The following is a 115343-nucleotide window of genomic DNA, read 5'->3' as shown; positions in this document are numbered from 1 at the left end:
GTGTAACCCGTTGATAAAGATCTGGGCAGATCAACCAATAAAAAGGAAAACGCCGCATGACAGATAGTAATATTTTTAAACTGAACAAACCAGAGAAAAATGATCTGTTGCAGGAACTACTTCGAGAAGGCGCGCGTAAAATGCTGGCTTTCTACGATTATCCCGCAGAAAACTGGTAACATATCAGAATCATCAGTCCGATTGAATCAGTTTTTGCAACCGTTAGGCTGAGAACAGCTAAAACAAAAAACGGTGGAAGTCGAACAACGACGCTGGCTATGACATTCAAGCTTATGGAAACGGCGCAGAAAAAATGGTTTCGATTGAGAGGCTGCAAATTGTTAGCCGGTGTCGTTTTTAGCGTTAAATTCGTTAACGGCATTAAACAAAATGGAGATCAAAAACAAGTAGCCGCTTGATCTTCCATACATCAGGTTTGACTATAACTCTCAGTACACCACCTGAATATTCCTGGATACAGGACCGTTGGCCGAGGCTGGTTGGACCAGATCAAGGCAAGGAATCCTGATATGAATGACGTAGCTTTGTTGGAATTTACAAAAACTAATACAGAATTATTAAAAAACATTATATAGCGTGTAATTACAATGATTCGATTTATTATCACAACCACATTTTTTTTGGTTATTGGTCTTTTAGGCTACAACTATATTTTTGGTACTGCAGAGGAAAAGGAGCAAGCACAAGAAATTTTCAGTAAAGGTGCTGAAGTTGTGGGCGCTGGTGCCGGTCTTTTAAAATCGGAATATCAAAAATATGGAGATGGTAAGTATGATGGGGCGCTAGATAACATTAGTAATGTCTTAAGCAGACTCAAAGAAGATGATGGTGAGTTACTTAGGGAGATTGATAGTTGGGAAGAAAGAAAAGATGATTGGGATCAAAAGAAAATTGACCTTCAAGAACGTTTAGATGGCGACTTGGACTCCATTAATAAAGAAAAGCTTAAAAAAGCCTTTGCTGCACTAGAAAACGAAAGGAAAATATTGGAGAACGAGGGAAAACAACTAAAAGAGAAAGCGGAGTAATAAGGGTACTGCGTATATGCACAACGCCCTTATTAATTGCCGCTCGAACCAGGACTCGTGAACACGAAAAAATTGTCAGGTCTTGCAATACAATATCCGTGCAGCTCCCTCTCTATACTTCTAACTGAAGACCTCTGCATAACTATGTTTTTGAGCTTTTCTGATTACTTGCAGCATTGATAAATCAAACACTTAAAAACCTTGCCAGCCCGAGATAACCAGTTATGCAGCGGTCTTAACTGTTTCTTAAATTAATGCAAGACGCGACCCTTATGTGCAAACTTATGGAAACGGCATAGAAAAAATGGTTTCGATTAAGAGGCTACAAATTGTTAGCAGATATCATTTCCGGCATTAAATTCGTTAACGGCATTAAACAAAATGGAGATTAAAAACAGGTAGCCGCTTGATCCTCGATACACCAGATTTCACTATAGCTCGGCTATATTTTCGGTTTAATAGAATTAATAAATTCTCTTATTTTGGAACTTTAATATTTCAATAAAAAATCAATGATGCCGCGCAAATTCAATTATTTTAGGAATTTTGGTTATCCATAACTGGTTGAAGGTTCTTGGTACTCAAGAAAGATTATGACAGTATTAGCTGTGTAATATTTTAACCAGATTCCAGAGGTTTATTGAAAGTAGCGACTGGCCGGTCTTGGCCGAGTCAGGTCATTCTTGAGAAAAATTCCCGAGTATTTTAGTCAGTTGAACGAAACCGATCCATAGCTGACTGTGAGATAGTGCAAAATTCAATTTTAACGCCGCAATAACTGGCGCGAGTTACGAACGTCCGGCACCAAAGGCGCGTAGTTAACTGCCTTGGTATATGTCAGATTTAACCTGATTATTTTCCATTGAATCCCAAAACTCACTATCAAGTTTTTTTATTTCGATAGTTTGTTCAATTTGAAGTCCCACTCCATAATCATAAATATATTCAGCTAGTTGTTGGCCATCAATAAGTATTAAGGTGGTTGCGCCATTCAAGCTTTCTGCGTAGGTCACAGCACCTTGAGAAAATGATGACGTAGTAATAAATACACCTTTATTTGATTTTGCAACCGCTAGAGCGCCCACGAATTTCTGAATTTCCTCTCTACCGACACTATTTAGCTGTGAATATCGCTTGGCCTGAATATGAATTCGACCCAAGCCAAGTACATCTTCTTTGATGGTTCCGTCAATTCCACGATCATTTGTGTAAGATGCAACAACACCGGAATGCTTTATTTCACCGCCATACCCCATTTTTTGTAACAAAGAAACCACCAATTTTTCGAACTCGCGTGGTGTTTTGCTCAGAATAGTGTCGATTATCTCCTGATACCGTGATTCCCGAATTTTCTTTGCGGAAGCGTACAGTTCTTCTTGGGGGGTTAAGCTTTCGTCGTTTATTATTAGCTGCGTAATAATTTTTGCTGGTTTATTCTTCTGTTTTTTAGCAACTTCAGCAGCAATGAAATTATTAAGATTTTCGGGGCTAGCTAACTTTTCAATACCGAGAGGGCTGATCTTATAAATACCACGTTTGGGTTTATTCAGAAGACCCGCCATATTCATATAGCTTAGTGCCCAACTTATCCTGTCGTAGAAAATTTTTCCGTTACCAGACTCATACTCCTCGTGGACTTCATCCTGAGACAAACCGAAGCACTCCGCTAGAGGGGCTTCGAATTCACTCAGTTTTAGTTGACCGCGTTCAGAGAGTAATGACAATGCCGGGATTCGAATTTCATCATGCTTGGGAATTGTCACAAAGTATCCTCTGACTTATAACGTTTTGCAAAGGGATGTGGAGCCGCATCGTGGCGAAGCGCCCCAATGAAAAAGAGCAAAAAGTATCAGGTCTTGCGATACAACATTCATGCCGTTCCTTCTCTATATTTTCAGTTATTGCTTACATTAATAAGACCGCTGCATAACTGGTTATCTCGGGCTGGATAAGATTTCTAAGTGTTTGATTTATCAATGCTGCAAGTAATCAAAAAAGCTCAAAAACACAGTTATGCAGCGGTCTTTTAATACAAGACGCGAGCTCTATGTGCTCAAAATCTTTTATCTACTGTTACATCAAACCAAAGGTTTCATGAATTTGCTTGTCCGTATCGAGATCTTTGCAAAAGTCCTCGTAAGCAGTTTTTTACTATTGATTATAAAGGATTAATTTTTCAACTATTGGGGTTTTGCAAAGGGCTCACCCTGTGTCCGTAAAACACTAACAATTAACGGAAGAACAGGGCTATTTAATCCATTTTGATTTGTTCAACACGATTGGTTATGGCCGAGTGTGATTCATATTCTTCAAGCAATGACTGATCCAGCGACTCGTTAGTTTTTCCTGCACACTGTTCTGACGCAAACGGGACGATAGACCAGAGAAATCAACCTGATCCAGCGGTTGATCCTGATTAAAACAGGAGAACACATAGGTCACCTCTCCCGTTTTCGGATCTTGATGTGGTTGCAGGCATTGTGCGCAGATTTCTTTCATCATGCATTGCATGGGAGAGTTAATCGAGCCAATGGCAAAGTGGTCTGCTTTCAGGTACGATTTCAGCTGGCTGTGACGGGCGGCACCAACGGCCGCCATCATGCGATCAGAGCCAATCGCGATAATACGATCCGCTTCTGATAACAAAATAGACTGGGTACCCAATGCGCCACTGCCATAAGCAATCATGGCTTCCACAATATTACCTACGAAACGCTTATCGCCAGGCCGGGTCGGCTCAAAGCCCGGAGATTCATCACAGCACCACACCACCGTATCGGCTGCAGCTTCAATTTCAGCCATTTTATAACGGTCAATCCGTTTTTTATAGCCGGCAAAATACAATACTTTTGATCCCGCCGCACGGGCAGCTGCGCCAATAGAAAACAACACCGCATTACCTAAGCCACCGCCAACCAGTATCACCGTTTCACCCGCCAAAATCTCGGTAGGCGTACCCGTTGGTCCCATCAGCACGACCGGATCACCGGGTGACAGCATGGTACATAAATCAGCAGACCCACCCATTTCCAAAGCGATCAACGATATTAATCCACGAGAAATATCAACTGACGCGCCCGTGAGCGCAATGCCTTCCATCGCCAGCCTGGTTCCACTGGCCATCGTCGCAAGAGTGGCGTAATTCTGAAAACGATAAAACTGGCCCGGACGGAAACGCGCTGCTGCCATCGGCGCATGCACGATTACTTCAATAATATTGGGTGCCAGCCTTTCCACCTTTTGTACAGTGGGGCGCAATTGCTGATTCATGTCTGTAAAAAACTGCGCAGTGGACAGATCGGAGGCCGGTGCCACGCAACCCAGTACCCGGCTGACCACTGGATAGCCTTGCTTGGCGCTGGACATGGCTTTAACCACATTACCCGAATAAGAGGGATGCAGGTCACCAAAGAAGCTGATAAAACGTCCATCCTGGCCATTTTTGTAACGACTCAGCAACACCATTGCTGTCTCTGGCTTCGGATTTCCGTGTGGCGGGTCAACCAGGTTGCCTTCTTCATCACAAGCCGCAAAATAACGGCCATTCAGTTGAAATGTGACGGCATCTTCTCTTGCAAGCACGGTGTTTGGCTGCGTACCGGCGGCAACGAGTAATGCCCGCGCACGCAATTCAGTTTCACCTGTTTTCTGCCATTGCCCTGTTTCATCTAATTTTTGTACCGCAAACTGCACCGATCTGACGTGTTCCCACTGATCGATATGCACCTGCGTTGGCGTTAGACCCTCTGCAAACCAGATGCCTTCTTCCAGGGCTTTTTCTACTTCTTCGTGATTGAGCGTATAAGAAGGGCTGTCGACCAATCGCTTCCGATAAGCAATGGTGGCCCCTCCCCAGGATTGCAGCAATGCCAGTATGCGGGGTACGCGCGCTTCCTGTTCGGCCGCTCTGCGCTCAGCACGAATGGCGCGTGCATGACTGAGAAACTCGTCCGCGATTTCCTGTTCCTCTGCATTCCATACATTCCGAATCGTGGCCTCACCCTGGACTGCCGCCAACATTTCATAACGCTGAAGAAATTTATCTACCTGCCCCGGATAGTAAGCCAATGCTTCGGTTGCTGTATCAATCGCTGTCAAACCACCGCCGATGACAACCACCGGTAAGCGTAACTGCATATTGGCAATAGAATCACGCTGCGCTGCTCCCGTTAATTGCAGTGCCATCAGAAAATCGGATGCCGCGCGTACGCCGCGAGCCAACCCATTGGGCAAATGCAAAACAGTGGGACGGCCTGCCCCCGCCGCCAGAGCGATGTGATCAAATCCCATAGCAAAAGCATCATCCACGGCCAGTGTGCCGCCAAACCGGACGCCTCCAAAAAGCGCGAATTCCGGGCGTCGTTCCAGCAATAATCGGATCAGCTTAAGAAAATTTTTATTCCATCGCACCGTGATGCCGTATTCAGCCACGCCACCAAAACCATTTGGAATCCGCTCATCCAGCTTCTCTTCCAGCCCACTTGCATCTCGAATGGCCTTAAATGGCACACGTTCGCCCAGCTGATTTACACCCGTCATATCCGCTGCCAATGGTTCAATTTTTAACCCATCGACTCCAACCACCGTATGGCCTTCATTCATTAAATGATGTGCCAGCGTGTATCCTGCTGGCCCCATCCCGACAACGAGTACCTTGCGGCCCGTTGCCGGTTTCGGTACAGGTCGGTGTAAATTCAGCGGGTTCCAGCGGGTCAGTAAGCTGTAAATTTCAAAACCCCAGGGTAATGCCAATACATCCTTGAGCGTGCGTGTTTCCGCCTGGGGAATATCCACAGGCTCTTGCTTTTGATAGATACACGACTTCATGCAGTCATTGCAGATACGATGACCGGTCCCGGCACACATGGGGTTATCCAGTACAATCATCGCCAGACTGCCAACAGCCACGCCTTCCGATTTCAGCTTGTGGAATTCGGATATGCGTTCCTCTAGCGGGCAACCGGCAAGCAGCGCACCCAATTCGCTTTTCTTGAACACAGGCGGGATATCCGGTGACTTTGATTTCTCCAATAGCCCTTTTGAACAGGAGTCCTTTCCTTGCTCATGACACCAGATACAATAATTTGCCTCATCCAGCGCACCTGCCAAATCCGTTCCCGGATCGGTCAGTGTAAAACCCTCACGCTGCCGCAGATGTCCAAGCCGATGAACAGGATATCCTGCCGAATGATCCGTATCCAATGATAATAAATGCTGAAAATCCAGCTTGGCCGGAATCTTGAATAAAATTCCGTCCTGGCTATGTTGCTGGCCCGCCTCAGTTCTTAATGCCCAGGCCGCATAATGCAGTGCCATCTGCAAACGCGCCTCATTCTCGGCCTCATTTTCCAGCCACTCAGTAACTTTGGTGGCAAAAACCAACTCGGAAAAAGGTACACCAAATTCATCTACCAGTGCCTGCTCTAATGCAATACCATCTATTTCCAGTAAAGCGGCCTCGCTGACCTTGCTCTTTGCTCGACGCTGTACAAATTGTCGTTTACAGAAATAAAGCGGCGCCAACTCATGGTGTCTTGCGGCCAGCGCCCGAACTTCAGCTTCAATATCAAATAGCCTGGCAACAAAATCTTCCAGCCAGGGCGCCACTTCAATCAATAGCGCAGACTCATCTTTACCCTGCAAGCTATCTGGATGGGCGCGTGCATGACACAATTGGGTATATAAAGCCGCATTACCCTCTTCAAGAAAATCGAGAAATGCCTGATCAAGCTTCACCAAACCATCACGGCAATACAGATCAGCAATAGTCAAACCAAACTTAAGAATCAGTGAAGCTGTTTCAGTTTCTGGCGTCGAGCAAGACGTTAAGTCCAAATTTGTCATAATCAATAAATAATATTTTATAAATCCAACAGGCAGATTATTAGAAATGAGGCCGTTTTATTCTGAATCGACTCTCAGCAGTCCTGATTGATACGCGACGGCACGATCGCATTCATTGGACGAGTGTAATATTCGGCACCAGATTCACAGGCAAACAAGGCGGCATACCCGCATCTCAGATTCGCCATTCAGCTAAGGGCGCACCAGGCGCATGATTAATCATTCAGCCTTACGCTTCCGCTAGCGAAATCATGCCCGCAGCAACCGTATTATTGCTGGCTTCATCAATCATGATAAAGCTACCGGTAGCGTGATTATGTGCATAGTCATCACACATGAGCGGCTGCTGCACCTTAAATCCTACCCGGGCAATGTCGTTCATTTTGAGTGTATCGACTACCTCCTGATCCAGCGTATTGACATCAACCCGATAATCAATTCGATTAATGACGGCTTTAGCCATCCGCGTCGTATGTTTAATTAGATACTTACGCTTGAGATCCAGCGGCTGATCTGAGAGCCAGCACAGCATCGCATCAAATTCTTTGGTAACCCGCGGCAGCTTATCTGTCTTTGCCACGAGATCTCCTCGAGAAATATCCAGATGATCTTCTGTCGTCAAGGTGACTGATCGTGGCGCAACCGCATGATCAATAAAACCCTCATACGTTACAATTTCCTTAATGCGTGATGTCAGGCCAGATGGCAGTATGGTTACAGCATCGCCGGTTCGTATCGAGCCGGATTCAATACGCCCCATGTAACCTCGAAAGTCATGTAACTCTTTGGTCTGTGGTCGACATACCCACTGTACCGGGAAGCGAAAATCATCCAGGTTAATATCGTGATTAATGGAAATATTTTCCAGTAAGTCCAGCAATGTTCTGTTGCTATACCATGAAAGTTTGTCACCCCGTTCGACTACCATATCCCCGTGCAATGCTGACATGGGGATGTATTCGATATTGTGCAGATTGAGTCTCTCCGCAAAAGCAGCAAAATCCTTACAGATGCGATCGAATACCTCTTGAGAATAGTCGACCAGATCCATCTTATTGACTGCTACAACCAAATGTGGAATACCCACCAGGCTGGCCAGGTAAGCATGACGACGCGACTGGGTTAAGACACCTCTACGCGCATCAATTAAGATAATCGCCAGATTCGCCGTTGAAGCGCCCGTGACCATATTGCGTGTATATTGTTCATGACCGGGCGTATCCGCAATAATAAATTTACGCTTAGGTGTAGCAAAATAACGATAAGCCACATCAATCGTAATTCCTTGCTCGCGCTCTGCTTGTAACCCATCTGTGAGCAGGGATAAGTCCACACCTTCCATGCCACGCTTACGTGTCGTATTCGTGATAGAGCTTAATTGATCCTCGAAAATAGATTTTGAGTCATGCAGCAAACGCCCAATTAAAGTGCTCTTACCATCATCTACGCTACCCGCGGTAATAAAACGCAACAGCTCAGTTTGATCTAACGAAATATTTTCAATTGCCGACATTTAAAAACCTTTTGGAAATTCGTATCACCGCAAAAATATAAAAACAAGCTTACCGGATAAACAAAGAAAGTAGCTGAACTGACTGAATACGGTGTTTTTTTCAATCAGTGTTGTCTTGACAAGCATGATGATGCTAGAAATAACCTTCCTTCTTGCGTAATTCCATGGAAGCATCCGATGTTTGATCATCCATACGCGTTGCGCCACGTTCAGTAATACGGGTCATGGCGGTTTCAGCAATAATTTCTTCGATATTGGTCGCTGTCGACTCTACTGGACAAGTACAACTCATATCGCCCACTGTACGAAAACGCACCATGGTTTCTTCTACACGTTCGCCTTCCTCGGGTTCCACCAAATGACACACCGGCAACAGACTCGCGCCACGTCGAATTACTGCTCGCAGATGCGCGAAGTAGATATGAGGCACCTCGAGCTTTTCGCGGGCAATATATTCCCAGACATCCAGCTCGGTCCAGTTACTAATGGGAAAGACACGAATATTTTCTCCCGGATGGGTGCGCGTATTATAAATATCCCAGAGTTCCGGGCGCTGATTCTTTGGATCCCATTGACCAAATTCATCACGAAAAGAAAAAATACGTTCTTTTGCACGCGCTTTCTCTTCATCACGGCGTGCGCCACCGATACAAGCGTCAAAACCGAATTCAGCAATCGCATCTAGCAGCGTTACGGATTGAAATGCATTGCGACTTTGATTTTCTGAGCGCAATACCACTCTACCTTGTTTAATTGATTCTTCCATACTACGCACAATCAGGCGTTCACCCAGCTGTTTAGCGCGACGATCACGAAACTCAATCACCTCAGGGAAATTATGCTCCGTATCAATGTGCATCAGTGGAAATGGAAAGCGGCCTGGTCGAAAAGCTTTTTCAGCTAGCCGCAGCAGCACAACTGAATCCTTACCACCAGAAAACAACAGAACTGGATTGGCACATTCCGCTGCCACCTCTCGCATAATATGAATGGCTTCACTTTCCAGCATATCTAGATGGGTGAAGGGATGGTTGCTCATTCTTTTCTCTCAACTTTTAAAAATACAAATAACCGACAGAGGAGTCACTAAACGGATTCAATGCTCAGAATCGAATTAATAACTGCTCCAACCTATTTTGGTGGGGTAATCTTACCTACATGCAAGCCGCATTCCTTGTTCTCAGGCGTTTCCCACCACCAACGACCAGAACGAATATCTTCACCTGGAGTAACCGCACGGGTACAAGGTGCACAACCTATACTTGGATAAAAACGGTCATGCAGCTTGTTATAGGGCACGTCATACTGTTTAAGATACGCCCATACCGCTGCATGAGACCATTCAAGCAATGGATTCAGCTTTTTCATTTGACTGCTCAGATCATATTCTGAGAGACTCAGGTCACGCCGCGTTGTCGCTTGTTCACGACGTATACCCGTAATCCAGGCACGTTTACCCGCTAGAGCACGGCGCAACGGCTCTACTTTGCGTATATAACAACAACCCTTACGCAAATCTACGCTCTCATAAAAACCATTCACGCCGTGTTGTGCGACATATTCTTCAATTTTCTTATCATTCGGGAAATAAATATGTAACGGTACACTATACCGCTCACGCACTATTTGCATCAAATCATAAGTCTCTTGTGGTAGACGGCCTGTATCGAGACTAAACATCTCTATTTCGAGTTTATATCGATCAATAATATCCGTCAGCACCATGTCCTCTGCTCCCATGCTATTAGCAAAAGCTACAGGGCTGTCAGTGTTCACGACATCTGTCAGAAGGGTAACCACTTCGTCGATTTTTGGTTGTAATTCACTCATTAGCTAAATTATCGTTCAAATTCCCTTACTATTTTACATGATGAAATAAAGGCTATCTTTATCCACTATAATCGGGACAATCTCAGAAAGCCGGTCAGTCTCTTTAACACCCCTTCTCCTGCTTGATCAGGATGCGTGGCAACCGCATCAAAATACATCGACTCACCTAAATAAACAGCCCAACGATCATGCCTGGTAATGCCTGCAATTTAATAAGCAATCAAAGCTGGACTCATTATTTTTCAACGGACGAACCTGCCTCAGAATAATTAGTTTTATCCGCTTGCAAACCCGTAATAAAACACGCCTGCTTGACCATACCGGGTTATTGTTTTCTAGAAATTCACAAGATCTGATTACCTGATATATTATTGGTTCCAATCGTATAAAACAAACACAATATCCAGTATCAGTTATTATCAGGGCAACAAGCAATACAGTCTGCCCTCAGCACAGCATGTGCATACCGAAATTGATATAACCATGACAGCCATTGTCCCATGGTCATTTATTTGGGTCTACCTTTCACGTTTGCATGTGAAACGCAGCGGGATCGTATCAACAAGAAATTCGGATAGTAAACACAGGCTGCCATTTTTTATCCGGTCGGCTTATTATATAAACAACCGGCATGACACTGCCATGCATCTTACACAAACTATCGCATTTCACTGGGTCCGTCATCTCATGATCAGGTAATGAGCTTAATACCGATAAGGATAAGAATAGTGGCTAAAATTGGTCTCAGCACCTGGTCCGGAATTCGCCCACCGATATGACTGCCTAAATATATTCCCGGCAGAGATCCCAACAACAAACTACCCAGCAAGCCAAAATCTACCGTACCCATAAAAACATGGCCCAAGCCTGCCAGCAGGGTCAGTGGCACAGCGTGAGCGATATCACTGCCAACCAGGGTTACAGCAGGCAGGCGTGGATATAGCATAAACAACACAACCATACCCAATGCGCCGGCACCCACTGATGAAATCGTCACCAGGATACCCAGTATCGCACCGGTCATCAGCGTTGCGAACATCAAATGGCGATCACGCCATTCTATCAAAAATCCCAGGTGTGATCGTCCGATACGCGTCAATTGCTGACGGAACAATAACGCTAATGCAGTGAAAATCAACGCCACACCCAAAGTACTGGTGATCAGGCCGGAAAACACCTGAGCATCAACACTCAATGCATTTAAGCTGAGTATGGTAATCAATGCGGCCGGTAAACTCCCCATTGCCAATCGTCCAACCAGCTTCCAATGTACGGTGCCGCGGCGGCCATGCACCCATGCACCACCGGCTTTAGTTAAAGCGGCGTAGAGTAAATCTGTCCCTACTGCTGTCGCTGGCGGGATACCAAATAACATGATCAATAATGGTGTCATCAGAGATCCCCCGCCTACCCCGGTAACACCTACTATAAATCCAACCAGCAGGCCTGACAGGGTGTACCCCCATTCCATATGTTTTCCTGTTTGCCTTATTCTTGGAAGTGAGCATATTAGCAATTCTGATATATAATACAAAATAATATTATGTTAGATTATTATAATTAAAAGTTATTAGGTGGATATCATGAAACTACAGCAACTCCGTTTTTTATGTGAAATTGCTTATCAGGGTCTCAACTTATCCAAGGCGGCCAAGAAACTCCACACATCACAACCCGGGGTCAGCAAACAGATCCATCAACTTGAAGATGAGCTGGGAGTCGATATTTTTATACGCAACGGTAAGCGTATCGTTCAGATCACACAGCCCGGACAGATGATTATTAAAATTGCTGAGAGAATACTCCGTGACGCGGAAAACCTTAAAAAGGTGGGGCAGGAGTTTATTCATGAGGCGAATGGCACGCTGACTATTGCCACCACGCATACACAGGCGCGATACGCGTTACCGCCCGTTATCCAGCGTTTTACAGCACGCTATCCAAAGGTAAAGCTAATCCTGCGTCAAGGCAGCCCAACCCAGATATCCGCACTGGTCACTTCAGGCGAAGCAGATATTGCCATTGCAACTGAAGGCATTGAGCTCTTTCATGAGCTGGTCATGCTGCCATGCTATCAATGGAATCGTTGTGTAATCGCGCCTGCCAGACATCCATTACTCAAATTAAAAGAGTTGACGCTTGAGGCCATCAGTTTATATCCCATCATTACTTACGATCATGCCTTCACGGGTCGCTCAAAAGTAAATCAGGCATTTGAAGCTAAGGGGCTCACACCTAACGTGGTGCTTACTGCGATAGATGCAGACGTTATAAAAACCTATGTGGAATTAGGACTCGGGGTGGGTATCCTGGCCAAAATGGCCTTTGATTCCGCGCGTGATAAACAATTGAGATCTATCGATGCAAGCCACTTATTCGAACCCAGCACCACACGTATCGGCATCAGCCGGAACAGTTATCTTCGCGGATATACCTTTGATTTTATAGAGATGTTTGCACCTCATCTTAACCAAGACGCAGTTAAAGATGCAATAAAAAACGACCCAACAATCTAGCAAGATCAATCTATTACCTCATTATCATGCTCACTCGGTGCACAAGAACCTTAAAACGAAATCACGGATGAGTCAGTTTATATCATGTTTAAAAAATGCTTTAGGTACCATTTCCATTTCAATTCAACCGGATCAGAACACTAAGAGCATGATATCTTTGTCTAACCTTCGCCAATTTGATGGCATATTCTAATTGATCACGCTATCAAGAATTTCTATTCCTTAAACTAAAATTGATTCCGAGGCGCAAAACAATATGATATTGTGACTATGAATTTGCTACAACATTATTTTGAATTATTCACATGATAATGGGGTATAAAATGAAATTAATAATCGTGACATTATTAGTATTTTTGGTCATTGGCATCACTGTGCTGAATTCGGGTGCCTATAATATGGCTGCAACTGATAAACACTGGGCTATCACAGAAGACATAATCGAATGGGTACGTGATAGTTCAATTAAGGCACACGCAGAAAAGGTGGTAGTCCCATCATTGGACGATCCTGCCCTGATTCCCAGAGGAGCCGAACACTATCTTGATATGTGTGCTGGCTGTCATTCACAACCAGGCCAGGAACCCACCGAACTCGCATTGGGCCTTTATCCGCAGGCACCAGTGTTCCATTTACGAGAACAAATAACCAATCAGGAAGCAATACCAGAACGCGCCAAGGCTTACTTCTGGGTTATTAAGAATGGCTTGAAAATGACGGGAATGCCTGCCTGGGGGTTGAGTCATCAGGATGATGATATCTGGGCCATGACTGCTTTTGTTTTAGCAATGCACGGCATGACAGCTGAGCAATATCAGTTACTTGTTAATTCCAATACCGATCAGCACAATGAAAATAATGGTCATCATCACGGCAATGGCGATCATCACGGCAATGGCGATCATCATCATTAGAAGCGATATATTTTGCTCACTGTCGCCAGGTTGAATTTAAATAGCCGGTTATTAAGGGCTGCGCATAGTCATTCAGTCCCACAACCTGTCTGATTCTTAGCATTGCGTTGATTGCTTTGAGACTTTTGCAAAAGCCCTCGCCAGAAGTTTTTGACTATTGATTATAAAAGATTAATTTTTCAATTATTGAAGTTTTGTAAAGGCCTCGCTTTATGTACCAAAGGCCTGTAGCTAGTATATGGCCTGGCAAATTTTGGGCTTGCTATTGAAATAATAGCAAACCCAATCTTTCTAGAGAGATGACTGCATATTGTCTGATATATCACCCGATCTCATTGCAAATTACTATACTACGCATTATCAGGTTGGCACTGACTCTGATAGGATTATTCTACGCATTGATCAGCACTCTGAACCATTATCGCAATTATTCATCGCAACCAATACCGCCTGCGCAGCCTTTATCAGCGCATACAACCCATTTAGCCAACTCCGATCCACGGAAGACAATTTAATAGCACATACACAACTCCATCAACTATTATTTCAGCACCCCAAGCAAATTATTGAAGGTATGGGTATCGATCCATCCGGCACCTGGCCAGCGGAAAAGAGCTGGCTTGTCCTTGGATTGGACTTAGATACCGCCCAGACGATTGCACAACAATTTAACCAGAATGCAATCGTGTGGAGCAACATCAACGCCATTCCCAAGTTAATCCTGCTTCGCTGACAACGCCATTAGCCACTCAATATCAGATCCGATTGAATTCCTCCAGCAGAAAACAGCGCACTATCCAATCTCCGCCCGGAATAAAGTAGAAATGCTATACTTCCTGTCTTAACAATACCTTGTGAGGCAAGCATGAAGAAAATATTCACCCTTCTGACTCTGGTCATGTTTAGCTCTGGGATGACTGCTTTTGATGTAGAGGCAAAGCGCATGGGTGGCGGCAAAAATATTGGAAAACAACGTGAATCCGTTAATCAACAGGCGACTGCCAATCCAAAACAAGCGCCGGCCGCTACACCTGCGGCTACGCCACCGGCGAGTGGACTGAGCAAATGGGCAGGACCACTTGCAGGTTTAGCTGCGGGAGGATTACTGGCCGCACTCTTTATGGGTGGCGCTTTTGAAGGCATGAATATGATGGATATCGTAATACTCGTTGTTCTGATAGCGGCTATTTTCTTTATCATACGCATGATGCGTAAACCACATAAGGAATCACCCACACGCCCCATGCAGTTTTCTGGTTTAAATACAAATACTGACCCCAGTAACAGCGGCATCATGCCACCACCCCCCTCTTCCGCATCGGTGACAACACCCACTAAAGAGTCATTAACGCACACACATCATTCCGGAAATATCCCGGCTGATTTTCAGGTAGAACCTTTCTTGCGCCAAGCAAAAATATCATTCATTCGTTTGCAGGCAGCGCATGATACTGGCGATACCAATGATATTCGCGAATATACAACCCCTGAAATGTTTGCTGAAATCAGCATGCAGATCAATGAACGCACGCACAAAGTACAAAAAACAGAAATTATTTCGATTGATGCGGATTTACTGGATATTGAAACTACAGATGAATTAGCTGTTGCGAGCGTACGTTTTACTGGTCAGATACGAGAAACACCTGATGCTTTACCTGAAACATTTGATGAAATCTGGCATGTTCAAAAGGATTTAAAGGATAATACGGCCACTTGGTTACTCACTGGCATCCAACAAACCACCTAACCTGCTGAACCAACCCTGTAGTCAGGTCTGATACTCAAACAACCCAGCTTAATCATCGGAAAAACGATTCTAGCTGGGCCTTCATACTGATTGAGACTTTTGCAAAAGCCCCACCTTACTTTACCTCGTACAATTCTAAATAATGTAATTACGAAATTAAAAATATGAGATTCTTATAAAAACGCAAGGATTGCATATTTTTAATTTTTTCTATCGAGAGTTCGTTTTGAAAAATAAAACGGAGCAACAGCGCGCGTTTCATTGTTTATCTTTGCCTACCAGCACTATTGGTACAACAACATTTACCCGGCACAAGAAGCATATCTAAACAATCCTCTCATCACTAGTATTATTTAAAGCGGTTTGACATCCTCCCCTTCCTAAACGAAGGGGATTCCTAGCGACTTATTAAGCCGTTAAGAGTAGGTTTGTATTGCTACTGCCTACTGGTTCCTGCTTCTTAGACGAAACTAACGTTTCAACTCCACAGGCTAACAAGCGATGTCCTCGCTCAAGTACATTCAAGGCACCTACCAAGTCGGCATTGGCTTTAAATCCACATTCTGTACATTCAAAAGCACTTTGGCTTTTGCGATTGTCACGACTAACATGTTGACATCTAGGGCAGGTTTGAGAGGTGTATTGAGGGTTTACCTTCAATACATCCCCGCCTGAACAAGCCTGTTTATACTCCAAGAACGAAACGAACATTCCCCATCCTTGGTCAAAAATGGATTTGTTTAGACCCGATTTCGCTTTGACGTTTTTACCATGCTTTTCAACACTGCCCTTGGCACTCTTAGACATGTTTCCTATCTTTAAATTCTCAACTACGACCATTGCGTGATTTTTGCTGATTTCGGTTGAGGTTTTGTGTAAGAAGTCTAAACGAGCATTGGCAATACGCTCATGCAGTCGGGTAATGATTTGTTTCTGCTTTTTCCAGTTAGCAGAGAAACCGACTTTTTTAGACAGCTTACGCTGTTCAAAAGCCAGTTTCTTTGATAACTTTCTGAAACTGTTTAAAGGTTCTACGTATGAGCCGTCTGACAAGGTTGCAAAGCGGGTAACGCCCATATCAACACCAATCATACTGGTTGAGCTATGACGCTTTAGCTCGGTCTCGTACTCAGTCTGAATCGACACGTACCAATAACCGCCTTTACGGGAAATCGTCATATTTTTAACGTCACCAATGACTTGGCGTGAATTACGATATTTCACCCAACCGATTTTAGGCAAGAACACTTTGCTAGACTCTTGCTCCAGCTTAAATCCTTGTGGATAACGAAAGCTGTCACTCAAACCTTTTTTCTTGAATTTTGGAATCCGTTTTAAAGGCTGTTTCTTATCAAAACCGTCTTTGAACGCTTTTTCTAAGTTTTTTAAGGCTTGTTTCAACGGTTGAGAATGAACGGTTTTTAGAAATCCATAATCTTCTGAGGATTTCCATAGCTTTAGCCAAAATGACAACTCGTTGTACCAAAGCAATGGCTGTTTCTGCTCTAATCTGAACAGATTCATTGCTAAGGCTTTATTCCAAACAAACCGATTAGCACCCGCAAACTCAACCATCTTCTGTACTTGGTCAGAATTTGGATTGAATCGAGATTTAAAGGCTTTGCGTATAATCTGCTTCATGGTTATAATTATACAAAAAGGAATTGGTCTATGCAAGTTAATAACGATGTAAGAACAGTAAAACATTGCGTTTTTAATCTTCATGTTCATTTGGTCTTTGTAACAAAATACCGCAGAGATGTTTTCTCCGGAAGGGTATTAATTGATTTGGAAGAAATATTTAAAAATGTGTGTTTGGATTTTGAAGCAGAATTGGTGGAATTTAACGGTGAGCATGATCATATTCACCTTTTAGTTAACTATCCACCAAAAATTGCTATTTCTAACTTGGTAAATAGTTTGAAAGGCGTTTCAAGCCGACTTATTCGCAAAAAGAATTATCCCGAAATTAAAAATAAGCTTTGGGGTAATATGCTTTGGAGTCCAAGCTATTTTGCGGGTAGTTGTGGTGGAGCACCACTCTCGATTATTAAGCAATATATTGAACAACAGCAAAGACCGCATTAAACAGGCTTCGCCTGTGCGCTTATATCTCCGCCCTGAAGGACGAAGTTTTACGCGCTATTTGATAAATAGTTTTGAGAAAACCAACACAGCGACGATTTCATTGATTAAGCCATGCCACAACACAAAATAAGCACACAGCATCGATTCAAACAGATTACTATGTACTATGCACATACAATGAAACAAGGAGAATAATCATGGCTAAAGGACAACAGAGAAAAAATAAAGAAGCAAAAAAACCAAAGAAGGAAAAGGCACCTACCAAAAGTGCGCTATTTATTTAAATAGGAAATCTGGCTCAAGCATTCAACAAGAGGCAGGAACAAATATGAACAACCTGCTTCTTGGTTGTTAAAAACACAGATCACTATCCGTCTGAATTCAATAGAACCACATTCAATATACCAACATTTGTCGAAACCTTTGCAAAACCCCAATAGTTGAAAAATTAACCCTTTACAATCAATAGTAAAAAAATCTCTAGGGAGGGCTTTTGCAAAAGTCTCGTCAAGATCAATTAGGTCAATTCGGTTCCACTTATATCGCATCACATCACCTTAAGTAATCAATATATCGGGTAAATGGGAGATCTTAAAACATAAGGGATTCGGGGATTCGGGGATTCGGGGATTCGGGGATTCGGGGATTCGGGGATTCGGGGATTCGGGGATTCGGGGATTCGGGGATTCGGGGATTCGGGGATTCGGGGATTCGGGGATTCGGGGATTCGGGGATTCGGGGATTCGGGGATTCGGGGATTCGGGGATTTTTAAAATTAAACTAACAGGATGAAATTCCTCAGCTACTCCCGCCCCCCAAGGGAGCGGTCCATTGTTATCCTGATGCCTTTAAGTCAGTTAATATTCCTTATTCGTACTATCTTCCTTGTTCGCGTTATCACGATCGCTCAGAATATCCTGACTGGGAGGATACTGGCCTGGTTTGGGCTCACCACATCCCGCTAAAAATAATACCAAAATGACTGTAAAGAAGAGAGAATATTTCATAGTTCTTAATCTCCTATATTTGCATTTAAAAGGAATTACCAAGCATGTAAAAGAGTCTAGAAAAAAACCAGGACTCTTTTTCATCGAAAATAAAGGTACTGCAAGTGAGGTTACTTGTCAATAGATTGACTATCAATCAAAAAATTACTTCATAATTTATAGAAATCCGGCCGCAGCGATCCAGCTACTGAAACTGGCTTATTTTTCTGGATCGACACACCGTAGCGTAGCGGCTCACGTAAAAATACGACAATCTGTCACACACCAATAATCACTAAAGAACAAGCATGATAGAGCCATCTCTTTGATAGAATCGATCATCCGAGACCTTTGCAAAACCCCAATAGTTGAAAAATTAATACTTTATAATCGGCAGCATAAAATTTCTGGTGAGGACTTTTGCAAAAGTCTCCATCCATTAAAAATATCGTATTGTCTTCCAATAAAGCAAATTTTGTCCGCAAAACCGTATCCATATTATCCGGTATTCACCCATCCTCTTTGAGCACACACCAATCCAAAGCCTTTGACGGGACTGTCTCGTAATATACAATTAATCCGTTTTTAATCATATAATTAATTGATTATTATAGTATATTATACAATCATCTTAATTTTTGGCTATTTTGAGACAGGCCTTTAATGAGCTCACCCGCTGTTTTTATCATAGAAAAAAAACTATCAGAAGACCTATAAATCTTTCGTAGAACAATCAGCAGCTGAAATTACACTTAATTTCGTTTGACTCAACAACACGTTCTGAAAAACAACATTCTCTCTTCTTATTTTTTAACAAAATCCAAAATAAGGAATTCACTTATTCTATTTCCAGTGAATCATCACTAACATGAAAGCGTTTACGCTATTTATTTCATCGTTCCTAATCATTGAAGGTATACCATGAATATTTCCACAAATCGATACATCGGCACATGTGTGTACATATTGTTAGCCACCGGCCTTCTAGGAGGGCACACTGCTCATGCATCACTTACTGTCTGCAAGAGCGGATGTGACTACACAGATATTCAAGATGCCGTCACAGACGCATCAGATGGAGAAATTATCCAGATACAGCAGGGCATATTCACGGGCCCTGTCACCATTGAAAATAAAAACCTAACCCTCAGGGGCGCCGGGTCAGGTATGACGATCATTGATCGTGGACCATCCGTCAACTCGGATCCACCTCCCCCGACAATCGTAGTCAGTTGTACCCACAGTAATCATGAAATTAACATATCTAATGTCACGATTAGCGGCGAGGCACCCTTTCAGGGCTCCGGCGGCGGCGGCCTGGTTAACGAAAGCTGTAATGTCAAACTGGTGAATACCCTGATTACTAACAATGCCCGTAGAATAAACGGTAATAGCACCCATAACGGCATATGATGAAGAATATCTTTTTGCACGGGTAGATTCATTAGTGATGCAAAAGAAAACGACTACAGACCAGGCACAATCAACTCAAGAAAAATACACACCGCTCAATACCACCTGCCAGAAAATAAGATTTCAGCGCCAGAAGCTCGACTTGATAATCTTCGCCAGGCCATTCGATATCGACCAACAACTGGCTGAAATCTCATCCCCCTGATGATCATCCAAGACATCAACACATCGTCCAAGCTGAGAGACGAATCCTTGATCACGAAACGGGTGCTCACTGTCCAGAATAAGCCCATCAATACGCTACTTCAATGGCTAAGAGTTAAGCCTGCCCCAGAGTTGATTCATGATCGCGCCCAGGGTTAAGTAATGATTGGAGGCCTTTGCAAAACCCCAATAATTTAAAAATTAATTTTTTATAATCAATGGTGTAAAACTTATGACGAAGGTTTTTGCAAAAATCTCGATTGGTCTGATCAAACTAATCACTATGGATCGGTATTGTTTAGTAAAACAATACCGATTTCAGAACATTTACCTGCTGACATGATCTGGAATCGACACAGGTTAGCCACGTTTCTTTTTCCTGCTGCCGCACAGCCTATTAGTCGTGCGATGACCGGCCAGCCTCATTATTTTTTATAGCTTTCCCAAGGTATCCTACGCCTGTCTAACGCACAATCAAGGCAGAACGCAGCAGGTTCGCCGTTACTTGCCCACTGGTGTTACGTACATAATCCGTCATAATCGGAATAAACTGGCCCACCATCTCTGGCGCAAGATTGAGCTGCTGAAATGAGGTCGCTAGAGAAGCTGCGCTATTTAGGGTAGTACCAGCACCACCAATCATTGAGGAAACATGCTCACCCAAGCCTGGAATTGGACTCTGCATAACGGGCGCAGCGCCCAGCATCGCACTCATTCCTGGTAAGGATTGAGATAGTGTCGAGAAAGCCTGTGGAGTCATACTTGCTTGAGCCACCTGAAAAATCGCACCCGCTCCGCCCAGAGCCTGCTGTTGCGAAATACCCAGCTGCCGTGTAAGAATATCGGTCAAGCCAACCTGTCCTGTAGTTATACCGGTTGTTCCCGATGTAACGATCTGTCGGCCTGCCTGCGCTGTCTGCTCAACCGAAGCCAGACCTCTGTCCACCGATCCCAGAATATCATTACCCCCTCCATTTGACGCACAGCCCATCGTAATCAGGATCAGAGCGACCATACCAAATTCGAAATAATTCCGTTTTTTCATAACCATTCCTTTTTCGACCATCATTCATCATATCGGCCTGATCTTAACAACAATAAAATCAGGCCCCAATCAAACCCAATTCGAATTTGGGCACATATCCTGCGACAACCTTACTTGTGTATGATTCAAGCAGTTGGCGGAAATCAGTATTTTCAGGCGCTGACCTGCTACTGTCAGGTGGACAATTCATAATAAAACGGATTCAACGAGGTAAGGCAACAAGATTTATTCATGAGCACATCCCTATATGTTGATACCAGCATACACCTAGCAGCCCAGCCTGAAAGGAGTGCAACATAAAAGTTGCACTCCTTCTCTCCTAATGACTATCACCCTTACTTCGGTCCACATCAATCGGCGTAACCAGACTACCACGATTACCCCATGCATTCCTGATATAAGAGACTATTTGTGCAATTTCTCCATCACGAAAAATTTGTTGAAAGGGAGGCATTCCATAGGGTCGTGGATTCCCTGTCGTGGCAGGGGGATAGCCGCCATTCAAAACGATCCGAATCGTATTAAGCGGGGAACTCATCGTCACATTTCGGTTACCTGCCAGTGCTGGATAAATATTAGCTACACCTTCTCCGGAAGCGCCATGACAATCCTGACAATGTCGCTCATACAGTTTGCCACCTTTCTGTAGATACATTCGCAAATCTTCCGGTGCGATCTGCGTATTAATAGTGGACATACCACTCGTTTCATTTTTTGCAAGAGATTTAAGATAAACAGCCATTGCGCGAATATCTTGTTGAGACAAGTACTGAAGGCTTTGACGCGTGACTGTTCCCATTGGCCCTGAAAGTACTGCACTCTTTGATATGCCCGTTGCAAGCAATTCAGCGATTTCTTCAATTGACCAGTCATGGCTGCCTGCTTCCAGACGTGAAGTCAACGATGGGGCATACCAATTCGCCCCCATGATTTGCCCGCCCGTCAGAGTCTCATCCCGACTGGCTCCTAATAAATTACGGGAAGTGTGACATGCGTTACAGTGACCCAATCCCTGTACCAGGTAAGCGCCACGATTCCATTCTTCATCTTTAGATCTGTCAGGTTCATAGACCCCTTCTTTGAAATATAATGCCCGCCAGATATACAGAAGTGGTCTGAAGTCATACGGAAAATGAATATCACTCGGCGGATTCAGTTGAGAGATCGGTTGCAACGACCGTAAATAAGCAAAAATCGCATCGGCATCCTGCCGCGTTACTTTGGTATATTCCGTATATGGAAAGGCGGGATAGAGAAGCCGGCCATCACGTGACTTACCCTCATGGAGAGCTTGCCAAAAATCATCTTCATCCCAATCGCCGATACCCGTTCTTTTATCAGGCGTAATATTGGGAGTAACGAAAATTCCAAATGAGGTAGACAATCGACGCCCGCCCGCAAATGGCGGGCTGCCTTTAGCCGTATGGCATCCCATGCAGTTTCCGGCACGCGCAAGATAGGCCCCACGTTCTCGCTGTAGTTCAGGATCAACAGGGCCGGGTTCTTCAGTCAATGTATCGGCTATTACAGGCTTTGTGGCCAGCAACAGTATTAAAAGGATTCCTATAAAAAATAAGATAACAAACGGCCAGTCTCTCGTCACAGACGTAATAATCAAGCGCTTCATTTTATTGCACCTCCATTCTCCATAACAAGACTGCTGCAACGATGCATCAAATCAAGCGAAAGCCCGTTAGCTAAATCTGATTTCCCCAAGACCGGCTGAGTAGCTAACCATTTTGCCAGGGCATTGGTTTCCTCATCAGTCAATCGTTTAGCAATTTCTGACATACAATCAGCTACCTGTCCTCGCATCAATCCACCATTACGCCATCCTCCAAGTTGAGCCGTAATATAAGTGCGAGATAAACCCAACAAACCTGGGATAAAAGGCTCGCGACCCATTAATGTATGGCCATGACAGGCACGACAGGCAGGAATATCCCGCTTTGAATCCCCAGAATGAATAAGATCTTCTGCCAATTTAACTTCCGCAGGTTTCATACTGATTTGCTCCGGGGGCGGATAGGGCAGCTGCAGGGAGGCAAAATAACGGGCTATTTCCAACATATATTCATCTGACATGTTTTCTAGCAACATGGCCATGGGTTCATAGTAACGTCGGCCGTCTCTAAAATTACGTAATTGATTAAAAAGATATCCCTCTGGTTTACCCGCTATTCGAGGATAATAGATATCTTGACTTACTCTGTCTTCATCGCCATGACAGATCGTACACGCCTTAACACGCTCAGTCATCGTATCAGGCACTTCAGCCGATGTAACCCCAGCAGCATTTGCCACGAATGCCATAAGAAAAAACAGGATCGCAATAAAATGCATCATTTAATTATTTCTCCAGATTAATCTATTTCCTATATCTTTTTAATTCTCTGACTGCGTTTATAAGGCAAAATTATTCATTTGCAGCTTCGGATTTTTTCGATGGAAAAATTATATTGGCCGCTTTCGTCCTTTAAGACACCTAGCAAAGAACGGGCACAAATAATTCATAAACATCAAAAACTATAAAACAACTTGAAATACCGGTCAAATTGATACCCGAATCTACTCACCGCTCACATCAGGCTCAGATCAGAACCAATCGCCCCGATTCATTTCTCTACTCAATTACAGCAGCCTGGGAAATGGTTACCGACCGGATATCAGGCAGCCACTCGCACGCATTGATGGATCTCCACAGACAAATACTGGCTATTATCTGTATAACCTAAGCAACTCAAACAATCTGTCATACGTATCATGCCGTCATTTTCTGTGCAATCCTCGTCACATCCTCACCTTAAAAAGGTGCGATTATCAGTTCATTCCCGGATGGCTGGCGATGGCCATCCGCACCGGCCAGTGTACTTGCACCATAAGGCGTGCCACTCGTGATTTCTTTCATACTCAGCAATACCGTACGGAAATAGAACACACCAACACGTAACCATGCCTTGATGAAACAAGGTACTGTAAAAGGGGGTTATCGTGGTTTCCTGCCCGCCATTTCCAAGAATCAATCGTGGATTCATATGAATTCGAGATTTATTTTCGACAATGCATTCGGCACATCCTATTTTCAGGATGACTTGACATACCGTAACTGTTTCTGTAGTTTGCACATCTGTTTCAGGTGTCCTTTTAGCTTATGCTTCAAGGATGAAACGGGAAGCTGGTGCACTCTGACATTAACCAGGGTCATTCCAGCACTGCCCCCGCAACGGTAAATGAGCTAAGGATTTGTATTATGCCACTGTGTTCTTAACACGGGAAGGCACGAATCCGGGAATAATCCCACTCATGAGTCCGGAGACCGGCCTGAAGCCATACTACAGTACAGTATTGCGGCGGGCAATGCACGGGCATGCAAATTGGTTGATCTCCAACCCAGGAAACTCTTTCTGTTGGTTCCTAAGCGCCTCCGCAAAACATCACTCACAACCTGATTATCGCGCGGGTGTGCGCGGAGGAAAAACACAATGCAAAAATGCTGCCTGCCGGCAATAGCTATGCTATGGCTGAGCACAGCCACTGCCTTATTCGCTGAAAACATCGATCGTCAGGAAAAACCGATTACGGTTACGGCGACACGAACAACCCAGACCGCAAATGAAGCACTTGCTGCAATGACCGTTATTTCACGCAAGGATATTGAACGCCAGCAAGCACGCTCCATTCAGGATTTATTACGAGGGGTACCTGGCGTCAATATCATCAATAATGGGGGCATGGGCAAAGCAACGTCTATCAATATGCGCGGCACCGAATCCGATCATGTGCTGGTCCTGATTGATGGGATTAAGGTTGGATCAGCCACATCAGGTACAACTTCATTCCAGAATATACCCATTGATCAAATTGAACGTATCGAAATTGTGCGCGGACCACGTTCAAGTCTGTATGGCTCTGAAGCCATTGGAGGTGTGATCCAGATATTTACCCGTAAGGGTGGCCGCGGGCTCAAACCAAATTTGAGTTTTGGTGGCGGCAGTTATCAAACTTTTAATGGCTCAGTGGGGCTTTCCGGCGGCAATGGTCCTGGCTGGTTTAACCTTAACGCAAGTGGCATGACTACCCGGGGATTTAATTCCTGTACCGGCAAACCCTCGCCGGGTGGCGCGGGCTGTTTCACGAACGAACAATCTGACCGAGATGGTTATCGTAATATAGCCGGCAGCCTGCGCGCAGGTTATCGATTTGAAAATGGACTGGATATTGAAACCAATTTTCTACATTCGGATGGAAAAACTGAATTTGATGGCACCTTTGTCAATAATTCGGAAATCATCCAGCAAGTATTGGGAGGCACTGCGCGCTACTCTCCGATCGATATCTGGCGAATCAGTTTAACTGCCGGTCGTAGTCGCGAGGATTCGGATAATTTCTTTCGTGATGCCCTCGAGAATACCTTTAAAAGCCGATTCAATACGCAACGTGATACCGTTTCCCTGCTAAATGACATCGTCTTTACCCAGACTCAACTGTTAACACTGGGTTTTGACTATCAGAACGATCAGATTAACAGTACTGAAGATTTTGCAATCACCTCACGTAACAATTTTGGCGTTTTTGCACAACATCAGGCATCGCTGGCAGCACATGACTTGCAGTTATCCTTGCGCCACGATGATAATGAACAATTCGGCAGCCGTGTAACCGGCGGGGCCGCCTGGGGGTATGCACTGAATGAAAGACTGCGCTTAACCGCCAGTTTTGGCAGCGCTTACAAAGCGCCCACCTTTAATGAACTTTACTTTCCAAATTTTGGGAATGCCCGTCTTCAACCTGAAGAATCGCGTAGTTACGAGTTAGGCGCCAATGGTCAGACTGACTGGGGAAATTGGTCACTTCATGTTTATGAAACCCACATCGATGACTTAATTGCTTTTGATGCCAGCACCCGTGCACCTGCCAATATCGATCAGGCACGCATTCGTGGCCTGGAAGGCGTACTGAATACGCAGATCAAGGGCTGGCATCTCAATGCCAATCTCACTTTACTGAATCCTGAGAACAATGCATCCGGTGCGAACAACGGCAATACATTACCACGACGTGCCCAGGAATCCATTCGTTTTGATGCTCATCGCGCGATTGGCAAGTTTACGCTGGGCGGGATGCTGCTTGTAGAAGGCGAGCGCTATGACGATCTGGCAAACACACGCAAGCTTGAGAGCTATGTCAAGCTGGATCTACGCGTTGAGTATGCTTTTAATCAGAGCTGGCGCATACAAGGGCGCCTGGAAAATCTATTCGATAAGCATTATGAAACAGCTGCATTTTTCAATCAACCCGGACGAAATTTTTTCGCAACACTACGATATCAACCCTAACCCTCTATAAAGGAACATAATATGTTAGCATTGTCTACGCGGAATCAGATAATGTGTGGTTTTGCACTCATCTTGCTGATCATAATCACGCGGGGTCATCATTTCAATTGGCTGCATAACCTGCCAAGTGCTTCTTGGGCCACATTCTTTCTGGCCGGTCTCTATCTTCGTTCACCCTGGCCATTACCGGGATTCTTTGTACTAACCTGGATTCTGGATTTTACAGCTTATTATGGAGGTAGCGCGAGCGGTTCCTGCCTAACACCCGCCTATCTTTTTCTGCTGCCCGCTTATAGCTCACTGTGGCTGGCCGGACGCTGGTATGCAAATCAATATCAATTTGCATGGCGAACGTTGCTACCATTGTCGCTTAGCCTGGTGATCGGTACGATAATTTGTAAAATATTTTCCAGTGGCGGGTTCTATTTCTTTTCCGGTCGCTTTGAAGAAAAAACCTTCGTTGAATTTGCAGAGAGATTAATGAGATACTTTCCACTTTTCTTTGAATCATTCTTATTCTATATTGGTATTGCAATTATAGTACACGGCATATTTGTATTAGGAAATAAATTATTGAATCCGTATAGCGCTACAATGGAACAATAATATGTACAAATTCGGCTATAAGCAATCACCAACGTATCCCTGCTTTTTGAGAGTGGCCAATATTTTTGGCTTCCCTATGTTATTAATTCCCGCAATCTATAAAGGAGTTACCTATGCTCACATTATCTACCCGAAATCAGGTTACTATTGGCCTCATGCTGGCACTGCTCATGATTATCACGCGCGGTCATCATTTCGCTTCACTGCATAGCCTGCCAGGCGCTTCATGGGTCATATTCTTTCTCGCTGGCGTGTATCTTCGCCCAGTCGGATCATTATTCATATTCTTTGCATTAAGCTGGTGGTTGGACTTTGCTGCTTACACCTGGGGCGGCACTAGTGGCTTTTGTCTCACGCCGGCCTATATCTTTCTGTTACCCGCTTACAGCTCACTGTGGCTGGCTGGACGCTGGTATGCAAATCAACATCAAATGGAATGGCGCACACTCATCCCTTTTTCACTCAGTATTGTGGCAGGTTTAACCTTCTGCGAGCTATTTTCCAGTGGTGGATTCTATTTCTTTTCCGGGCGCTTTGAAGAGACCACTCTGATTGAATTCGGGCAACGTCTGATCGCATACTTCCCGCTTTATATCGAGTCATTCCTATTTTATATTGGCATTGTTGTCGCTATACATACCGCATGCACATTGATACATCATCAATTCAACCCACACAAAACCACGGCCGGATAACGACATGGACAAGCCTGATCGTGAGCAACGCCACCGCCATCGTATGCAGCGTAAAAAAGAAGTGGTGGATAAAGCCATTGCACGTGCAGATAAAGAGCAGGGATTACTGCTGATACTGACAGGTAATGGCAAAGGTAAATCCAGCTCTGCCTTTGGCATGGTTGCCCGTGCCTTGGGTCATGGCATGCAGGCTGGCGTCGCACAATTTATTAAAGGTCGTTCGGATACCGGCGAAGAAGCCTTTTTCCGACGTCAGGATGGCGTAACCTGGCATGTCCTGGGTGAAGGATTCACCTGGGAAACACAAAACCTGGCACGTGATATCGAAACAGCGCAACGCGGCTGGGCGATCGTGCGGGCAATGTTACAGGACCCGTCTCTTCATCTCGTTGTGCTCGATGAATTGACTTATCCGCTTAAGTTTGGCTGGCTGGATTTAACGACCATACTAAATGACCTGAAAAATCGGCCACCTATGCAACATGTCGTTATTACTGGACGCGCCGCTCCTGAAGCACTGTGTGAAGCAGCCGATACCGTAACGGAAATGCAGGACAGCAAGCACGCTTTTAGAGCAGGGATCACAGCGCAAAAAGGAATTGATTTGTGAAGTATTGCCCTGCCCTGTTGGTAGCTGCCCCCGCTTCCGGGCAGGGCAAAACAACGATTACCGCTGCGCTGGCAAGATTACATCGTAATCAGGGTCGACGGGTGCATGTTTTCAAAACGGGGCCGGATTTTCTGGATCCAATGATACTGGAACGCGCATCCGGCAATCCAGTCTATCAACTGGATTTATGGATGGGCGGCCAGTCACATTGTCGACAGCTTTTATATCAGGCGGCCACTCAAGCGGACCTGATTTTGATTGAAGGCGTTATGGGTCTCTATGACGGACAGCCCTCTAGTGCCGATCTCGCCATCCTGTTTAACATTCCGGTAGTAGCCGTCATTGATGCCACCGCCATGGCTCAGACATGGGGTGCTGTCGCACACGGATTAGCAAGCTATCAGGCCGGACTCACTGTTTTCGGTGTATTCGCTAATCAGGTCGCAAGCCCCGCACATATTGCGATGGTGAAAGAAAGTCTGCCATCAAACCTGTCATGGCTGGGCGCATTATCACGCAATGAAAAATTTCCATTACCCAGCCGTCATCTAGGACTGGTTCAAGCAAATGAAATTGACGATATCGATCAGCGTTTAAATGCGCTTGCAGAACACCTTGCTCAAACACCACTGAGTATCTTACCCCCAGCTGTGGGTTTTACTCCGCCTGATATTGCTTTCACTCAACGCACGCTGATTCCACAAACACTTAAGGGCATACGCATTGCGATAGCGCGGGATAAAGCCTTTTCTTTTATTTACCACGCCAATCTGGATTTATTACAGGCAATGGGAGCAGAACTGATATTCTTCTCTCCACTTGCAGACACCATGCTGCCGGAAGTGGATAGTCTCTATTTACCGAGTGGCTATCCCGAGTTGCATCTGCAGGCACTGCAGGATAACACCGCCATGCACCATGCAATTCGTGATCATCACGCGGCCAGCAAACCGATTGTCGCTGAATGTGGTGGCATGCTCTATTTACTGACCACACTCACAAATAGCAAAGGACAAATAGCAAATATGGTTGGTATTCTTCAGGGTCAGGCGGTCATGCAAACTCGCTTGGTTAACCTGGGTCTTCATTCTGCCCCATTCCCAAACGGGGAACTACGGGGTCATACCTTCCATTATTCTCGATTAGAAATATCGGCTGAATGTTCCGCGCTGACTCGGCCAACACGAAAAGAACTCCGATCAGAACCGCTATTTTGCAAGGATAAACTGACTGCCTCATATATCCACTGGTATCTGCCATCAAACCCGACCGTAGCCGCAGGATTATTTTTACCATGAAGAATAATCATCGCTTTAGCAAATCTGCACGCGCAGCCGTTTACCGCGTTATTAAGGAACGACGTGATATGCGCCACTTCCGGCCAGACCCAGTTGATCCGGCCACACTCAATCGTATTCTGGAAGCAGCCCATCATGCCCCCAGTGTCGGTCTAATGCAGCCCTGGCGATTTATACGTATTACTGAGCCCGATCTACGCACAGCCATTACCACACTGGTAGAAGAAGAGCGAATCCAGACCGCCGCCGCATTAGCTGAACGAAGTGATGAATTTATGCGTCTCAAGATAGAGGGTATCCGGGAATGCGGGGAGCTACTGGTTGCGGCATTGAGCGACAAACGTGAACAGCATATTTTTGGCAGACGCACTTTACCTGAGATGGATCTGGCTTCCGTCGCCTGCGCCATTCAGAACCTCTGGCTGGCAGCGCGTGCCGAAGGACTGGGAATGGGTTGGGTTTCTTTGTTTGATCCCGTACAACTTGCCCAGTTGCTGATGATGCCCGCCGGCAGTAAACCGATTGCTATTTTATGCCTCGGACATGTGGAAGCCTTTTATCCTGCACCCATGTTGATACGTGAAAATTGGGCACAAGCACACCCCTTACAAGATTTATTATTTCATAATACCTGGGGTTGCACGCAATCATCAACATAAACAATCGATTCGTTTCATGATGACAATAACCTTGGCTATTTGCATAGCACTGGCACTGGATGCATGGTTAGGCGAACCACGCCGCTTCCATCCGCTGGTTGGATTCGGTCATCTTACGCGCATCATAGAGCAGCATCTTTATCTTGATTCAACTGTACGCGGCCTACTCGCTTTATTGCTATTGCTGATTCCTTTTACTCTGCTCGTCACATGGATACACCGGCTTCCCGGGCATTTTATAATTGATGTGCTCATTCTTTATCTCGCCATCGGCTGGCATAGTCTCAGTATCCACGCCAAAAGAGTACAAAATGCATTATTGGCAGACGATCTGAACGCAGCACGCCATCAGGTGAGCTTAATCCTCAGCCGTGATACAACTACGCTCGATCATACCGCGATAACTCAGGGAACCATTGAATCTGTATTAGAAAATGGCAATGATGCTATTTTTGGCGTCTTATTCTGGTTTGCGGTCGCGGGCGCACCGGGGGCGCTTATTTATCGTCTGGTCAACACATTGGATGCCATGTGGGGCTACCGCAATACCCGTTACCGCCATTTCGGCTGGGCTGCTGCACGCTTTGATGATTTATTGAACTTGATACCAGCACGACTGACTGCTCTCAGTTATGCGTTGACTGGAGAGATACGCAGCGCTTTCATCTGCTGGCAGGCTCAAGGTGCCACGTGGAAAAGCCCTAATGCCGGACCTGTGATGGCTGCAGGCGCGGGCAGCCTTGAAATATCATTAGGTGGCCCCGCTTACTATCACGGTGCGCTCGAATTCCGCCCAATGTTAGGGACAGGACGCATACCCGAACCCGGTGATATCGATCGCGCACTGGGATTAATAAAACGCTCACTTTTGCTCTGGTTATTTGTTTTGTGTATAGGAGAATGGCTTGTCAAGTTTATTATCACAGCCTGATCAACAAGGGATATTACATCACGGTGGCCGCTTGCGAACGGCCGCTATACGGTACGCAATTCCACTTGGAGACTGGCTGGATCTATCCACCGGCATCAACCCTAATGGATGGCCGGTTAAGGCCATGCCAGCATCCATCTGGGCACGACTGCCGGAAGATGAGGATGAGTTAAGCGCCATTGCAGGTTATTACTATGGTACTGATTCGCTCTTACCCGTTGCCGGATCACAGGCAGCCATTCAGGCACTACCGCAATTGCGCAAACCATCACGCGTCAGTGTACTTAATCCAGGCTATGCCGAGCATGCACATGCCTGGCAACGCGCGAATCATAGTGTATCAGCGGTAACACCACAGCAAATTGAAAGCACCCTGGCCGCGACTGATGTGCTGGTTATTATTCATCCCAATAATCCTACAGGTGATACTTTTCCGATGGAAACAATACTTGCCTGGCACGCACATCTTGCCCGTCGCGGCGGCTGGCTGGTGGTAGATGAAGCATTCATTGACGCCACGCCTGAGCACAGTATCGTATCGCGAACCACCTCTCCGGGCCTCATTGTATTACGTTCATTAGGTAAGTTCTTTGGACTGGCGGGTGCACGGGTTGGTTTTGTATGTGCACAGGCTGAGTTGCTATCACAACTCAACGCCTTGCTCGGTCCCTGGACAATCAGCACACCTGCACGCTGGGTTGCCATCCAGGCACTACAGGACGAAACCTGGCAGAAAACGACCCGCCAGTATCTGATTCAACAAAGCCGGCGATTACAAACATTGCTTGCCCAGCATCATCTCTCCCCGGATGGTGGCTGCGCCTTCTTTCAATGGGTGCAGTCACCGGATGCACAATCTATTCACGACAAACTGGCACAGCAGGGCATTCTAACTCGCTGTTTCGAACACCCTTCTAGCCTGCGCTTTGGCTTGCCAAGAACAGAAACTGACTGGCGGCGATTAGATAAGGCACTCGTGAATTTGACTGCTCCCCTCCGTAAACGAAGGGGATTCCCAATTCAACGAATCCAACCCGGACGCACCTAAATGCAAACAGGACTTATAGATTCTCCAAGGGCTGACACCGCCAGTCCAGCGGCCAAAACATTACGCGCTGCGTTGATGTCTCGATCATGGATTGATCCGCATTCCGGACAAGTCCATTCACGCACATTCAAAGGCATCTTGTTTACGGTATGCCCACATCCCGAGCAGCGTTTGCTGCTTGGATACCATCGGTCAATACCTACAAGCTCTCGCCCGTACCACAGCGACTTGTATTCTAATTGCCGCACAAATTCACCCCATCCTGCATCGGAAATTGATTTTGCGAGGCAACGATTTTTCTTCATATTGCTAACAGCTAAAGACTCTACAGCTATCACTTGGTTTTCGTTCACTAGCCGTGTTGAGAGTTTATGTAGAAAGTCTTTACGAGCATCAGCAATTCCTGCATGTAGTCGCGCTACTTTCAGTCTGGCTTTTTGTCTATTGGCCGACCCTTTGCGCTTTTTAGATAGCTTGCGTTGCAGCTTAGCAAGCCTGGTTTCATTCTTTCGTAGCGTGTTAGGAGACGCAATCTTCTCGCCCGTAGAAAGAATAGCGAAGTGCGTTAATCCTAAGTCAATGCCGACTTTGCCGCTAACCCATGGCTTTCGCGCAACAGAGTCGTCGCAAAGCATAGAAACATGGTATCGACCCGCTGAGTCTTTAGAGACTGTTGCAATCGTTAGTTTTGTTGCCTTAGGAAGGGTGCGCGACCATCTGATATTCAGTGGATCTTTCATCTTCGCCAGTTTCAGAGACTTACCGTCCCACTTGAAGGCGCTGGACGTGTATTCAGCCGATTGCTTCTCATGCTTGCTTTTGAATGACGGGTATTTGGCTCGTTTGGCAAAGAAATTACCAAATGCCGTTTGCAGGTGGCGGAGAGATTGCTGCACAGGAACACTGGAAACTTTGTTCAGCCATTCAAATTCAGGCTCTTTTTTTAACTCGGTCAACAAAGAGGAGGTAGCATGATACCCGATTCTTCTTTTCTCGGTATACCAAGCATCAGAACGAACGCGCAACATGCGATTATAGACAAACCGAGCACACCCGAATGTTTGAGCCAGAATAGTTTCTTGCTCAAAAGTTGGGTAAAACCTGAATTTGTATGCGCGCTTAATTTCCATTAACACACTGTAACAGAAATAGGTGAAAAAACAGGCTTTAGTATCAGCGAAGCTGACTCCCTATCCATCCCCGGCCTTAAGACCGGGGTTTTCCGGAAGTTGAGATGATAAATATAACCGGCATGAATACATGAATACCCAGACACTCATGGTCCAGGGCACTACTTCAGATGCTGGCAAAAGTTTACTGGTAACTGCCTTATGTCGCTGGCTAGCCCGACAGAATGTACGTGTTGCACCCTTCAAACCACAGAATATGGCATTAAACAGCGCGGTCAGCGCAGATGGCGGGGAGATTGGTCGTGCTCAAGCGATACAGGCATTCGCTTGCGGCCTGGCGCCACATACCGACATGAATCCTGTGCTACTGAAACCCAATACTGACTCAAGTGCACAGGTTATTATTCACGGTCATGCAATCGGCAATATGAATGCACGCAGTTACCATGATTACAAAACTATCGCACTAAAAGCCGTACTTGAGTCTCATACACGCCTCGCGGCAAACTACGACAAGATTATTGTAGAAGGTGCAGGCTCTCCGGCTGAAATTAATCTGCGCGCTAATGATATTGCCAATATGGGTTTTGCGGAGGCAATCGATTGCCCGGTTATTCTCGTCGCCGATATCGATCGAGGGGGCGTATTTGCGCATCTGATTGGCACACTGGCCCTGTTAAGTGACAGCGAACAAGCTCGAATAAAAGGCTTTGTCATTAATCGGTTCCGAGGCGACATCGCATTACTCAAACCAGGCCTGGACTGGCTGGAACAACATACCGGCAAACCGGTTCTGGGCGTCCTGCCTTATTTACAAGGGCTACATCTGGAAGCAGAAGATGCACTGCCAGCTACTTATAATCCTGACCTCAATCCAACAGAAGCGCTGATGCATATTATTGTGCCTGCCTTGCCACGCATCAGTAATCATACCGACTTTGATCCGTTGCGCCTGCATCCGCAAGTCAATCTGAAATTTATCGGCCCTGGCGAAACAATCCCGCCAGCCGATTTGATTATCTTGCCAGGTTCAAAAAGTGTCTGTGCCGATCTGGACTGGCTATGCCAGCAAGGCTGGGAAACGGCTATTCGGCGACACCTGCGCTACGGTGGAAAGCTAATGGGTATCTGTGGCGGTTTCCAGATGCTCGGAAAACAGATACATGATCCCAATGGTCTCGAAGGGAAAACAGGTGGCCGTACCGGATTTTCATTTTTTGACATGGTTACCAGGCTAGCGCCTGACAAATTACTACGCAATGTACAGGGTACGCTCGCACTTAACGATGCAGCAATGACAGGCTATGAAATTCACGCCGGGATCACTACCTATGATTCATCCTATGAACCCGCTGCTTATTTCGACAACAAATCTGATGGGGCAATCAGTCAGGATGGACTCATTCTGGGTACGTATCTGCACGGATTATTTGAATCGACAGCAGCCTGCAATGCGCTACTCAGTTGGGCCGGATTGGATGGCAATATACAATCGCTCGATTATCATGCAATACGTGAAACGACTATGAATCGATTAGCAGACAGCATCAATCAGCACCTTGATGTTAACCAATTATATCAACTGCTTAATCTAAACAAGGTATCTGCAGAATGAATAAAAAAACCCTCATTCTTGGTGGCGTTCGTTCTGGCAAAAGCCGCCTGGCCGAACGATTGGCAACCGAAAGTCAACTGCCTGTCACTTATATTGCTACTGCCACTGCACTTGACGAAGAAATGCACAAGCGTATTGCATTACATCGTGTACGGCGCCCCGATAATTGGATTGTAATTGAAGAACCGTTACAGCTCGCTTCGGTACTGTATCAGCAAGCTACCAGAGAGCGATGCATTCTCGTCGATTGTCTAACACTCTGGCTAACTAATCTATTAACAGCCCAGGATACATCACAATTTTTATACGAACGCGAGGCCTTGCTCTCAACGATACCCACATTAACAGGCCGAATTATTCTAGTCAGCAACGAAACGAATATGGGCATCACCCCAATGGGAGAACTAAGCCGCCGCTACTGTGATGAAGCCGGGCGATTACATCAGGATCTGGCACAGTGCTGCGAACAAGTTATTCTAACCGTTGCCGGTCTGCCACACATATTAAAAGAGCATCCCCATGAATGAAACAGCTGCAATCGATTGGCTAAATGAGCCTTTCGTCATCCCCAATGCCAAGACCCGGCAAGCTGCTCAAGCACGCCAGGCACAGCTCACCAAACCGTCAGGCTCACTGGGCCGGCTTGAGGATATCGCCATTCATCTTGCCTCGCTTCAAGGCACTCTCCGACCCGACGTAGAGCGCGTTCAGATTACCATATTTGCGGGAGATCATGGCGTTGCGGCCGAGGGAGTATCTGCATTTCCACAAGCAGTCACCTGCGAAATGATCAGGAATTTTGCCAATGGTGGGGCCGCGATTAGCGTCTTGGCTCAAATCCTGGGTGTGCAACTTGAGGTAATCAATATGGGAACAGCACAGGATACCGAAGCGTTTCATAACGTAAGCGATTACCGACTGGGTCCTGGTACGGCTAATTTTATTCATGAGCCTGCAATGACCATAGATCAACTGACTCAAGCACTACAGGCTGGCCGCCATGCTATTGAACGCACCCATTCCATGAACACGCAGCTATTCATTGGCGGTGAAATGGGCATTGCCAACACCACAGCTGCTACCGCCCTAGCCTGCATTCTGCTTGATACTGAAGCTGTCTTACTTGTGGGTCCAGGCACTGGCCTTGACACACACGGTATTGCGCATAAAACAACAATCATTCAGCGTGCACTGGATCTGCACAGCAACCATATTACATCCCCCCTTGAAGCGCTGCGCCGCGTTGGTGGGTTTGAAATCGCAGCTTTAACTGGTGCATACCTCCGTTGCGCCCAATTGGGGATACCCGTGTTGATCGATGGCTTTATTAGCTCTGTTGCAGCATTAACTGCTGAACAATTGCGCCCTGGAATGAAGAATTGGTTATTATTTTCACATACTTCGGCTGAGCCCGGCCATAACCTAATCCTTGACAGGCTTAATGCCAAACCACTTTGCAACCTGGGCCTTCGTCTTGGCGAAGGTAGTGGTGCTGCGATCACACTGCCTTTGCTACGTATGGCCTGTACGTTACATAATGAAATGGCAACTTTTTCTGAAGCACAGGTTTCCGGAAAAACTGAAATAAAGTGAAAACAACAACGATTATCGATTTGATGCGCCATGGAGAAACACAAGGAGGTCGCGTCTTTCTAGGCAGCACTGATACGCCGTTGAACGAGCATGGCTGGTTGCAGATGTGGAATACGGTTGAAAGAAATTCGCTCGGCTGGGATCACATTATTACCTCACCCTTGATCCGTTGCGCCCAATTTGCTCAAGCACTGGCACAGCGTTATGCCATACCTTTGATAGAGGATGCGCGTGTTCAGGAATTACACTTTGGCCAGTGGGAAGGCTATTCTGCAGCCGAATTAATGCAAACAGATGCCGCTGCATTAACCCGTTTCTGGCAGAATCCCATGCAATTCACGCCCCCCAATGCGGAGCGTCTGAGCGATTTCAACACACGTGTTTTATGTGCCTGGCATCATATAATAGATCAATACGCCGGCAAAAAAATTTTATTGATCACACATGGTGGAGTGATACGCACTTTGCTTTGTCATATTTTGCAGCACCCCATCGAGCGACTGCTTGAACTTGAGATAGAACATGCCGCCATGCGACGTATTCGCGTCGAATACGGACAAAACCATCATCATTCCATGCTAATTACCGACATATCGGTATGATTCAACCTTTTCTTATTGCATTACAATTTCTCACACGCTTACCGGTACGGCTAAAATCACAACCCAGTGAACATGATATTGGACGTTCCCTACTCTATTACCCATTAGTTGGCTTACTCATTGGAGCATTATTGGTCGCATCCAGCTGGTTACTCAGCGATACACCTCCATTTGTCGCAGCCGCACTACTCGTCACTTTATGGGTAATACTAACTGGAGGTTTGCATCTCGATGGTTTGGCGGATAGCGCGGATGCCTGGATCGGCGGCATGGGTGATCGAGATAAGACCCTAACTATTATGAAAGATCCCAACTGCGGACCATTCGGTGTTGTTGCAATTCTATTAGTCCTACAACTCAAGCTCGCAACACTGCATGCGCTGTTTGTGAATGATGCACCCATTGTGCTATTCATTGCTGTCATACTTGGCAGAACGCTATTACCATTATTGCTATTAACCACCCCCTACGTCCGTTCACATGGATTAGGCTCTGCACTGGCACGTCATCAGCCACGTAACCTAAGCATCATAGTGGTCATCACAACCATCATATTTATTTTATTTATTTATACTGTTAATAGCTTGGCTCTGATTATGGCAGCGGCTATTGTTTTTCTGTCTGTACGTGCCAGTATGCTACATCGCATAGGTGGAACAACAGGCGATACTGCAGGTGCGCTAGTTGAAATAACAGAAGTAGCCGTTCTGCTTGCCGCAGTTTTAATTTGACTGCTTCCGCCCAAAAGGAAGGAAATTTCCTACTCACTCAGTACGCAATCCGAGCACACTTAAATACAAACCGGATCCACATCATTTCCAAGAGCTAACTCCGCCAGCCAACGTCACTAACCGATCCCGATAGACAATAGGAAAGCTTTGCAAAAGTCCTCGTCAAAAGTTTTAGATTATTGATTATAAATAGTTAATTTCTAAACTATTGGGGTTTTGCAAAGGTCTCAATATGTGTGACGAATATTGATGCGTTCCGAGAAGAAATAATGAAATATAGTTCGCAATTGATAGTATCCGGAATTCTATTAGAAATGACGACTATTTGGATTCATGACCCATAGAATGATGTGCATCATGGTCATGGTCATGGTCATGGTCATGGTCATGGTCATGGTCATGGTCATGGTCATGGTCATGGTCATGGTCATGGTCATGGTCATGGTCATGGTCATCATGATGATGCCTACTGATATCTGTTTTGTCTTTTGCACGATTTGAATTAAGCGGTGTAAATCGTGCAGTATAAGCTTCTTGCTCCGAGAGTTTAATAAAAGCAATAACTGTTGTATCGGACTTTATCAAGAACTCACCCTCTCCCCGCAAAATATTATTCAATACGGGCTCCAATTCAATCATTATTTTATGCTTATTTTTTCCAGATTGAATGTTTACTTTTCCTGTTCCGTTCTCAGTACTGACCTCATTACCGGCATGATCTGTTACGTAAAGTGCAATTTCCTTATGCTTGACAACAAGTTCCAAATAGTAGGGTCCAGCTTTACGAAGCTGTCCACCATGTAATGCGTCCGCCTTCTGTGCTCCTTCAGCAAACGTACTCATTGGCTGGAAAATCAACAACACAATACCTAACATTAATATCAATAATTTATTCATTTTTAGTATATAAATAGATGAAAACAGCGGGTTCGAGTAATACTAATTGACATATTCATCTGGCGGCGGCAGTATCGACTCTTCCTGATTAAACAAACTAACCTGTTTTATCAATAAATCAGTATCATCCCAACCCAATGTGTTTTCTGTTGGTGGAATCCAGCGCGCGCGTAAATAGCCATAACGGTCTATCAGAAACTCCATATGATCAGGAATCACTCCCGCTCCCAGTATATCCGGACGGCTAAATGTTCGTCGAGATAAGGCATAGCTATGTGCAATTTCCGATGCGCCTTCCGTCACAATTGGAAAGGGGATATCAGTCGCAATATTTTTAATTGTTTCCGCATCAAGCCCCTCCTTGGGAACAGCCAGCACTAACGTGTTTTGATCATTTAATACATCGTAGACTTGCGCGAGTTGTTTCAGCCTATCAAGCGATTCTGGCCATGAAAATATAACAAGCAATACTGATTTCTGTTTTCTAAAATCTGCCAAAATACCACTACTGCCATCCTCTGCAGTATAAAAAAAACCGGGGGGGACCATATAAGGTCTGTTTGGAACCACCTCCGGCGTCAGGATTCTTGCCTGATAACCACGTGATAAAGCATGAATAAAATTTACTAGATCCCAACGATCATCTTCCGACAATTCATCCACATATCCCGGCATCTCAGTATCATTAATTCCGAAACTGATCCAATGAAAAAAATCGCCCGCGGTATGTTCTTCAGTATGCGGTTCAGTGAGCATATCAGTAGGAACCGTAGACAATGTTCTGGACTGAATACCATTACCTTTTCCCTGTGGCCCATGACAATTAACACAGTACTGCGCATAAAGTGCGGCACCATTCGCAATTGAAACCGCATCAAAAGGAATCGGTGTTCTACGATAAGTCTCCGGATAGGCCTCAATAGCTAAAGGGGGTAACGCTACAGCAAAACCCGTAATCACTAAGAAAAGCGGAACAATGATTAAGCGCCCCAATTTCCATTTCTGTGATTTTCCCAGCCATACAGCACCACCAGCCAAAGCCAGGATTGCAATTCCAGTCCAAACTTGAATGATTACACGAGCATCATTCCAAGTGGTCTCTATTGAAAATCGAAATGGATAGGGCCATTCCTCAATAGGTGCATATTTAGCTGGTGTTGTATTAGCAATAATTGTCGCTAATAATAACAATACCAAGGCGATGACAAATTCAATACGCACCCATTTTCTCATGACTCTAGCACTAGCACTGATAACTGCCGGGTTATCAGCCTGAGTAAATATTGGCAAGCAATTTGAACGAACATACGCAGCAATCACAAGAATAATTGCCAATAAAGCTAATTTTATATTCAGTAGCCAGCCATATGGTGTCGCAAATAAGGCCGCATAGTTTCCATCAAAAATCCTATCTGCTACAAAAATACCCGAGGCAATGATAAGTAGCATCGCAGGCAAAGCTATCAATGAAAATCGCTGTAAAACCTGAATATCGATATTCTTTGTTTGCTTATCCTTTTCTGTCTTTACATAAGCAAATAACAACAGTAAGAATGCCGGTAATGCACCCAGCCAAACGCCTGCCAGAATAATATGTAATGCATAAGGCAAAATGGACAACAAGGATAACTCTTCCGCCGCAGAGTGGCTAGTGAGTGATCCCGCTATTAGCGGTAAAGTAGCAACTATGGCACAAAACACATAATGCCAGCGTGACCTAGCAGTATATCGAAGATATAAGATGACACCTAATAGTATCATCGCTAATACTGCTCGCCAGACCCAGACATCTCCCACGCGAGTGTTTTCTAAAAAATCAACCCAGATCCCTGGTCGCCATATATTGGCGGCATTTCCGGTCGCCTGCCCTGCTGTGATCGCCAAAATTACGATCAACCCAGCTATCACACCTAACCCTAACCAAGGAAATAATGCTTCTAATCTATTAATCCACGATCTCTTGGCAACAGGCTGGCTACTTTCGGTCATTGCAAGAAAAACGCAGCTACCCAACAGCGTTAAATTAGCTGCCAACTGAAACCAATGGGTAGCCACCTCAATCACATCTATCATTTCCTTATACTTAATTTTTCACACTAAAATCATAAGCCGATTCAACCACATGGCCGTCCATAGATAAAACACGAAATTCTACGGTATACCGTCCTGCCTTCATTTCCGGCAAGGGTAATACAACTGATCTCAAATCATCCGGTACGGGCTCTGCATTTGCGCTAATAATTGGTTTTTTATCTGCACTTAATACTGAAATTGATGCATAATTTCCCTCAATTTCTTCGTTAAACCATAATTGTACTTGAGTCGGCGGTACAGAAAGTGCAGCACGTTTTGGTGGTTCCGATTTAACTAATGCCGTATGCGCCCATACTGGATCGGCATGCAACAGCCATGCCGGCATCAATATGATGCCCGAAATAATAATTATCCGCTTCATTACGGGAATTATGAGTGATTTAAGATTCATTATTACTCCTCCTCGATAGCACATGCTTTATGAGAAATTCTATATCTAGAATTAGACAATTTTAATCAGAATGGGTTCAATCCAGCAACCTCATCTCAACATCAAAAAAGCGCTTTAAGCAGTATCTGTTGTTTCAACCTTACGACGTCGTGAAAAGAAAAAAGCACCAGCTCCCACAATAATCACAACTGGTAGAATAATTGTCACCCAACTTGTTGGTCTTCCCTCACCAACCGAAAATGGAAAACGGGATACATAATCTTCCGCACCACCCGTAACCGTAACCAAGCCCACGAATTTACCTTTCTCTGGAAAAACATGCTCCACCGCAATGGATGCGCTAGGATAAACCTTTGGCGGCAGATGATATACGGTAATATCATCCAGATTCTCCTCTGAACCTGTGTCGCGAATAATACGTACTTCCGTGGTCAATGGGCGTAATTCATCATTGATGTAATCCAGTGCCACGACGGTTTTACCAACCTCAGGAATATCTTCACAGAATTCTTCTTCTTGAGTTAATGGCTGATAACCAGTGAAATGCATGGTATAAGGCCCAACTGTGAGGATACAGAGATCCTCAGCCAGGGCCAATCCACCGTGTGCCTGCACTTGCACAGAAAATATCATACTTGCTGCGAGTAATACTGATACTAGAGTTTGTTTTATTAAATTTAATTGCAAAAACATGCGAGAGTATTCCTGTATAAATTATGATGGGTCATAATAATCTTGTTTCATTAATCGCCAGACTGCTCATTTATTTTTGAATGGCGGGAAGCCAACCAGCTTTTCAGTCGCTTTGACTTCACGAGCTTATAGCCAAGCACAATCATCAGCAGTAATCCAATCACCGGCCCAATCGCAGCACGAAACACCGCTGCATAATTGATCATTTCTACCCGTAACTGATATTGGTAGTTCAGCGGAGGCACGCCTTCTGCCGTCACAATAACCACATGCTCTCCCTGTTCTAGCGTGCTCTCTGTATTAATTACCCCATCTTTAAAATAACCTGGCTGTATATTGATTATTGTTTCACCATCAGTTGCATTATTCCCTTTGATTACTTTCATTCCTATCGGCATATCCCGCAGTGCCGGATCGATCAAATCCACCACAAGCACCGTGTCCCCCGCATGCGGAATATCGGTACAATAATGACCACCTATATCATTTTGCGGCTGGTAAGCGCTAAAATGTATCATATTCTCGCCGATCCGACGCATACAGCTATCCTCTTCTATGGCAACTTTTCCATGTGCCAAAGCTGCACCTGCATATAGCGTCGTAGCCAGAATAAGGGCTGCAATACTTACCTGTATTATTTGCCTAACCACGACAAACCCTCCTGTCTGGTGAGCGCCTTCAAACAGATAAGGCTTGCTTATGCCCCTCCGTCTTTATTATTCCATTTCTGGATTTTGTGCGGCACTCTGAATTCGTGATATTACGTTACTTATAAAAAAACCGGCACACCTCTGTCTGTCTTACGACAGCGGCGTACCGGTTTTTTATGCCGAGCTTAGATTAAAGCTTAGTAAATACCGGTATAACCGCGCCAGCAATACTATTGATGTAACGATTACCTTCTTCGTCCCAGGTCATCAACAAACCACCAAAACGACTTTCCGGATCACCCAACAGAGCCATTAGACGCTGAACTTCCCATAATGCATCTTTGGCTTCCATTTTAACTTCACGAGTTTCGCCTGGTTCAATCGCTGTATCATCATCCATCGATAAGCCAGTCGCTACCAGTTCTCTCGGATAAGCTGGATCCAGATGTTCTTGGCCCAGCGCATTAACAAAACGAACACCTGCTGTGGTGAATTCGCCGATGTTAATACCGGTATCTCCGTTATTGGTGATGCTCATGGTCACACGCAATGCACGACCAGGCACGTCATAGTTAGCATGGGTTACTTTAATCGCTACCGGATTAGGTGCGATTGGTAACGGTGCTACTTTAGACTCACCCGCTTGAATCGGTACGGTATAAGGATGTACGGTTTCTGTATAACGATAGCCGCCCCAGACGATTGCACAGGTCAGTATTGCTACCGCCAAGCCGACTTTCCTGTCCATCGGGTCCAGCAACAACTCATCCCCATAAGCCAGCAATACACGGCTACGTGGCAGGAACATCGGACGTGCTACAAAGTAACCAATCCAGAAAACACCCAGACCCATCCACAATGCATGCCAGAATACACCATTGCCATGATTGAATGTTTCTGTGTCAATGGTCTTGCCTGTCAGCGTTTTAATTGGGTTGGTAAAGTCATCCCAGCTTCCGGTGATGTTCATCCAAGATGCAGGACCCGCAATCGGACCGGCATCTTTCACGTTCACCATAGCGTGCATATGGTGACGTCCCGGAATTCTCGCTTTCAGCTTGACTTCAAATTCATAGTCACGGCCAATGACAAGTGGTCCAGCGATGAAGGTAGGCTCACCATTCAGCTTAGTGCTCAAACGTACAAACACAGGACTAGGGCTACCTACGTTGAAGAACGCACGTTCAGGCTTGCCAACTGCACGTGGCCAATCTTCTGCCAGGTGAAACTTACCTGTCATCGTAGCGATATCATTCACTTTGGTCGTCTGAGGACCCCACTTCAGGTCATACCATTGTATGGTACGCATCCGCAGGAAAGGTTCTTGTGAACGTTCACCGTGTGCCGCTACGGGTGAAACATCTAATACTACCGTTAATGCCAGTGTTGCTACACCATACGCCACCCCATAGAGGCCAATGACGCCCAGCTTAAATATGTTTTTTATACTCATTATTTAATTCCCTCTGCGAAACCTTCCTCACCAAATGCAGTGACATCGTGTTTCATGGACACCTTGCCTCTTGCACCTTTAACATAGTAGAACGCTGTACAGTAAAGTTTGCCAAAGTACCACCATACACAGAACATCAGCATGGAAACAAAGGCTGCAAAGAATGCGGCAATCACAGTCGTATGTCCACCAAAGGTACGTAACGAACCTTGCTCAATCAATCGCACATATTCAGGTGTGCCAGTACGAACATAAAGAAAACCAGTGTAATCGGCCAATGAAAGCAATACACCTTCAACCACTACGGGCAAATGTGTTGGTCCAAAAATGGGCCAGTTACCTGGATAGAAAAATAACCCAAAGAAACCACCACCAACCAATGCAGTAACCAACCAGCTGCGTGTCAGCAGCATAACCGTGTCCAGCATCAGCGCACCAGGAATCATGGTAGACGGCAGCACAAAGTTCATCGGGTAATGTGACCACCAGTAGAAACCCCAGTAACGTGTCAACCACTCACCTACTAACAGGCAGACGATACAGAGTGTCGCACCAAACGGCAGGCGATAGTTAACCCACAGATAGTACATAATTGCCGCACAATACATAATTCCGACAATCGGGGTAACCACCGGCCAATATTGGCGATCCTTCCAGTCAAGCCAGAAATCCCAGTCTCCAGCTAATAGCATGAAGTGCATGTGGTAGGTTCCGACCAAAAGGATACATAAAATTGGAAAATATACCGCGTCGATCATTCTCGACATCTTGATCGCCTCAGGCGGCATTTTTGCTGCCTTTAAAATTTCGTCGGTTCTGCTCACTAGATCCTCCCTTCGATTGTTTCGTGTGATATTAAATTTAAAAACATGACGATTCCTTTACTACTTTTTACTACGATTTACCGCGCCGCTAGTTTGCATTCACTTCTTCCCCAAATACAAACTAACGTCATTACAATTTGCGGACATCCCCACCTCAATAAAACACGATACGGGGATATCCATCATAACCTGAGATTAAGGAACAATCCGGTTATTGAGAATTTCTTTACTCTGATTATTCCAGATCACATCTGTCAAGTTGGAATAACGCGTAATGATCTGTGCTGCAATCCCGCCTGAGAACAGTCCAGCCCAGCCCAGTATCACAAAACCCCAGTGTAACGGTGCACTGAACAGCTCTTCCATGAACCAGAAAGCATGACCCCATTCATTAAGACCCACGTTTGGCAGAATCATGAGTGGACCTGCAATTGCCATAACCAGCGGAAATGATGTGCCACGGCTATACAGTGGCAGACGGGTCATTGAGTACAGGTATGAAGCAACACCACAAACGATGTACATCGGGAATGAACCATAGAACACTACAACGTGACTTGGGGTAAAGCTAGTGTCACGGATAATAACCTGATGCCATGATGCATCTTGCTCAGTAAAGAAACTACCGCCCCAGTAAACACCAAACAGGTAGATACCCAGCCACATCAGAAAATAGAAATAACGCTTGACTTCCAGTTTCGGATCCAGATTATCCAACTGCTCTTTGGTATCGCGAGTCTTCAGAATCCAACCCCAAGTGACTAATGCGAATAATGGCATAACGGTCATATGCACGCGCCACAACCCCATCCAGACGCGTTCGAATTCCGGTTCCATTGAATCCATACCATGTGAATAAGCAAATGTACGCTGATACCAAATCCAGAAAGTCGCTAAAGCAAGCATTGTCGCTAGACCGATCTTATAGTACTTTGAGTCGTACCATTCCGTCATGTCATAGTCGACTTTTGCGCTGGCTGCGCTACTTGTTCCCATTGTTGTTGCCATATTTGTTTCTCCTGTTTCTTTCTGTTAATCAAAACTATTACCAAACAATCATTATTCTAGCTTTAATATCAATCAGTCATAAAAAATAATCGATATTTACCGCTACAAATTAATAACTACGCTTGATCAAGCAAATTTCGCCTACCCGTTAGCTATAACCCGCAGGCTAGTCGACCTTGGGGATTGAAGTCAAGTGATTTGTCATAAAACTTCCATTTTCAAGGTGTGGATATTTTCTGCATATCTTAAATTCCCCTTATTTCATAATGGATTAAATATATTTAAATAATTTATGGGGATTTCTCAAAAATTCTTCACCTCATCGCCCGGCAGGCTAAATATAGCATTTTCTTCATCAGGGTTTTCGCTCATAACAGCAATCTTTATCAGGACAACACTATCCTGTCTTAATTCCAACGATCCAAATCCTATCTGCATCCTCTCTGTTCCAATTAGCTTTTACATGTCGTATATTCGTTATCTATTTGACTGACGTGAGGAAGTTATATAAAAATCTTTAATGATTCCGCCTCGCCCAGCAAGCATATCATTCCCCCATACATCACTTGAACATCTAAAATAGGGTCAAGATCAAATAGTCAAATCCGATCTGCCAGATCTGTCATACTGCTCACTATTAAAAAATCATGTAGCTAAGAAAAGAGATGAGAAAATAATAATCTGGCAACTGATTCACAGCAACCAATCTGGCTGACACATCAAGACATGGAAAAATATCGTGCCTAAAACAAGGTGGATGTTAGAAATTAACCATCTCAAGTAAATGGGCAATGCGCAGCAAAGAAAGCAAGGTGGCAGAAAATAATTTGAATTAATTCTCAGCGTGATGCTGTGCTGTATACTTGCGTACAATATTTAATAATGCTTCCTTCGTAAATGGCTTGGTTAAGTATTCATCAGAACCCACCATCCTGCCTCTAGCACGATCAAATAAACCACTTTTACTGGATAACATAATAATGGGAATCGACTGGAATCGAGGATTTTTCTTAATAAGCATACAGGCTTGATAACCATCCAGGCGTGGCATAACAATATCAATAAAAATAACATCAGGGTGATAGTCAATTATCTTAGCCATTGCATCGAATCCATCCGTCGCCAGAATGATTTCACAACCCGACTGACCGAGGAAAATCTCAGCACTACGTCGTATTGTATGACTATCGTCGATGATCATCACTTTGATACCCTTCAAATCCATTGCATCATTCACACTCACTCCTTAACCTGTTTGGCTATCGTTGCCGTTAAATTTGAAATTTTTATGGCTCTTATTAAATTGTCTGGAAATACGCTGTCACCTCTACTTTCGGTCTCTCCTCACATCCTATCTGTTTTCGCTCATTCAGATAACGTCTAACACTCGTCGAGACTTTTGCAAAAGTCCTCGCCAGAAGTTCTGACTATTGATTATAAGGAGTTAATTTTTCAACTATTGGGATTTTTTAAAGGCTTTTCGTCGTATTTTATATTTATTTTGGAACAGCTTATTTTCTCCAAAAGGCGGGTGTAAAAACAATCAGTATTGTAAAGAACTCCAGCCTCCCCAATAGCATGGCAAAACTACATATCCACGTCTGAAAATCAGTTAATGATGCATACGTGCTCGACGGACCAATTTGATTCAGCCCTGGGCCCAAATTATTAATACAAGCGACTGCAGCAGAAATAGCGGTAATAGCATCAAGTCCGCTTAATGTAAGCATCAATGTCATCAATACGATACTTGCGATATATACGAATAAGAAGACAAGGACTGCAAAAATAATTCGGCTTGAAATAACGTTCTTACCCAACTTAGCGGGCATCACCGCATTAGGATGCATAATCGTGATCATTTCCCGGTACACCTGCTGATATAAAATCCGCGCGCGAATCATCTTGATACCTCCGCCTGTAGAACCTGATGACGTACAGAAGCCCGACAAAAACAACATCCATAATGGCGCAAAAATGGGCCATACACCGTAATCTACATTGCTATATCCAGTGGTCGTTGCAACAGAAACAACATTAAAACTAGCATAGCGCAGTGCTAACAATGGATCGCTATAAATATCCATACACCATAAATAAAATGCAAATCCCAGACAACTGGCCACAACGATCAAGATGAACAACCCCACTTCCGGATCGTGACGATAAAACGAGAGTTTTTTCCCCCGCCAAGCCAGAAAGTGAGTTGCAAAATTTATTCCGGCAATCAACATAAAAACAATGGCAACAAGCTCGATTAGCGGTGAATTCCAATAACCGTAACTCGCGTCATGTGATGAAAAACCACCTAGCCCTAACGTAGTAAAAGCGTGCATTACGGCGTCAAACCAACTCATTCCTGCCCATCTGTATGCCAAAATACATACCAGCGTAAGACCGGCATATACCAACCATAATCCTTTAGCTGTTTCGGCAATACGGGGAGTCAATTTAGATTCTTTCATAGGCCCGGGTGTTTCTGCTTTAAATATCTGTCTCCCACCTACACCCAATAATGGCAAAATCGCAACGGCCAACACAATCAAGCCCATCCCACCCAGCCATATCATCTCCCCTCGCCATAAATTAATTGAATGCGGTAGTACATCCAGTCCTGTCAGGACGGTACCCCCCGTTGCGGTGAGTCCAGAAACAGCCTCAAAATAAGCCTCGCTAAGATTGAATCCCGGAAGAAAAAATAATAGCGGCAACATAGCAAAGGCTGGCAACACCGACCACACTAATACAACCAGCAAAAATCCATCCCGAATCTGTAACTCACGCTTAAAACGACGTGTAGTCAGCCACATTATCAGGCCGCTGCCAATGGTGATAAGAATAGATATTTCAAATGCAAATCGTGATCCATCATCCATCCAGAATGCAAGACCAAATGGAAGCAGCATTGTAAACCCGAATACCAGGATCATCTTGCCCAGTACATTGACAACAACAAAGAGTCGATTCATTCGATAATTCAATTACAGGAAACCAACATTAACCTGAAATAATTTCTCTACTTCTCGAATCATTTTTCTATTAATTACGAATAAAATCACATGATCTTCTGGTTCAATGACTGTATCATGGTGCGCAATAATGACTTGTGGATTAGCAGCCGATAGCACCTCTTGCTCCATTTCCCCTGACATGCCTTTGGAAACAGGCAAACCACGCACAATTGCAGCAATTGTTGCACCTTTTGGCAGGACAACATCCTCCACCTTTCTTCCAACTACATTCGATGATTTTGCATCACCGTGTACCACCAGTTCCAATGCTTCCGCTGCGCCGCGGCGCAAACTGTGTACCGCGACAACATCCCCTTGCCGAACATAAGCAAGTAACGAACCAATCGTCACTTGTGCGGGAGAAATCGCAATATCGATGCCACCACTTTGTACCAAATCAGCATAGGCACTACGATTAATCAATGCCACGACTTTGTGCGCCCCCATACGTTTGGCCAGCAATGATGACATGATATTATTTTCATCATCGTTAGTCAGCGCACAAAACATATCCATCTCAGCAATATTTTCATTTTCTAGTAATGTCTCATCGGTTGCATCACCATGTAACACTAGCGCATGATGCAGCTTCGCTGCTAACCGCTCGCATACTCGATAATCATGCTCAATAATTCTTACTTGATAATCTCTCTCCAACGTTTCAGCAAGACGCTTACCAATTTTTCCACCACCTGCAATCATGACACGCTTAACAGGCTTATCCATACTGCGCAGCTCACGCATGACAACTCGAATATCTTCTGACGCAGCAATAAAAAATACCTCGTCCTCAGCCTCAATTATGGTATCGCCTTCTGGAATAATAGATCTATTCTTGCGAAATATTGCAGCCACACGGGTATCTACATTGGGAACATGCTTACGTAATTCCTGCAATTGTTGACCCACAAGCGGGCCGCCATAAAATGCGCGCACAGCAACCAAACTCACCTTACCTGATGCAAAATTAAGTACCTGCAATGCTTCTGGAAACTCAATCAAATTTTCTACGTATTCGGTCAGAATTTGTTCTGGGCAAATTGCAAAATCTACACAAAAATTTTCTGAAGAAAAGATTTCCAGATGCGTAAGATATTCAGTAGACCGAATACGGGCAATTTTAGTTGGCGTATTAAACAAGGTGGCAGCAAGCTTACAAGCCACTAAATTAGTTTCATCACTTGCAGTTACGGCGAAGACTAAATCGGCATCTTCGGCACCGGCATTAACCAATACCGATGGATGAGAGGCACTACCGATAATCGTGCGCAAATCCAGACGATCCTGTAATAGCGACAGCCTATCTGCAGCAATATCAACCACGGTGATGTCATTAGCTTCGCTGACCAGACTTTCTGCTACCGATGAACCAACTTGGCCTGCACCCAGAATGATAATCTTCAATTGGATGATCCATTCCGTAATATCATGAGGTACTATCCATAAATAAGTTGACGCAGATACCTCTACGCATGCGCACGCACCCAATCTCGCCATTGTGTAAACAAAACAGGATCACGTGCGGCAATAACCGAACGTCGCCAGGGTGATCCCGCCCAATAATCATCCTGTCCGAGACCACACATATATCCACCAGCCTCCTCCAGAATTAAACTACCTGCTGCATAATCCCATGGCTTTTGCCCCCCATGTAAATATAAGTCAAAATAACCCGCAGCGGTATAACACCATTCCAGCGTACAGGCACCATAATTTCGTTGAGATGAGAAAGGTGGATTGCCCGCAATTCTTTCGGCAAGCTTCCGATCCAATCGTTTCAAATCGACATTAGCCATCGCACTGGATAACAAAGGAACATGCTTATTGATGGGTAATAATATGCCATTCAAATAGGCACCACCGCCCTTCTCAGCATAAAACATCTCGTTTGAGATAGGATTATAAACGACGCCTAAAATACTTTTCCCCTGTTGCATCAGCGCTACTGAAATAGCAAAATAAGGCAAACCATTGAGAAAATTGGAAGTGCCATCAATCGGATCTACGCTCCACAATCCAGAACCCCCCATAGCCCATTGTTCACGCTGCTCAAGCTCAGGCATTTCCTCCCCCATTGCAGCACCCGGATAGATTTTTTGCAATTCCTCTAACAGAACTGCCTGTACCGCAAGATCTGCCTCTGTGAAATAGCTACCATCTGCTTTAATCCGCCGATCTACCTGCAAATAACGCGGCATGATTTCCTGTTGCGCAACGGTTCTCACTACATTAATAACGGCATCTAGCACTTTTTTCACGTCCGCCATTTGATCGAACAACCAATACTGGGAATCTGATTCTCAGGACCCCGGCCCGTTTGAGCAACCTGCACCATACCTTCAAATAGATCACGTCGCACATTTGCTGGCGCTGCTTCTTTGCGCGAGGCATCCAGTCGCCCACGATATTGCAATTCCAGCTTGCTATTCAAACCAAAAAAATCCGGTGTGCATACTGCACCATACGCCTTGGCGATCATCTGAGTCTCATCCCACACGTAAGGAAACGGATAATCAAATTGTTTTGCGATTTGTATCATGTTATCAAAAGAATCTTCCGGATAATCCGCTGGATCATTTGACATAATAGCAATTGCATTAATTCCATGCGGAGCGAGTTCCCTCACATCTCGAATCATACGATCTTGTATCGCTTTTACGTAAGGACAGTGATTACAAATAAACATTATCAATAGCCCATTTTCCCCCTTAGCTTTTGCCAGGTTATAACGTTGACCATCAACACCTAACAAATCAAAATCAACCGCTTTCCAGCCAAATTCACAAATGGGTGTTTCCAAACTTGCCATATCTTCTCTCCCCTTACTGGTAGTATTTAAGAAAATTTATATTATCATGGGCACATTACCCGCTATCACTAATTGCCTACCTCTAATCTTATAATGTACCCACGCTTTTATCAAATAGCGCGTAAAACTTCGTCCTTCAGGGCGGAGATATAAGCGCACAGGCGAAGCCTGTTTAATGCGATCTTTGCTGTTGTTCAATATATTGCTTAATAATCGAGAGTGGTGCTCCACCACAACTACCCGCAAAATAGCTTGGACTCCAAAGCATATTACCCCAAAGCTTATTTTTAATTTCGGGATAATTCTTTTTGCGAATAAGTCGGCTTGAAACGCCTTTCAAACTATTTACCAAGTTAGAAATAGCAATTTTTGGTGGATAGTTAACTAAAAGGTGAATATGATCATGCTCATCGTTAAATTCCACCAATTCTGCTTCAAAATCCAAACACACGTTTTTAAATATTTCTTCCAAATCAATTAATACCCTTCCGGAGAAAACATTTCTACGGTATTTTGTTACAAAGACCAAATGAACATTAAGATTAAAAACGAAATGTCTTACTGTTATTACATCGTTATTAACTTGCATAGACCAATTCCTTTTTGTATAATTATAACCATGAAGCAGATTATACGCAAAGCCTTTAAATCTCGACTCAATCCAAATTCTGACCAAGTACAGAAGATGGTTGAGTTTGCAGGTGCTAATCGGTTTGTTTGGAATAAAGCCTTAGCAATGAATCTGTTCAGATTAGAGCAGAAACAGCCATTGCTTTGGTACAACGAGTTGTCATTTTGGCTAAAGCTATGGAAATCCTCAGAAGATTATGGATTTCTAAAAACCGTTCATTCTCAACCGTTGCAACAAGCCTTAAAAAACTTAGAAAAAGCGTTCAAAGACGGTTTTGATAAAAAACAGCCTTTAAAACGGATTCCAAAATTCAAGAAAAAAGGTTTGAGTGACAGCTTTCGTTATCCACAAGGATTTAAGCTGGAGCAAGAGTCTAGCAAAGTGTTCTTGCCTAAAATCGGTTGGGTGAAATATCGTAATTCACGCCAAGTCATTGGTGACGTTAAAAATATGACGATTTCCCGTAAAGGCGGTTATTGGTACGTGTCGATTCAGACTGAGTACGAGACCGAGCTAAAGCGTCATAGCTCAACCAGTATGATTGGTGTTGATATGGGCGTTACCCGCTTTGCAACCTTGTCAGACGGCTCATACGTAGAACCTTTAAACAGTTTCAGAAAGTTATCAAAGAAACTGGCTTTTGAACAGCGTAAGCTGTCTAAAAAAGTCCGTTTCTCTGCTAACTGGAAAAAGCAGAAACAAATCATTACCCGACTGCATGAGCGTATTGCCAATGCTCGTTTAGACTTCTTACACAAAACCTCAACCGAAATCAGCAAAAATCACGCAATGGTCGTAGTTGAGAATTTAAAGATAGGAAACATGTCTAAGAGTGCCAAGGGCAGTGTTGAAAAGCATGGTAAAAACGTCAAAGCGAAATCGGGTCTAAACAAATCCATTCTTGACCAAGGATGGGGAATGTTCGTTTCGTTTTTGGAGTATAAACAGGCTTGTTCAGGCGGGGATGTATTGAAGGTAAACCCTCAATACACCTCTCAAACCTGCCCTAGATGTCAACATGTTAGTCGTGACAATCGCAAAAGCCAAAGTGCTTTTGAATGTACAGAATGTGGATTTAAAGCCAATGCCGACTTGGTAGGTGCCTTGAATGTACTTGAGCGAGGACATCGCTTGTTAGCCTGTGGAGTTGAAACGTTAGTTTCGTCTAAGAAGCAGGAACCAGTAGGCAGTAGCAATACAAACCTACTCTTAACGGCTTAATAAGTCGCTAGGAATCCCCTTCGTTTAGGAAGGGGAGGATGTCAATGCACCGAAGACATCATTGTAGGTCATTCTATCGAATTACCGGCCGATATTGAGCATCATGCCACGCGCGTATTACGTCTGAGATCGGGTGACAGAATCACACTATTCAATAACAAGGGAGGTGAATTCCTGGCACAGATCACACACATCAGTAAATCAAAGACTACCGCTTTAATAAATGAGTATCATGCCATTGAACGGGAATCACCATTGATAATTGAATTAGTTCAGGCAATATGTATCAACGAGAAAATGGACTGGATTATACAAAAAACAGTAGAGCTCGGTGTCACGCATATCTTTCCTGTTACTACCCATCGTAGCATCGTGCATCTCACCAACGAACGTGCAATCAAACGCCTGCAACACTGGCAAAAAATTGCCATTTCTGCCTGTGAGCAATCTGGCAGAAATCATGTACCACAAATCTCTCCCTTGATGTCATTATCTGATTGGTCAAATCAGAAAAACATGAATAAGACGTCCCAGAATCTCGGATTTATGCTGTCCACCACAGCAGAAAAGAGTTTAACCCATTTCCAGAAGCCCCCTCTTAATACGGTATTAACGCTACTTGTCGGGCCAGAAGGGGGTCTTACACAGGAAGAAGAAATCGCTATTTTACACACGGGCTTTATTCCATTGCGCTTAGGAAAACGTATACTCCGAACAGAAAGTGCGGCATTGGCTACAATTGCGGCAATGCAAGCACTATGGGGTGATTATTGACAAGCGACTGCACTACTTATTAGCGAGCAAATAAACTAATTTAATCCTTAATATCCATTTAAAAGATGAAATCCAATACTGATTTTGTCAACTGGTTTCGTTCGGTTGCACCTTATGCTCACGCATTTCGCAATAAAATTTTTATCATCGCTTTCAGTGGTGAAATGGTAACCGATGCAAAATTCGTCGACTTTATACATGACATCAATTTACTGGCCAGCCTCGGTGTTCGGCTGGTTTTAGTACATGGCGCGCGCTCACAAATAGATTTACGGCTCGATGAGTGTAAATTGCAAACCAAATCTGTAATGGGCATGCGTGTTACTGACCCAGCCACATTACAGCGTGTAAAAGAGTCGGTAGGGCGCATTCATATTGAAATAGAGGCCTTACTATCCATGGGATTACCCAACTCACCCATGGCGAATGCCGCTATTCGCGTTACCAGCGGCAACTTTGTTACCGCTTGCCCCATTGGCGTGATTAACGGCGTTGATTTAATGCATACAGGAAAAGTACGCAAAATAAATGCAGCCATGATTCGCACACGCTTGGAACAGGGTGATGTCGCTCTCATTTCTCCCTTAGGTAATTCTCCAACAGGAGAAATATTCAATTTAACACTGGAAAATGTCGCAACCGAAGTGGCCATTGCACTCAATGCAGAAAAGCTCATTTTCCTACTGGATGTGCCGGGTATTTCAGAGGAATTTACTGATAAACCTCAGACGCTGCTACGTGAATTAACGGTTGCTGAATCTCGGTTACTCCTCACCAAACATGCAAACAATACAATAAAACTGCCGCTCGCAATTGAACAATGCCTTTCCTACGCAATCAAGGCGTGTGAAAGCAGTATCGCGCGCGTCCACCTGATCAGTCGCCATATCGATGGTGCGATATTACAAGAGCTGTTCACTCACAGCGGTATCGGCACCATGATATCGCGAGAATCCCTGCAATCCTTACGCAATGCAAAAATAGAAGATGTGGGCGGTATTCTACAATTAATTGAACCACTAGAGGCTGAGGGAGTGCTGGTAAGACGCAATCGTGAGCTACTCGAAATTGAAATCAACCGCTTTATTGTATACGAGCATGACGGTATGATTATCGGTTGTGCTGCATTGTATCCCTTTCCAGATGAGAACGCCTGTGAACTTGCGTGTCTTGCGGTGCATCCTGATTACCGTAATTCGGAACGCGGCAATACACTACTCAAATATGCTGAAGCCCAAACAATCGCTCAAGGAAGCAAAAAATTATTTGCTCTCACGACGCGCACAACACATTGGTTTATTGAGCATGGCTTCAAAGAGATCGCACTCTCAGACTTACCCAAAGCAAAACAGGGATTATACAATTACCAACGTCGCTCCAAGGTATTCATGAAGCACTTATAATTCAACCGGTCGCTACTTGAAACGAAAATCTTAAAATCTCATCATAATCAACAGATGGGGAAAGATAACAGGCATTCAATCTGACTCTAAAAAACAAACGTGTTATATAACAACCAATTGATCTCATTGTTATATATTAGTCCAATGAGTTCACGAACTTCCCTTGCATAACAGCGTGGGCAACCGATCCTGAGGCAATATAGTCGCTCTCAGGGGTAAATGGAACCTGTATTTTTGATATTATCCCGGCAGCGTAACAAAAAGAGCAGGGTGCTAAAAGAACAGCGCGCTTCCAGAGAAAATTAAGGAAAGTAATCCTATTTAATGGAATAAAGGATTCTTCATTTTTTATCTTACCGTCGTAATTTGAGCGAGATATCTCATGGTTACGTGACTCATACCGTCATTTTATACATACTCCTTTAGAATTGATCGGTAGTACGGTAGCCTATTCGATTAAATGGAATTAGCATAACCGCAGCTTAACTATAATAGTTTATTTGGAGAAATTGAAAATGGCTAGAATGATCTATTGCATTAGACTTGGGCGTGAAGCAGAAGGATTAGACTATCAAACCTATCCGGGTGAATTAGGAAAACGTATTTTTGATAACGTATCCAAAGAGGCCTGGGCTGAATGGATTCAGCATCAAACTATGCTGGTCAATGAGAACCGCTTGAATCTTGCGGATATCAAAGCTCGCAAGTATCTTGCCGAACAAATGGAAGCTCATTTCTTTGGAGCTGGTGCAGAAAATCCTGTCGGCTATGTGCCGCCGGAAAAATCTTGATCTCTATACCGGAGCAGAATTATTCAACACATAAAAAGATACCCGATCAATTAGCTTCAATAAATAAAATATGCTTTATTCTCCATGAGCTATTCTCCCACATCGAATCCATTTCTTAACCGCGAGCTCAGTCAAATCGAATTCAATCGACGGGTACTTGCCCAGGCCGAGAATAAAGATAATCCCCTTCTGGAACGACTACGCTTTTTATGTATCGTCAGCAGCAATCTTGATGAATTTTTTGAAGTGCGTGTAGCCGGTCTGAAAGAACAAATTAAATTAGATACACCTGGCTTAGGACCAGATCACATGGTGCCACATCGCGCTTTTAAACTCGTATCTGAACAATCCCATCAGATCGTGGCTCGTCAGTACCAATTATTGAATGCGGAGATTTTGCCGGGATTAGCAAACGAAAGTATTCATTTCCTGCGGCGAGATGCCTGGGATGATAAGCAACGTGACTGGATCAAAGCCTTCTTCTTCCGAGAGCTCATGCCGGTATTAACGCCTATAGGCCTTGACCCCGCTCACCCTTTCCCACGCGTACTGAATAAGAGCCTCAATTTTGCTGTCGCGTTAGAAGGTAAAGATGCCTTTGGTCGTAATTCCGGCACCGCTATTGTTCAGGCCCCTCGTATACTGCCACGTGTCATTCGTCTGCCAGAAGAAATCAGTTGTGGTCAATATAGCTTTGTATTTCTTTCATCAATTCTGCATGCGCACGTGGGAGAGCTTTTTTCTGGAATGAATACATTAGGTTGCTATCAATTCCGCGCTACCCGTAATAGCGATTTATTCGTTGATGAAGAGGCAGTTAAAAATTTACGCATTGCATTACAAGGAGAATTACCCCAGCGTCATTTTGGTAACGCTGTCAGATTAGAAGTCGCCGATAATTGCTCGCAGCACATCGCGGATTTTCTGTTAGAACAACTCTGTCTGACTCGAGATGATTTCTACCAAGTAGAAGGCCCCGTAAACCTGGCTCGTCTCATGTACGTTTCGGATCAGATTAATCGTCCTGATCTAAAATTTCCATCATTTATTCCGGGCTTACCTATATCACCGCAAAAAAAGAAAATCACTAATATTTTTCAGATGCTCCGCAAGCATGATCTTTTGTTGCATCATCCATATCAATCATTCCAACCAGTCATCCATTTTATTCAACAAGCGGCTATAGATCCCAATGTGGTCGCTGTGAAACAAACTGTTTATCGTACCGGTACAGACTCAATGGTAATGGATGCGCTCATTGCGGCTGCAAGCAGGGGAAAAGAAGTTACAGTCGTTGTAGAATTACTGGCTCGCTTTGATGAGGAGGCAAACATTAATTGGGCTAGCCGTCTCGAAGAAGTTGGCGCGCATGTCGTTTATGGCGTCGTCGGTCATAAAACGCACTCTAAAATCGCCATGATTGTCCGCCGCGAAGAAGGCAAATTGCGCCGTTATGTACATTTAGGCACGGGTAACTATCATCCTGGTACAGCTCGATCATATACTGACTTCGGCTTACTGACCTGTCACGAAGAAATCTGCACAGATGTCAATGAGGTATTCATACAACTAACGGGCCTGGGTAGAGCTGGCAAATTAACACATTTATGGCAATCACCTTTCAACCTTCATAGTCAGATATTAAATGCAATCAATAATGAAATCCAAAATATCAAAGCAGGTAAACCTACCCGAATAATCGCCAAAATGAATGCACTCCTGGAACCCAGGATTATTCAAACACTCTACGCAGCTTCTAATTCTGGTATCAGTATCGATCTCATTGTGCGCGGCGCGTGTGCTTTACGTCCCGGCATTCAGGGCATGTCCGAAAACATCAGGGTTCGGTCGATAATTGGACGCTTCCTGGAACATACACGTATTTTCTATTTCTGTAACAACAACGCACACAATGTATACCTTTCCAGCGCAGACTGGATGGATCGCAATTTCTTTCGTCGTATAGAGCTCTGTTTTCCAGTTTTAGATGATCGGCTTAAGAAACGTGTCATCAATGAAGGCTTAAAACCTTATCTCAGAGATAATTGCCAGGCATGGGAAATGGATCAGAATGGAGGCTATCGTTGCAAATCCGTCCGGCCTAGCCGAAGATATTCTGCTCAGGAAGCATTATTAGGAAAATTGGCCGTAGTAAGTTAAATAATCCAGTCATCATACGGGACAAAACTATCAAGAACGTGATACCCACCGAAATTGAGCTCAAACTACGCTTGTCACCAAAACACGTTGCAGATCTACAGTGCCTGCCATTACTCAAATCCATGAGCATGACCCGCCCCATTACACAAAAGCTCTATAGTATTTATTATGATACGCCAGACCTGCACCTCATGCATCACGGTATCGCATTGCGGTTACGCCGGGTCGGCCGACATTGGATTCAGACTATTAAAGGAGGCGGATCGGCATCAGCCGGTTTACATCAACATAATGAATGGGAAGCCCGGGTATCAAACGAACAGCCCGATTTCACGAAAATTACAGACCCCAATCTGATTCGACTATTGAGTGGCCCCCAGTTACGTAAGCAACTTCGCCCGATATTTACAACCGATTTTTCTCGTCACACTCGCCTGTTACAATTAAACGACGGTAGTCAAGCTGAATTCAGCCTTGATCAAGGTAAGATTTCTACTGATCGAAAAAAAAGCGCGCTATGTGAAATAGAGATAGAATTAAAATCAGGTAATTCGGTTCAACTACTTGAATTTGCCTTAGTATTATCACGCGCTTTCCCGTTTCCCTTAAGACTAGAGAATACAAACAAGGCGGAACGCGGCTTTGCACTTTATTCTGGGCAGAAGCGGCCGCCAAGCAAAGCGCAGCCCCTTGTTATGCATCCTGATACCGATCTAGCGGCCGCATTCAAAGAAGTATTACAGAATTGCCTAACCCATCTGAACAATAATGAGAATGGCCTATTGGAAGATTCTAATAGTGAATACCTGCATCAAATGCGTATTGCCCTAAGAAGACAGCAATCGGCACTGAACCAGTTCTCACAAGCACTCCCTAAAGATCGCCTGTTGTTAGCCATTGCACCCGAATTAAAATGGCTGACCCGTCAATTTAACCCGGCTCGAGATTGGGATGTTTTCTGCACACAAACACTTCCCATGATACACACCGGCTTTCCCGATCATACAGGCATCAACAAACTCAAAAAATCATGTCTCCGGTTACGTCATAAACACTATAAAAGCGCACAGCATGCTGTCAAATCAAAACGTTATTTAGAAATAATGTTAAAGCTAAGCCTGTGGCTTAATTCCAAACAGTTATCCCCTCAATTCAGATCAGGAAATCCCGCGGCATCACTTCATACATCCGTAATACCGTTTTCAAATACGCTGTTGACTAACCAGCACCAACAGCTAAAAAAATATGGCAATTCGTTGACGACACTCAGTACATCTTCATTACATAGTTTTCGTATCAGCATAAAGAAACAACGTTATCTAACCGAATTCTTTATTACGCTTTACCCAGGCAGGGAATCCAGTCAATACCTTCGGTCGCTACATGAGTTACAGGATATTCTTGGCGTGATCAATGATCAGGCTGTCATCAAACAATATTTAAAGAAAATAAAGATTACCCGCAAGACAACAACACAGAGCGAAGCAATCGGGATTATCCTCGGATGGGTTGCGCATCAAACCCTATTGCAGAAACCAGCACTCAATCGTGCCTGGATCTCCTTCAATAAAACAGCTCCTTTCTGGCAAAAGACAACTGCCGGAAAACGAGCCTAATGCATAATAACAGGTGAGACTCTTGCAAAAATCCTCGTTATAATTTCTAGTCTATTGATTATAAATAGTTAATTTTTTCAACTATTGGGGTTTTGCAAAGGTCTCAAAAAGATGAATACAATCTAATGCAAGCTAATTGATTGCTATCATGATGATAGCGTGAATAAGAAAAACGGCCAGCTTCATCCAATCCCAGATGAAAAAATGATTTTTCACAGGATCGAAACAAAGTGGCCGTTTCTCTTTTTATTGACAAACGATTTAATCCGACAAATTTCTGTCCTAGGCGATTTATTTAACGATCGCTTTTAATTCTCCCTTAAGATACCGCTCTGTCATCTGATCTAGCATAATAGGTTTGATTTTCCCCGCCTGACCAGCACAACCAAATGCTTCAAAACGCGCTTTACAAATATCTTTGGCCGCAGTGGTTGCTTCCTTAAGAAACTTACGAGGATCAAATTCGCTCTTATTGTGAGCTAAATGACGACGAATCGCACCAGTCATAGCAAGGCGGATATCGGTGTCGATATTAATCTTCCGTACACCATTTTTTATCCCTTCCTGTATTTCTTCTACCGGCACACCATAAGTTTCTTTCATTTCGCCGCCATATTCACGGATAACTTCCAACCATTCCTGTGGCACCGAGCTAGAACCATGCATAACCAAATGCGTATTTGGAATACGCTGATGGATTGCTTTTATTCGCTCAATTGCCAGAATATCGCCGGTTGGCTTACGCGTAAACTTGTAAGCACCATGTGAGGTACCAATCGCAATCGCCAATGCATCCACTCCTGTTTTCTTAACAAAATCAGCAGCCTGCTCAGGATCCGTTAACAACTGATCATGGCTCAACACACCTTCTGCGCCATGACCATCTTCAGCTTCTCCCATGCCTGATTCAAGTGAACCCAAACAACCCAGCTCACCTTCAACCGAAACGCCCACTGAATGCGCAATATCCACAACCTGAGCTGTAATATTAACGTTATATTCATAAGACGAAGGCGTTTTAGCGTCTGCTTCCAGAGAACCATCCATCATGACACTGGAAAAACCGCTGCGAATTGCATTAATACAAACAGCTGGGGATGCGCCATGATCCTGGTGCATAACAACTGGAATATGAGGATAAGCCTCCACCGCTGCAGCAATCAGATGACGCAGAAAAGCTTCCCCCGCATACTTACGTGCGCCGGCAGAGCCCTGCATAATGACGGGACTGTCACATTCATCAGCCGCCTGCATAATGGCATGAATCTGCTCCAGATTATTAACATTAAAAGCAGGTAAGCCGTAGCCATTCTCTGCCGCATGATCCAAAAGTTGTCGTAATGATACTAGCGCCATCTAAGTCTCCTTCAAAAAATAATCTTAATATATCTGTGTTTAGCTATCAATTATTGATGATATAAAAAACGAACTCCCAGTATATGTACGCTGCCGCCTATATCTGTCAGCAATCATCAAAAACAGGGTAATACCGATATACTATCCAGCGATGCACTCATACCATATCGGTATCTTCTTTTTGTTTACACTCACCTACCTTAACTATCTTCATCGTATTCGTTCCGCCCGCTTTTCCAACCGGTTCGCCGATAGTCATCACCATAAGATCACCATTTCTTATTACACCACGCTTGAGCAACTCATCTTCCGCAAGGCTTAAAATCACCTCCGGATCAATCAAACCATCACCAAATTCTACCGGATAAACACCACGAAACAGCGTCACTTTACCTCGCGTATCTTCTTGAGGACTGAGCGCAAATATGGGCACTTTAGAACTCCTACGCGACATTAACAATGCGGTTACGCCACTTTGAGTTAGTGCAGCGATAGCACGAATCTGTAAGCCGCTGGCAGTAAACATCGTCGCGCGGGCAATGGCTTCTTCAATTGTTGTTGGATGAACAATGGGTATTCGTCCATCCTGGTTTACTAAATATTCCTTTTCCGCTTCTAGACAGACCCGCGCCATTGCCTCCACCGATTCAACGGGATAAACACCTGCAGCAGATTCAGCCGATAACATAACCGCATCCGTCCCATCCAGCACTGCGTTAGCCACATCAGATACCTCTGCACGAGTCGGAATCGGATTCGTAATCATCGATTCCATCATCTGAGTCGCTGTAACTACTAATTTATTCCTGGCACGAGCGGCACTAATCATTCTTTTTTGTAAAGCAGGCACTACTGCATCGCCGACTTCAACAGCCAAATCCCCCCGTGCAACCATAATGGCATCCGACGCTTCTAAAATATCGTCCAATGCAAGAATCGCTTCAGAGCGCTCAATCTTCGCCATAAGCAGGCTTTTGCCGCCCGCTGCAGTCATCAAGGCACGTGCCTGTCGCATATCGTCACCAGAGCGGGGGAAAGATACTGCCAGGAAATCCGCATTAAATGCCGCCGCAGTCTTGATATCTTCCAGGTCTTTGCTGGTCAAAGCCGGAGCGCCTAGACCCCCACCCTTACGATTAATGCCTTTATTATTGGATAAAATACCACCCTGTTCGACTACGCAGTAGATTTGATGTCCTCTAACCTTTGATACGCCCAGAACAATACGGCCATCATCCAGCATCAATGTCGCACCCGTCTCGACATCATTAGGCAATTCTTTATAATCCAGGCCTACCCGCTCCTGATTACCCAGTTCGCACTCCGCATCCAGTATAAATTCATCCCCAATTTCTAATTTGATTTTTCCATTCTCGAATTTACCAACGCGAATTTTAGGGCCTTGTAAATCAGCCAATACACCGATTGTATAGCCAGCGGCACGTGCCAGTGAGCGGGTTAACTCAGCGTATCCAATATGCTCTTCCCGGGTACCGTGGGAAAAGTTAATCCGAACAACATCTACCCCAGCTTCAATCATTCGTCCCAGAACCTTTGGATTACCACATGCAGGCCCAAGTGTTGCTACAATTTTTGTTCTTCGGATCATTTGTATGAATATATCTCAGATATGTCAGTGTGCGCGCATCTCTAATATTTCTACTGCAGGCAACTTCTTGCCCTCTAAAAACTCCAAGAACGCACCACCCGCCGTCGAAATATAAGAAACCTTATCATAAATATCGTATTTTTGAATGGCCGCGATCGTATCGCCCCCACCTGCCAAAGTAAAAGCCTTCGTATTTGCAATAGCTGTCGCAATCGTTTTGGTCCCAGCACCGAATTGATCAAACTCAAATACTCCTACCGGACCATTCCAGACAACCGTGCCAGCCTGCATAATAATATCAGCCAATTCCTGCGCGCTTTCAGGTCCGATATCAAAAATCATTTCATCATCATTCACGGCATCGGCCTTCTTTAATACCGCTGGTTCATTCGCATCAAATTTCTTTCCAACAACCACATCGACGGCAATTGGAATTGAAGCGTTACGTTTCATCATCTTATCCATCAGCATTTTAGCCGTTGGCACAAGATCATTTTCACATAACGAATTACCAATATTCTTACCTGTCGCTTTAAGAAAAGTATTGGCAATACCGCCGCCAACCACCAGTTGGTCAACTTTTTCAGAAAGTGATTCAAGCACTGTAAGCTTAGTTGAAACCTTAGATCCACCTACGATCGCAACCATTGGACGGGCAGGATTCAATAATGCTTTGGTTAAAGCTTCGAGTTCTTCTGTCAATAAAATACCCGCACAAGCCACAGGCGCATATTTGGCTATGCCATGCGTTGAAGCTTGAGCACGATGAGCGGTACCAAAAGCATCCATTACAAAAATATCACACAGTTTGGCATACTTTCGAGCCGTCTCTTCAGCGTTTTTCTTTTCACCGATATTAATCCGGCAGTTTTCTAGAATGACTAACTCGCCTTCCTTAATTTCAAAACTACCTTCCACCCAGTCTTTGATTAGACGTACTGGTTTACCGAGACGGCTAGCGATATTGTCGGCAACCGGCTTTAATGAATTTTCTTCTGTCCACTCACCCTCTTCTGGACGACCCAGATGAGAAGTAACCATGACTTTAGCTCCCTGCTCCAGACAATGATTAATCGTTGCCATTGAGGCAGTGATACGTGCATCCGAAGTCACGATGCCATTCTTAACTGGCACATTCAGATCAGCACGAATAAAAACACGCTTCCCCTTGAGATTAAGGTCGATAAGCTTGATAACAGACACAGCGCACTCCAGATTGTCTAAAGTAAAAATATAAGGGATAGCGCGCCATCCCTTATGTCTAGGTTAGCTAAAATAGCTTATGGTCAGAAATAGGGAACAGGCAGGCTGCTGACTTCCAGCTGCCCATTCTCCATTACAAAATTACTTAGCAACCACGCGAACCATTTCCAACACCTTGCTGGAGTAGCCCCATTCATTATCATACCAGGAGACTACCTTGACGAAGCTGCCATCCAAAGACATACCTGCTTCGGCATCAAAAATAGAAGTACAACTTTCACCACGAAAATCAGTAGACACTACTTTTTGATCGGTATAACCCAGTACACCCTTCATTTCTCCTTCAGAAGCAGCCTTCATCGCCTTACAAATATCATCATAGGTTGCATCTTTATCCAGTTCCACCGTCAGATCTACAACAGATACATCAGATGTTGGAACACGAAAAGCCATGCCGGTTAGCTTCTTATTCAACTCTGGAATAACGACACCCACTGCTTTTGCAGCACCCGTTGAAGAAGGAATAATATTTTCCAGAATACCACGGCCACCGCGCCAGTCTTTATTGGACGGGCCATCAACAGTCTTCTGAGTTGCCGTAGCAGCATGTACAGTCGTCATCAATCCACGTTTAATACCCCAGGTATCGTTCAATACCTTGGCAACAGGCGCAAGACAGTTCGTGGTACATGAAGCATTGGAAATAATACTCTCACCATGATAAGTATTATCATTCACTCCATATACAAACATCGGCGTGTCATCTTTAGATGGCGCTGACATAATCACTTTCTTGGCACCTGCAGCCAGATGCTTCTGACAGGTTTCCTTGGTCAGAAAAAGGCCCGTTGATTCAATCACCACGTCCACGCCTACCTCATCCCACTTCAGTTCAGCAGGATCTTTAATGGCCGTCAAACGAATTCTTTTTCCATTGACAACAAGTGTATTACCATCAACAGAAATATCGCCCTTAAAACGACCATGCACTGAATCATGCTTCAGCATGTAAGCAAGATAATCCGGTTCCAATAAATCATTGATAGCAACCACTTCAATATCGGAAAAATTCTGCACCGCTGAACGAAACACCATGCGTCCAATACGGCCAAAGCCATTAATACCCACTTTAATCGTCATACTCATTACTCCTTAAATAAATATCTCGTTGCATGAAAGCAAGATCTGTTCAATCATTCTGGTATTGTAATCAATCAAATGATATTTTTTACGGTCTTGACTACATTCTCAACGGTAAAACCAAAATGCTCAAATAACACATCTGCTGGCGCGGATTCACCAAAGGTATCTATCCCTACCACAGCACCTTCCAAGCCCACATATTTTCGCCAAAAATCCGTTACACCTGCCTCTATAGCAACGCGTTTTACATTTCGCAGCAATACACTGTCTTTATAAGATACCTCTTGCCGGTCAAACAAATTGGTGCATGGCATTGAGACTACACGTGCATGAATACCGGTTTCAAGCAATGATTTCTGCGCATCTATTGCCAGACCAATCTCTGAACCTGTCGCAATCAGGATAATTTGTGGTTGACCATTATCCGCTTCCGATAAAACATAACCACCTTTATCAATCAATTTAATGGTAGCTGCATCACGCTTCTGGAATGGTAAATTCTGCCGACTGAAGATCAATGTAGAAGGTCCTTCTTTACGCTCAACAGCACGCGCCCAAGCAACCGCCGACTCAACGGTATCACAAGGCCGCCAGACATCCATATTGGGAATATAACGTAATGTTGCGGTTTGTTCCACCGGCTGATGCGTAGGTCCATCTTCACCCAACCCAATAGAATCATGCGTAAATACAAATAAATTACGAATCTTCATCAAGGCAGCCATGCGTAAAGCATTACGCGCATATTCCGAAAACATCAGGAAGGTAGCGCCATAAGGAATCAGGCCACCATGCAGAGACAATCCATTCATGATGGCGCTCATACCAAATTCACGCACACCATAATAGATATAATTACCCCCTGATTTCTGGCTCACGCCTTGCGAACCAGACCATAAAGTCAGATTTGATCCTGCCAGATCAGCAGAGCCTCCGATTAATTCCGGTAAAACAGGTGCCAGGTCTTCAATCGCATTCTGCGAAGCCTTGCGGCTGGCAATTGTTTCTCCCTTCGCATTTACCTGATTGATTACACTATCGACGTGGCTCTGCCAGTTAGCAGGCAAATCACCGGCCATACGACGCTTAAATTCAGCTGCTTCTGCAGGGTATTTTTCAGCATAGCGGGAGAAAACCTCATTCCAGTCACTTTCAAGTTTCTCACCCTTAGCACGCGCATCCCATACTTCGTATACTTCCTTAGGAATCTCAAAAGGTGGGTAATGCCAACCAATATGAGGACGTGTGGCAGCAATTTCTGCATCACCCAAGGCAGCCCCATGTACTGAATGTGTATTGGCCTTATTCGGCGACCCCATACCAATAACCGTTTTACAACAAATCATGGTGGGTTTATCACAGCATTTTTTAGCTTCCTCAATAGCCGCCTCGATTGCGTCCGGATCATGGCCATTTACATTGGGTACAACATGCCATCCATAAGCCTCAAACCGCTTTGGCGTATCATCGGTAAACCACCCTTCGACATTACCATCAATCGATATTCCGTTATCATCGTAAAAACAGATTAGTTTCCCTAATCCCAAGGTACCTGCCAATGAGCAGGCTTCATGGGAAATGCCTTCCATTAAACAACCATCACCCAGGAAAACATAGGTATGGTGATCAACAATATTAAAACCTGGGCGATTAAATTCAGCAGCCAGAATCTTTTCCGCCAACGCCATACCCACCGCATTAGTAATTCCCTGACCTAGTGGTCCCGTCGTCGTTTCTACTCCGGGCGTATACCCATACTCAGGATGACCCGGTGTTTTAGAATCGAATTGTCGAAAACGCTTAATTTCTTCCATTGGCAGATCATAGCCCGTCAGATGCAAGAGCGCGTAGATCAACATGGAGCCATGTCCATTGGAGAGAACGAATCGATCACGATCAACCCATTTGGGGTTATTCGGATTGTGGCGCAAATGATGTATCCATAGTACTTCCGCAATTTCTGCCATACCCATAGGCATACCGGGGTGGCCAGAATTGGCTTTTTGTACCGCATCCATTGCCAGCGCACGCACTGCACTCGTTAAATTTTTAAATACCGGCGCGTCAAAATCCTTGAATGTATCCATCGACACTAACTCCCTTATATTCAGCAAACAAAAACAGCCCGCCCCTACACTGAAGAACCTGCCAGATTTAAAGCGAATCTACTGAGCAAAGTGGAGAAGTGATTCAAGTTATAAATATATCTGATTTGAATCGCTTCTCCACTTTGCTCGCCCTAATCGTCGAAACCCGGCAGGTTCTTCGCGACGCTACAGACCGGAAAAATGCTATTATCTCTTAAGATACCTTATCCGACAACTATAAGTCCGCCTTTACGCATAAAATCATCTCTCTACAATAACCACAGCTTCAACACCTCTCCGGAATCAGTGGCCTCGTAACTTTATACCTAACAATTTTATTTTACGATACAGATGTGTTCGCTCTAATCCTGCACGTTCGGCAACACGCGTCATATTACCGCTTTCTTGATCAATCAATTTCTCAAAATAAGCCTTTTCAAATAAATCACGCGCCTCACGCAGCGAAAGATTCAACGGTGTGTCTGACATTGTCGGCATTGATGTTGATTTCGGAAATGCCAGTGCTTGTTGTACCGACTCGGCAGAAATCTCATCACCGACACAAGTTAGCGCCAAAGAACGAACCACACCTGTAAGCTGGGTGAGATTACCCGGCCAATCATAATTCCGTAAGCAATTAAGCGCAGCGGTACTCAACTGTAGCAAAGAAGATGTTTCACCTGACTCCACGAAACGTGAAAGTATTTGATTGGCTAATTCCGGAATATCTTCTCTATGCGCTCTCAATGCAGGAATGCTAATACTAAGATTACTCAAGATTTCATACAGTTTTACATTATAAACACCCTGTGCTGTTAGCTCAGCCAGCGGTAAAGAAGTCGCGCAAACCAATCGCACATTATATTTTTCAAGCTTACTCAGCAATAATAATAATCCTTTTTGCCCTAATCTATTAATTTCGCCAATATCTTTAAGAAATAATAGACCATCACGCGCCTGCTCCAATAGATCTAATGGTGCTTCAGTCAACAGTCCAAGCGTTTCTGGTTCTATCCATGGGGTATTCGGTCGATGCATAAATCGTGCGCACAACTCTACACCCACGCCCGGCTCGCCTGTGAGCAATAGCGGTGCTTTCAAGTTGGCAACCTGTTCCAGACGTTTCTTTAAGTCAGCGATTAGCGCACCTCTGCCTAGGCTAGCCAGCGACAAAATAGAGGGTCGTTTACTTTGGCTTCCTCTCAGGGCTTTTCCCACCGTACTTAATAATTTCTGTAACGGTATCGGTTTCTCCAGATAACCAAAGGCACCAATACGGGTCGCTTCCACTGCAGTATCGATAGTACCGTGCCCAGACATCATGATCACGGGCATAGTGAGCATGCCACTACTCGCCCAATCCTTTAACAAGGTAATACCATCTGTATCAGGCATCCAGATATCTAACAACACAAGATCAGGACGCGTTTGACTGCGCCAGATACGCGCCTGTTCGGCATTCTCTGCTAAAGCAACACGATAACCTTCATCATGCAGGATCTCCGATAACAATTCGCGTATACCAATTTCATCATCAACAATCAATATTGTATTGTTTGACATCGCTCTAGAATTTCTCCGTTGATGGAATACAATGAACCTGTTCCAGTTTCAACTCAATACGGCTCAACTTACACTCACGCCGCTCTATAATCTGTCGTCAATGCATTATTGCCGCCTGTGACTGGCAAGATAATGGAAACTCGCGCGCCATAGGGTTTCATATTTTTTATTTGAATAGCGCCGCCATGTTCTTCAACAATTTTCTTGACGATAGGCAGACCCAACCCTGTCCCCTTGGTTTTAGTCGTCACATACGGCTCAAAAGCATGTGCCTTAACTTCCTCAGAAAAGCCACCGCCATTATCACTGACACTGAGTTGCACACCCTTTTGTACCATTTCTGTAGAGACGATAATTGTCGGCTCAGGGGTATCAATCAGTGCATCCTGCGCATTCTTCAGAAGATTATGCAACACTTGGCGTAGCCGAGCTGAATCACCGCTTATAGATGGCAGATCAGCAGCAAGCAGTGATTGAACCTGCAAACAGGTGCCACCCTCTACCGCAGCATTTTCTGTCTCGTACAAAGCCAGAACCTCTCGCACGAGCGCATTGATATTCAACTGACATAGCTCCAGCTCAGGTACGCGCGCGTATTCACTAAATTCATTAACCATTTTCTTGAGCGCTTCGACCTGATTAACAATCGTTTCTGTAGAACGACGTAGAATTCTTTCATCCTGTTCATTCAATTTTTCTGCCAGTTTATGCAGCATTCGCTCGGCCGAAAGCTGAATCGGGGTCAGCGGATTTTTTATTTCATGCGCCAAGCGACGCGCTACCTCGCTCCATGCCACCGCTCGCTGCACCTGTAACAGGTGTGTAATATCATCAAACATCACTACGCCTCCCCCACCCGAAATCTGCGGCAAGCGTGTTCCACGCAGTAATAACACCTGATTCCCATCAGAACGGGTTATCTGACGTTGCCACACATCTGTTTCTCCTGAATCAAAACCCGCCCGGATCTCATTGATCAGTGTACTCAGCTGCGGCTCGTTCTCAACACAGCCCTCTATAGTTGAACCATCCAGGCTGATTAACGGAACTTGTAAAATCTGTTCCGCACTACGATTGGCCTTATATAAGTATAATTTGTCATCAAATACCAATACACCAGATGAAAGATTGGCTAAGATACTCTCCAGATGAGCACGGGCACTTTCTACCTGTTGCTGGTTATGCTGCGCTGTCGCACGCGCTTCTTCTAGTTGTTGCGTCATTAGATTAAAAGATTCCGTTAGCACACCCAGCTCATCGCTGCTCTGCACTAAGTGACGCCGACTGAAATCACCCTGAGCCACAGCACGCGTACCCTCTGCCAACATACCCAGCGGCGCACTCAGTTTTTCACTGATAAGCGATGCAGAAGCCAATGCAGAAAATAGTGCCAATAGCAGCGCCAATGTCAATGTTACACTATACAATCGAGTCAACCCCTGACGTGACAGAGACAGCTCCTGATAATCACGATACCCTGCCTGCACTCTTTTTGCATCTTTTGACAGCTGTTGCGGTACCGCCTGCAAAAGCTGTACCATACGAATGTCTTCTTTCAGATTCAATATATTAACTGGCGACACTACTCTCAGATACAAACCACTTCCGGCAATCGATTCTACTGCGCGATAAGCCTTCTGTATCCTGATATGGCGCATCACCGCTGTATTTGGCATATCCGGAAATAGGGATTGATTATTGATACTGGAAAAAGCAATGACCTTTCCATCCTGATTAAACAATGTCGCTTCCTGTACCTGTGATTGCGCCAGTAATTCATTGAGGACGGGTAAAGGCAGAACGTTCGGTTCAGATAATCTCAATGCAGCAACTTGCGCCTTTTTCTCCAACTCTCCCAGCAAATTATCGAGCATAGTGTGCCCTAAATTCAACCCTCCCTCCAACGCACGATCCACTTTTACATCGAACCAGGATTCAATACTTCTTTCCAGGAATTGCACCGATACCGCATAGACCAATGCGCCTGGAAGGATTGCCATCCATGAAAAAATTAAAAGCAAGCGTAACGCCAACCTGGAACCAAACACACCCGACTTGAGTCTGCGCCTCAGCCGCCACAACAAATATCCCACGATCACCATGAGAAACAGAACCAGGACGATATTTAATCCAATCAGCAGGCGATATCGACGCTCAAGAAATTCAGTATTTGCACCAGCCGTCGCCAACAAGAAAAGCATAACAGCGCCCAATCCTGCGCCGATAATCAGCACGTACTTCACAAACTCTCTTCACTATCAGAATCCTGCGTTGGCAACGGTAATTTCATCCGCCATTCCAACGCATCAGAACTGAGATTCCAATCCTTGGAACCAATCGTTTCCACCTGAAATGGTTTAGGCAGGCGTGTCAAATCGAGCCATACACGCAATGTGGCGATATACTCGACACCTTGCTTTAATTCAGACTGTGCAATAATCGGCCGCCCGCGAAACCGGCTCAACACCCGTAATGCTTCTTCCAGCGTATAAAAACTTTGTGACAAGGGCCCATGGCTCAAACGGTATTGGCGAGTCAGTGCATAATATCTTAGACCGATCCGCAACTTACTCCGCGCAACTTCTTTATCAAACCAATACCAACGCGGATCTACCAACAGAAATTTTGTAACAAAATACAGGGTAATACCCTTTTCAAGCGCCTGCTCCAAGGTAGAATTCAGTACGATTTCGGAATCGACATTAAGCTCATAGCCATGATCCACCGGCGCTACGCTAACATGCTTTACCTGAATACCGCCTTCAGCACGCGCCAGGGCCATCGAAAATATAATGACAGGCAATAACAACATCAGAATGATATGCAGGGACTTGATATGCAGGAACTGTACCGGTCGCATAAATAAATCAGGTTTTATGCAGCAAGGTATAGAAAAAACCATCATGATACATATTCGGTAATAACTGCCCATTCATTATCGACATTCCGGAAAGTGATAATGCTTGAGCATTTGAATGGTGACACAAGAATTTCTCCATTTGGCACTGATTCTCTTCAGCAAATACCGAACAGGTAACATAAAGTAACTGGCCGCCTCTAGCAAGGATTAGCCACAAAGCATTAAGAATTTTCTGCTGGGTTACGACAAACTGAGCCAGATCGCGCTCTCGGCGCAACCATTTTATATCGGGATGGCGGCAAACTACTCCTGAAGCAGAGCAAGGAACATCAGCCAGAATACGATCAAATGGCTTACCATCCCACCACTGAGCAGGATACGCCGCATCGCCACAAATCAAACGCGCGGCTTTTACCCTTGATCGTTCAAGATTCTGCGCAACCCGGGCAAGTCTTGTAGCATCATTATCCAGCACAGTCAAAGCCACCTGACCCAGCTCCAATAAGTGCGTACTTTTACCTCCAGGCGCAGCGCAAGCATCTAATACGCGCATACCATCCTGTATATTCAAAAATGGCGCGGCCAACTGTGCGCCTGCATCTTGCACGGATACCCATCCTTCAGAGAATCCAGGCAATTCCTTCACATTAACAGGTTGCACCAATTGAAGTGCACTGCACCATAAAAGTTGCGTCTTCATCTCCTTCTTGTCAAGTAATGCCTGATAATCCGCAACGCTGATCTTGCGCTGGTTAACCCGTAAGGTCATAGGTGGGCGCTTATTATTCGCTGCGAGTATTGCTTGAAAATCGTGAGGATATTGTGTGCGCAGCTTATCGATCCACCATTGTGGATGGGAATATCGCCCAACGTCGTTGCCATCGACTTGTTGCAGCAGGCATTCATGTTGCCGGATAAAGTTACGCAATATCGCATTGACCAGACCGGGTATTCTTTTCGAACCACCCAGAAAACGAGAAGCGGAAACAGCATGATCCACCACAGCGTGAGAGGGCGTTTTACTGTACTCCAATTGATACAAACTGACCAATAACAGAAAATACAGTTTTCTATCCTGCAAACTTTTTTTTAATAATAATCCAAGTAATGCATCGAGTTGGCCGTAAAAACGCAGCACACCATAACTTAAATCCTGAATAGCCCCTCTCTGCTGACTTGAAAGTGCCGGATATAGCTGCCATAACGCCTGCAATACGGCTGTGAGGCTCGCACCCGCCAATACCTTCTCTACAACAGACGCAGCAATACGCTGTGTCTTAATCATTTCGGGTATCAGTCCGATCGCATGAATTAAAGTAATCCCCGGGCTGTAATGTCTGGCGCCCGGTCAGAAATTCTGCTGCTTTCAATTTTCTTCCACCCTGCTTTTGCACCATTTCCAGTAAAATCATACCCGTACCACAGGCCACAACAATTCCGTCATGTCCTATCGCCATAATCTCACCCGGTCTACCCACACCTTCCGAGACAACCTTGGTTTGCCAAATCTTCAGCAGGCTTCCTTGAAGATAGGTATAGGCACCCGGATTTGGATTAAAGGCGCGCACACAATCATTTATTTGATCCGCAGTCAGCCGCCAATCAATCTCAGCTTCTGATTTTTTTATTTTAGATGCGTAGCAAGCCAACCATTCATCCTGCAAAACGGGATTCAGTTTTTTGTCCTGTAAAAACACTAGCCCTTCCACGATACACTCCGCACCCAATGCACATAACTTATCGTGCAGCGTTTGCGCTGTATCACCCGACGTAATAGGAATACGCTGTTTTAACAACATCATGCCCGTATCCAGACCGGCGTCCATTTGCATAATCGTAATACCGGTTTCTCGATCACCAGCTAATATCGCACGCTGAATCGGTGCAGCACCACGCCAGCGCGGCAACAAAGAGGCATGAATATTGAGACAGCCATAACGTGAAGTCGTTAATAACGCCTCTGGTAAAATCAATCCGTATGCTGCGACAATCATGACATCAGCCTCTAATGCGCGGATTTGCTCGCACAGTGTCGACGACTTCAACGTAGCAGGCTGCAACACTGTTAATTCATATTGCTGCGCCAATAACTTAACCGCACTGGCAGCCATTTTCATTCCCCTCCCTGCAGGGCGATCAGGCTGTGTCAACACCAGCACGATTTCATGACCAGCACGAATCAAAGCTTCCAATGCAGTAGCTGCAAATGTCGGGGTACCAGCAAAAATAATTTTCATCTTTAATAATATGAATTCACTAAAGTCAGCATCCTAATCTATCAATCAATGAAAATATCAGCCAAAAGATTGACTTCACGATACCCCTGAAACCCTGGCTAAACGCGGTATCGCGTCGATAAAAGACAGCGCGGACGGCAGGCTAACAACCTATAGCCTAACCAATTGATTCAATACTTATTCATAAGAAATATCGTCAAAAATACTGGACTTTAACGATCATAATGCACACAGCAAAAAAACCAAGCTATGCAATAGATTGATTCAGTTTTGAGGCACGCAGTCATCCGATCTCGTGAAGAACCGACAGACAAAAGCACTTACCTTATTTGCGCCACAAATCAAGCGTGCAATAGCTTCATAATCATTCAGTTACATGATACTACGCTGTCTTTTCTTCAGTCTCGCGATGACACGCGATTGCCTCAATTGCGACCAGTATTCAACAAACACCTTGCCAGTCAGGTGATCCATTTCATGTTGTATGCACACAGCAAGCAAGCCATCAGCATCCAAAACAAACGGGTTGCCTTCAATGTCCAACGCCTGAACTGTCACAGATTCAGCACGCCGTACCTTCCCATACACACCTGGCACCGATAAGCAACCTTCCTCATAATCAGATTCCCCACTACTCGCCACAATCTCAGGATTAATTAATGTGAGTAATTGATTATGTGTATCCGATATATCAATCACGATGACACGCTTGTGAACATCAACCTGAGTAGCTGCCAGACCGATTCCTGGTGCAGAGTACATGGTTTCCGCCATATCTTTTATTAAGATTCTGATATTATCAGTGACTTCTGGCACCGTAGCCGCTACGATATGCAGCCTCTCGTCGGGATATTGTAATATCTTTAGAATAGTCATAAAAAACTTGTGTAGTTTAACAAACTAAATACAGAATTCAGATCGTATCATTATTATCCGGCAATTATTGTGCCTGACAAACAAAGTCAACTCCCGCAACTGGAATCATCCATGCGTAAGCTTATTATATCTAAGATTTTATTTCTAAGTTTGTTTTTTGTTTTACCTGTCCAAGCGGATAATATTGTACTTCGCAGTGACACACCCGATCACCATGTCGTCCTTCCAGGGGATACGTTGTGGAGTATCGCCTCCCGTTTTCTAAAAGACCCCTGGCGTTGGCCACAAATCTGGGGGCTCAATCGGACACAAGTCAAAAACCCACACAAAATTTACCCTGGTGACATTGTTGTACTGGAGGAAACAGCTAATGGAAGCCGGTTACGGCTCGCAAAAAAAAAGGGAATGGTTAAATTATCCCCCAGCATACGGATAAATCGCCTCAGTAACGCAGCCATCCCCAGTATTCCCGCAAGCGCTATCGAACCCTTTCTGAGCCAACCGCTCGTCATTGAACAAAACGGCCTTGAGAAAGCACCCTTCTTACTGGGATCCAGTGATCGTCGTGTCATACTCAGTAGCGGCGACACGGTCTATGTTCACAATTTACCGACAAACCAAGGCGTAACATGGCAGATATTTCGACCGGGAAAAGCTTTAAGAGACCCTGACCGGAACGGTCAAATCTTAGGTTATGAAGCGACTTATCTGGGTGATGCCAAAGTGAGCATTTTTGCTAACATCAGCACGGCAACCATTACGCATTCTGTTCAAGAAATCTTGAAAGGGGATCGGCTGGTTGTCTCTCCTGATATTTTATTCAACAATTACATCCCGCGCGCACCAGAACTGCCCGTAAAAGGACGTATTATTTCGGTCTACGGGGGTGTCAATGAGATCGGCAAAGGCGCAATTATCACACTTAACAAGGGCACACATGATCACCTGGAGGCTGGCCATGTACTCGCCATTTATCGGGAAAGTTTCGTCAAAGCACCAGAAGGCAAAATGGTGCAGCTACCAGACATGCGTACCGGTCTCGCTTTTATATTTCGAGTTTTTGATCAGGTGTCTTATGCACTCGTTATGCAAAGCACCCAATCCATTCAAATTCATGATACGGTAGGAATACCCTGACAAGCAAACTTGTAACGTATCCGCCGTGAAAATTTTGCCAGATAGTGAATCCTGGCTCAGCCTCAACCTGATTGATGGTCTGGGTGGTGAATCAATACGCCGATTACTGGTTGCGTTTGGCAGCCCGACTGCAATCTTTGCTGCAAACACCCGCGCACTTGAGTGCATCGTAAAAAAATCCGTTGCAAACAATATTAAGCGGGGCCCTAACAGCGACAAAATATCGGCTGCACTTAAATGGCTGGAAGATCCAGCCAACTCGATCATTACACTGGCAGATTCAGATTATCCGTACCTGCTACTCAATATCGCTGATCCGCCACCACTTCTTTATCTTAAAGGACAACGCCGACTCCTGAGTATGCCCGCACTCGCCGTAGTAGGCAGCCGTAATGCAACGCCACAAGGGATTAGCAATGCCGAAACCTTTGCTGAAGCAGCCAGTAATGCAGGGCTCTGTATCGTTAGTGGAATGGCATTGGGCATTGATACCGCCGCACATCGAGGTGGTTTACGCGGCTCGGCCGCCAGCATGGCTGTAGTCGGCACCGGGCTCGATATTGTTTATCCGGCAAAAAACCATCAGCTTGCACATGAATTAGCAAAAAATGGCGCGATCATTTCCGAATTCCCATTGGGTATGCCAGCCATAGGTCATAATTTTCCGCGCCGAAATCGCATTATCAGCGGCATGACTCATGCCTGCCTGGTAGTAGAAGCAGCGCTGCGCAGCGGTTCACTGATTACGGCTCGCCAAGCGCTCGAGCAAGGACGTGATGTACTGGCCATTCCTGGCTCGATTCATTCGCCTCTCTCAAAAGGCTGCCATGCCCTGATCAAACAAGGTGCTAAACTGGTTGAGAATACGCAAGATATTCTCGACGAACTGGGCCATCACGCTATCGCTAATACAGCTAACACTCAGGAAGAAATCCACACGATACATTCAGCAGAAAGCGCATTACTACTCGAACATCTTGGGTATGATAACGTCAGTATCGATACCTTGTGTGTCCGCAGTGGCTTGACGGCTGAAGCAGTATCCGCCATGCTATTAACGCTTGAGTTAGACGGTTTCATTGCCAGTCTGCCAGGCGGCTGCTACCAACGCATACGGTAACGGTATACATGTATTTTTACACAACACATTGATCTAAAAAACATACTTGAAGTAACTCAAGGCTAACTATGTTCGATATTCTCGTTTATTTATTTGAAAATTATTTTGATTCCGGAAGCTATCCAGATTCCGCCACACTAACGCGTAAACTCACTATGGCAGGATTTGATAATGATGATATTAATCAAGCGCTTGACTGGCTTTCTGACCTGGCACGGCATGACACAGGAAACTACCCGGCTACACTGGCACAAAACAGTTCATTTCGTTGCTATACCCCATTCGAAATAGAAAGAATTGATACTGAAGGAAGGGGGTTTATCGCTTTTCTGGAACAAGCCGGCATGCTTAATCCATTACAACGCGAATTATTGATCGACCGAGTGTTAGCGATGGATGAAGGGACAGCCAGCTTAGAGAAGATCAAATTGATTGTATTAACCGAATTGTGGATACAAAATCAACTGACAGACCATTCCATTCTGGAAAAGTTACTGATCGTCAGTGATTCACATTATCGTCATTAAAACACTCATATATTCTCATTCCGCTAAAAAAGACCAACCGTTACCCGGATTTAATGTGCCCACTACTCAAATAAATCTTATGGCCATCTGCCTAATTCATTACGAGGCCCGGCAAATTATTTTTTCCAAACAACCACGGGCTAGGCGCCACTACTCACAGGGACACCATGGGTAAGCATTTGATTATCGCTGAAAAACCTTCTGTTGCAACGGATATTGCGCGGGTACTGGGTAATTTTACTAAACACACCGATTATTTTGAGAACGATCAATACATCATCTCATCCGCCATTGGTCACCTGCTCGAACTGGTCGTTCCCAAGGAATATGAAGTTAAACGGGGTAAATGGAGCTTTGCTAATCTACCGGTCATTCCACCACATTTTGATCTTAATCCTATCGAGAAAACAGCATCACGTCTGAAGCTTCTGACTAAACTGATCAAACGTAAAGATGTCGATACATTAATTAATGCCTGTGACGCGGGACGTGAAGGAGAATTGATTTTTTATTACATTGCACGTCATATTGGCACAAAGAAACCCATAAAACGCCTTTGGCTGCAATCCATGACGCCGGATGCTATCCGAGAAGGTTTTACCAATCTACTAGACAATAACGAGGTACAGTCACTGGCTGATGCAGCAATCAGTCGTTCTGAATCAGACTGGCTGGTTGGCATTAATGGCACACGCGCCATGACTGCCTTTAACTCTCAGGAAGGCGGCTTTCATAAAACAACGGTCGGACGCGTACAAACGCCGACATTAGCCATTCTTGTAGAGCGTGAAGAAAAAATTAAGAAATTCACACCACAAAACTATTGGGAAGTGCAAGGTATTTTTTCAGCTGATAGCGGCCATTATCAGGGCAGATGGTTTGATGAAAAATTCGCTAAAAATAAGATCAATAATGAATTAAAAGCCGAGCGGCTATGGGAGCAGGATAAAGCTGAAGCCATCCGTATCAAATGCCAGGGAAAATCCGCCAGTGTCAGTGATGAGAGTAAGCCAGCCAAGGAGACATGTCCGTTGCTATATGATCTCACCAGCCTGCAACGAGATGCCAACGGTCGCTTTGGATTTTCTGCCAAGGTAACGCTGGGATTGGCTCAAGCCCTATATGAGAAACACAAGGTATTGACTTATCCACGCACCGATTCACGGGCACTACCCGAAGATTACGCGGCCACAGTCCAGGAAGCCCTACAGGCACTGGAACAGACGGATTATGGCGAATTTGCCAGACATATCCTGCAATCCGGGTGGGTAAAACCCAACAAGCGTATTTTCGATAATACAAAAATTTCAGACCATTTCGCAATTATTCCCACTTCGCTGCAACCAAAAAAATTAAATGAGGCAGAGACCAAACTATACGATCTGGTGACCAAACGTTTTCTGGCAATTTTTTATCCCCCGGCTGAGTTTCTCATTACCACCCGGATAACACGGGTTGAAAATGAACCATTCAAAACTGAAGGCAAGATCATGGTCAGCCCAGGCTGGCAGGCGGTTTATGGCAAGAGCGCCCCTCATCAGGGAGCCACAGATGAAGTCTCACTGATTGCCGTCGCTCCGAATGAGCGCGTGATAGCAAAAGAAATTAAAACCGTGCCGAATCAGACGCGCCCCCCAGCAAGATTTAATGAAGCAACACTGCTATCGGCCATGGAAGGAGCGGGCAAGCTGGTTGAACATGAAGAATTACGCGAAGCCATGAGCACAAAAGGACTGGGTACGCCCGCTACACGTGCGGCTACTATTGAGGGCCTGGTATTTGAAAATTATATCTATCGCGTTGGGCGAGAACTGCATCCAACTGCCAAGGCGTCATCCCTCATCACATTATTACGGGGCCTTAAGGTACCTGAACTGATTTCACCTGAATTAACCGGCGATTGGGAATTTAAGCTCCGTCAGATTGAACAGGGCAAGCTTCAGCGCAGTGCCTTTATGGAAAAAATTGCCGACATGACGCGCCATATTGTTGAGCAGGCAAAAAACCATCGTGGTGAAACCATTAGTGGAGATTTCTCGACACTGCAATCCCCCTGCCCAAAATGTGGCGGATTAGTTCAGGAAACCTATAAAAAATTTCAATGCCAACAGTGTGATTTTGCCCTTTGGAAAATTTTGGCAGGACGTCAATTTGAAGTAGCAGAAATGGAAACACTCATTACTCAGCGCGAGGTAGGACCGTTACAAGGCTTTCGCAGCAAAATGGGACGCCTGTTTAATGCCAATATTAAGCTTACCGATGACCTTGAAATGAAATTTGATTTTGGCAACGAAAATGATGACAATGCTGAGGCAGTTGACTTCACTAACCACACTTCTCTGGGAAAGTGTCCTAAATGTGGCCACGCTGTTTATGAACACGGTATGTACTATCTGTGTGAGAAATCAGTTGGAATAACGCGCACCTGCGACTTCAGAACCGGAAAAATTATCCTGAACCGATCTATTGAACCGGAACAAACGAGCAAATTATTAGAAACCGGCCGAACCGATTTACTTACTCAGTTCATCTCAAAAAAAGGACGGCCATTTTCCGCCTATCTGGTTACAGACACAGCCGGAAAAATTGGATTCGAATTTGAACAAAAGAAGCCGAAGAAAGCAACTGAAGCTAAAACGGAGCGTGCCCGCAACAAAAAGACCACACCAAAAGTATCCTGATAAATCGAATGGCCAAAGACGCTATGCCGGTTTATACCGAAATATACAGCCAACAACCAATCCTGCCCCTTGTCAATTGACATCCTCCCCTTCCTAAACGAAGGGGATTCCTAGCGACTTATTAAGCCGTTAAGAGTAGGTTTGTATTGCTACTGCCTACTGGTTCCTGCTTCTTAGACGAAACTAACGTTTCAACTCCACAGGCTAACAAGCGATGTCCTCGCTCAAGTACATTCAAGGCACCTACCAAGTCGGCATTGGCTTTAAATCCACATTCTGTACATTCAAAAGCACTTTGGCTTTTGCGATTGTCACGACTAACATGTTGACATCCAGGGCAGGTTTGAGAGGTGTATTGAGGGTTTACCTTCAATACATCCCCGCCTGAACAAGCCTGTTTATACTCCAAGAACGAAACGAACATTCCCCATCCTTGGTCAAGAATGGATTTGTTTAGACCCGATTTCGCTTTGACGTTTTTACCATGCTTTTCAACACTGCCCTTGGCACTCTTAGACATGTTTCCTATCTTTAAATTCTCAACTACGACCATTGCGTGATTTTTGCTGATTTCGGTTGAGGTTTTGTGTAAGAAGTCTAAACGAGCATTGGCAATACGCTCATGCAGTCGGGTAATGATTTGTTTCTGCTTTTTCCAGTTAGCAGAGAAACGGACTTTTTTAGACAGCTTACGCTGTTCAAAAGCCAGTTTCTTTGATAACTTTCTGAAACTGTTTAAAGGTTCTACGTATGAGCCGTCTGACAAGGTTGCAAAGCGGGTAACGCCCATATCAACACCAATCATACTGGTTGAGCTATGACGCTTTAGCTCGGTCTCGTACTCAGTCTGAATCGACACGTACCAATAACCGCCTTTACGGGAAATCGTCATATTTTTAACGTCACCAATGACTTGGCGTGAATTACGATATTTCACCCAACCGATTTTAGGCAAGAACACTTTGCTAGACTCTTGCTCCAGCTTAAATCCTTGTGGATAACGAAAGCTGTCACTCAAACCTTTTTTCTTGAATTTTGGAATCCGTTTTAAAGGCTGTTTTTTATCAAAACCGTCTTTGAACGCTTTTTCTAAGTTTTTTAAGGCTTGTTGTAACGGTTGAGAATGAACGGTTTTTAGAAATCCATAATCTTCTGAGGATTTCCATAGCTTTAGCCAAAATGACAACTCGTTGTACCAAAGCAATGGCTGTTTCTGCTCTAATCTGAACAGATTCATTGCTAAGGCTTTATTCCAAACAAACCGATTAGCACCCGCAAACTCAACCATCTTCTGTACTTGGTCAGAATTTGGATTGAGTCGAGATTTAAAGGCTTTGCGTATAATCTGCTTCATGGTTATAATTATACAAAAAGGAATTGATCTATGCAAGTTAATAACGATGTAAGAACATGAAGATATTGCGTTTTTAATCTTCATGTTCATTTGGTCTTTGTAACAAAATACCGTAGAGATGTTTTCTCCGGAAGGGTATTAATTGATTTGGAAGAAATATTTAAAAACGTGTGTTTGGATTTTGAAGCAGAATTGGTGGAATTTAACGGTGAGCATGATCATATTCACCTTTTAGTTAACTATCCACCAAAAATTGCTATTTCTAACTTGGTAAATAGTTTGAAAGGCGTTTCAAGCCGACTTATTCGCAAAGAGAATTATCCCGAAATTAAAAATAAGCTTTGGGGTAATATGCTTTGGAGTCCAAGCTATTTTGCGGGTAGTTGTGGTGGAGCACCACTCTCGATTATTAAGCAATATATTGAACAACAGCAAAGACCGCATTAAACAGGCTTCGCCTGTGCGCTTATATCTCCGCCCTGAAGGACGAAGTTTTACGCGCTATTTGATAAAAAAGAAATTCGGGCCATAATGACTGTTCTTGTCAGCATACAAAATATTTAATTCGCTGACATGCGATCATAGAAAATGACCAGACAAGCCCATTGCCCGAATACCCAGATAATTCTCTGACAATATCAGCTATAGAAACCAATGATGTACTTAACAACCCCGCTGGTAGCCACAATCACCATAATCAGCCCCCCAACCACAGCTGATCCTTCCAGGATAATCGAGTAAAAAGCACGTCCGGTATTTTCAAATTCTTCTTCTCCCAGCTCATTACGTCGCTCTTCCTTACGGGTTCTTACCCATAGCTGCAGCCAGATAGCGACAGGGATCGCCAATAGAGAAAACATCAAAGTAATTTCTGCATCTTCCATGAATCAACCTCTTCCTTTATGAAATAATCACTGACCACTTAATAGTGCTCAATTCTAATGCTACGTAAAATAGAAACGCACTATTTTAAAAACCCGCTGTCATAGATTACCTTAAACAGGCTGTATTGAACAGGCTGTATTGATAACCATTTTTCCAAGCCCATGAACAAATCAAACAACGATAAATTATCCGGATATCTAATCCAGGCCTGGTTTTTACCCACTTTAATGCACATTTGAAAGATAGCACATTGTTCCCGCATTTCATCATTATTGATGATCGTATCCTGCTGACAGGAATCACGTAGAACAATCACCTTAAATCTGTATCCAGGGCTAAATAATCATGCACGAGCACGATGATAATCGACAAAATGCGCTCCCTAAAGTTCCTAATACGGTTCCTAATACGCTATCATCGCCAATTTTACACGCTCAACACGCAATGAAATCGCTTGATCTTCCGCTCGTTAAAACAGCTCGAGGCACCGTGCAACTACCTGGGTCCAAAAGTATATCTAATCGGATTCTACTGCTAGCCGCCTTGGCAACAGGCAATACACATATCCATAGCCTGCTCGCTTCTGACGATACCGAGCACATGCGCGATGCACTCGGCATACTGGGCGTCCGCATTACACAAACGGGTGCCAATGATTACTGCGTAACCGGTAGCCAAGGCCGCTTTCCGACGCAGTCCGCCGATTTGTTTTTAGGTAACGCCGGCACTGCTTTTCGCCCCCTGGTTGCCGTACTGTCTTTAATGCAGGGACATTATCGGTTAGCTGGCGTGCAGCGCATGCACGAACGGCCTATCGCTGACCTAGTGGATGCGTTACGTCAGCTGGGCGCGGACATCACTTACCTGGGTAATGCAGGCTTTCCGCCGCTGGAAATAAAACCGGTTAAGACAGGCCTCAGCCAGCAGCATGCCATTACGGTTAAAAGCGATGTTTCCAGTCAGTTTCTGACCGGACTATTGATGGCGTTACCACTAACAGGAAAAGCAGCGACCATCACGGTAACGGGCACATTAATTTCGCAACCTTATATCGCACTCACGTTAGCGCAAATGGAATATTTTGGCGTACGGGTCGAGCACCGTGACTGGCAACAATTTACACTGCCTGCCCGACAACTTTATCGCAGCCCAGGCACCATCACGGTAGAAGGTGATGCCTCCTCGGCTTCTTATTTTCTGGCTGCCGGTGCGATCGGAGGGGGACCCGTCCGTGTACAAGGCGTCGGACACAACAGTGCACAGGGCGATGTCCGCTTTGCGCACGCGCTGGAGAAAATGGGCGCACAAATCACTTATGGGGACAATTGGATTGAATCACGCGCCGCTCAACCCCGTTCATCCAATCCACATTTGCAGGCCATTGATCTTGACTGCAATCATATCCCCGATGCAGCCATGACCCTCGCCATCACCGCATTATTCGCCGAAGGCGTAACCACACTGCGTAATATTGCCAGCTGGCGGCTCAAAGAAACCGATCGCCTGAGCGCCATGGCCCATGAATTACGTAAGCTGGGCGCCACAGTAGAAGAAGGGAGCGACTGCTTGCGCATTACACCACCGGCCTCGGGTCTCACCTCTGGGGCCACCATTGACACTTACGATGATCACCGTATGGCCATGTGCTTTTCATTGGCAAGTCTGGGTGTCGCCGTCCGGATTCACGATCCGGCGTGTGTATCGAAGACTTTTCCTGAGTATTTTGACGAATTTGCACGTCTGGTTCACATTTGAAAAATCGTTTTATTTATTCAACATTTTTATGAAAATTCATCCTGTTCCCGTTATCGCCATCGATGGCCCCTCAGCATCAGGCAAAGGAACCATTGCGCAACGGGTTGCCAATGAACTCAATTATCACTATCTCGATAGCGGCGCGTTATATCGCCTCGTTGCACTCAAAGCAATGCAATGCCACACTGACCTGACCGATCAAACAACACTCGCAACGATGGCCACCCAGCTCGATGTTGTGTTTGCAGCAGGAACGGTACGACTGGAGGGCACGATCGTAGCTGATGCCATCCGTACGGAGCAGTGTGGCATCCTGGCTTCTAAAATTGCCGCCTATCCGCCCGTCAGAGATGCGTTGCTGTCACGCCAACATGCCTTTCGTCTCCCCCCAGGCTTAGTCACAGATGGACGGGATATGGGTTCGGTCGTCTTTCCTGACGCCACTCTCAAAATATTTCTCACGGCCAGTGCTGAGGTGCGAGCAGAAAGACGTTATAAGCAGTTGAAGGAGAAAGGAATCAGTGCTACCATTCCTGACTTATTGCAGGATATTCAAAAACGCGACGCGCGCGACCGCAATCGCAGCGTTGCACCCTTGCAACAAAACTCAGATGCACGCATATTAGACACCACTTCGCTTTCTGTAATTCAGGTATTAAACAAGGTAATCGCTTGGTATACTGAAGTTTGTGCAAGTAAATAGCGCTTGAAATGAAACCCGGGTCACGCTCTCTTCTTCCTTCCAGGAAAAAGAAGCAGACCTGTCTCCTTTCAAGTAACGACTAACTTATTAACTAACCCATCCCGCCCAGCACGTCGCCAGACATGTCTTAAGCGGGCTTATAAATCAGGTAATTTCTATCATGACTACTGCTGCCACTGCAACCGACTCTCCAGAAAGTTTTGCCAAACTGTTTGAAGAAAGCCTCTCACGCCAGGAAATGCGCGTTGGTGAGGTCATTACTGCTGAAGTTGTCCGGGTTGACTACAACATCGTCGTTGTAAACGCCGGGCTTAAATCCGAAAGCTTTATCCCCGTTGAAGAATTCAAAAATGACAAAGGCGAAGTTGAAGCCAAGCCGGGCGATTTTGTCAGTGTTGCCATCGAAGCACTGGAAGATGGCTATGGGGAAACACGTTTATCGCGTGACAAGGCGAAACGACTCACAGCATGGCATGATCTGGAAGCAGCCATGGAAAGTGGGACTGTCGTCTGTGGCATGGTCAATGGCAAGGTCAAAGGCGGTTTAACCGCGATGATCAATGGTATCCGCGCTTTTCTACCTGGCTCACTGGTTGATATTCGTCCCGTCAAAGACACCACGCCTTATGAAAACAAGGAAATGGAATTCAAGGTCATCAAACTTGACCGTAAACGGAATAACGTCGTCGTGTCTCGTCGCGCTGTACTGGAAGAAAGCCAGGGTGCCGATCGTGAATCCTTGCTGGCCAGCTTGCAGGAAGGCGCGGTGGTGAACGGTATTGTTAAAAACATTACCGATTATGGTGCCTTCGTGGATCTGGGTGGGATTGATGGTCTCCTCCATATTACCGATCTCGCCTGGCGCCGTGTTAAGCATCCGTCTGAGGTCGTCAATATCGGCGACGAAGTCACAGCTAAAGTACTCAAATTTGATCAAGAGAAAAACCGGGTCTCACTCGGCATGAAACAATTAAGCGAAGATCCGTGGGTTGGTCTTGCACGGCGTTATCCACAACGTACGCGCTTATTCGGCAAGGTGACCAATTTAACTGATTATGGCGCTTTTATCGAAATAGAACAGGGTATTGAAGGATTGGTTCACGTTTCTGAAATGGATTGGACCAACAAGAATGTGTATCCGTCCAAAATTGTTCAATTAGGCGATGAAGTCGAAGTCATGATTCTTGAAATAGACGAAGAACGTCGCCGGATTTCTCTGGGTATGAAGCAATGTATGCCTAATCCATGGGATGAATTCGCGATAAACCATGAGAAAGGCGATAAGATACAAGGACAGATCAAATCCATTACTGATTTTGGCGTTTTCATTGGTTTACCCGGCAATATCGACGGGCTCGTACACTTATCCGATTTATCCTGGTCTCATCCGGGCGAGGAAGCGGTTTGTAACTACAAGAAAGGCGATGAAGTCGAAGCACTCATTCTCTCCATTGACGTCGAACGCGAACGTATTTCACTGGGCATCAAACAGCTGGAAGGTGACCCTTTCAACAGTTTTGTTTCTGAACATGACAAAAACAGCATTATTCAGGGAACCGTCAAGACCATTGATGCCAAAGGCGCCGTCATTGCATTAACCGATGACATTGAAGGTTATCTGCGTGCATCTGAGGTGTCCCGTGATCGCGTAGAAGACATTCGTACCCATCTGAAAGAAGGCGATCCGGTTGAAACCATGATCATCAACATTGACCGTAAAAATCGGGCAATCAACCTTTCCATTAAAGCAAAAGACAAATCAGATGAAGCCAGTGCCATGCAGAAACTGACTAACAAGGTTCCAGTCAACGCAGGCACAACCAGCCTGGGTGCATTACTCAAAGCTAAGATGGATAGTAAAAATACAGAGCAATAAAGAGGACATTCATGACGAAATCTGAATTGATTTCCAGACTTGCCGCGCGCTTTCCTCAGCTTGTAACGAAGGATGCCGAACTTTCTGTCAAGATGATACTGGATGCAATGGCCAAAAGTCTGACAGAAGGGCAGCGGATTGAGATTCGCGGGTTTGGAAGTTTTGACCTGAACTATCGGCCGCCCCGTATCGGCCGCAATCCAAAATCGGGGGAAAAAGTGCACGTTCCAGAAAAATATGTACCGCACTTTAAAGCCGGCAAAGAAATGCGTGAACGCGTCGATTATCAGAAAGACTAATCGCGGCTATTCACTGTAATATCATCGGTGGCAGCGATACCCACGGGATACCGATGGATACGCTGCCACATTTACAAACGCAGTCTGCTTCGTTATCATACAGCATAGCCCCACTTGCACTTGGCGTGCTTGCAGCATCGGGCTTCATTTAGAACTGTTGACCTATACTTCAGGCTGATCATCATGCAATTGTTCATTTGGCTGCTGCGCATTTTTCTGTTTTTGCTGCTGGTCAGTTTCGCAGCAAAAAATTCAGAACCCGTCACACTTTATTATTATCTCGATCAGACCGTGCAACTCCCTATGAGTATCGTGTTACTAATATGCTTTACGCTGGGTACGGTGATCGGCTATCTCTCCTGCCTCACAACCCGATTTCGAAAAAAATAGATAACCCCAATGAGTGAACCGCGCATTATTGTCGCATTGGACTATCCGCGTGCTGAGCCCGCCCTGGTGCTTGCCAGGACACTGCGTCCGGAATTATGCCGACTTAAGATTGGCAAAGAACTCTTTACCATAGCCGGCCCGCAGCTCATAGAAAAATTAATGCAGGCAGGCTTTGATATTTTCCTGGATCTAAAATTCCATGATATTCCTCATACCGTCGCCGCTGCCTGCAAAGCGGCAGCAAGCCTGGGTGTATGGATGGTCAATGTACACGCATCCGGTGGCAGAAACATGCTGCTCGCCGCACGGGAAGCATTAGCCACCAGCCCGACCAAACTCATTGCCGTTACCCTGCTGACCAGCATGAACCGGGATGATCTGCAAGAAATTGGCTGGCAGGGCGAACCCAACGATGTCGTTCAGAGACTCGCGCTGTTAGCGCGCGATTGCGGGCTGGATGGCGTCGTCTGCTCTGCACTGGAAACAGCCGGCCTCCGGCAATTGATCGGCCATGACTTTGATCTGGTCACCCCCGGCATCCGACCGGTGAACAGCCGCCTGGACGATCAACAGCGGATTGCTACTCCCCGTCAGGCGATTCAGCAGGGGGCAAGCTATCTGGTGATCGGTCGCCCCATTACACAGGCCACAGACCCACTGGCAACATTAATTCAATTGAATCAGGCAATCGCTTCCTGACCAGACGGCTGCTTTCGATGTCCTTATTTAAAATCGGCTATGATACGAATCACGGCGCGAGCAAGTACACGGCACGGATGTGCCTGGTATTAGCGCACCGCACCAACGGCCTTTAGCAGCAAACGGGTCTGCTGATTGAAAGTTACATACAACCGCTCCAGCTCTTGCAGACTATCGGCTTCATTGTCAATCACCTGCCCGGCTTTAACCAGGCGTTCGTTGTTATCCTTAAAAACCTGCCAGGCAAATAAAACCGGATTGGGTTGCTGGCGAACCTTAGCCAGCAAAAATAATTGCTGAACACGGCTCACCGGCACTGCCCCGCCAATCACCGGGGCCGCCAGATAGGCAATGTCCCGACTATAGACTGCACGCCGCAAAATCTCAGCATTCATTCGTTCACTGTTGCCACGCACCTGTTTCACCGCCGCCTCATCCTGGCAGGGCGACACGTGTCCCATGCCCACCAGTATGATCATCGCCTCGAGTACTTGTGCACTGGAAACCGCGGCCTTTTCACCGCTAGCACACAGTACGCGCAACGATTTGGGCGCAAAGTCTCGCTCGGCCAGCACCGATAAAAGCGGCTCATAAATGGCGGCCTGCAGGTCGCCCTCTAACAAGCTGCCTGTGACCTTGCGGGGTACATCTGCCGGTGCCTGCAGTAAAACAAAACGCGTGTCAAGCAACCGCTGATGCTTTTCCTGCGCGCTCAAGCGACACGTGCCGCGCATGAACAAATCACGCCGGAATTGAGAAAAAGTGAAATAGTCGCGTAGCTGTTCGCGCAATACCGGGTGCTCTATTTCCTTCAACATGGTCTGCGCCGCCGGATTTAAGTGAATGGCGTCCACCGTATCCAGTAGCGCAGCACTCGCAGCGAATTCGAGCTTCGCGGCAGCCAGTTGCTCGGCCACATCGACAAAATACATGACATTCCACTCGCGATTAAAATACTCATGTGCCACATAATGTCGATTCTGTTCCTTGATTTGTCGCAGGCGGTCTGCGATACCCGGAATCGCCCGGCTATAGGCCGGGTTGCAGCCCAGCAAACGATCTGCAAACTGCACCGCAGCGTCCACCCGGGTCAGCGCCGTTTGTGTACGACCGGCATAACGATCATGCAGCGCGAACAGCTGACGCAAGGGTGCAGCGGCTGACCAGCCGGGCAAAGTGTTATAGCTGATATAGAGCACACCACCCGGTTTGAGCCGCTTGCGAGCAAGGGCCACAATCTGCTGGTGATTTTCAGGACTGACCCAGGTCCAGATGCCATGCAAGGTAATAAAATCCATGGGCGGCAAGTCTGTCTGCAGCAATTCATCGAAACTTTCATCGCGGATATCGGTAGTCAATCCGGTGGCCCGCGTCAATCCCTGTGCAAAGGCCGCCTGTGCCGGATTAAAATCAGTGCCCCAAAACCGGCCGGTGTGCGTTGCCGCGTGCAGATTCAGCGACAGTCCCTGGCCGATGCCCAGCTCACAATAATGAGCGTCAGCGGGGTCCGGTGCCGCGATACCCTGCAGCAAGAGACAAAAGCGAATAAACGTCGGCGATAACTCGCGGTAATATCCGAAAGTATAGCCCACATCGGTAAAATAACCCTGTGACCAGTCTTTATTCATCATCTAATTCATCAAAAAAAAACCCGCCAGCCTTGCGGCAAGCGGGTTGGGTTTCAACAGATGCCGCGGGAAAACGGCTCCCGCTTAGTCTCGATCAAGCAAAGACAAAGTTGGCCGCACCAAAATCACCTGCACCCACGCCCGTCAATGTAATGGTCATATCCGCGGTGGTATCCCCATTCAAGTCGACTTCCAAATCGGCACCGTTCATGCGCAATTGCGTCGCGCCGGTATTAGTGAAAGCTGCCGCACCGATATAAGCCGCCGTACCGACCTGCAGGGCGGCAGCAAACTGTACCACGTCAGCCGTAGTATCAAAGCCACCCACTACGTCTTGGGTACCCGCCTTAGAATCATCGGCTACATTATAAACCAGCTTGTCTGCACCCGTACCCAGGGTAACGATATCCCCACCCAAACCACCGGTAATCGCATCACCCTTTGTCGATGCGGTATAAGTATCGGCACCCTCACCACCAGTGAAGATCACGCCCGTACTATTATTGACAAGATCAACAGTCACACCACCCACATTACCGTTGCTGTCCTTGACCACCGCCGAAGCATCCACCGTATTGATGTTCTTAGCGTTTGCCAATGAACCCACAGTGATACCATCCGAACCCGTCACATTCAGAGCTTTCAGTTGGGCGTCCGCCAGCTCGCTGAGTTGTGCGCCAGCACCCGCCGTGGCGGCCGTTGCCAAGGTAACGGTTTCCAGCCCGGCCGCATTCACTTTGACTGCCCCGGTGATGCCGTCATCGGTGAAATTAACGCCCTTGCCAAATGTCAAGGTTGCCGCTTCTTCAGTACCGGCAATCGCACCCTTGACGTCGACACTGATGGTACCGGTCGAGCCGGTAGCCGAAGCGGAACTCGCTTTGAAAGTCACATTGGCGTCATGCGCCAGGTTCGTAAAACTGAGTGTAGATTTATTCGCAAGATTCGGGCCGTCATTCAGGGTGATGTTATTGATGCCAAAGAAATCTCCGTTCACCGAAGTGTCATTCAACGGACCAGCGCCCAATGTAATTCCCAAGGTTTCCACATTACTGACCGGGGCCGCTTTGGTGAAAGCCTGCACATCTGCCAGCGTCACATTCAGCGTGTCATTCCCGGCACCCCCGTCCACTGAATCCTTGGTGTTGAAGTTCAGCAGGGTCAGGGTGTCGTTGCCTTCTCCACCCGTGAAAGTGACGTCCTTGTTGTTGGCGGCCAGATCAACCTTGAAACCACCCTTATTGGCTGCCGCATTCACCGTGGTCAAGTTATTAAATTCAGCGCCTGCAGCGACAATATCCAGGGAGCCGGTACCGCCCACACTCAGCGTTTTCAGCCCACCGATGCTATTTGCACCGTTAGTAAACGTAGCAAAGTTAGTGCCGCTCGCATTGAGCGCCAGCGTTAGATCAGTGGCTGTTCCAGCAGCACTGGCATGCCCCACCGTCAGGTCGGAACGGACAGTCGTGCCAGCCACGCTTGAGCCCGCCGCATTGAAATCAGCCGACAGAGTGCTGCCACCGGTGACAAAAATACCATCCTTGAAATTTGCCGTCAGACTATTAGCTGTGCCGCCCGCTGTGCTTGAGTTGGTAATGGCCAGCTTGGCATTACTCTGTATATTATTCAAAGTCAGCGTCTGGCCTGCGGTCGAAGACAAATTGGTGAAGCTGGTCGCACCATTAATATTGGCTACGTTTACCGTATCACCTTTGTTAGTTACATCACGGAATACGATATTTTCTACATTCTTGATGGTGGCGCCGTTAGACCATTTGCCGGTATCTGTAATGACAAAAGTCGCTGTATCGTTCCCCGCCCCGCCATCAATCTGATCGCCCGGCGTAAACGTACCGCCCGCTCCGTTAGCAGTTGTATCCACCACACCATTAATAGCGTCATCGCCGCTGGTGCCCGCGATATTATCCACCGCACTGGTCAGCGTAAACACCTGACCTGCATTAGGGCCGGTTCCCTGACCTTCCAGGAAGGTGATCGCTTCGTCGCGCGTCGCCGGGCCGGTTGCCGTCACGCCAATCAAGATAGATTGCAGTGTTGCCAGATCAGTGGCCGAATTGTTTTCGGAATAGACTTCAGCAACCAGAACCTTGTTATCGAGCAGCGCAGCCACATCTGCGAATTCAGCCGGCACGTTGCTTTGTGATAAAAAAGTGATGGCTTCAAAAACAATGTCGCCAAAACCGGTGCCCTCATTAATACGGGCCGTAAAGAAGGCTTCGGCTTGTGCATCGGGACTGCTGGCATCACCTGAACCAGTGGTCAAACCGAAATGGTTCATTAATACGCCGACCTGAGCAGGGGTGGTTGCCTTGCCCGCCATAATCCCGTCTGTAAATAATGGATGTTTTGCCAAATCTCTGGCCAGTTGTTGTATCGATGTACCACCCTCTACCAGATTTGCCAATTCTGTCAGATTGCTTCCACCGGGCGCTGCATTAAACAGTCCTGCAACAACCTTTAAAATTGAGGTTTGTTGTGAATTAGAAATAGCCATGGGAGCTCCCTTGATTAAAATTAAAAAATTTATTACGCAATACGAAAGTAAATTTCTTGCAAGTTTTTCACTTTTTCTTACTCTGCTTACTCTGCTAAGCTAAGTTGTATCCGCCATGATAGACAAATAGCCTCATCTATCAGAAATTACCACAAAAGCCAAGTAGTTTTGGATTCTGCCGAAAAAACGGGAGCGTTGCAAGCGCTGGTGTATATTTCCAAACCGAATTCATGCTTTTTACAACACTGCGTGGGAACATATCGAAAAAAACATCGAAGAAACAAAGTGCCTAAAAACCGACACTCGAAGTAAATGATAACGCTTAAAGATAACATAATTCGACTTTAGGCAATGAAATATGTGTCGATTCCCATGCAATCCGTCTCCTTATATCCGATAGGTATATTCCTGAAATTGATGATTTAAACATACTAAACGCATTTTTTATGCGCGATGTTGGTGGGCTTCTGCGATAATTACCCCCTCTTTTAATTCACATCATTCTACTCTTGCATCACGCCAAATCTGTTTTTTCAGAGATCTTCCTGAGTGTATGGCACTACCATCCACTGGTCCTGCAAATGGTCAAGCGGGAGGTCATCGGCCGATATCGCGGCTCATTTCTTGGGTTACTCTGGTCCTTTGTTACCCCGGTTTTAATGCTCGCTATTTATACTTTTGTATTCAGTATCGTATTCAAGATACGTCTGGATCAGACGCACGGAAGTCCGGATGACCGGTTTGAGTTTGCTTTATCTCTGTTTGCCGGACTGATCGTTTTTAATTTGTTTTCTGAATGTCTTTCGCGCGCACCGGGGCTGATATTAGCGCATGTGAATTACGTTAAGAAAGTCATCTTTCCTTTGCAAATCCTACCCTGGGTGACATTGGGTTCCGCTCTGTTCCATGCCGGCATCAGTCTGCTGATACTGTTGATCTTTCTGATCACTATTGGGCATACTATTTCCTGGTCATTACTGTGGTTACCCATCGTGATACTGCCGTTCTTATTACTGATTATGGGATTGTCCTGGTTTCTCGCATCACTGGGTGTCTTTGTGCGGGATATCGGACAGTTCATTGGCTTGATTTTAACCATGCTGCTGTTTATGAGTCCTATTTTTTATCCGGCATCGGCACTCCCCGAATCTGTGCGGGCCTATCTGTTTCTCAATCCGCTCACTTTTATCATTGAGCAAGCACGGGGCGTCATTTTATATGATGCGTCACCCGACTGGCCCGGGCTGGGGCTTTATTATATATTTGCCCTCCTGATTGCCTGGTTAGGCGCACTCTGGTTTGAAAAGACACGCAAGGGATTTGCCGATGCCCTTTAAGTCAGTCACGCCAAAAATCGCCATCCAGGCACGCCAACTCAGTAAATGCTATCAGCTTTACCAGCAGCCCAAAGATCGCCTGAAGCAATTTCTGTGGCGCGGCAGGCGTCAATATTACCGCGAGCTATGGGCACTCCGCGAGATGAATGTGACCGTGATGCAAGGTGAAGTCGTGGGCATTGTCGGGCGTAACGGTTCGGGCAAATCCACACTGCTGCAACTGGTCTGCGGCACATTGACCCCCACGGGTGGTCAGGTGCAGGTAACGGGGCGCATCGCGGCTTTACTCGAACTCGGTGCAGGCTTTAACCCTGAATTTACCGGCCGTGAAAATATTCTGATGAGTGCCACCATCATGGGCCTCAGCCAGGCAGAAATCACCGCGTGCATGGATGACATTATTGATTTTTCCGGTGTCCGGGATTTTATCGACCAGCCCGTTAAAACCTATTCCAGTGGGATGTACGTGCGTCTGGCATTTTCAGTCGCCATTAATGTGGACCCGGATATCCTGATAATCGACGAAGCCCTTTCCGTCGGTGATGGCGCCTTTTCCCGCCAATCATTTAATCGCATCATGCAAATGCGCGATGCGGGAAAAACCATTTTATTCTGCTCCCATTCATTGTTTCAGGTCGAATCCCTGTGCGCCCGGGCGCTTTGGATTAATCAGGGACAACTCATGATGGACGCCGATTCAGCCCAGGTCGTCTCTGCCTACCAGGCATTTTTGGACAAAAGCACACTGGATAGCACAGCGCAGGCTAGCCCCGCCACTACGGTGCCCGCACCCACCACTGCCATCGCACTGGAACATGAACGCGATCACGCGCGCGGCAGTGCACGACTGGCCAAAGTTGCGATCAAAATAAATGGGACGCCACATCAGCCACACACGATCATGATCAGTGGCCAATCCGATATAACCATACACGTCGCTTTTTCCTCAGACCCGGCATTACCCTGTCCCTGCGTGGCGGTGACCCTGCATGCCATGGACGGGCGCACACTCACCAGCGCAGCCACATGGGAGGATAACCTGGTGTTACAACGCAACCCGGATGGATCAGGCGAAATCTGCCTGGCTTTTGATCAATTGCCCTTATTAAAAGGAGAATATTTGCTCAGCGCCCATTTATTATGTGAACGAGGCCTGCATATTTATGACTCAGCCAACGGCGTGGCTACCTTACAAGTACAGCAGGCGGGCCGGTTACAGGGCTACTTCGCACTGCCACATCGATGGGAAAACAGTCGTGTCATCACACAACAGGCGCAGGATGATTAATTCCAGGCCAATCCAATCCAGCCTGCCACTCTACCGGCAGGCAACGCGCCCCATCACCTTCGCGCCTACGCCGACTACCTACAAGGAATGGCATTTTCCGTGGAATGTTTATGCCCATGCCTCACTGTTACAGGAAGGCAGAATCACTGATTTTCATTATGGATTATGTCCGCATGACATCACTGATCTGCAAGCCGCGCAGCAATATGCCACCGACCTACTGATCGCCCGATTACCGCCGCTTCCTTGTCGTATCCTGCAAGTCGGTGTGGGTCTGGGCACCACGCTCTCCTTGCTGACACAATATGGTTATTCTGTTCAGAGCATTGCTTCCGATACCCAGCAGATTACCTATGTGCGCACCTGTCTGAAAAAGCAGGCGACAGTCGTCTGCCAACAGCTGGAAGATTTTGAAGCAGAAGCAGGCAGTTTTGATCTGATTTTATTTCAGGAGTCGGCGCAATGCATCGAACCCCTGATTATCTTTAATAAGGCGCTGGATTTACTGTCTCCATCGGGCAGCATCTTAATCATGGATGAGTTTGCACTCAAGCGCACAGAAACCACTGTTGAAAAACTGCACCTGTTAAATGATATGACATCGCTCGCAAAACGATTCGGTTTTAAATGCATCGAACAGCTGGACTTAACGCCCATGGCCACACCCATGCTTGATTACCGATTGTCGGTCACAACAGCGCATCGACAGCAACTGATTCGAGATCTCACACTCAACCATGAAAAGCTGGTCCAGTTAAACACATCCATTCAAAACTACCGAAAAAAATATGCTGACGGCTATTACGGTTACGGTCTATTACATTTCAAGAAAGAATCTACTCCGAAATGGCGCCTAAAATCGTTAAAGCAGCAGCAGTCAGTAGAAATGCTACATTTATTTGAAAAAACATTTAACCACTGCATGACACCCGCAACCTGGCACTGGAAGTATAGCGCGGTAGCGGGACGGGCTATCGGTATCTGGCGAAAGGACCAGCTGATCGCTCATTACGGCGGTATTGCCCGGCATATTCTGCTATGCGGTCAACCACAAACAGCTGTACAGATTGGTGATGTGATGGTGGACGCAAGCGAACGCGGCACCTTAACCAGGAAGGGACCGTTTTTCCTGATGGCCGCCACTTTCCTGGAACGCTATATTGGCTATGGCAAACCTTATCTCATTGGCTTTGGTTTTCCAAATGAACGGGCCATGAAGGTCGCTGAGCGGCATGGATTGTACGCCGAGGTAGGACGCATGACCGAGTTTTCCTGGCAACCCTTATCCAAGCTGCCGCAATGGAAAACTCGATTACAGCCCATCGACCAGGCCACGACAAGTGACACTGGTCGCGCCATTGATGCCTGCTGGCAACACATGGCTGAAGATCTGCAAGACATGATCGTCGGGATACGCGATTGGCGTTTCCTGCAATATCGTTATCTTAATCATCCCAGTCAACGCTATCAGATGGTACTGGTGAAAAATCGCTTGAGTGAGCGTGTACGCGGCCTGCTGGTACTACGTCATGATGCCGACGGTTGTGAAATTGTGGATCTCGTTGCGCCATTGAATGAAATAGCCCTGCTGGTTACGCAGGCCAGGCGACTGGCTGGTCTCAATGGCCACCGGCGGTTATTCTGCCGTATTACAGAAAACTTTGCGGCGCCCTTTAGCGCAGCTGGCGGAATCCGGCAGGCGTTAAATATCCGCATTCCCGCTAACATCTGGAGCCATGGCCCAGCGCCTGAAACACTCAAAGATCGCTGGTGGCTGATGAGTGGAGATACGGATTTCAGGTAATCCACTGGCCGCTGCCCGTAAGGTCGGTTTACCCGATTATCGATACGGATAGCTTGGCCGGATATGCTGTTTCATTCACATCAATCAGACTAATCGACCTAAAATAAGCCATCATTGTCTTAAGAATGAACAAAGATAGTACCTATATAAGATTAACTGCTTAGAGAGAAATTATTGGAAAACTTGCTTGTTCCGTACCAAGCTGTAAATCAGATTCCCTGTACCCGCGCGCTCATATTTGCCCCTCATCCAGATGATGAGGTATTCGGCTGTGGCGGAGCCATTTTACATCATATCGAACGCGGCATCCCTGTCGGTGTGATTATCCTATCCGATGGTGCTTATGGCATCAGTGATGAGAAGGTGGCTGACTACACGTTGCAACGTCAAAATGAAAGCCGCGCCGCCGCGGCTGTGCTCGGCTATGGCACCCCCATTTTCTGGCAGTACCGCGACCGGGAGATCCGTTATAGCGAAAAACTGATACAAAAAATAATGACGACCATCACGGAGGCAGGCGCCGATCTAGTCTACGCGCCCTCAGTTTTTGAAATGCACCCGGATCATCGTGCGCTGGGTATGGTTGTGGTCGAAGCCGTTCGCAGATTCGGCCGAACCGTGCGTCTGGCATTATATGAAATTGGCATACCGCTGCATCCGAATCTATTATTGGATATCAGCGCCCTGGCGGCACGCAAGTTAACCGCCATGGAATGCTTTAAATCACAGAACACCATACAGCGCTACGATCTGGATATTGCGGCTCTCAATCGCTATCGTACTTATACCTTACCGGCCACTGTTACAGCCGCAGAAGCCTATATATTGGTTACGGCCGAGAATCTGCTGCATGATCCATTCAAGCTTTATCAGTCAGAACATGTACGCCAGAAGGCATTAGGCCTGACCCTGGATAACCGTGACACCTCACTGGTCAGCGTCATTATTCGCAGCATGGATCGCCCTACGCTATCAGATGCGCTCGATTCTGTCGCCTTACAGACTTATGCCAACATTGAAGTCGTCGTCGTCAATGCCAAAGGTATCGATCATGGCGCACTGAACAAATGGTGTGGTCCTTTTCCGCTACGACTCGTTAGCCAGGACGAACCGTTAAATCGCAGTCAGGCAGCAAACATCGGGTTGCAATCAGCCCGGGGTGACTATCTGATTTTTCTGGATGATGATGATTTATTTTACCCTGAACACATTACCGCGCTGGTTACCGCCCTGCAAAACCACCCGGATACACACTGTGCTTATGCGGGCGTACGCGTAGAACACTATATTGATGGGCAATTAGAAACGCTGGCTGAATTTAATGAGCCCTTTGATCTCCATCGACTCTGGGGAAGAAACTTTATCCCCATGCATGCCATGTTGTTCGCACATTCCCTGGTCACTGAGCATTGCTGCTTTGATGAAACGCTCGCGCTATTCGAAGACTGGGATTTCTGGCTCCAACTATCACAGCACAGCAAAATTATGCATGTGAATAAGATCAGTGCTGTTTACCGCAATCATGGCCATTCCGGCTTGGGATTAAAACAAGACTCCGATCTGTTACGCAAATCGAGGGGCCAGATCTATGACAAATGGAAAGCAATTTTAACGGGTGCGCAATTAGATGACCTGATTGAGTACAGAGAAACGCTGATCGCAAATTTACGGAATCAATCAACCGAGCTTCATGACCGTTTAACAGAAAGCCACAACCAGTTGATGGAGACCCGCAGTCAGTTAGCAACACTGCATGAACAACTGAGGCAAGATGACAATCGTATCACGACCTTGCAAGAACAACGCAATCAACTCTTACATGATATCAGCGCCAGTCGGACGCGGGAAAAGTCACTACGTGCAACGATAGATGATCTCGTACATTCAACATCCTGGCGAATATCGGCTCCTTTACGGTTTTTAGCACGCATCGTGCGCGGGCAGCATCGCGAAGCATTCACCGGAGTGCAACGCCGATTTAAACCATTTTTAAAGGCACTCTATTGGTATCTGCCTGCACGCTGGCGCAATCGCTTGCTCACCTGCGCCTATCGAACAGCCGGTCCTCTTTTTACGGGTATGCCGCACTATGAGAGCTGGCGTACAGGCGCACACAATTCAGCCGCACAATTCCTGGCAACACCGGAAGGTCAGCTGACCGGCATGATTGATCTGGCGAATGTTATGCCCCTGGCACAGGCACCAGCGGGAAATATTGCCATCCATGCCCATATTTTCTATGCTGATTTGGCAACGGAACTTGCAAAGTTGCTACACCATATGCCATTCCCTTATGATTTGTTTGTCTCCGTGCCGGATGAAAAAACCGATAATCTGTGCCGAAAAACCTTTTCCGGTTTGCCACGATTAAGAGCACTGCGGGTGACCATTGTGGCCAATCGCGGGCGTGATATCGCACCATTTTTCTCTACTTTGGGTGAAGCATTACAGCAGTATGATTATATCGCACATATTCATAGCAAAAAATCACTTTATAATCAAGGGGCTACTAATGGCTGGCGAGAATACTTGCTGTCAAATCTGTTCGGCAGTGAAACACAGATTCGGAAGATTTTTACGCTGCTGACACATGAAGATAAGATAGGACTGGTGTATCCTCAGAATTTCTCGGGTTTGCCCTATTCCGCTTCTACTTGGCTCTCAAACCGTGCGCTGGGACGAGCCTGGTGCCAGCGCCTGGGCATCACCCCTATTCCTGCAGGTTATTTCGATTATCCGGCAGGATCCATGTTCTGGGCCCGTTCGGAAGCGCTACAACCGCTGTTCAAGGCGGGTATAAAAATAGAAGACTTCCCAGAGGAGGCCGGTCAGACTGATGCAACCCTGGCGCATTGCTTAGAACGCCTGCTGGTTCTGGTCAGCAGACACGCAGGATACAACTCACTGATACTTCGGGATGTCCAGTCAGATAGCTGGTCCCGATGGCGCTTTGAACAATATCTGGCCCGCCGGCAGGACCATATTCAGACCATGCTGGCCGATCCAACCTTACGCGTCGTTGTCTTCGATATTTTCGACACGCTCCTCATTCGCCCGCTACTCAACCCAGAAGATATTAAATCGATTATTGCGCGACACGCAGACGAGACATCCGGCAAACTGTATCTTAAATGGCGCGCGACAGCGGAGGCCCATGCCCGTCAAAAGGCCGGCCGGGATATTGGTCTGGATGCGATTTTTAAGGAGCTGTCGATTCTCTCTGAATTGCCCGCCGAAACGATAGCGCAATTACGCCATCTTGAGGAAACGATCGAGCTGGAAGCCGTCATGCCAAGGCCAGAAGTCATTGCATTATTCAATCTCGCGCTGCAACTGGATAAACAGGTCATACTCGCCAGTGATATGTATCTACCCAGATCAACGATAGAAACTATGCTAAACAACCATGCTATTACCGGCTGGCGCACTTTCTATCTTTCCTCAGATACGGGCCTGCGCAAGGATACCGGTGATCTTTATCAACATATTCTCACTCAGGAACAGGTAGCGCCGGATGAGATTCTGGTTATCGGCGACAATGAACACTCGGATGTGCAGATACCCTACGATATCGGAATGCGCATATGGCATGTACTCCGGCCGGTTGAACTGGCGCGCGCCATTCCTCGCTTAAGCCCATTAATCGAGCGCGCATTACATCAAGATCATCTGAATACACAGCTCACTTTGGGCATGATTGTACAAGCCAATTTTCAACCCTTATTCTTCCCTCGCTTTGATCCAGCGGATCTCGTTCCCGCCACACCCTGGGCAATCGGATATACTGTCGCCGGACCATTGGTTCTCTCTTTTGTTCAATGGCTGGCGGCCAAAGCATCAGCCGATGGCATGCAATGCCTGTATTTTCTCGCACGCGAAGGACAGATACTTAAACTGGTTTACGATCGCTGGGTCGCTAACGATACTCAGGCCATTGCATCGGATTATCTTGTGCTCTCACGGCGTACCGTCACGGTTCCCATGATCTCGAATCTGGATGATATCCTTGAAATTGCGCGCGTTCGGTATTTCCCCAATTCTTTATCCGAATTTATACACGAGCGTTATGGGGTGACCCTATCACACGCGGAATGCGCGGAACTGGCGCAGCAAAAACTTTGGCCAGAGCATAAACTGGTCACCGTTGAAGATCAGGATATTCACCATCTTGTACCGGTCTTAGGGGCGCTCGAAGCACGTATTCTGGCCCAGGCACAGGCGGAACGCCCCGGCCTGCTCGCTTATTTACAGCAGCTGGGTCTCAATACAATCAGCGCACCGGCAATTGTCGACATTGGATACGCAGCGACCATCCAGGGGCGTCTCAACCGTTTAATGAATAAGGCCATACACGGCTATTATCTGGTGACAGAAGAACGTGCACAGACGATAGCCACACAATATAACGTTATTGCACAAGGCTGCTTCGGTCATTACGTTAATGCTTTCGAACAGCCGCCGACCATACTCAAACAAAGTTTTTCGCTGGAGAAGCTACTCAGTGCGGATGATGCACAAATCATTTGCTACCGGTTAGAAAACACTGACAAAATTATTCCTGAATTTCGCCATTTAAGCGATGCAGAACATCAAGCGATGGCCACGCGTGCAGAAATACGACGCGGCATCATGGATTTTGTAGATCAGTCTATTGCCGTCAGGGATAAGCTACTCCACGATTTTGAGGTTCCACCCGATGTTGCGAACACATTGTTTGAAGCATTTATCGAGCATCCTTCTCAATCGGAACAGAACATTCTGGGTGCATTAACGCTGGATGACTATTATTGCGGTCGCGGCCTGGTGAGTTAATTGGCAATAACACAAGCAATGTAATCACAGCAAGCCCTCTTTTTTCTGTTTCTTATAGCGATAGCGCGCGTATTTATGACACATCCTTTTTTCTCAATTGTCATCGTCAACTATAACGCCGGCATCATGCTCGCCAATGTAATCACCGCGTTATCAAAACAAACCTACTCGCATTTTGAGGTCGTCATCATCGACAATCATAGTGCGGATGAATCCTGGCGCATTGCCACTAATGCGCCCTTTCCCTGTCGCCTGGTGCGTCTGCAGCATAATATCGGTTTTGCGGCCGCAAATAACCTCGCCATCGCGCACCATATTCAGAGCGACTGGGTATTTTTACTCAACCCGGACGCTTATCCTGAACCAGAATGTCTTCAGATAATCGCGGATAGCATCCTACGGATACCCGATGTCGACTGCTTTGCGTGTACCTTAATTGACGCCAACCACCCGGCACAACTGGATGGAATCGGTGATACTTATCATGTCTCCGGGCTTCATTGGCGCTGTAGTCATGGCGCGCAGCACTCAGCCATTCCCGAAAAACCCATCGAGATCTTCTCGGCTTGCGCCGCCGCAGCCTTGTATCGCACTGCCACTTTTCGCCAACTAGACGGCTTTGATGAAACCTATTTTGCTTATTCCGAAGATGTCGATCTGGGCTTCCGTTTGCGTTTGGCAGGCGGAACCAGCCTGTTATTGCCCGATGCCAGGGTACATCATGTGGGTTCCGGCATTACCGGCCGATCGAGTGATTTCTCCATCTATCACGGACACCGCAATCTTACCTGGACTTTTATCAAGAATGTGCCGACACCGCTGATGTTTCTTCTACTGCCGATTCATTTGGTTATGACGCTTTATATGGGGCTGTCTTTTGCTACTTCCGGCCACCTCAGTCTCTATGCCCGGGCGAAATGGGATGCACTCAGACAGTTAGGCCCTCGATTGGCACAACGCAAAAAAAATCAGCGCCAGCGGGTCTGCTCCTGCCTTGATCTGCTACGCATGATGTCCTGGCTACCCCGCGGTTTTCTGACAACGGCTAAAAAACGCACACACACAGAAGACCGAGTGCCTTAGCTTCCAAAATAGGTAACTTCATGGAAAAGCAATCGCGGCAGGCTTTTCTTCTGACAGCAGGAATAGACATGATTATTGGATAAAAACAAACAGTCTGATATCTTGTCCAATTCAGCACGATATATCTGGAATATTTGCCTGTTATGCGTATTACATGGAAAAACTGCTTCAATACTGAAAAGCAAGCTTACTTGCCCGTATCCGTTGTGATCGTCAATCATAATGCCGGGCTGTTATTAATTACCTGCATTCAAGCTGCACTCAGACAAGCCGCTCAGATCATCGTTGTTGATAATGCATCGTCCGATGCAAGCCTGGCTGCATTAAGCAGCCATTTTTCTGCAGAAAGCCGCCTGACAGTGATCCGCAATACTCATAACGCTGGTTTTGCTGCGGGCTGCAATCAAGGATTGCACGTAGCCACGGCGCCTTATATTTTGTTCCTTAATCCGGATTGCATCCTTGCAGAAAACACACTCAAGCACCTGCTTCGCGTGCTTGAATCCGACCCATGCATCGGTATGACAGGTGGAAGACTCATCAATCCGGATGGCACCGAACAGGGTGGCGGACGGCGCGCGATTCCAACACCGTGGCGTTCTTTCGTACGTGCCTTTGGTTTATACCGTTTGGGGAAATATTGGCCGCGTCTGTTTCCTGACTTTCATTTACATCAACAGTCCCTGCCTCGCACACCCATTGAAGTAGAAGCCATTTCGGGCGCATTGATGCTGACACGACAGACCACCATCAGGGAAATCGGCCTCTGGGATGAGCATTATTTTCTTCATTGTGAGGATCTCGATTGGTGCATGCGTTTCAGACAAAAGAACTGGAAGATCTACTTTGTACCCGATGCGCCCGCCTTGCATTATCAGGGTACCTGTAGTCGCACACGTCCGTTTTTTGTTGCCTGGCACAAACACAAGGGCATGTTGCGCTTTTACCAGAAATTCTTCCGTCATCAATACCCCGGATTATTAATGTGGCTAGTCGCATGGGGTATATGGCTGCGCTTCGGCGGCCTGGTCCTGCTTTATGGCGTTCGACACCTCTATCAGCAGCTCAGAACAAAACATGCTTGAACGGCAGGCAGGCGTACTCGGTGCCACGAGTCTGGTGGGCGAATGCTTATTGCGTCAATTGGCACAAGATAAATGGCGGGTGACCGCTTTTTCGCGCCGTCCGGTTACACAATCCCATGCTCAAATTAGCTGGCGACAACTGGATAGTCCTGCTCAAATCAGGGCTCATTCTGGCCCGCACAAGAAAATCGCCATGTGGCTTTGTATCGCGCCAATTTGGATATTACCAGCCTATTTCAGTCTATTACTCGCGCACGGTGCACGACGCATTATCGTATTGTCATCTACCAGTCGTTTTACCAAAAATAATTCTCCTGATCCAGGCGAACAGGCAATAGCGCAGCGCCTGGCAGATAATGAAACGCAGCTTAGCAGCTGGGCGGCTGCCAATGAGATAGAATGGATCATTCTACGCCCCACACTGATTTATGGTTATGGACGTGATAAAAATATCACCGAAATAGCCCGTTTTATTCGTCGTTTTGGTTTTTTCCCGTTGCTGGGAACCGCTCACGGATTACGTCAGCCCATCCATGCCGAAGACGTGGCGGCAGCCTGTTTAGCAGCACTCACTGCGCACCATGTGAGCAATCGGGCTTATAATCTTACAGGCTTGGAAAAGCTCAGTTATCGCGACATGGTGCAGCGGATCTTTACTGCATTGGGCCAACGCCCCCGTCTATTGACTGTGTCCCCTTATTTCTTTCAACTGGCAATAAAAGGGTTACGCTGGTTACCCCGCTATCGACATTGGACACCCGCAATGGCAGAGAGAATGAATACCGATCTGGTGTTTGATGATTCTGATACGAGACGAGATCTGCATTTTTCCCCCCGACCACTTAATCTCACGATCAAAGAGCTGATCACCAGAAGCTGATGACAGAACAGGATAAAAAATTACTCGTTTCGATGGGGAATGACGCGACATCACCCCCATCACAGGATAAGTCGGTTATTCCCGTGCAGGCCGGAAATAAAGTAAATATCACGATTAATCTGCGTCATATTCCACTACTGGAAAAATTGTCTCCCGACGAAATGAATCAGATTAAAAAGGAATTGAGTCTTCGATATTATGCACGGCGAGAAATGATTATCAAAAAAGATGCCCAAGGTGACAATCTGTTATTTCTGTTATCGGGCAGACTGCAGGCCATTGAATTAACCGATGAAGGAAGAGCTATCGGATTAAGTCTATTGTCACCCGGTGATTTTTTTGGCGAAACCGCACTGATTAATCAATCATCATATACGGCCTCGGTCGTGGCTTTAAGCAAGGCATTGGTCGCCTTTCTACCCGGGAAAATAGCGTTGCACCTCTTCACGCATTCACCTTCGGTCGCCCACCAGATTCAGTCTCATCTGGCAAAAAAAGTACAGCGCGATCATAAATTCCGTGCTTTGCTCAGTATTAATAATACAGCCAAACGTATTCTCGGTTTCCTGGTGCTCATGAAACAGAAGACTACTGAAAAACAGGAATCAGTAGAAAATCTGCCCACTCATCAGGAAATTGCAAACATGATCAACACCAGTCGTGAAACGGTCACCAGAACATTGCTGGCGTTGGCACATCAAGGCATTATTCGCAAGGATGCACACCGTCTGATTATTGTAAATCCGGAAGCATTAAAGAAGCTGGTAAAAAGCCCGGAAAAGCCTGAAAATTAATCAGGATGCAAGTAAATATGTGACACACATCACATTCTGATGTATCCTCTGCTCAAACTTATTTTCAGGAATTGCTTGTCTCCACATTCAGCAACCCACTATTCTTCCAGATGAAATCGAAATTTAAAATTCCTAAAAATGAAATTGCGCAGACGTTAACCAGCTTTAAACATGCTTTTCGCACAGTCGGCGTTTTCAGCGCGGTGATTAACATGCTGATGCTCATGCCTGCCATCTATATGCTGCAATTGTATGACAGCGTCATAACCAGCCGCAATGAAATGACCCTGCTGATGCTGACACTGATCATGCTGGGCGCTTATATTTTCATGGGTGCGCTGGAATTTGTGCGTAGCTTCGTGCTCATTCGTATCGGGGCACAGCTCGATGTCAAACTGAATAAACGGGTTTATACCGCCGCTTTTGAAGAAAGCCTGAAACGAGGCGGGGGTAATGCGGGACAGGCATTAAAGGATTTAACCAATTTACGCCAATTCCTTACCGGAAATGCACTGTTTGCTTTCTTTGATGCTCCCTGGTTTCCCATTTATCTGCTAGTCATCTTCATGTTTCATCCCTGGCTGGGCACTTTTGCTTTATGCGGCACAGCCATTTTGATCACACTTGCTTACGTCAACGAAAAAATCTCACATAAGCCTTTGACAGAAGCCAGTTCGATGGCCGTTGCATCAACGACACTGGCCACTAACAATTTACGTAATGCCGAAGTCATTGAAGCCATGGGAATGTTGCCCAATCTGCAAACACGCTGGTATCAATTACACAGTCGCTTCCTGAACCTTCAGGCCGATGCGAGTGAAAAAGCCGGCATTGTTGGCGCCATTACAAAATTCACTTCGGTTTCGTTACAATCCCTTGTGCTGGGACTGGGCGCTTTATTGGTTCTGGATGACATCATTTCACCCGGCATGATGATTGCCGCTTCCATTCTGATGGGCAAGGCACTGGCACCCGTACAGCAACTGATCAGCACATGGAAACAACTTGGCAGTACGCGCAGCGCTTATGAGCGCCTGACCCAACTACTGGAAGACAATCCTGCCCGTGAGCCCGGAATGACATTGCCCAAGCCAAAGGGGGCTATTTCAGTTGAGAATGTAACCGCGGCACCACCCGGTGTTTCGGTGCCGGTCATCAAGGGACTCAATTTCTCACTGGCCCCAGGTGACGTATTGGGCATCATCGGTCCCAGTGGATCCGGGAAATCAACACTGGCACGCTTACTGGTCGGCGTATGGCCCGCTGCAAATGGCAAGGTGCGCCTGGATGGCGCTGATATCTATATGTGGAACAAGGATGAATTAGGACCACACGTTGGCTATCTCCCGCAGGATATCGAATTATTCAGTGGCACAATTACAGAGAATATTGCCCGTTTTGGTGAGATTGATTCAGAAAAAACCATTCAGGCATCCCAGCTAGCCGGCGTACATCAAATGATTCTGAATATGCCCAAAGGTTATGACACGGTGCTGGGCGATGGCGGCGCAGGACTCTCCGGTGGACAAAAACAGCGTATCGGACTGGCCCGTGCCCTATATGGCGATCCGTCATTGATCGTATTGGACGAACCCAATTCAAATTTGGACGATGTCGGCGAACAAGCGCTCCTGGCAGCCATTGTGGAGTTACGCCAACACGGCAAAACCATTATATTAATTACGCATCGAACCAACATCATTAGCGTCACCAGCAAACTGTTATTGTTGCGAGAGGGCATGGCGCAGATGTTTGGCCCCAGCGATCAGGTATTAGCCGCATTAGCGAAACAACAACAGCAGGCTCTTCAGGAAAAACAAGCCGCTAAAAAAGAAACAACGCAGCAGCAGGCCATTCAAACCGTAAATATAGCTGGCCAGAAAACCCCGTAAATATTGATATACAACCGCCCTGCACGGCCAACATGAATTGAAACAGTGCGGGTAATCGAACAGGAATGATCATGAAGCTTTTGGCTAATGAAACAGAAACCCGTATGGATAAGTCACCAGCTGACATAGCCAGTCAGGTGAAGACCGATGAAACCATACACACCCGGCTTGGCTGGTGGATTGTGCTGGCTGGCGTGGGCGGCTTCTTATTATGGGCTTTTCTTGCGCCACTGGATAAAGGGGTTCCTCTCTCTGGCACAGTGACTGTCGCCAGTAACCGCAAGGCGGTACAGCATCAAACCGGGGGCATTATTGACCGTATTTTAGTCAAAGAAGGAGAGCGCGTTAGTGCCGGCCAGGTATTACTGCAAATGAATGATATTCAAGTCAGGGCGCAAGCGGAAATTACGCGCAGCCAGCTTTATGCTGCCCGAGCCATAGAAGCCAGGCTACTCGCTGAACGGGATGAAAAAGATGAAATAGCGTTTCCAGCGGCATTATTAATGCTCCAGGATGACCCCCGTATCGCAGGCAATCTGCTCATACAGAAACAATTATTTATATCACGCAAATTGTCAATACGGCACGAACTGGCCGCTCTTGACGAAAATGCCGCTGGCTTAAAAGTGCAGCTACAGGGCCTTCAGGCATCCCAGACGAGTAAGCAGCAGCAGCTACAGTTTTTGGATGAACAGCTGCGCGGTTTGCGCGATCTGGCCAAAGATGGCTTTGTGCCACGCAGTCGTCTATTAGAGCTAGAGCGCGCCGCGGCTCAATTAAATAGCGAAATTTCTACCGATATCGGCAACATTGGTCGCATTCAACGCCAGATAGCAGAATATAAACAGCATCGTATTTATCGACAGCAAGAGTATCAGAAAGAAATCCGGCAGCAATTATCCGATATTCAGCGCGAGGCGGAGGGACTGAATAGCCGACTGATGAGCCAGGATTTCGAATTAGCCAACGTCCTCGTTAAAGCACCGGTTGACGGCATTGTGGTGGGGATGAATGTCTTCACGCAGGGCGGCGTCGTAGGACCCGGCTTTCTTCTGATGGATATCGTCCCAAGCGAAGATATGCTGGTCATCACCGGAAAGGTACCGGTTCACCTGATCGACAAGGTTCACACGGACCTGCCAGTGGATTTAATTTTCTCTGCCTTTAATCAAAACAAAACACCGCATATCCCCGGTATTGTCACCCGGGTATCTGCTGATCGTCTGACTGATGAGCGTACCGGCGACCCTTACTATAATCTGGAAGCCAAGGTAACACCGGAAGGAGTTGAGCAGCTTGCCAAGCTTGAAGTACGGGCAGGTATGCCAGTCGATGTTTTTATTAGAACTGGCGAACGCTCATTAATCAGCTATCTGCTTAAACCTATCCTGGATCGCATGCATTCATCCATGAGTGAAGAATAACCGTGATGTCATTCACCCGTAACAGACTTTTAAGCCTGCCGTTAATTGTCCTGCTTTTACAGACTGGCCATGCCCAGGCCCTTGGCCTGCTGGATGCGTATGAAGCAGCCCTGAAAAATGATGCCACTTATCAGTCAGCGATACATGAGAATGAGGCAGGCCAGCAAGCAGCTGAAATTGGTCTCGCCGGTTTATTACCTAATTTATCAATCAGCCATACTCAGAGTAAAAACACCGGAACGCGTACGATTACCGGAACAGCAAATTCGGCGGGTGCGCAGCCATTAAATTTCGATAGCCAGATCAGTACATTGTCCTTGCGTCAACCGCTGCTTAATCTGGAAGCGGTGGCTGGCTATCGTCAGGGAATAGCACAGGCGAATTCCAGTCAGGCCAAATTTACCGGTCACAGCCAACAACTGTTGGTGCGGTTGGTGGAAACCTATATGGAAGTCCTACTCGCACAAAATCATTTGCAACTCGTTCAGACGCAACATGATGCACTCGCAGAATTAAAACTGGTCAATGAACACATGTTACAAAAAGGAGAAGGGACCACGACTGATGTACTGGAAACACAATCCAAATACGCACTCGCGCAAGCGCAAATTATTGAAGCCCAGGATGAATTAGAAGTTTCACGCCTCAGATTGGCAAGCATCATCGGAGAAGAAGTCACACAACTGGATCGCTTGTCAGATCACTTTCAGATACAAGCCATACAGCTACCCGATTATGACAACTGGCAAGCACTCGCACTAGACCGCAACGCTGAACTTGTCACCCAGCGTCATACCGTCATGTCCGAAAAAGAGCAGATCAGAAAAAGCCACTCTGGGCATGCCCCGCGCATTGACTTGGTCGCCAGTCTGAGCAGGAATAAATCCGCCTCATTTGTTACAGCCAACCAGGACGTCAATCTGGCTACCATCGGAGTCGAAGTTAATATTCCTTTATATGCAGGCGGACGCGTCAGCGCTATTACCAGCCAGGCAACAGCAAATCATGCGCGTGCCGAAGCCGATTTAGATGCCATGACCCATAATGTGCTGGTTGAGCTGCGCAAGCAATACAAACTCATATCGAGTAGCGTCAGAAGAATAGCCTCATTGGAGCTGGCCGTTGAATCTGCTCGTTTACTCGTTCAAGCCACTCAGAAAAGCATCCAGGGCGGGGTACGTATTAACCTGGATTTGCTGAATGCACAGCAACAGTTATTTACCGCACAAGGGGATCTCGCACAGGCAAGGTACAATTACTTACTCGCCTATTTACGTTTACAGCTCACCGCGGGCACGCTGGTTCTGGATGATCTACGGAAAATTGCAACGTATTTTACTTCGGAAAACTAAAATAATCAGTATAGTAAAGACCGCTGCATAACTGTATTTTTGAACTTTTCTGATTACTTGCAGCATTGATAAATCAAGCACTTAAAAACCTTGTCCAGCCCGAGATAACCAGTTATGCAGCGGTCTTTAGTATAGTATCAAGGCGTATCTTTGGGCAGCGCATTCTTTAATGCGGCTTGATAAGTCAGTTTGGCCGTGCTCGCAATCGCGAGCTTGGCTTTGAGTTGCGCAATCTCATTGTCTACAAATCTGAGATTGGTAATCTGTGTTTTTGCCTCGTCACTCAACGATGACAACGGATACTCAGTCCCATCAATCGTGATTTTTTGTTCGTTATCAGCCATTTCAATCCCTTGATTCATTTGATTCCGCCATTGTAGCAGATGCCTAACCGTTAGCCAGTCGCAATAAGTAAATTTCGTAGCCAATTAGGCAACTGTAACTGACTAATAACATATATTTCAGGTGCCTGACCCGTATTTTTTCTGTCAGTCGGACGTCATGATGAATGATCAAAAGTATCAATGCCAAACCGGTCAGCGTCAATTTAACACCGACAAATGTTGCTACACCGGCTTCAATCAGAACCGCCATCAGGCCATTCAGCTCCACGCCACCATTGGCCAATATCGCTAATGTAAACGCGGCATCAAGGCCGCTCAGTACGAGGATACCGATCGCGCACAACACCAGACGACTGCTATAGCGATCCACATACGCAGCACGACCCTTATTTGCTCTGCGTTCACCCATACGTCGACCTGTTTTAATACCCAGATGATAAATACAGAAGAATGGCATGCTGGTACGACGCGTCTGATATCGACAATCGACCACTTCAGTCATATTGACCCTCATGTTCGCCTCCTTAAAGAAACAATATAGAGCGCTGAAATTCGATGATACGGTTTAGCCGCATCTCAACGAAAACAGAGATGCTCGATCCGATTTCTGATTGGTATATCTGTAGCAGCGCGTTTTGTAGCAGCGCGTTTTTTATGAATAACGCTAGTGGAACAACCCAGTATCCATCATACCGCTAAAGTTTAGTTCCGCACTTTATAAATTGCAACACACCCGTTCCGCACGGTTTCCAGTCAAACCCAGTCAATACGACGGAGAGTATTCGTGAAGATAAAATAAAGTTGACAGCATACCCCATAACGAGTTGTAATAAGCGGTTCTATTGACTACAGAAATTAGAGAGAAAAATGAAACGAACCTATCAACCATCTGTTATTCGCAGAAGGCGTACGCATGGTTTTCTTGTACGCATGAAAACGCGGGGCGGGGCAGCAGTTATTCGGGCACGTCGGGCTAAAGGACGCGTCCGTCTCGGTGTTTAAACCTTATTTGATAGCTAGAATAGAATTATTAGCTTTATAAAGATTCATTCCCTATCGAAAAACCGTCGATTACATAAGGCGGAAGAATTTTCTGCGGTGATCCGTGTTAAATGCACCGTCAGCGGCGACTTTCTCCAGGTGTATGCTAAACCCAATAATGCTACATTTTCACGATTGGGATTGATTGTTGCAAAAAGAATTGAACGACGAGCAGTAAGGCGTAACCGAGTAAAACGTGTATTACGGGAAGCATTTCGTATGACTCAGCAGGACTCAGATGTCAGAAAAATGGACTGGGTAGTCCGTCTAAGACGACCTATCACCAGAAATGATTCATTCCACCTAGCTATTGAAGTCAAACTACTGATGCTTCAGCTACTACAACAATGTCGCGACTGATTATTGGTTTTATCAAATTTTATCAGTATTGTATCAGTCCATTGCGGCCGCCTTCCTGTCGATTTAGTCCAACCTGCTCACAATATGCTTGTGAAGCTTTAACAAAATATGGACTAGTACGGGGAATATTGCTGAGTATCTGGCGTATATTGCGTTGCAATCCATGGAGTCGTGGTGGTTACGAACCTGTTCCCTAGCGCATTACAATTTATTCGCAAAAACTGTTTATGGTATAACCTTTAATCACAGCGCTTTTCAAGAATAATTTTTCAGAATGACTGCTTGATTAATAAAATAAAGTAGACATGGGCACTGCATAAATTGTAATGTTCCTCGCATACCAAGAATAGCTGTCCGAAAAACCAACCTGACCAGATCAAAGATGGAAACAAAAAAACTCGTATTAATTATCATTTTATCCACCTCACTGTTGTTTCTATGGGAGGCCTGGCAAAGAGAAACACAGCCACCCGCTTCTCAAGTAACACCCGGAACTGTTGCGGAATCAAACGATCAGCGACATGGCCCGCTACCGGTACCCGGAGATGAACTGGCTTCCTCACAGTCTGAGGCATCGGGCATTGCGGCAGAAATAGAAGGTGCATCGGCGTCGATTACACCCAATCTATTAACCATGGGTGAAAAGATTCACGTAACCACAGACATGGTCGTAGCAGAAATTGATACTGCCGGTGGTGATCTCCGCCGTCTTGGTTTACGCAAACACCCGTCCAGAGAGGACAAAGATACGCCTTATGCGCTATTACTGGATCAAGCAGCACGTTTCAATGTTGCGCAATCCGGATTGATTGGAGACGGACTTCCCAGTCACAAAACCCAGTTTACTCTGGACTCGGCGACCACTGATTATGAGCTAAAGCCAGGTGAAGATAAGGTGGTTGTACGTCTTCTGGCACCAGAAGTAAATGGCTTACAGATTGCCAAAATCTATACTTTCCATCGTGACAGCTATGTTATTGATGTGGAATTTGAGATTACTAATCATAGCGAATCGAGCATTCAGCCATTTTCTTATTTTCAAATGCTGCGCGATTCAAATGCACCCGATGGTGCAGCTTTCATGGTTCATTCCTATACCGGGCCTGCCATTTACACCGATGCCGAAAAATTTCAGAAAATCGATTTTTCTGACATCGATAAAAACAAGGCAGAGTACCCAACGAATGCAGACGATGGCTGGATTGCCATGCTAGAGCATTATTTTTTAGCGGCCTGGTTGCCCAAACAAGGTACGCCGCGTGAATACTATGCCAAGCGTTTGGCGCCCAATCAATACGCAGCAGGAATTATCGTACCCGTCGGCGCCATTGCACCGGGTCAAACAAAAAATATTACTTTACCACTGTATGCGGGCCCACAAGAGCAGGACAAACTGGCGCAACTGTCACCAGGACTCGACTTAACCGTTGATTATGGCTGGCTCACTGTTATTGCCAAGCCTTTGTTCTGGTTACTTTCCTTCTATCATTCCTGGGTAGGAAACTGGGGTTTTGCGATTATCCTGTTAACACTCACGGTTAAGCTGCTGTTTTTCCCACTATCGGCAGCGGGTTACCGCTCCATGGCCAAGCTGCGCGTGGTTACGCCCAAGTTGCAACGTATTCGCGAACAATATAGCGGCGACCGCCAGCGCATGCATCAGGCCATGATGGAGTTTTACAAAGAAGAGAAAATCAATCCAATGGGCGGTTGCTTACCCATACTGGTACAGATCCCGGTATTTATTGCACTTTTCTGGACTTTATTAGCAGCTGTAGAATTACGCTACGCACCTTTTGTACTGTGGATAACGGACATGTCCGTGCCCGATCCCTATTACGTGTTACCGCTGATCATGGGCGTTTCCATGTGGGTTCAGTCCAAACTCAGTCCCAAGCCTGCAGATCCGATCCAGGCCAAAGTCATGCAGATTATGCCTGTCGCATTCAGTGTGTTCTTTTTCTTCTTCCCATCCGGGTTGGTCCTGTACTCACTGGTCAATAATATTCTGTCCATAGCGCAGCAATGGCAAATAACACGCATGTTTGAAAATAAGGCTGAGGCAGAAGCGAATAAGGAGAAGAGCAGAGGCAAGAGTAAGGGTAAGGTTTCTCTGGAAAAGCCCCAGCTTCAAGCACCCACCGATGAGAAGGCAGACGGAACTGAAGCCGTACAGACTGCTGATTCAACGGATATGAGCACTGGCGAATCAACGCCCCCTGCACTCAATAAAGAAGCCACCAAGAGTAAACGGCGCAACAAGAGAAGCAGGAGAAAATAATCATTTTCCGGGCTGTCTTGTTCTGAGGCTGCCCGGAAAAAATCACCATGTCACACGCTGCGGATCTCGAAAAACGATCTGATATTATCGCGGCTGTTGCCACGCCACCGGGTAGAGGGGGCATTGGTATCGTCCGCGTTTCCGGCAAAAACCTCCAACCGTTTGCCGAAGCGATGCTCGGCTCACTGCCAAAACCACGTTATGCTTGCTTTAGCAAATTCTATGATGAGAATGAGCAAGTTATCGATCAGGGTATTGCCCTTTATTTTCCTGCACCCCATTCTTATACGGGCGAAGATATTTTAGAATTACAGGGACATGGCGGCCCGGTAATCATGAATCTGTTAATGGCCCGCTGTCTGTCTGTGGGTGCGCGACTGGCGCAACCAGGAGAATTTACACTACGCGCTTATCTCAATAATAAATTAGATCTTGTCCAGGCTGAAAGTGTCGCCGATATTATTGAAGCCAGCACCAGTGAGGCGGCGCGCTGTGCAATGCGTTCACTACAAGGAGCCTTCTCTGCCACAATCGACAGCCTGGTCCGGCTCATCATAGAATTACGTGTCATTATTGAAGCAACACTGGATTTTCCAGAAGAAGAGATCGATATCCTCCAATCAATGCAAGT

The 115343-nt window shown here is 45.9% G+C and carries 97 protein-coding genes, 1 pseudogene and 1 riboswitch (1 of these 99 cut by a window edge); of the genes and pseudogenes, 55 read left to right on the top strand and 43 right to left on the bottom strand.

Annotated elements, in window-relative coordinates; translation table 11 throughout:
* Window positions 1-56: 56 nt before the first annotated feature.
* Window positions 57-179, top strand: a complete 123-nt coding sequence (locus tag BUQ89_RS14545) for a hypothetical protein (RefSeq protein WP_425434853.1) — start codon at window positions 57-59, stop codon at window positions 177-179.
* A 429-nt stretch (window positions 180-608) separates the two neighbouring features.
* On the top strand, window positions 609-1049 hold the full coding sequence (locus tag BUQ89_RS04570) for a hypothetical protein (RefSeq protein ID WP_028461407.1): 441 nt from the start codon (window positions 609-611) through the stop codon (window positions 1047-1049).
* Between the two features lie 818 nt (window positions 1050-1867).
* On the opposite strand, the gene BUQ89_RS04565 is transcribed toward BUQ89_RS04570, so the two are convergent.
* The 6 genes from BUQ89_RS04565 to BUQ89_RS04540 form a co-directional block, all read right to left on the bottom strand.
* Window positions 1868-2812, bottom strand: coding sequence for a restriction endonuclease (locus tag BUQ89_RS04565; protein ID WP_028461406.1), 945 nt, complete (start codon window positions 2810-2812; stop codon window positions 1868-1870).
* A gap of 520 nt (window positions 2813-3332) precedes the next feature.
* Window positions 3333-6893, bottom strand: coding sequence for an FAD-dependent oxidoreductase (locus BUQ89_RS04560; RefSeq protein ID WP_028461405.1), 3561 nt, complete (start codon window positions 6891-6893; stop codon window positions 3333-3335).
* A gap of 229 nt (window positions 6894-7122) precedes the next feature.
* The gene (gene cysN, locus BUQ89_RS04555) at window positions 7123-8406 is read right to left on the bottom strand and encodes a sulfate adenylyltransferase subunit CysN (RefSeq protein WP_028461404.1); all 1284 of its coding nucleotides are present in this window, start codon (window positions 8404-8406) and stop codon (window positions 7123-7125) included.
* Between the two features lie 133 nt (window positions 8407-8539).
* Entirely contained in the window at window positions 8540-9445 is a 906-nt protein-coding gene (gene cysD, locus BUQ89_RS04550; RefSeq protein WP_028461403.1) for a sulfate adenylyltransferase subunit CysD, read from the bottom strand.
* 92 nt (window positions 9446-9537) lie between these two features.
* The gene (locus BUQ89_RS04545; protein WP_028461402.1) at window positions 9538-10236 is read right to left on the bottom strand and encodes a phosphoadenylyl-sulfate reductase; all 699 of its coding nucleotides are present in this window, start codon (window positions 10234-10236) and stop codon (window positions 9538-9540) included.
* A gap of 691 nt (window positions 10237-10927) precedes the next feature.
* Window positions 10928-11707 carry a sulfite exporter TauE/SafE family protein gene (locus BUQ89_RS04540; protein ID WP_028461401.1) on the bottom strand — a complete coding sequence of 260 codons (780 nt, stop codon included), beginning with the start codon at window positions 11705-11707 and terminating at the stop codon, window positions 10928-10930.
* Between the two features lie 112 nt (window positions 11708-11819).
* On the opposite strand from BUQ89_RS04540, the gene cysB reads away from it, so the two are divergent.
* The 4 genes from cysB (at window position 11820) to BUQ89_RS04520 (ending at window position 15416) form a co-directional block, all read left to right on the top strand.
* Window positions 11820-12752: an HTH-type transcriptional regulator CysB gene (cysB, locus tag BUQ89_RS04535; protein WP_028461400.1), complete on the top strand. Its 933-nt coding sequence runs from the start codon at window positions 11820-11822 to the stop codon at window positions 12750-12752.
* A gap of 323 nt (window positions 12753-13075) precedes the next feature.
* Window positions 13076-13666, top strand: coding sequence for a c-type cytochrome (locus BUQ89_RS04530; RefSeq protein WP_051537579.1), 591 nt, complete (start codon window positions 13076-13078; stop codon window positions 13664-13666).
* Between the two features lie 310 nt (window positions 13667-13976).
* Window positions 13977-14399: a DUF3293 domain-containing protein gene (locus BUQ89_RS04525; protein WP_245812897.1), complete on the top strand. Its 423-nt coding sequence runs from the start codon at window positions 13977-13979 to the stop codon at window positions 14397-14399.
* A 132-nt stretch (window positions 14400-14531) separates the two neighbouring features.
* A complete protein-coding gene (locus BUQ89_RS04520) occupies window positions 14532-15416 on the top strand; it encodes a Tim44 domain-containing protein (RefSeq protein ID WP_028461398.1) in 885 nt (294 codons plus the stop codon).
* 408 nt (window positions 15417-15824) lie between these two features.
* Here BUQ89_RS04520 and BUQ89_RS04515 read toward each other — a convergent pair whose 3' ends face one another.
* On the bottom strand, window positions 15825-17057 hold the full coding sequence (locus BUQ89_RS04515; protein WP_074202509.1) for an RNA-guided endonuclease InsQ/TnpB family protein: 1233 nt from the start codon (window positions 17055-17057) through the stop codon (window positions 15825-15827).
* A gap of 30 nt (window positions 17058-17087) precedes the next feature.
* Here BUQ89_RS04515 and tnpA (BUQ89_RS04510) point away from each other — a divergent pair, with 30 nt between their 5' ends.
* Entirely contained in the window at window positions 17088-17504 is a 417-nt protein-coding gene (tnpA, locus tag BUQ89_RS04510) for an IS200/IS605 family transposase (protein WP_074202508.1), read from the top strand.
* A gap of 857 nt (window positions 17505-18361) precedes the next feature.
* Here tnpA (BUQ89_RS04510) and BUQ89_RS13695 read toward each other — a convergent pair.
* Entirely contained in the window at window positions 18362-18511 is a 150-nt protein-coding gene (locus BUQ89_RS13695; RefSeq protein WP_177183623.1) for a hypothetical protein, read from the bottom strand.
* Between the two features lie 900 nt (window positions 18512-19411).
* On the opposite strand from BUQ89_RS13695, the gene BUQ89_RS04500 reads away from it, so the two are divergent.
* Window positions 19412-19903, top strand: a complete 492-nt coding sequence (locus BUQ89_RS04500; RefSeq protein ID WP_028462561.1) for a hypothetical protein — start codon at window positions 19412-19414, stop codon at window positions 19901-19903.
* 34 nt (window positions 19904-19937) lie between these two features.
* Complete coding sequence (locus BUQ89_RS13895) at window positions 19938-20108, top strand: hypothetical protein (RefSeq protein ID WP_218612772.1); 171 nt, start codon at window positions 19938-19940, stop codon at window positions 20106-20108.
* A 462-nt stretch (window positions 20109-20570) separates the two neighbouring features.
* Here BUQ89_RS13895 and BUQ89_RS04495 read toward each other — a convergent pair whose 3' ends face one another.
* The 3 genes from BUQ89_RS04495 to BUQ89_RS04485 all read right to left on the bottom strand — a co-directional run bounded on the left by BUQ89_RS04495 (window position 20571) and on the right by BUQ89_RS04485 (window position 23498).
* Window positions 20571-21152 (bottom strand): DUF2780 domain-containing protein, encoded by a 582-nt coding sequence (locus tag BUQ89_RS04495; protein ID WP_028462562.1) that lies wholly within the window; start codon window positions 21150-21152, stop codon window positions 20571-20573.
* A 319-nt stretch (window positions 21153-21471) separates the two neighbouring features.
* A complete protein-coding gene (locus tag BUQ89_RS04490; RefSeq protein WP_028462563.1) occupies window positions 21472-22779 on the bottom strand; it encodes a c-type cytochrome in 1308 nt (435 codons plus the stop codon).
* On the bottom strand, window positions 22776-23498 hold the full coding sequence (locus BUQ89_RS04485) for a c-type cytochrome (RefSeq protein WP_028462564.1): 723 nt from the start codon (window positions 23496-23498) through the stop codon (window positions 22776-22778). The genes BUQ89_RS04490 and BUQ89_RS04485 overlap by 4 nt, the downstream gene beginning before the upstream one ends.
* A 772-nt stretch (window positions 23499-24270) precedes the next feature.
* Window positions 24271-24491, top strand: a riboswitch (cobalamin riboswitch).
* A 143-nt stretch (window positions 24492-24634) separates the two neighbouring features.
* Between BUQ89_RS04485 and btuB the strand changes: the two genes are divergently transcribed.
* From btuB to cobD, 8 genes are all read left to right on the top strand, one after another.
* Window positions 24635-26488: a TonB-dependent vitamin B12 receptor gene (btuB, locus tag BUQ89_RS04480; RefSeq protein ID WP_028462565.1), complete on the top strand. Its 1854-nt coding sequence runs from the start codon at window positions 24635-24637 to the stop codon at window positions 26486-26488.
* Between the two features lie 21 nt (window positions 26489-26509).
* A complete protein-coding gene (locus BUQ89_RS04475) occupies window positions 26510-27094 on the top strand; it encodes a hypothetical protein (protein WP_028462566.1) in 585 nt (194 codons plus the stop codon).
* 113 nt (window positions 27095-27207) lie between these two features.
* Entirely contained in the window at window positions 27208-27789 is a 582-nt protein-coding gene (locus BUQ89_RS04470; protein ID WP_028462567.1) for a hypothetical protein, read from the top strand.
* Window positions 27790-27793: 4 nt separating this feature from the next.
* The gene (gene cobO / locus BUQ89_RS04465) at window positions 27794-28399 is read left to right on the top strand and encodes a cob(I)yrinic acid a,c-diamide adenosyltransferase (protein ID WP_028462568.1); all 606 of its coding nucleotides are present in this window, start codon (window positions 27794-27796) and stop codon (window positions 28397-28399) included.
* On the top strand, window positions 28396-29697 hold the full coding sequence (locus BUQ89_RS04460) for a cobyrinic acid a,c-diamide synthase CobB (protein ID WP_036574286.1): 1302 nt from the start codon (window positions 28396-28398) through the stop codon (window positions 29695-29697). The genes cobO and BUQ89_RS04460 overlap by 4 nt, the downstream gene beginning before the upstream one ends.
* Window positions 29694-30356, top strand: coding sequence for a 5,6-dimethylbenzimidazole synthase (bluB, locus tag BUQ89_RS04455; protein WP_028462570.1), 663 nt, complete (start codon window positions 29694-29696; stop codon window positions 30354-30356). The genes BUQ89_RS04460 and bluB overlap by 4 nt, the downstream gene beginning before the upstream one ends.
* Before the next feature lie 16 nt (window positions 30357-30372).
* Window positions 30373-31287 (top strand): adenosylcobinamide-phosphate synthase CbiB, encoded by a 915-nt coding sequence (gene cbiB / locus BUQ89_RS04450; protein WP_177183625.1) that lies wholly within the window; start codon window positions 30373-30375, stop codon window positions 31285-31287.
* Window positions 31262-32335 carry a threonine-phosphate decarboxylase CobD gene (gene cobD, locus BUQ89_RS04445; protein WP_245812896.1) on the top strand — a complete coding sequence of 358 codons (1074 nt, stop codon included), beginning with the start codon at window positions 31262-31264 and terminating at the stop codon, window positions 32333-32335. The genes cbiB and cobD overlap by 26 nt, the downstream gene beginning before the upstream one ends.
* On the opposite strand, the gene tnpB is transcribed toward cobD, so the two are convergent.
* A complete protein-coding gene (gene tnpB, locus BUQ89_RS04440) occupies window positions 32332-33465 on the bottom strand; it encodes an IS200/IS605 family element RNA-guided endonuclease TnpB (RefSeq protein WP_074202507.1) in 1134 nt (377 codons plus the stop codon). The genes cobD and tnpB overlap by 4 nt on opposite strands.
* A gap of 130 nt (window positions 33466-33595) precedes the next feature.
* Between tnpB and BUQ89_RS04435 the strand changes: the two genes are divergently transcribed.
* Genes BUQ89_RS04435 through BUQ89_RS04415 form a run of 5 tightly spaced genes read left to right on the top strand, consistent with a single transcriptional unit; the run spans window position 33596 to window position 38006 of the window.
* Entirely contained in the window at window positions 33596-35080 is a 1485-nt protein-coding gene (locus BUQ89_RS04435; RefSeq protein ID WP_028462434.1) for a cobyric acid synthase, read from the top strand.
* On the top strand, window positions 35077-35607 hold the full coding sequence (gene cobU / locus BUQ89_RS04430) for a bifunctional adenosylcobinamide kinase/adenosylcobinamide-phosphate guanylyltransferase (protein ID WP_028462435.1): 531 nt from the start codon (window positions 35077-35079) through the stop codon (window positions 35605-35607). Before BUQ89_RS04435 ends, cobU begins: the two co-directional genes overlap by 4 nt.
* Complete coding sequence (cobT, locus tag BUQ89_RS04425) at window positions 35600-36673, top strand: nicotinate-nucleotide--dimethylbenzimidazole phosphoribosyltransferase (RefSeq protein ID WP_036574017.1); 1074 nt, start codon at window positions 35600-35602, stop codon at window positions 36671-36673. Before cobU ends, cobT begins: the two co-directional genes overlap by 8 nt.
* A complete protein-coding gene (locus BUQ89_RS04420; RefSeq protein ID WP_245812895.1) occupies window positions 36670-37275 on the top strand; it encodes a histidine phosphatase family protein in 606 nt (201 codons plus the stop codon). Before cobT ends, BUQ89_RS04420 begins: the two co-directional genes overlap by 4 nt.
* Window positions 37272-38006, top strand: coding sequence for an adenosylcobinamide-GDP ribazoletransferase (locus BUQ89_RS04415; protein WP_218146786.1), 735 nt, complete (start codon window positions 37272-37274; stop codon window positions 38004-38006). Before BUQ89_RS04420 ends, BUQ89_RS04415 begins: the two co-directional genes overlap by 4 nt.
* 321 nt (window positions 38007-38327) lie before the next feature.
* On the opposite strand, the gene BUQ89_RS13690 is transcribed toward BUQ89_RS04415, so the two are convergent.
* From BUQ89_RS13690 to tnpA (BUQ89_RS04350), 14 genes are all read right to left on the bottom strand, one after another.
* Window positions 38328-38903 (bottom strand): hypothetical protein, encoded by a 576-nt coding sequence (locus BUQ89_RS13690; RefSeq protein ID WP_177183634.1) that lies wholly within the window; start codon window positions 38901-38903, stop codon window positions 38328-38330.
* 42 nt (window positions 38904-38945) lie between these two features.
* The gene (locus BUQ89_RS04410) at window positions 38946-40976 is read right to left on the bottom strand and encodes a CopD family protein (protein ID WP_028462438.1); all 2031 of its coding nucleotides are present in this window, start codon (window positions 40974-40976) and stop codon (window positions 38946-38948) included.
* 10 nt (window positions 40977-40986) lie between these two features.
* On the bottom strand, window positions 40987-41388 hold the full coding sequence (locus tag BUQ89_RS04405; protein ID WP_028462439.1) for a copper resistance CopC family protein: 402 nt from the start codon (window positions 41386-41388) through the stop codon (window positions 40987-40989).
* A 114-nt stretch (window positions 41389-41502) separates the two neighbouring features.
* Window positions 41503-42081: a hypothetical protein gene (locus BUQ89_RS04400; protein ID WP_028462440.1), complete on the bottom strand. Its 579-nt coding sequence runs from the start codon at window positions 42079-42081 to the stop codon at window positions 41503-41505.
* 50 nt (window positions 42082-42131) lie between these two features.
* A complete protein-coding gene (locus BUQ89_RS04395) occupies window positions 42132-42731 on the bottom strand; it encodes a hypothetical protein (protein WP_028462441.1) in 600 nt (199 codons plus the stop codon).
* A 190-nt stretch (window positions 42732-42921) separates the two neighbouring features.
* Entirely contained in the window at window positions 42922-44184 is a 1263-nt protein-coding gene (locus BUQ89_RS04390) for a methane monooxygenase/ammonia monooxygenase subunit B (protein WP_074202506.1), read from the bottom strand.
* Complete coding sequence (locus BUQ89_RS04385; protein ID WP_036574070.1) at window positions 44184-45008, bottom strand: methane monooxygenase/ammonia monooxygenase subunit A; 825 nt, start codon at window positions 45006-45008, stop codon at window positions 44184-44186. The genes BUQ89_RS04390 and BUQ89_RS04385 overlap by 1 nt, the downstream gene beginning before the upstream one ends.
* Window positions 45009-45203: 195 nt before the next feature.
* Window positions 45204-46016, bottom strand: a complete 813-nt coding sequence (locus BUQ89_RS04380) for a methane monooxygenase/ammonia monooxygenase subunit C (RefSeq protein ID WP_028461076.1) — start codon at window positions 46014-46016, stop codon at window positions 45204-45206.
* Between the two features lie 832 nt (window positions 46017-46848).
* Window positions 46849-47241, bottom strand: a complete 393-nt coding sequence (locus BUQ89_RS04375; RefSeq protein ID WP_028462465.1) for a response regulator — start codon at window positions 47239-47241, stop codon at window positions 46849-46851.
* Window positions 47242-47527: 286 nt separating this feature from the next.
* Window positions 47528-48985, bottom strand: a complete 1458-nt coding sequence (locus BUQ89_RS04370) for a TrkH family potassium uptake protein (protein WP_028462466.1) — start codon at window positions 48983-48985, stop codon at window positions 47528-47530.
* A 12-nt stretch (window positions 48986-48997) separates the two neighbouring features.
* Window positions 48998-50431, bottom strand: coding sequence for a Trk system potassium transporter TrkA (gene trkA / locus BUQ89_RS04365; RefSeq protein ID WP_028462467.1), 1434 nt, complete (start codon window positions 50429-50431; stop codon window positions 48998-49000).
* 62 nt (window positions 50432-50493) lie between these two features.
* Entirely contained in the window at window positions 50494-51276 is a 783-nt protein-coding gene (locus tag BUQ89_RS04360; protein ID WP_028462468.1) for an inositol monophosphatase family protein, read from the bottom strand.
* 5 nt (window positions 51277-51281) lie between these two features.
* Window positions 51282-51836: a thioredoxin family protein gene (locus tag BUQ89_RS04355; RefSeq protein ID WP_028462469.1), complete on the bottom strand. Its 555-nt coding sequence runs from the start codon at window positions 51834-51836 to the stop codon at window positions 51282-51284.
* Between the two features lie 172 nt (window positions 51837-52008).
* On the bottom strand, window positions 52009-52425 hold the full coding sequence (tnpA, locus tag BUQ89_RS04350) for an IS200/IS605 family transposase (RefSeq protein ID WP_074202505.1): 417 nt from the start codon (window positions 52423-52425) through the stop codon (window positions 52009-52011).
* 30 nt (window positions 52426-52455) lie between these two features.
* Between tnpA (BUQ89_RS04350) and BUQ89_RS04345 the strand changes: the two genes are divergently transcribed.
* The 6 genes from BUQ89_RS04345 (at window position 52456) to BUQ89_RS04320 (ending at window position 60432) form a co-directional block, all read left to right on the top strand.
* Window positions 52456-53688, top strand: coding sequence for an RNA-guided endonuclease InsQ/TnpB family protein (locus tag BUQ89_RS04345; protein ID WP_074202485.1), 1233 nt, complete (start codon window positions 52456-52458; stop codon window positions 53686-53688).
* Between the two features lie 57 nt (window positions 53689-53745).
* A complete protein-coding gene (locus tag BUQ89_RS04340) occupies window positions 53746-54462 on the top strand; it encodes a 16S rRNA (uracil(1498)-N(3))-methyltransferase (protein WP_028462043.1) in 717 nt (238 codons plus the stop codon).
* 65 nt (window positions 54463-54527) lie between these two features.
* Window positions 54528-55865: an amino-acid N-acetyltransferase gene (gene argA / locus BUQ89_RS04335; RefSeq protein WP_028462042.1), complete on the top strand. Its 1338-nt coding sequence runs from the start codon at window positions 54528-54530 to the stop codon at window positions 55863-55865.
* A gap of 515 nt (window positions 55866-56380) precedes the next feature.
* A complete protein-coding gene (locus BUQ89_RS04330; RefSeq protein ID WP_028462041.1) occupies window positions 56381-56656 on the top strand; it encodes an oxidative damage protection protein in 276 nt (91 codons plus the stop codon).
* A gap of 84 nt (window positions 56657-56740) precedes the next feature.
* Window positions 56741-58816: a polyphosphate kinase 1 gene (gene ppk1, locus BUQ89_RS04325; protein ID WP_028462040.1), complete on the top strand. Its 2076-nt coding sequence runs from the start codon at window positions 56741-56743 to the stop codon at window positions 58814-58816.
* Between the two features lie 38 nt (window positions 58817-58854).
* The gene (locus tag BUQ89_RS04320; protein ID WP_074202504.1) at window positions 58855-60432 is read left to right on the top strand and encodes a CYTH and CHAD domain-containing protein; all 1578 of its coding nucleotides are present in this window, start codon (window positions 58855-58857) and stop codon (window positions 60430-60432) included.
* Window positions 60433-60723: 291 nt separating this feature from the next.
* On the opposite strand, the gene fba is transcribed toward BUQ89_RS04320, so the two are convergent.
* From fba to def, 11 genes are all read right to left on the bottom strand, one after another.
* The gene (fba, locus tag BUQ89_RS04315; RefSeq protein WP_028462038.1) at window positions 60724-61788 is read right to left on the bottom strand and encodes a class II fructose-bisphosphate aldolase; all 1065 of its coding nucleotides are present in this window, start codon (window positions 61786-61788) and stop codon (window positions 60724-60726) included.
* Between the two features lie 157 nt (window positions 61789-61945).
* The gene (pyk, locus tag BUQ89_RS04310; protein ID WP_028462037.1) at window positions 61946-63397 is read right to left on the bottom strand and encodes a pyruvate kinase; all 1452 of its coding nucleotides are present in this window, start codon (window positions 63395-63397) and stop codon (window positions 61946-61948) included.
* A gap of 24 nt (window positions 63398-63421) precedes the next feature.
* A complete protein-coding gene (locus tag BUQ89_RS04305) occupies window positions 63422-64600 on the bottom strand; it encodes a phosphoglycerate kinase (RefSeq protein ID WP_028462036.1) in 1179 nt (392 codons plus the stop codon).
* Between the two features lie 141 nt (window positions 64601-64741).
* Entirely contained in the window at window positions 64742-65740 is a 999-nt protein-coding gene (gap, locus tag BUQ89_RS04300; protein WP_028462035.1) for a type I glyceraldehyde-3-phosphate dehydrogenase, read from the bottom strand.
* Between the two features lie 74 nt (window positions 65741-65814).
* Window positions 65815-67830, bottom strand: coding sequence for a transketolase (tkt, locus tag BUQ89_RS04295; RefSeq protein ID WP_028462034.1), 2016 nt, complete (start codon window positions 67828-67830; stop codon window positions 65815-65817).
* A gap of 303 nt (window positions 67831-68133) precedes the next feature.
* On the bottom strand, window positions 68134-69393 hold the full coding sequence (locus BUQ89_RS04290) for a sigma-54-dependent transcriptional regulator (protein ID WP_028462033.1): 1260 nt from the start codon (window positions 69391-69393) through the stop codon (window positions 68134-68136).
* Between the two features lie 74 nt (window positions 69394-69467).
* A complete protein-coding gene (locus BUQ89_RS04285; protein WP_028462032.1) occupies window positions 69468-71636 on the bottom strand; it encodes a sensor histidine kinase in 2169 nt (722 codons plus the stop codon).
* On the bottom strand, window positions 71633-72253 hold the full coding sequence (locus tag BUQ89_RS04280; RefSeq protein ID WP_051537652.1) for a DUF4390 domain-containing protein: 621 nt from the start codon (window positions 72251-72253) through the stop codon (window positions 71633-71635). Before BUQ89_RS04280 ends, BUQ89_RS04285 begins: the two co-directional genes overlap by 4 nt.
* A 7-nt stretch (window positions 72254-72260) precedes the next feature.
* Window positions 72261-73538, bottom strand: coding sequence for a 16S rRNA (cytosine(967)-C(5))-methyltransferase RsmB (gene rsmB / locus BUQ89_RS04275; protein WP_028462030.1), 1278 nt, complete (start codon window positions 73536-73538; stop codon window positions 72261-72263).
* The gene (gene fmt, locus BUQ89_RS04270) at window positions 73531-74490 is read right to left on the bottom strand and encodes a methionyl-tRNA formyltransferase (RefSeq protein WP_028462029.1); all 960 of its coding nucleotides are present in this window, start codon (window positions 74488-74490) and stop codon (window positions 73531-73533) included. The genes rsmB and fmt overlap by 8 nt, the downstream gene beginning before the upstream one ends.
* Before the next feature lie 372 nt (window positions 74491-74862).
* On the bottom strand, window positions 74863-75366 hold the full coding sequence (def, locus tag BUQ89_RS04265; protein ID WP_028462028.1) for a peptide deformylase: 504 nt from the start codon (window positions 75364-75366) through the stop codon (window positions 74863-74865).
* Between the two features lie 111 nt (window positions 75367-75477).
* Between def and BUQ89_RS04260 the strand changes: the two genes are divergently transcribed.
* The 4 genes from BUQ89_RS04260 to BUQ89_RS04245 all read left to right on the top strand — a co-directional run bounded on the left by BUQ89_RS04260 (window position 75478) and on the right by BUQ89_RS04245 (window position 80831).
* Window positions 75478-76503 (top strand): LysM peptidoglycan-binding domain-containing protein, encoded by a 1026-nt coding sequence (locus BUQ89_RS04260; RefSeq protein WP_028462027.1) that lies wholly within the window; start codon window positions 75478-75480, stop codon window positions 76501-76503.
* A 25-nt stretch (window positions 76504-76528) separates the two neighbouring features.
* Window positions 76529-77623 carry a DNA-processing protein DprA gene (gene dprA, locus BUQ89_RS04255; RefSeq protein ID WP_028462026.1) on the top strand — a complete coding sequence of 365 codons (1095 nt, stop codon included), beginning with the start codon at window positions 76529-76531 and terminating at the stop codon, window positions 77621-77623.
* A 68-nt stretch (window positions 77624-77691) separates the two neighbouring features.
* Window positions 77692-78150 (top strand): Smg family protein, encoded by a 459-nt coding sequence (locus BUQ89_RS04250; protein WP_028462025.1) that lies wholly within the window; start codon window positions 77692-77694, stop codon window positions 78148-78150.
* A 167-nt stretch (window positions 78151-78317) separates the two neighbouring features.
* Window positions 78318-80831, top strand: coding sequence for a DNA topoisomerase III (locus BUQ89_RS04245; RefSeq protein WP_028462024.1), 2514 nt, complete (start codon window positions 78318-78320; stop codon window positions 80829-80831).
* A 121-nt stretch (window positions 80832-80952) separates the two neighbouring features.
* Here BUQ89_RS04245 and BUQ89_RS04240 read toward each other — a convergent pair whose 3' ends face one another.
* A complete protein-coding gene (locus tag BUQ89_RS04240; protein WP_074202503.1) occupies window positions 80953-82185 on the bottom strand; it encodes an RNA-guided endonuclease InsQ/TnpB family protein in 1233 nt (410 codons plus the stop codon).
* Window positions 82186-82215: 30 nt separating this feature from the next.
* Between BUQ89_RS04240 and tnpA (BUQ89_RS04235) the strand changes: the two are divergent.
* Window positions 82216-82632 (top strand): annotated as a pseudogene (gene tnpA, locus BUQ89_RS04235) (IS200/IS605 family transposase).
* 191 nt (window positions 82633-82823) lie between these two features.
* Here the strand turns inward: tnpA (BUQ89_RS04235) and BUQ89_RS04230 are convergent.
* A complete protein-coding gene (locus BUQ89_RS04230) occupies window positions 82824-83069 on the bottom strand; it encodes a hypothetical protein (RefSeq protein ID WP_028460697.1) in 246 nt (81 codons plus the stop codon).
* Window positions 83070-83514: 445 nt separating this feature from the next.
* Here BUQ89_RS04230 and aroA point away from each other — a divergent pair, with 445 nt between their 5' ends.
* The 6 genes from aroA to pyrF all read left to right on the top strand — a co-directional run bounded on the left by aroA (window position 83515) and on the right by pyrF (window position 88792).
* Window positions 83515-84825 (top strand): 3-phosphoshikimate 1-carboxyvinyltransferase, encoded by a 1311-nt coding sequence (gene aroA, locus BUQ89_RS04220; RefSeq protein ID WP_028460695.1) that lies wholly within the window; start codon window positions 83515-83517, stop codon window positions 84823-84825.
* Between the two features lie 28 nt (window positions 84826-84853).
* Window positions 84854-85528, top strand: a complete 675-nt coding sequence (gene cmk / locus BUQ89_RS04215; protein ID WP_028460694.1) for a (d)CMP kinase — start codon at window positions 84854-84856, stop codon at window positions 85526-85528.
* A gap of 160 nt (window positions 85529-85688) precedes the next feature.
* On the top strand, window positions 85689-87404 hold the full coding sequence (rpsA, locus tag BUQ89_RS04210) for a 30S ribosomal protein S1 (RefSeq protein WP_028460693.1): 1716 nt from the start codon (window positions 85689-85691) through the stop codon (window positions 87402-87404).
* An 11-nt stretch (window positions 87405-87415) separates the two neighbouring features.
* Window positions 87416-87703 carry an integration host factor subunit beta gene (locus BUQ89_RS04205; protein WP_028460692.1) on the top strand — a complete coding sequence of 96 codons (288 nt, stop codon included), beginning with the start codon at window positions 87416-87418 and terminating at the stop codon, window positions 87701-87703.
* A 183-nt stretch (window positions 87704-87886) separates the two neighbouring features.
* A complete protein-coding gene (locus BUQ89_RS14335; RefSeq protein ID WP_036572423.1) occupies window positions 87887-88093 on the top strand; it encodes a lipopolysaccharide assembly protein LapA domain-containing protein in 207 nt (68 codons plus the stop codon).
* 9 nt (window positions 88094-88102) lie between these two features.
* Entirely contained in the window at window positions 88103-88792 is a 690-nt protein-coding gene (pyrF, locus tag BUQ89_RS04195) for an orotidine-5'-phosphate decarboxylase (RefSeq protein ID WP_028460691.1), read from the top strand.
* Window positions 88793-88881: 89 nt separating this feature from the next.
* Here the strand turns inward: pyrF and BUQ89_RS04190 are convergent, their stop codons facing one another.
* Window positions 88882-90423 carry a class I SAM-dependent methyltransferase gene (locus BUQ89_RS04190; protein WP_083399489.1) on the bottom strand — a complete coding sequence of 514 codons (1542 nt, stop codon included), beginning with the start codon at window positions 90421-90423 and terminating at the stop codon, window positions 88882-88884.
* Window positions 90424-90514: 91 nt separating this feature from the next.
* Complete coding sequence (locus BUQ89_RS04185) at window positions 90515-92935, bottom strand: beta strand repeat-containing protein (protein ID WP_028460689.1); 2421 nt, start codon at window positions 92933-92935, stop codon at window positions 90515-90517.
* A 581-nt stretch (window positions 92936-93516) separates the two neighbouring features.
* On the opposite strand from BUQ89_RS04185, the gene BUQ89_RS04180 reads away from it, so the two are divergent.
* From BUQ89_RS04180 to BUQ89_RS04130, 11 genes are all read left to right on the top strand, one after another.
* Window positions 93517-94272, top strand: coding sequence for an ABC transporter permease (locus BUQ89_RS04180; RefSeq protein WP_083399488.1), 756 nt, complete (start codon window positions 93517-93519; stop codon window positions 94270-94272).
* Window positions 94262-95560: an ABC transporter ATP-binding protein gene (locus BUQ89_RS04175; protein ID WP_036572422.1), complete on the top strand. Its 1299-nt coding sequence runs from the start codon at window positions 94262-94264 to the stop codon at window positions 95558-95560. Before BUQ89_RS04180 ends, BUQ89_RS04175 begins: the two co-directional genes overlap by 11 nt.
* Window positions 95529-97364, top strand: a complete 1836-nt coding sequence (locus tag BUQ89_RS04170) for a GNAT family N-acetyltransferase (RefSeq protein ID WP_028460686.1) — start codon at window positions 95529-95531, stop codon at window positions 97362-97364. Before BUQ89_RS04175 ends, BUQ89_RS04170 begins: the two co-directional genes overlap by 32 nt.
* Before the next feature lie 174 nt (window positions 97365-97538).
* Entirely contained in the window at window positions 97539-102176 is a 4638-nt protein-coding gene (locus tag BUQ89_RS04165; protein ID WP_051537482.1) for a rhamnan synthesis F family protein, read from the top strand.
* Window positions 102177-102251: 75 nt separating this feature from the next.
* Window positions 102252-103259, top strand: a complete 1008-nt coding sequence (locus tag BUQ89_RS04160; RefSeq protein ID WP_051537481.1) for a glycosyltransferase family 2 protein — start codon at window positions 102252-102254, stop codon at window positions 103257-103259.
* 143 nt (window positions 103260-103402) lie between these two features.
* Window positions 103403-104344, top strand: a complete 942-nt coding sequence (locus tag BUQ89_RS04155) for a glycosyltransferase family 2 protein (protein ID WP_028460685.1) — start codon at window positions 103403-103405, stop codon at window positions 104342-104344.
* A complete protein-coding gene (locus BUQ89_RS04150; protein ID WP_028460684.1) occupies window positions 104337-105224 on the top strand; it encodes an NAD-dependent epimerase/dehydratase family protein in 888 nt (295 codons plus the stop codon). Before BUQ89_RS04155 ends, BUQ89_RS04150 begins: the two co-directional genes overlap by 8 nt.
* The gene (locus BUQ89_RS04145) at window positions 105224-106018 is read left to right on the top strand and encodes a Crp/Fnr family transcriptional regulator (protein WP_218146720.1); all 795 of its coding nucleotides are present in this window, start codon (window positions 105224-105226) and stop codon (window positions 106016-106018) included. Before BUQ89_RS04150 ends, BUQ89_RS04145 begins: the two co-directional genes overlap by 1 nt.
* Before the next feature lie 110 nt (window positions 106019-106128).
* Window positions 106129-107910 (top strand): type I secretion system permease/ATPase, encoded by a 1782-nt coding sequence (locus BUQ89_RS04140; protein ID WP_028460683.1) that lies wholly within the window; start codon window positions 106129-106131, stop codon window positions 107908-107910.
* Window positions 107911-107981: 71 nt separating this feature from the next.
* Complete coding sequence (locus BUQ89_RS04135) at window positions 107982-109334, top strand: HlyD family type I secretion periplasmic adaptor subunit (protein WP_028460682.1); 1353 nt, start codon at window positions 107982-107984, stop codon at window positions 109332-109334.
* 5 nt (window positions 109335-109339) lie between these two features.
* Complete coding sequence (locus tag BUQ89_RS04130) at window positions 109340-110686, top strand: TolC family outer membrane protein (protein WP_028460681.1); 1347 nt, start codon at window positions 109340-109342, stop codon at window positions 110684-110686.
* Between the two features lie 137 nt (window positions 110687-110823).
* Here the strand turns inward: BUQ89_RS04130 and BUQ89_RS04125 are convergent, their stop codons facing one another.
* Together BUQ89_RS04125 and BUQ89_RS04120 are read right to left on the bottom strand one after the other, a co-directional pair.
* Entirely contained in the window at window positions 110824-111048 is a 225-nt protein-coding gene (locus tag BUQ89_RS04125; RefSeq protein WP_218146719.1) for a DUF6447 family protein, read from the bottom strand.
* A gap of 25 nt (window positions 111049-111073) precedes the next feature.
* Entirely contained in the window at window positions 111074-111544 is a 471-nt protein-coding gene (locus BUQ89_RS04120) for a DUF5658 family protein (RefSeq protein ID WP_028460679.1), read from the bottom strand.
* 353 nt (window positions 111545-111897) lie between these two features.
* Here BUQ89_RS04120 and rpmH point away from each other — a divergent pair, with 353 nt between their 5' ends.
* The 5 genes from rpmH to mnmE form a co-directional block, all read left to right on the top strand.
* Window positions 111898-112032, top strand: coding sequence for a 50S ribosomal protein L34 (gene rpmH, locus BUQ89_RS04115; protein WP_074202502.1), 135 nt, complete (start codon window positions 111898-111900; stop codon window positions 112030-112032).
* A gap of 24 nt (window positions 112033-112056) precedes the next feature.
* The gene (gene rnpA, locus BUQ89_RS04110; protein WP_342742996.1) at window positions 112057-112431 is read left to right on the top strand and encodes a ribonuclease P protein component; all 375 of its coding nucleotides are present in this window, start codon (window positions 112057-112059) and stop codon (window positions 112429-112431) included.
* On the top strand, window positions 112419-112628 hold the full coding sequence (yidD, locus tag BUQ89_RS04105; protein WP_074202500.1) for a membrane protein insertion efficiency factor YidD: 210 nt from the start codon (window positions 112419-112421) through the stop codon (window positions 112626-112628). The genes rnpA and yidD overlap by 13 nt, the downstream gene beginning before the upstream one ends.
* Window positions 112629-112813: 185 nt before the next feature.
* Window positions 112814-114712, top strand: a complete 1899-nt coding sequence (gene yidC, locus BUQ89_RS04100) for a membrane protein insertase YidC (RefSeq protein ID WP_028460678.1) — start codon at window positions 112814-112816, stop codon at window positions 114710-114712.
* A gap of 47 nt (window positions 114713-114759) precedes the next feature.
* Window positions 114760-115343 carry the 5' portion of a tRNA uridine-5-carboxymethylaminomethyl(34) synthesis GTPase MnmE gene (mnmE, locus tag BUQ89_RS04095; RefSeq protein WP_051537480.1) on the top strand. The gene runs 793 nt beyond the window's last position, so 584 of the gene's 1377 nt are visible here — the first part of the coding sequence; the start codon lies at window positions 114760-114762; its stop codon lies off the right edge, out of view.

The organism is Nitrosomonas cryotolerans ATCC 49181 (assembly GCF_900143275.1).
In the GTDB taxonomy this organism is placed as follows: Bacteria; Pseudomonadota; Gammaproteobacteria; order Burkholderiales; family Nitrosomonadaceae; genus Nitrosomonas; species Nitrosomonas cryotolerans.
The sequence above is the reverse complement of the archived record's forward strand: the minus strand, read 5'-3'. Positions and strand labels throughout refer to the sequence as shown.

What these genes read in the sequence shown, in the direction of transcription:
- BUQ89_RS14545 (WP_425434853.1), top strand. Translation starts at nt 57, where the DNA reads ATGACAGATAGTAATATTTTTAAACTGAACAAACCAGAGAAAAATGAT.
- BUQ89_RS04570 (WP_028461407.1), top strand. Translation starts at nt 609, where the DNA reads ATGATTCGATTTATTATCACAACCACATTTTTTTTGGTTATTGGTCTT.
- BUQ89_RS04560 (WP_028461405.1), bottom strand. Translation starts at nt 6,893, where the DNA reads ATGACAAATTTGGACTTAACGTCTTGCTCGACGCCAGAAACTGAAACA.
- cysN (WP_028461404.1), bottom strand. Translation starts at nt 8,406, where the DNA reads ATGTCGGCAATTGAAAATATTTCGTTAGATCAAACTGAGCTGTTGCGT.
- cysD (WP_028461403.1), bottom strand. Translation starts at nt 9,445, where the DNA reads ATGAGCAACCATCCCTTCACCCATCTAGATATGCTGGAAAGTGAAGCC.
- BUQ89_RS04545 (WP_028461402.1), bottom strand. Translation starts at nt 10,236, where the DNA reads ATGAGTGAATTACAACCAAAAATCGACGAAGTGGTTACCCTTCTGACA.
- BUQ89_RS04540 (WP_028461401.1), bottom strand. Translation starts at nt 11,707, where the DNA reads ATGGAATGGGGGTACACCCTGTCAGGCCTGCTGGTTGGATTTATAGTA.
- cysB (WP_028461400.1), top strand. Translation starts at nt 11,820, where the DNA reads ATGAAACTACAGCAACTCCGTTTTTTATGTGAAATTGCTTATCAGGGT.
- BUQ89_RS04530 (WP_051537579.1), top strand. Translation starts at nt 13,076, where the DNA reads ATGAAATTAATAATCGTGACATTATTAGTATTTTTGGTCATTGGCATC.
- BUQ89_RS04520 (WP_028461398.1), top strand. Translation starts at nt 14,532, where the DNA reads ATGAAGAAAATATTCACCCTTCTGACTCTGGTCATGTTTAGCTCTGGG.
- BUQ89_RS04515 (WP_074202509.1), bottom strand. Translation starts at nt 17,057, where the DNA reads ATGAAGCAGATTATACGCAAAGCCTTTAAATCTCGATTCAATCCAAAT.
- tnpA (WP_074202508.1), top strand. Translation starts at nt 17,088, where the DNA reads ATGCAAGTTAATAACGATGTAAGAACAGTAAAACATTGCGTTTTTAAT.
- BUQ89_RS13695 (WP_177183623.1), bottom strand. Translation starts at nt 18,511, where the DNA reads ATGAAATATTCTCTCTTCTTTACAGTCATTTTGGTATTATTTTTAGCG.
- BUQ89_RS04500 (WP_028462561.1), top strand. Translation starts at nt 19,412, where the DNA reads ATGAATATTTCCACAAATCGATACATCGGCACATGTGTGTACATATTG.
- BUQ89_RS04495 (WP_028462562.1), bottom strand. Translation starts at nt 21,152, where the DNA reads ATGAAAAAACGGAATTATTTCGAATTTGGTATGGTCGCTCTGATCCTG.
- BUQ89_RS04490 (WP_028462563.1), bottom strand. Translation starts at nt 22,779, where the DNA reads ATGAAGCGCTTGATTATTACGTCTGTGACGAGAGACTGGCCGTTTGTT.
- BUQ89_RS04485 (WP_028462564.1), bottom strand. Translation starts at nt 23,498, where the DNA reads ATGATGCATTTTATTGCGATCCTGTTTTTTCTTATGGCATTCGTGGCA.
- btuB (WP_028462565.1), top strand. Translation starts at nt 24,635, where the DNA reads ATGCAAAAATGCTGCCTGCCGGCAATAGCTATGCTATGGCTGAGCACA.
- BUQ89_RS04475 (WP_028462566.1), top strand. Translation starts at nt 26,510, where the DNA reads ATGTTAGCATTGTCTACGCGGAATCAGATAATGTGTGGTTTTGCACTC.
- BUQ89_RS04470 (WP_028462567.1), top strand. Translation starts at nt 27,208, where the DNA reads ATGCTCACATTATCTACCCGAAATCAGGTTACTATTGGCCTCATGCTG.
- cobO (WP_028462568.1), top strand. Translation starts at nt 27,794, where the DNA reads ATGGACAAGCCTGATCGTGAGCAACGCCACCGCCATCGTATGCAGCGT.
- bluB (WP_028462570.1), top strand. Translation starts at nt 29,694, where the DNA reads ATGAAGAATAATCATCGCTTTAGCAAATCTGCACGCGCAGCCGTTTAC.
- cbiB (WP_177183625.1), top strand. Translation starts at nt 30,373, where the DNA reads ATGATGACAATAACCTTGGCTATTTGCATAGCACTGGCACTGGATGCA.
- tnpB (WP_074202507.1), bottom strand. Translation starts at nt 33,465, where the DNA reads ATGGAAATTAAGCGCGCATACAAATTCAGGTTTTACCCAACTTTTGAG.
- BUQ89_RS04435 (WP_028462434.1), top strand. Translation starts at nt 33,596, where the DNA reads ATGAATACCCAGACACTCATGGTCCAGGGCACTACTTCAGATGCTGGC.
- cobU (WP_028462435.1), top strand. Translation starts at nt 35,077, where the DNA reads ATGAATAAAAAAACCCTCATTCTTGGTGGCGTTCGTTCTGGCAAAAGC.
- cobT (WP_036574017.1), top strand. Translation starts at nt 35,600, where the DNA reads ATGAATGAAACAGCTGCAATCGATTGGCTAAATGAGCCTTTCGTCATC.
- BUQ89_RS04415 (WP_218146786.1), top strand. Translation starts at nt 37,272, where the DNA reads ATGATTCAACCTTTTCTTATTGCATTACAATTTCTCACACGCTTACCG.
- BUQ89_RS13690 (WP_177183634.1), bottom strand. Translation starts at nt 38,903, where the DNA reads ATGAATAAATTATTGATATTAATGTTAGGTATTGTGTTGTTGATTTTC.
- BUQ89_RS04410 (WP_028462438.1), bottom strand. Translation starts at nt 40,976, where the DNA reads ATGATAGATGTGATTGAGGTGGCTACCCATTGGTTTCAGTTGGCAGCT.
- BUQ89_RS04405 (WP_028462439.1), bottom strand. Translation starts at nt 41,388, where the DNA reads ATGAATCTTAAATCACTCATAATTCCCGTAATGAAGCGGATAATTATT.
- BUQ89_RS04400 (WP_028462440.1), bottom strand. Translation starts at nt 42,081, where the DNA reads ATGTTTTTGCAATTAAATTTAATAAAACAAACTCTAGTATCAGTATTA.
- BUQ89_RS04390 (WP_074202506.1), bottom strand. Translation starts at nt 44,184, where the DNA reads ATGAGTATAAAAAACATATTTAAGCTGGGCGTCATTGGCCTCTATGGG.
- BUQ89_RS04380 (WP_028461076.1), bottom strand. Translation starts at nt 46,016, where the DNA reads ATGGCAACAACAATGGGAACAAGTAGCGCAGCCAGCGCAAAAGTCGAC.
- BUQ89_RS04375 (WP_028462465.1), bottom strand. Translation starts at nt 47,241, where the DNA reads ATGGATTTGAAGGGTATCAAAGTGATGATCATCGACGATAGTCATACA.
- BUQ89_RS04370 (WP_028462466.1), bottom strand. Translation starts at nt 48,985, where the DNA reads ATGAATCGACTCTTTGTTGTTGTCAATGTACTGGGCAAGATGATCCTG.
- BUQ89_RS04355 (WP_028462469.1), bottom strand. Translation starts at nt 51,836, where the DNA reads ATGGCAAGTTTGGAAACACCCATTTGTGAATTTGGCTGGAAAGCGGTT.
- tnpA (WP_074202505.1), bottom strand. Translation starts at nt 52,425, where the DNA reads ATGCAAGTTAATAACGATGTAATAACAGTAAGACATTTCGTTTTTAAT.
- BUQ89_RS04345 (WP_074202485.1), top strand. Translation starts at nt 52,456, where the DNA reads ATGAAGCAGATTATACGCAAAGCCTTTAAATCTCGACTCAATCCAAAT.
- argA (WP_028462042.1), top strand. Translation starts at nt 54,528, where the DNA reads ATGAAATCCAATACTGATTTTGTCAACTGGTTTCGTTCGGTTGCACCT.
- BUQ89_RS04330 (WP_028462041.1), top strand. Translation starts at nt 56,381, where the DNA reads ATGGCTAGAATGATCTATTGCATTAGACTTGGGCGTGAAGCAGAAGGA.
- ppk1 (WP_028462040.1), top strand. Translation starts at nt 56,741, where the DNA reads ATGAGCTATTCTCCCACATCGAATCCATTTCTTAACCGCGAGCTCAGT.
- fba (WP_028462038.1), bottom strand. Translation starts at nt 61,788, where the DNA reads ATGGCGCTAGTATCATTACGACAACTTTTGGATCATGCGGCAGAGAAT.
- pyk (WP_028462037.1), bottom strand. Translation starts at nt 63,397, where the DNA reads ATGATCCGAAGAACAAAAATTGTAGCAACACTTGGGCCTGCATGTGGT.
- gap (WP_028462035.1), bottom strand. Translation starts at nt 65,740, where the DNA reads ATGACGATTAAAGTGGGTATTAATGGCTTTGGCCGTATTGGACGCATG.
- tkt (WP_028462034.1), bottom strand. Translation starts at nt 67,830, where the DNA reads ATGGATACATTCAAGGATTTTGACGCGCCGGTATTTAAAAATTTAACG.
- BUQ89_RS04290 (WP_028462033.1), bottom strand. Translation starts at nt 69,393, where the DNA reads ATGTCAAACAATACAATATTGATTGTTGATGATGAAATTGGTATACGC.
- BUQ89_RS04280 (WP_051537652.1), bottom strand. Translation starts at nt 72,253, where the DNA reads ATGCGACCGGTACAGTTCCTGCATATCAAGTCCCTGCATATCATTCTG.
- rsmB (WP_028462030.1), bottom strand. Translation starts at nt 73,538, where the DNA reads ATGATTAAGACACAGCGTATTGCTGCGTCTGTTGTAGAGAAGGTATTG.
- fmt (WP_028462029.1), bottom strand. Translation starts at nt 74,490, where the DNA reads ATGAAAATTATTTTTGCTGGTACCCCGACATTTGCAGCTACTGCATTG.
- def (WP_028462028.1), bottom strand. Translation starts at nt 75,366, where the DNA reads ATGACTATTCTAAAGATATTACAATATCCCGACGAGAGGCTGCATATC.
- BUQ89_RS04260 (WP_028462027.1), top strand. Translation starts at nt 75,478, where the DNA reads ATGCGTAAGCTTATTATATCTAAGATTTTATTTCTAAGTTTGTTTTTT.
- BUQ89_RS04250 (WP_028462025.1), top strand. Translation starts at nt 77,692, where the DNA reads ATGTTCGATATTCTCGTTTATTTATTTGAAAATTATTTTGATTCCGGA.
- BUQ89_RS04245 (WP_028462024.1), top strand. Translation starts at nt 78,318, where the DNA reads ATGGGTAAGCATTTGATTATCGCTGAAAAACCTTCTGTTGCAACGGAT.
- BUQ89_RS04240 (WP_074202503.1), bottom strand. Translation starts at nt 82,185, where the DNA reads ATGAAGCAGATTATACGCAAAGCCTTTAAATCTCGACTCAATCCAAAT.
- BUQ89_RS04230 (WP_028460697.1), bottom strand. Translation starts at nt 83,069, where the DNA reads ATGGAAGATGCAGAAATTACTTTGATGTTTTCTCTATTGGCGATCCCT.
- aroA (WP_028460695.1), top strand. Translation starts at nt 83,515, where the DNA reads ATGAAATCGCTTGATCTTCCGCTCGTTAAAACAGCTCGAGGCACCGTG.
- cmk (WP_028460694.1), top strand. Translation starts at nt 84,854, where the DNA reads ATGAAAATTCATCCTGTTCCCGTTATCGCCATCGATGGCCCCTCAGCA.
- rpsA (WP_028460693.1), top strand. Translation starts at nt 85,689, where the DNA reads ATGACTACTGCTGCCACTGCAACCGACTCTCCAGAAAGTTTTGCCAAA.
- BUQ89_RS04205 (WP_028460692.1), top strand. Translation starts at nt 87,416, where the DNA reads ATGACGAAATCTGAATTGATTTCCAGACTTGCCGCGCGCTTTCCTCAG.
- BUQ89_RS14335 (WP_036572423.1), top strand. Translation starts at nt 87,887, where the DNA reads ATGCAATTGTTCATTTGGCTGCTGCGCATTTTTCTGTTTTTGCTGCTG.
- pyrF (WP_028460691.1), top strand. Translation starts at nt 88,103, where the DNA reads ATGAGTGAACCGCGCATTATTGTCGCATTGGACTATCCGCGTGCTGAG.
- BUQ89_RS04190 (WP_083399489.1), bottom strand. Translation starts at nt 90,423, where the DNA reads ATGATGAATAAAGACTGGTCACAGGGTTATTTTACCGATGTGGGCTAT.
- BUQ89_RS04185 (WP_028460689.1), bottom strand. Translation starts at nt 92,935, where the DNA reads ATGGCTATTTCTAATTCACAACAAACCTCAATTTTAAAGGTTGTTGCA.
- BUQ89_RS04180 (WP_083399488.1), top strand. Translation starts at nt 93,517, where the DNA reads ATGGTCAAGCGGGAGGTCATCGGCCGATATCGCGGCTCATTTCTTGGG.
- BUQ89_RS04175 (WP_036572422.1), top strand. Translation starts at nt 94,262, where the DNA reads ATGCCCTTTAAGTCAGTCACGCCAAAAATCGCCATCCAGGCACGCCAA.
- BUQ89_RS04160 (WP_051537481.1), top strand. Translation starts at nt 102,252, where the DNA reads ATGACACATCCTTTTTTCTCAATTGTCATCGTCAACTATAACGCCGGC.
- BUQ89_RS04155 (WP_028460685.1), top strand. Translation starts at nt 103,403, where the DNA reads ATGCGTATTACATGGAAAAACTGCTTCAATACTGAAAAGCAAGCTTAC.
- BUQ89_RS04150 (WP_028460684.1), top strand. Translation starts at nt 104,337, where the DNA reads ATGCTTGAACGGCAGGCAGGCGTACTCGGTGCCACGAGTCTGGTGGGC.
- BUQ89_RS04145 (WP_218146720.1), top strand. Translation starts at nt 105,224, where the DNA reads ATGACAGAACAGGATAAAAAATTACTCGTTTCGATGGGGAATGACGCG.
- BUQ89_RS04140 (WP_028460683.1), top strand. Translation starts at nt 106,129, where the DNA reads ATGAAATCGAAATTTAAAATTCCTAAAAATGAAATTGCGCAGACGTTA.
- BUQ89_RS04135 (WP_028460682.1), top strand. Translation starts at nt 107,982, where the DNA reads ATGAAGCTTTTGGCTAATGAAACAGAAACCCGTATGGATAAGTCACCA.
- BUQ89_RS04130 (WP_028460681.1), top strand. Translation starts at nt 109,340, where the DNA reads ATGTCATTCACCCGTAACAGACTTTTAAGCCTGCCGTTAATTGTCCTG.
- BUQ89_RS04125 (WP_218146719.1), bottom strand. Translation starts at nt 111,048, where the DNA reads ATGAATCAAGGGATTGAAATGGCTGATAACGAACAAAAAATCACGATT.
- BUQ89_RS04120 (WP_028460679.1), bottom strand. Translation starts at nt 111,544, where the DNA reads ATGAGGGTCAATATGACTGAAGTGGTCGATTGTCGATATCAGACGCGT.
- rpmH (WP_074202502.1), top strand. Translation starts at nt 111,898, where the DNA reads ATGAAACGAACCTATCAACCATCTGTTATTCGCAGAAGGCGTACGCAT.
- yidD (WP_074202500.1), top strand. Translation starts at nt 112,419, where the DNA reads ATGTCGCGACTGATTATTGGTTTTATCAAATTTTATCAGTATTGTATC.
- yidC (WP_028460678.1), top strand. Translation starts at nt 112,814, where the DNA reads ATGGAAACAAAAAAACTCGTATTAATTATCATTTTATCCACCTCACTG.